The organism is Pedobacter roseus (assembly GCF_014395225.1).
Lineage (GTDB): Bacteria > Bacteroidota > Bacteroidia > Sphingobacteriales > Sphingobacteriaceae > Pedobacter > Pedobacter roseus.
Genome location: NZ_CP060723.1, coordinates 5,708,772 through 5,824,114, shown reverse-complemented (window position 1 = coordinate 5,824,114; position 115,343 = coordinate 5,708,772). Strand labels below are relative to the sequence as shown.

Sequence of the window (115,343 nt, the reverse complement as noted above, 5' to 3'; positions counted from 1 at the left end):
TAAGGAAGAACGAAATAACCATCAGCTAAACCTTGCATCAAAGCAGATGCACCTAAACGGTTAGCACCATGATCGGAGAAGTTAGCTTCACCAGTACAATATAAACCAGGTACAGATGTCATAAGGTTATAATCAACCCATAAACCACCCATGGTATAGTGAACTGCAGGGTAAATACGCATTGGCGTTTCGTAAGGATTTTCTCCGGTGATCTGCGCATACATATCGAAGAGGTTACCATATTTTGCTTTAATTACCTCAGTACCTAAGCGCATACAGGTTTCCTTATCAGGATTGTGATTACCCGACTTTGAAGCTTCGATTTTACCGTAACGCTCCGTATTGGCTTTAAAATCTAAGTATACTGCTAATTTAGAAGCACCTACACCATAACCGGCATCGCAACGCTCTTTAGCGGCACGGGAAGCCACATCACGTGGAACCAGGTTACCAAAAGCAGGATAACGACGCTCTAAATAATAATCTCTTTCATCTTCAGGAATTTCTGAAGCTTTACGGTTATCATCTTTCTTTTTTGGAACCCAGATACGTCCATCGTTACGTAACGATTCAGACATCAGGGTTAATTTAGATTGGTGATCGCCAGAAACCGGGATACAGGTTGGGTGAATCTGCGTGTAACAAGGGTTTGCAAAATAGGCACCTTGTTTGTGCGCTTTCCAGGCTGCTGTAACATTACTTCCCATCGCGTTGGTAGAAAGATAGAATACGTTTCCGTAACCACCTGTTCCCAATACCACTGCATGACCGAAGTGACGCTCGATTTCTCCTGTAATTAAGTTACGGGCAATAATACCACGTGCTTTGCCGTCGATTTTAACAACTTCCAACATTTCGTGACGGGTATACATTTCTACTTTACCCATACCAATCTGGCGTTCTAAAGCAGAGTATGCACCTAATAATAATTGCTGACCGGTTTGACCTGCAGCATAGAAAGTACGCTGAACCTGTGTACCGCCGAATGAACGGTTATCCAACAAGCCGCCATACTCACGCGCCAAAGGCACACCCTGCGCCACACACTGATCTATAATGTTTGCACTTACCTCTGCTAAACGGTGTACGTTAGCTTCGCGTGCCCTATAATCGCCACCTTTAATGGTATCGTAGAATAAACGGTAAACGCTATCACCATCATTTTGATAGTTTTTAGCGGCATTGATACCACCCTGAGCAGCAATTGAGTGCGCACGACGTGGTGAATCCTGAAAACAGAAACATTTAACTTTGTAGCCCATTTCGGCTAAAGTAGCGGCTGCTGAAGCACCTGCTAAACCTGAACCTACAATGATTACCTCAATAGTTCTTTTGTTCGATGGGTTTACCAAAGGCACAGAAGACTTATATTTTGTCCATTTGCTGGTTAATTCGCCTTCTGGAATATTTGAATTAATATCTGACATATCTTTTGTGCTAAAAATTATTGAATAAGACCGAAATAAACTGCAATCGGCATGGCTGCGAAAAGGATCGAAATAATAATCGAATACCAAACGCCGGCTCCTTTAATAATACCGTTATATTTTGAGTGGTTCCAGCCCAATGTTTGGAAAGCTGAAGCAAAACCATGTAACAGGTGATAACACAAAGAAAACATGGCCAAAATGTATACGGCAACCCTTACCGGATCCTGAAATTTTTCTTTCATTACGGCATAAAGGTCTTCATGGCCATTGGCATCAACTGTAGGGATTCCGGTAAAACGCGAAACTACCCAGAAATCTTTCAGGTGAACCACCAAAAAGATCAACAAAAGTGTACCCAATAAGCCCATTGAACGGCTATACCATTTACTGTTTGCTTTACCATCGTTCACGGCGTATTTAACCGGGCGTGCTTTTTGATTTTGCAGCGTTAAACGTAACGCCTGAAAAATATGCGCAAGCAAGCCAATAAACAACACAATTTCGCCTGCCCGGATAATCCAGTTGGTGGCCATAAAATGTGCGCCTACGTTAAATGTTAAACCACCGTCGTTAATAAATATTAAAGCATTAATACCGCAGTGTACAATTAAAAAAAGTATCAGGAACAAACCTGTAATACCCATGATGAATTTCTTCCCTATTGATGAAGAAAATGCATTTCCGAAACCACTCATTTGATTAGGATTTATATCTAAATTTCTTGCAAAAGTATCTAATTATGAGTTTAATTTATAAACGATTATGACAAAACAACGATAAATCATTTATTTAGAAACATTCTAAAGCATAATCGGAAATAATTGAAAGATTGGAAGGTTATTTATGGTTTCGAATGTTGATATCAGCGGTTATGCTAAATCATTTTACCAGCAGGAAACTGGATTCACCTTCGCTTATCCGTTTTTACCATTAAGGAATTAAGGACATTAAGAATTTATAAGTTTAAAATTTCTTATTTGTCTGGTAAAACCCTGAAGTATTCGTTCACGATAGGGATTATACTTTTGGTAATGTTATCAGTAAAAAAGTTGATCAACAAACCTTGGGAGCACCAAGAAGTTTCATATAAGTTTGGAGCTGAGCCTGATGAACTGGTAAGACATTTGTGATTGCTTTTATTTCCACTACAATACAATCGTTAACATACAGATCAGGTCGTAAATCTAAATCCATTGGAAAATCATCATACATTACGGATAACAATAATTGCTGAGAAACCTTATATCCGTTTTTTTCTAATTCGTATTTCAAACAGTTTTCGTAAACATGCTCTAGTAGACCAGAGCCAAGTATATTGTGAACTTTAATGGCGAAGCCTGTTATTTCGTATGATAATTGTGTAACCTCTTTTTTTGTCATCTCCTTATTATTTTAAATAATATGCGGCACTAAGGGATGATTAAAGGGAATTATTAAGAAACCGCTTGTTTAGCAACTAAAATATGGATTTAATTTAATCATTCAAAAATTCTGTACCATTAAGAAGTTAAGAAACATTAAGAAAAGCAATTAAATAAACCTTAATTATTTTAATTTCTTAATGGTGAAAAATATAACTTATAGCTGGAGATTGTTTGAAAGGAATAATTCTTATGATATTAAAATGTATTCCACAAAAAAAGTCCCGATTTGCATCGGGACTTTTTACGATTTATGTGTTCGAGTTTTCTTAAGCTACTTTTACATTTACCGCGTTTAGGCCTTTTCTACCTTCTTCTACATCGTAGTTTACGGTATCATTCTCGCGAATGTTGTCGATTAAGCCTGAAGCATGAACAAAAATTTCGGCATCGCCATTAGATGGAGTGATAAATCCGAAACCTTTAGTTTCATTAAAAAATTTTACTGTTCCTTGTTGCATTATATTGTATTTTAATTTGTTTCAAAGATATAGTTAAATACCTATAAATCAATTTTTTATTTTTAAATAGATAAATAATTGCTAAATATATTGACTATATGCCTTTTAAGCGCTATTTAGTGGCCCGATTTAATCCGTCAGTACTCGATTTATCGCCCGGTTTTATCAATAATGCGCGTTCAAAACAGGCCCTGGCTTCGGGTTTTCTGCCTGAAAAAAGCAAAGACCAGCCTAACATGTGGTTGCCGTCATAATCAAAAGGATACAAAGCCACCACTTTTGCAAAATATTTGGATGCGGCGGCATACTGTTTTCTATTGTAAATGATAATACCTGCCCAATAATTGGCCTGGGTATTTTGTGCATCAATTTTAAGGATGTTGTTATACTGTTCCATCACCTTTTCCCAGCTGCTTAAAAGGGAAAGGGGCTTGATTAAACCAAACTTTGCTTCGACAGCAGTTGGTCGGGCATTAACAGCCCTGGTATAATAATTTTGCGATGCAGTATAATTTCTCGCTAAATAGTATAACCAACCGATGCGGAGGTTGATCTCATAATTGTTTTCGGAGTAAAACGGCATTACATCACTAATGGCTTCGGCATAGTTTTTTTTGCTTTCCTCATAATAACTATTCTGAAAAGCTTTTTGCAATGCTGCATTTGTTTGGGCGCTTACCTCAAAAACAGATAAGCCCAGCATTGCAAGTACGGTAAATCGCTTTAAAAATTCCATGTAATGCCTCCGTTTATTGAGTGTTGTAAATAGTTAAATTTAAATATATTATCAGATTTACGTTCAAATGTATAATTCAAACCTAAAAGTAAGTGGTGTTTTAACAAAAAATAACAATTTGCACCTGCTTTAAACTTAGTTTTATCGAAACCGTTATAAATATACAAAGCATCGGCTTCTGCATAATTATATTGATCACCCAAAGTAACCACACTTTCGAACCATAAATTATGCAGGGGTTTAAAGCCAAACAACTGTTGAAAAACGATATTATTGGCACCCAATACATTAACAAGCGAAAAACGGCTAATGCTGTAAAAATTTAGATTGCCCGATATATATTTTACAAACTGCAGGTTATACTGTCTTGTTTTTTCATCCCCGATATGTGAAAGCACAAAATCGCCCTGTATATCGCTGCCATTACCTGCATATTTAATTCCACCTAATACAGCATTATTCTGATACACCAAGCGCCTTAAATTGGAACGCATGTAATGATAAGCACCAATAAAACTAAACTGCCTGAAAGGAGTGTAAGTAAGTTTGGCATAGTAACCCGGCTGACTGATATTATCGTTACGTACAGGCTGGTTATAATAAGAAAAAGAAGTTGATAAACTTAATTTATAATTCAACCTCATATCAAGAAAAGCCCTCGAAAAGGATGAATTTCCACGTTCGTAAATATTGGTAAACTTCATTCCACTTTCTGCGCCAATACCTCTTAATTTAAAAGAATGGATCTGCTCTCCTTCTACTACATTACTATCCAAATGAGAAGCCAGGTAACCTGCATTTTCATCCCGGTTTAAATAGGTGTTACATAAGTAAGCATAATAAATTGCGATCTGATTGTGTTTATCGCTATCTAAAACTTTATTATACTGGGCCAGGGCTTCAACATAATTCTCCCTTACAAAACTGGCATAAGCGATCCGTAACCTTAATAATGGAAAATCCTCGCCGGTTTGTAGTGCATCCTTTCCATAAACAATGAGCTTCTGCCATTCTGAAGCATTAAAAAGGGCTAAAGAAATGCTGTCTGTTTTCTGATAAGAAGTTTGTGCTTTTCCAACCGTTATCAAAACAATTAAAAGCACAAAGGTTAAACCAAGCTTGTTTCCCATTTTACTTTTAATTTTTGATTACCCTGTTCAATCTGCATTTGGGTGATGCCTTTGCTATCAAGGCATATCATGGCATTCGTAAATATTTTATCTTGGTTAAAAACCTGCTTTTTAGCTTCTATATGAATAGATAACCCGTCATTTTTGAATAGGATATGATTGGAGTATAGATAATGGGTAAAGATGAAAAATGGTGCTAAAAGATCCTGAAGCCAAAGCGAAGGTTTAAACCTTTCAGGGTCTGCAGCATATTGATCCATCACGGCATGTGCTGAATAATCAATTTTGTAGGCCGCCTGGTAAAAAAGGAAGAGAATTGATTTCCTGTCACCATAAAACCTGGTAAAATAAAATACGTTTGAGTTATTCACAAAATAGGCAATGGCCTGGTTTTCGCGACAGTAAAAATAGGTAGCATTAAAATCGTCGGTAAATACTTCCCAGGTTTCCTTTTCCCCGTTATTGGTTGTTACTGTACCGATGTAGCCTGGCTGGAAATGGAAAGCATTTTTTAAATAAGCGTTAATTTCTGGCTTTTGAACGGTCTCCCCTTCTACAGGGATTTGGAAAGTGTTTAATTTAGCATTGTTTTCATAGTAAGCAAATGGATAAGCCAGGGTTTTAGAACCAATATATGGCGTGCACTGTACCTGAAAATGCAAATGAGGTTCCGGAGAGCGACCTGAATTGCCACATAGGCCAATAATATCACCCTGTTTTACTACATCACCAGTTTTTACTTTTATGCTGTTCTTTTTTAAATGAGAAACTTTGGTAAATAAATGCTCAGTGTGTTTGATAACGATGGTATTGCCCCAGTTCTGCTGCAGGTTAACCTGCCCGATCACATTATCATCAATATGGCTGATCACTTCCTGAACAATCCCGTCTCCTGCGGCAAGAACCGGTTTGTTAAAGCAATAATAATCTTCAGGTTTGATGCCCGGCAGTTCATAACTTTTATCATCGATATCTTTTAATACAAAATCTAAGGCATGCTGCCAATCACCTTTATGGGTAATTTCTCCTTGATAACCTTGCGAAACCGTCCATGCGCCCATAAAAGGCAAACTTAAATTGAAATATTGAAAATCTTTAAGCCGTGACTTTCCACTTAAAGATTGATAGAGGTTGGTTTCGGGCGAATAGTTTTGAAATGCTGTGAGTTGTAGTTTTTGAGGGTTTTTCCTCATCATGAAAAAGTAAAGCAAACCAATTGTGATTAAACAGAAAGGCATAGAAAACACAGGGAGATTATAAAATCCAAGCAACCTCGAAAGGGCATTTAAAACCAAAAAAGTAAAAGGCATAACCGCTATTGCCCAGACATAAGACCGCCAGGACGGAATGATGAAAAAGCCACCAATGGCGCAGCTTACCATCATAAAATTTGCACCGAGGTAATAATTGCTGATGCCGTCCGGATAGGTTCCTGTGAGGTAATTAACAAAGCACGCTGTAATGAAACCAATCAGCAATAAACTAAAACCAATACGCGAATGGATAAAAACCCCAATACTGATCAATATTCCGGCTAATACACTATTTTGAAATACTACAGCACTTACCGACCGGAAGAAAAGCAAGGCATAAGCCGGTATTTTTAAATTGTCGAAAAAATCGCAAAGTTTTGTAAAATTAGATGGCGCACCAGTATTGAGCTCAAACAATAACGAACTACTTTTCTGTACTAATCCCATGCCCTGATACCCGTTAGCAGCGATTAAAACGAACCAAAAAGTAATAATAAACGGGATAGACAATGTTGGCAAGCTATATTTACCCAAAAAGGAACGCAAATTAACACTTAACACTACACAAAGCAGGCTTGCTGCCGATAACCAAAGCCAAAAAGTAAAATTAAAGCTAAAGAAAGTTCCAAAACCAATTCCCAGCAAAAGAGAATTAAAAGTATATAAACCGGTTTTAATGTCTTCTCTATTAAATCCTAAAGCAGTAACTAAAATTAGGGATGCCATTACACCAATCAAACCTGTAAGCCCGGCGTTAAAATTGAACATGGAAACTATAAACAACAGCACACCCAAAATCTTATTCTTCGAAAAGAATAAAATGCCGTAGCTGTTTAAAGCTGAGCTAAGATAATATTGCAGGTGTTTTTTCAAGTTCAATTGTCATTTCAAAGAAGGCAAGTTTTTAAAACTTGACTTCTTTATTTTAAATGCTCTGGCATCTCTTCCATCATTTCTAAATAAGCCAGTGTTTCGGGCTTTCTGATCTGGTGGCTTTTCCCTTTCATATCAATCAACACCACAGCTGGCCGCATGTTGATAAATTGCATCCACTGCGTCATGTTATAAGCCCCTACTTTATGCACCACCACCTGATCTCCACGCTCTAAAAGTGGCAGAGTGATGCTTTCGCGTACTACATCAATGTTCATGCACAGCGGGCCAAACAAAACCGTTTCTTCGGTATATTGACCAGCTTCTTTAGCCACACTTATTTTATGGTCGTACCAATTGGAAGTAAATAGAATATTAATGCCAAAATCGAGAATGGTTGCCCTCCTGCCATCACTCAGGCGTTTATTGGCCAGTACACTTCCAATCAAATAACCTGCATCATCAATAAGCACCCTACCACTTTCTAAAACTAAAAGTGGAAGTTCATCTGCTGCAAAGCCGAAATTTAAAATGGTAGTGGTAATGGCATCTGCAAAATCCTCAACCAACGGAACGGTATCAACTCCGGGCAGATAAGCCCCTTTTAAGGTATTGGTTGAAGGAAAACCTCCTCCTAAATCTAAATATTGAACCGGATTTTGAAGTTCCGTTTTACAGCGCATGGCCAAATCGCAAAGTTTGGTTGCAGCTACCGCATAAGCCCCAGTAGATAACATAAATGTACCAATATGGCAATGCAAGCCAAGTAGCTCCAGATGTTCTGCTGCTACAATTTTGCTTATCGCCGACCAAGCCTGACCATTTTCGTAATTAAAACCAAAACGATCCCAAATAGGGTAAACGCCAGTATCGAAATTAATCCTCACTGCTACTTTCGCTTTTTTATTGATTCGTTTGCATATTTCGATCAAAAGATAAAGTTCATCATAATGATCAATATGAATCAGCGAATGGTTCTCTATCGCCAGGATTAAATCTGCTTCTTTTTTATCCGGTCCGTTAAATATAATCTGGTTACCAGCAACACCATTACCTAAAGCCTTATGGTACTCGAAACCCGAAACCACCTCTGCCCAGCTTCCTTCCTGGTGAAAAATCTTGCAAACTGCGTTTAGGTAATTCGTTTTATAACTCCACGCAAACTGAACTTTTGGATAACGGGTTTTAAACGAACGTACCGCAGCCTGGTAATTACGCCTGATCTGCTTTTCTGACAAAATAAAAACCGGCGAACCATACTCAGCCACCAAACTTTTAACCGGAACACCGTCAATCGCTTCAACAGGATCAAAATCGTTACGGGTACCAAACTTGTTCATCAGTCCGGTATTCATTTTCCTTATGGTTGGTCGTTCGTATTTTTGTTTCATTTGTTAAGAGTATTAAGCGTTAAAGTGTCGTTGCATCAAGTAGGGAGTATCAGGTATCAAGGTTTAAGTAACAAGTATCAAGATAGGATTTGACGTTGGATTAATTTGCCCTACACCTTCTTACCTTTTACCTTTCTTACAGTTCTCCAAAGGCCGATAGCTTCTGGAATTCTTCTACATCTACAATATTGTCCCAGGCATAACGAATAAACATTTTACCTGATTTATAGTCTTTCATTTCTTCTACCGGGTTTCCTAAGGCCAAATCTACCAAAGCTTTGGGCTGATTTTGACCTGCGGCTGCTGTTAAATATACCCAGGCCGGAAAGCGCGGATTTACTTCCATAATGTACAGGCTTCCATTATCGTCCATCATAATTTCGAGTTCGAAACCACCTCTCCATTCGGTTGCTTTTACAAAATCTTTGGCTAAGGAAATTAATTTTTCATCCTCAATCGTAATCCCCGCCCAGGCTTTGCCTTTTTCGGTGATGTAAAGTTTCCGCATCGGGATCACGCTGATGGCATTTCCTTTTCCATCGCCTAAACCCGCTATGTTAATTTCGGTTCCTTTTATAAATTTTTGCAGGATAATGGGTAAACCCCACCTGGCCTGCAGTTTATGAAAGGCTTTATATGCATCAGCAATATTCAGCGTGGTATATGCTTCGTAAAATTTACCTTTCACCATCAACGGAAATCCAAATTTATGGGCAACCTGGTCTATTTCTGAAGCTGTAAAAACCACTTCATCAGCGGGTACATTAAACTGATGTTTCTTTCCAAACTCACTAAGATTAACTTTATCTCTTTGAGCAAGCTGTTGGTGCGATGGCAAAAAGGTATGGATCCCCATTTGAAGCAAAGCCTGCTCTATTTTTATAAAATTGTATAATTCTGCATCAAAATTGGGAATGAGTACATCAATCCGCTCAATATCCTGTATTTGTTGTAAACGTATTTTTAAAGCTCCAGTTCCAGCCGTTGGGTAGGGTAACCGATAAGTTTTATCTACCTGATCCCTTAAATAAATCGCCGGCTCCAAAGTTTCGTAAGCCAAACCGATTATCCTTAAACCTTCTCCAAAACCAGCACGCAATGCCCTTATAACCGCCAGCCCAGGGCCGGGATTATCGTTTGCATTTAAACCTGTAACCGCTATGGTCAGGCTTTTGCCTTTATTTAGATCTGGAGAAACGTACATGATTAGCTTTTTTTTTGGCTACAAATCTAAAAGATTTGCCTCCTTTAATTGTAACATATAATCATCCCAGTCTCTTTCCAGCTGGTTTGATTCTACGTCGTAATGATCCAATATTTTCTTTTTGATTTCCGCTTCGCTTTCGCCCGATTTCATATAGGCCAAAATTTCGGCAGCAATGGTATTACTGGTAAATGAATCACCCGTGGCAGGATTGAAAATAAACCCGTTTTCGCTGGTGGCAATATTCGCTTTTAACTTCATATTCCTTTTTGTTGATTAATGAAACCACTATAGGCATCGCCGATAGGTAGTTCAGCATAATTTAAGTGTACTTTTCTGTTGTGTATCGATTTTATTTTGGCCAAGGCTACGATAAAGCTCCGGTGAACGCGGGCAAACTGATCTTCAGGCAATTTTTCTAAAACTTTTTTCATCGTCATCAACGTTAAAATGGGCTTATCGATATTGCTGAGGTAAATTTTAAGGTAATCGCCCATACTTTCGATGTATTCAATATCACGGAGCAAAATTTTGATCATTTTATACTCCGAATACACATAAATGCTTTCATCATTGGTATTTTCCTGCGTGGCATTTTTGTATTTATGATAATCGATGGCTTTTTCTACCGCAGCAGTAAAGCGGTTAAAATCTATAGGCTTTAACAGATAGTCGATTGCCTGCAACTCATAACTTTCGAAAGCATAATTCCGGTAGGCGGTGGTAAAAATAATCATCGGACTGTTTACCAGGCTCCGCACCAGTTCTACCCCGGTAATATCAGGCATGTTTACGTCTACAAAAAGCAGGTCGACAGGAGTTTGCTTCAGGTATTCTGCACCCGATAGGGCATCTTCAAAAACCTGTACCAATTGAAGGTCGGGAAAGCGGGATACATACGTTTTGATGAGCTCGAGTGCCAATGGCTCATCATCAATAGCTACACATTTTAAGGCCATAGTCTGTTAATTTAGCAATCTACACAAAGTTTAACGGTAAACATGTCGTTTGTATTCTCAATATCCAGGCGGTGCTGCCGGGCATAAAGATGCGATAACCGTTGGCGGGTATTCGCAATACCTATCCCGGAGCGCTCCAAATTAGACTTGTGGTTATAAATTTTATTCTGGCATGAAAAATCAATCCTTTCGGTATCTATACCTAAATTGATATTGATTACCGTTTTTTCCTTTTTGGTTACCCCATATTTAAAGGCATTTTCGATAAACGTCATGAAAATTAATGGCGCAATTTTTTTCCCATCAGGTTTGCCCTGAACGTTGAAGTTGATCTCCGCATCAGCACCCAATCTTAATCTTTGCAGTTCGATATAATCGCGTACACAATCGATCTCATCTTTAAGCATTACAAAATCCTGGGTTACATCATCTGTAACGTAACGCATAATGTTAGATAACTTCATAATACTTTCTGAAGTATGCTCACTGTTGATCACCGACTGGGTATAAATGTTGTTCAGGGTATTAAACAGGAAATGTGGATTGATCTGCGCTTTGAGGAAAGAAAGCTCGGCTGTAGCCTTTTCTGCCTCAGCCTTTACCACTTTAGATTCGGCCGTTTGCCAGCGCTGTACGGTACTGGTGGCAATACTCAAACCCATAATCATAAAGAAAATAAAAAGGCTGATCACATCGATATTCATGGGCTGGTGCAGATCCAGAATTCCGTCGGGCTTTTTTAAATTGGGATCCTGCATCCTTAAATCTTCGTTTGGCAGAGGACCGAAAGGCATTTCTACTTTAGGGCCAACATCTGGATCTTTTCCGGGCTGTAACGATTGGTTTAAACCTTTCGGCTGTGAATTGGGCGGGCCATTTAATGCTGCCATTACACTCTTGTTGTGGCCTAATAAATTATCATAAGGTTGAGCATAATACACAAAACTAAAAAGTAACAACACTGCCGCAATGTAGATTACATACCTTTTTTTAAACATTAAGCGTGGCACTAAAACCAGCTCATTGAAATAAAACATCAGCATATAAGTACCACAGAAAAGCCAGTAATAAGGCGATGCAAGCAACAAAAAACTACTTTGCCCCGATTGTTCGTTATTGATGAACAATAGCGGAAAGGTTAAAAATAAAAGCCAACCAGCCACATGAATGATGAAAGTTGGGGTTTTAAATTGCTGCATGCTACAAATTAATGATATTTTTTCTGGCTATCTGATCAAAATGATCGTTCATTTTTAATTATACACCAGGCTTTCCTCCTGTTGGTAATTCACGATCAGGTTTTCCGCAACCTTAACCATCAGGGTTTCGTTTTCATTGCCCTCATAACTTAAAATCATTAAATCGCCAATCATTTCATGCAATATTAATTTTGGGCTGGTATAAGTAATGGAAACTACATGAGCGCCTTTATTTAAAAGATCTGAACTGCAAAGATGTAATTCGGCCCAATCGAAAATAATCGGGTGATCTTCGAGGTCATTTAACACTGGCATTTTATTTTCCAGGGTGGCTATGCTATTTATTACGGCATATTGAAGTTTCTGATGTAAAACGTTGGCCTTAACGTTGGCCTGTTGCATTTGCGAAAAGGTATGAAGGTGATGATCTAAACTATATATCTTTGATTTTTTTTGAAATTCTTTGTAGGTATCGTGAAATATCCGTCTTTCAAAATCGGTTCTGCACATGAAATTGAAATATTGTTTTACGCTGAGGTTGATGTGAGCTAAAGCCATAATATTCGGTTTTTGTTGCTGATTCAAATATGGAACAATAAAAAAATTTAATTTATAGAGTATCGGTAAACACTGATTATCAATCGGTAAATGGCGAAACTAAATCTTGATTATGAAAAACGGATGAATATTGTTTTGCGTATAAGAAAGGGAGCTGATCAACAAAGATTTAAGGTATTTTAACAAATAGGGTTGTCATTCTGAACGTAGTGAAAAATCTTTCGCCGATGAAACACAGAACCTGAACAAACTGATGCAATTCCTTCATTAGGATACTGGATGACAAATTCTCCGTGTTTATCCGTGTTTATCCGTGGCAAAAATATAACGCAATGGTCTGTGTCCCACAGACCATGGAATAACCCCAATTCATTTTTTAAAAACACTTTAATTTCCATCAGGTTATTACTATACAAAACATTTATAACCAAAATAATTACCGATATGGAAACGAGAAACAACCACGGCTTAATCCAGGCTCTACTAGATTGCGCATTAGCATGTGAACATTGTGCGTCATCATGCTTAAAAGAAGAAGACATTAACATGATGATCGATTGCATTAAACTCGACAGGGATTGTGCCGATATCTGTACCCAGGCAGCCAGGTTACTGCAGAGAGATTCGGTTATTGCTCACAAATATTTGTTGCTCTGCGAGGAAATATGCAGGCTTTGTGCTGCAGAATGTGGTAAACATGATCACGAACATTGCAGACAGTGTGCCGTAGCCTGCGAAGAATGTGCAGATGCCTGCCATGCCAATCACGAACCAATTAACCAGGACTAAAAAAGAAAAGCCTCCCGATGTAAAATCAGGAGGCTTTCTTCAAATTTTATTAAAGTTAATTACTGTGCAGGGAAACTGTAGTTATATGATCCTTGCTCACCAACACCAGAAATACTCACCATGTTATTTCTACCTAAAGGCAATGCTTTTTGAACATCAGCCACAGAATTTACCGGTTGTCCGTTTACTTTGGTGATAATTAAACCTTTTTCTACCCCAATATTATCGAAAGCTTTTCCGGTGGTAACAGAAGTTACTACTACACCACTGTTAATGCCATATTTCGATTTTTGAGCCTGGCTAGCCGGAGCGAAAGTTGCACCCAATTTACTTACTTCGGCACTTTTGCTTGCATTGTTATTTGCAGTTAAACCTACACTTGCTTCACCTTTAAGGGTAACAGTATAATCTTTTAAAGCACCATCACGCAATACCGTTAATTTAACTTTATCGCCAGGGTTTAAACGGCCTACTCTTTCCTGAAGATCAGGTGAATCGTTGATTACTACACCGTCAACTTTTTTGATTACGTCGCCTGATTTAATACCCGCAGCAGCAGCACCGCCACCTGCAACAACATCATTCACATATAAACCACTAATTTCATTGGTTTTAATGCCTTCTGGTTTTTCTTCGCCACTTAACGGTACGAAGTTAACACCGATATAACCACGTTTAACTGAACCATATTTCATAAAATCGTCAACAATTTTACGGGCTAAGTTAACCGGGATTGCAAACCCATAACCTTGGTTATAACCGCTTTGTGAAGCAATCGCAGAGTTAATACCTACTAATTCTCCATTTGCGTTTACCAAAGCACCACCACTGTTACCAGGGTTAATGGCAGCATCTGTCTGGATAAATGATTCGATACTGGTATTTGCCGGGCGATCTGGTCTTTTACCAGTACGTTGGTATTCGCGGTATTCTTCTTCAGTAATCTCATTGCCTTGTTGCTCGCGACCGATAATACCGATGCTGCGGTTTTTAGCACTTACAATACCTGCGGTAACAGTTGTATTTAAATCTAACGGGAAACCAACTGCCAAAACCCACTCTCCTACCTGAACATTATCAGAATTACCCATTTTCACTACTGGTAAACCAGTTGCATTTACTTTAATTAAAGCTAAATCTGTATTCGGATCGCGGCCAATCACTTTCGCCTCTACCTTACGTCTATCTGTTAATACTACCTCAACTTTCTCTGCATTTTCTACTACGTGGTTGTTAGTAACGATATAACCATCCTGACTGATAATTACACCAGATCCTGATGCTGCTCTTGGCTGGCGCTGCATCTGACGGCCACCGCCGCCGAAGAAATCTTCCATCATATCAAAAGGAGAAGAAGAACCCTGACCTTTCGATGCCGCGTAAGTTGTTTTAATGTGAACCACACCTGGCGCAACCGCTGCTGCTGCCTGTGTAAAATCTGTAGCACCTGCTGATGTTACTTTTAGTGGATTATTGGCAAAGTACAAATTCTGCTTCTCAGTAATGGTACTGCCAGTTTGGTTACGCTCAAATAGTTTGTAACCCCAATTGCTGCTGCTCCACCTATAAAAGCAGCTAACAAGGTAATTCCTAATATTTTTTTCATGTGTTTGTAAATTGTTTTTTAATGGCCATGAAGCTATTAAAAGCTTAATATACTTTTAAAATTGATTAGCTTTTAATGGTTTCATGTGTTTGTAAATTGTTTTTTAAAGCCATGATTTTATAATAAGCTGTTTTGCTAGCTAATTGTTTAGCTTATCATATTTCATTTGTTAAATATTATTGTTTGCGGGAGCGTTTTTTATTTTGATTTAAGCAGGATGCTCCAGCAGTTTTTATCTGCTCAAATTTTCTTTAGTAAGTTTATTCAAATTTAATACCATATAAACGATATTTGTATCCTCAAAGCACTTAGTTTTGTGTTAAAAAATGTTAAATTAAAAAACACAATCCGCTTATTACCTTTTGCAACTCAAATATTGCATTAAAAAATGAAGCTTTCATGAAAATTAATTTTTATAAATACCAAGGCGCAGGCAACGATTTCATTTTGATAGACCACACTACAAGTTCGTTAGAAAATATTGACAATCAACTAGTTGAACAATTATGCCACAGACGATTTGGCATTGGTGCCGATGGATTAATGTTCATTACAAAGCACGAGGATTACGATTTTGAGATGCATTATTTCAATGCAGATGGCAAGTTGGGCAGTATGTGCGGAAATGGTGGCAGGTGCATCGTAGCTTTTGCCAAACAACTTGGCATTATTGATCGCGAAACCAACTTTTTGGCAGTAGACGGACCGCACTATGCCAGAATTTCAGAAAATGGTGAATGGGTTGACCTGCAGATGATTGATGTAGATACCATCACCAAAGATGGGGAGGCTTATGTGCTCAATACCGGTTCGCCACATTATGTTGCTTTACAAAGTGATTTGAAAGACCTGGATGTTTTTCATGAAGGGAAAAGTATTCGGTATAATTCAACTTATGCAGAAAAAGGTATAAATGTAAACTTTGTTGAGGATAAGGGCGACCATTTGTTTGTACGGACTTACGAACGTGGTGTAGAAGATGAAACTTATGCCTGTGGCACAGGGGTAACAGCGGTTGCCATGGCTATAGCAAAACATAAAAACCAAACCGGCCATATTAAAACTGATATTAAGGTTTTAGGCGGCGATATTAAAATAGAATTCGATTACGACGGTAAAGCATTTACCAATGTATTTTTATGCGGCCCGGCCAAATTGGTTTTTGAGGGAGAAGTAGAGTAATCTTTTTATAAACCTCGTAGGTTTTTGAAACCTGCGAGGTTTAGTTGCGATCCAAATATCTCGTGTAAAACATACACCACCAACGCTTTTTGTTTGTTAAAACAAACAGGATTAATCGTTTAAAAATCGCTTCCTAACAAGCAATTTTAACACCATTTAACATCTGTCGCAAGATATTTACACATCACTTTCAGGCATAAAATGGCACTCAAACAGCTTTAAAACAGTCATTTAAACCAAATTAATCACGTTTTCAATCAAAAAATAAATCAATCGATTGATTAAATGACAGAATTTGGACAGAATTATTTTTTTTTAGGCTCTATTTTTGGGCAATTATCGGCGGAAATCGAAGTCCTAAATTTTGACGACGCTCTTAATTCCGGAAATTTAAATTTATACACACACAGAAATAGTCCATGAGAAAAGTAACAACTCTCTTTTTTAGCATGAGCATGGGTATGCTCTTAGCATCCTGCGGAAACAACGATGCTGCTAAAAAAGCCGCAGCTGCAGCAGCAGCTGGTCCACAAGCTTACCCGGTTTTTACCGTAAATTCACAAAACACCACTTTAGATTCTGATTATCCGGCAACGATTGAAGGTATTCAAAATATCGATATCCGCCCTAAGGTTGATGGCTTTATAGAAAAGATTTTTGTAGATGAGGGTGCGGTGGTTAAAAAAGGCCAGTTACTTTTCACCATTAATGCGCCTCAGTACGAGCAGCAGGTACGCACAGCAAGAGCAGCGATTAGCAGTGCAGAAGCGGATGTTAATGCGGCCCAGCTAACGGTAAACAAAACCAGGCCTTTGGTAGAAAAAGACATCATCAGCAAATACGATCTTGATGCAGCTCAATTAACACTTCAAAGCAGAAAAGCAGCATTGGCACAGGCAAAAGCCGAATTGGCAAATGCACAGGTAAACTTAGGTTATACTTCGGTTAAGAGCCCGGTTGATGGTGTGGTTGGCAGTATTCCATTCAGAAATGGAAGTTTGGTGAGCAGCACCAGTACCCAGCCATTAACAACAGTTTCTAACACTTCAAAGGTTTATGCTTACTTCTCTTTAAATGAGAAACAGCTTTTAGATTTTTCTAAAACCTATAAAGGAAATACCTTGGCACAGCAAATGAAAAACATCCCGGCGGTAAGTTTGGTGCTGGCAGATGGAACAATTTATGCACAAAATGGAAAAATTGAATCTATCAACGGACAAATTAATACCAGCACAGGTGCTGCAAGTTTAAGGGCAACCTTCCCCAACCCTATTTCTTTATTAAAAAATGGAGCAAGTGCTTCTGTAAGGGTTCCTCAGCACATTGAGAATGCAATTTTAATTCCTCAAAAATCAACAATCGATTTACAGGGCAAAAAATTCGTTTATGTTCTGGGCGATTCTGCAAAAACCATTAGTACCGAAATCGAGATTATGGATTTGGCCAAAGGCAAGTTCTATGTCGTAACTAAAGGTTTAAAAGCTGGGGATAAAGTTGTTCTTGAGGGTTTCCAATCGTTAAAAGACGGAACGAAAATCAAACCTGAAGAAAAAAATGCTGATTCAGTTTATGCTGATATCAAGAAATAACAATATAATCATTGCCAATCACACTATTGCAGTGTAATCAATATTAATTATGTTTAAGAAATTTATAGAAAGACCGGTTTTATCAACGGTTATATCCATCATCATCGTAATACTCGGTGTTTTAGGTTTAGCTACGTTGCCGGTTTCACAATATCCGGAAATTGCCCCGCCAACGGTGCAGGTTTCTACTTCATACCAGGGTGCCAACGCCGATGTGGTTATGAATAGCGTTGTTGTTCCGCTGGAAGAGCAGATAAATGGTGTGGAAGACATGACCTACATGACTTCTACCGCCAGTAACGATGGTTCTGCAACCATTACCGTAAACTTTAAACTGGGTACTAACCCCGATCTTGCGGCGGTTAACGTACAGAACAGGGTGGCACGTGCGACCAGTTTATTACCTGCAGAGGTGACCAAATCGGGAGTTATTACGGCTAAAAGACAGGCGAGTAACGTGTTGATCTTTGGTTTATATAGCGACGATCCTTCTTATGATCAGAAGTTTTTGCAGAACTATGCAAACATCAACATCATCCCGCAGATTAAACGTATCAATGGTGTGGGTGATGCAAGTGCATTCGGAACGTTGGATTATACCATGCGTATCTGGTTAAAACCTGATGTAATGGCAACCTATGGCTTGGTTCCGAACGATATTAACGTTGCCCTTGCCGATCAGAACGTGGAGGCTGCACCAGGTCAGTTTGGAGAGCTTGGCGATCAGGCATTTCAATATACCTTAAAATATACCGGCAGGTTAAAAGATGAGGCCCAGTTTGGCAACATCATTATCCGTACCACCGATAACGGCCAGATTCTCCGTTTAAAAGACATCGCAAGGATCGAATTAGGTGCACAGAGTTATGCCAGTTCGGTTAAATTTAACGGCAAACAGGCATTGGGTATCGCGATTAACCAAACAGCAGGTTCAAATGCAAAAGAGGTAATCGAAAATTCCATCAAAACGCTTGATGAAGCTCAAAAATCTTTTCCAAAAGGCGTACATTATTCAACTTTGGTTAACGTAAACGACTTTTTGGATGCATCTATTGAAAAAGTGCTTCACACCTTAATCGAAGCATTTATTTTGGTGTTCTTAGTAGTATTTATCTTCCTACAGGATTTCCGTTCAACCTTGATCCCGGCAATCAGTGTGCCGGTGGCGATTATCGGAACGTTCTTCTTCCTGAGTTTGTTTGGATTTACCATCAACTTGCTCACCTTATTCGCACTTGTGCTGGCTATTGGTATTGTGGTGGATGACGCGATTGTGGTAGTAGAGGCTGTGCACGCCAAGCTGGATGAAGGTTATACCGATGCCAGAAAAGCAACCATAGATGCGATGGACGATATTAGTGGAGCGATTATTTCGATTACTCTGGTAATGGCTGCCGTATTTATCCCGGTGAGTTTCATCTCCGGATCTTCGGGAGTATTTTACAAACAATTTGGTTTAACACTGGCCATTTCGATTATATTATCGGCCATTAACGCCTTAACTTTAAGTCCGGCATTATGTGCTTTATTCTTAAAACCGCACAAAGAAGAGCACAAAAAATCAAAGAACTTTTTAAACCGTTTTTACGATGCTTTTAATACTTCATTCGATGCGGTAACCGGAAAATATAAAAAATCGGTAGGCTTCCTTTCCAGAAAAAAATGGATTGTTGGATTGGCTATTGCTTTCTTCGCAGTAGTATTGGTTTGGACGATGAATACCACACCGAAAGGTTTTGTACCGAATGAGGATTTGGGAACCATCATGAGTGATATCTCATTACCAGCAGGAACCTCGCAAGAGGAAACCAATATTGTAATTGCAAAAATTGATAGTATCGCACACAAAATACCAGAAATTAAAAACACTTTAAGGGTTGTGGGCCGTAGTATGATCAGTGGTTCTGGTAGTTCTTACGGGATGGTAATTTCGCGTTTAACCCCTTGGGATGAACGTAAAGGCCGTGATGTAAAAACAATCATTGGCGAACTGTTTGCAAAAACTGCGGGTATTAAAGGTGCTAAAATTATTTTCTTTGCTCCGCCAACCATCCAGGGTTTTGGTACCAGTGGCGGTTTCGAGTTCCAGTTACAGGATAAAACCGGTGGAGATATTAAAAAATTCAACGAAATTGGAAACGCATTTTTAGCGGCGTTGAGTAAACGTCCAGAAATCCAATATGCATCAACCTCTTTTAACCCAAATTTCCCACAATATCAGATTGATGTAAATGTGGCAAAGGTTAAACAGGCTGGCCTGAATGTTAGTGATGTGTTGGGTGTAATGCAGGGCTATTATGGCGGTGTTTATGCCTCAAACTTTAACAAATTTGGTAAACAGTTTAGGGTAATGTTCCAGGCAGATGCCCAATACCGAGCAAACGAGCAAACGTTGACCCGTATTTTTGTTAGAAATTCTTCAGGGGCAATGGCTCCCGTATCAGAGTTTATTACTTTAACCAAAGTATACGGACCACAGGCTATTTCGCGTTTCAACTTGTTTACTTCAATTTCGGTAACCGGTAACCCAAATGCAGGTTATAGTTCGGGTGATGCTTTGAAGGCTGTTCAGGAAGAGGCTGCTAAAAACCTTCCGGCAGGATATGGCTATGAATTTTCGGGTTTATCACGTGAGGAGATGGCAGGTGGCAGTCAAACCGTATTCATCTTTTTACTTTGCGTAATTTTTGTTTATTTCTTACTTGCTGCACAGTACGAAAGTTATATTTTACCACTAGCGGTTTTATTCTCGCTACCAGTTGGTTTGGCAGGTGTATTCGTTTTTGACAAAATTTTTGGGGTGGATAACAACATTTATACACAGATTACCCTGATTATGCTTGTAGGACTACTCGCTAAGAATGCCATTTTGATCGTAGAATATGCGGTAGATAGAAGAAGAAAAGGCATGAGCATAGCGAACGCGGCGATAGATGGTGCAACAGCACGTTTACGTCCGATTTTGATGACTTCATTTGCCTTTATCTTAGGATTATTGCCACTGATGTTATCATCAGGTGTGGGCGCCGCGGGTAATACCTCAATTGGTACAGGTGCCGTTGGTGGTATGTTGATCGGAACAATTTTTGGGGTTTTCGTAATTCCGGCTCTGTTTATCATATTCCAATCCTTACAGGAGCGCATCAGTAATAAATCACCTTTTAACGAAGGCATTGATCATGAACAAACGCCAGAGGAATATGAATTGGCTACTGCGAACAGCAAACATTAATATTAAGAAAATGAATTTTAGATATAAGCATTCCATTTTAATAGGTTTAGCCATTGTTACCCTGAGTGCCTGCGTAACTAAAAAATACGAACGCCCCCAGCTAACAAGCGAAGGTTTATACCGCGATAATAGTACAACAGATACCACTACGATGGCAGACCTGCAGTGGAAAACGCTGTTTTCGGATACCACCTTACAATCGTTAATCCAGCAGGGCATAAATGAAAATTTAGACCTGAAACAGGCGATTGAGCGGATCAAAATTGCAGAGGCTACTTTAATACAGAGCCGTGGTGCATTGCTGCCAAGCTTACAGGCCGATGTAAACGTAACCGATAATAAGGCATCTGCAGCTGCACAGAATTTTCCCGCTGGAATTAACATTAATTTAGAAACCCAAACCTACAAAGCACAACTGAGTACCAGTTGGGAAGCTGATATATGGGGAAAGTTAACCAGTGCAAAACGTGGTGCTTATGCTACATTGCTACAAAGCGATGCCGCAAAAAGAGCCGTACAAACACAATTGATTGCTACCATTGCCAATAATTATTATACCTTATTAGCCCTTGATAAGCAACTGGCCATTACAGAGCAAACCATTAAGGTTAGAACCCAGGATGTGGAAACCATGAAAGCACTAAAGCAAGGTGCGGTAGTTAATGGTGCAGCAGTAGTACAAAGTGAAGCCAATTTATATGCGGCTCAGGTAACCGTACCGGATTTAAAAAGAAGCATAAAAGAAGCTGAAAATGCTTTAAGTATATTGGTAGCCAAAGCGCCAAATGCGATTAACCGTACTACACTGGATCAGCAAACCCCTTACGCCAATTTACAAACAGGCGTTTCTGCACAGTTGTTAAAAAACCGTCCGGATGTAATTGCTGCCGAATTTGGATTCAGATCAGCTTTTGAAAACACCAATGTAGCTAAAGCTTACTTTTATCCTGCTTTAACTATTACCGCAGCAGGTGGTTTATCGAGTTTGCAGTTAAGCGATTTCTTCAGCAAATCTATCTTCTATAATTTAGTGGGAGGTTTAACCCAGCCGATTTTTGCAAAAGGGGCCAATAAAGCACGTTTAAAAACAGCAGAAGCCAATCAGCAGATTGCTTTTTACACTTTCCAACAAACCCTTTTAACCGGCGGACAGGAAGTATCAAACGCATTATATGCTTACCAAACCGCTGCAGAAAAAGAGGAAACAAGGGCGAAGCAGATTGCTTCATTAACCAAAGCAGTCGATTTTACCAAAGAGTTATTGCGTTACAGCTCGGCAACAAATTATACTGATGTACTAACTTCAGAACAAAGTTTATTAAGCGCTCAGTTGAGCGGTATTAACGATAGATTACAAAAACTGCAATCAGTTGTTAACCTATACCGTGCATTAGGCGGTGGCTGGAAATAAATAAGAATTAACAGGCACATTTAAAGGCATTCTGATTTTTCAGGATGCCTTTTTTCATTTCATTCCATAGCCTGTGTCCCCACAGGTCATCGCGTTGCTTTTTGCCAAGGAGGCAGGGTACAACACGGAGGATTTTTTTTCATCCTGAATCGCAATTTATTTTATAAAAATCGATTAAATGACAAGTAATTCTATTTAATTGATAGGCAGAGAGGAATCGTTATTCCCAACCGGATAGCTATCGGGTTGATTGGGAACCTTCATGCAAGTGCTTTAAGATTTCCGCCTACGCCTACCGTGCGGACATAATTAATTTTAATATTTTTCTGCCGCTCTATGCCGCGGTTGCATGATACTTTGGAGCGCCAAAGTACCCAAAGCGCTTCGTCAATCCAGCAATGAGCCTTTTGCACAATCCCATGCCCATCAAAAAAACAGTGGCACTTTGTTTTGTGTTCAATATTTTTTAAAATTAAATAATCGTTATGAACACAAAACCACTGCGTTTCAGGTTTGTTAGTGCCAATTTACCTGAACTGCACCTGTTTTTTTGATTTCCCTGGCTCTTGGGATTGACTGCGTCCTTGGTTAAAATGCGTGCTTTATTAAAGTTGGTTAGCAAAATGCCTAAAATATTCTTAAAAATATGTGTCTACATGGTAGGCCTGCGCTGGAATGACGCCGCACTACTGGAATCTACCTATGTTAACGCAGCAAAAGATATTTAAAACCAGATTAATACGATAGAATCCCCAATCCCATGTTCTCTGTGTCTCCCTCAGTGAACTCGGTGGTAAAAAACCAAGACAACTCATTTTCAGAAAAATAATGTAGGTTTGTGAACTAAAACCCTAGCCACTAAACTTTTATTTGTATTTTGGCTGTACCAAACATTTTTATGCGTCTCTCAAAACTGCTGGCCCTGTTTGTGGGCTTATTTTTCTTTAATAATATTTACGCTCAAACTTATGTGGTTACCAGTAATGCCGATAGCGGCCCTGGAACATTAAGGGAAGGCTTAATGCAAGCTGCTGCAGCCAACAGAACAACTACTTTTACCATCAATTTTAATTTACCGGGCACCCCTAGCGATAATGCCAACCGCACCATCAGGTTGCGTTCTGCCCTACCTGTGGTCTCATCCAATGTAATAATCGACGGAAGCTCACAAACGGCATGGCCAGCACTTGGCGTTTCGGGAGCAAAAGTAATTTTAGAACCCGAATATCCCAACAGCACCTTTTCAGGGTTAACAATCGGGCAGTCTTTGGATACTCAAATTCAAACCACTGGTGTGGAAGTATATGGTTTGTACATCAGAAATTTCGCTACCATCACCAATTTACAAAATGTTAACACAGCCCAGGGATCGGGTATTGTGATCGACTACCGTGCAAATAACATCACCATTGGCGCCCCCGGAAAAGGAAATGTAATTGGTGGAAATATTAACGGTATTGCCATTCGGAATAACTACATCTATAGTAACATCACCGCCACTAAAATTAAGATCCAATCGAATTTAATCGGGGTAATATACGATGGGATTACCCCCAACACCAATGTTTTTGGTATATCTGCCAATTTATACGACAGTGCTTTGGATATTGGTGGTGACAATGGTGGCGAAGGCAACGTAATTGCCGCAAACCGGATCAATTTAGACATTACCCGCTCATCTTACTCCACCACTGCAAGATTTGACATCAATATCATCAATAACAAAATCGGTGTCGACTACACAGGCAAGAAAGATTTTCATGAGTTACCTATTTTTCTTTCGTCCTCCTCTTTAGAAATTGCAGGTTTAAAGGTTAATGCCATCAATACAGCACTTTATGTGCGCAACAATATTATTGGTGGAAATAGAACCACTGGTGTTTCGATTACCAATTCAGATTTTATTCTAACGGGCAACGCAATCGGAACAGATGCCGCCGGAGCTGTGGTGATGGGCAATGGCATCGGCGTTAAAATAGAAGCAGGCGCAGGTGGAACAATCGGTGGGGCAACTCCGGCAGAAGTTAACTTAATTGCCAATAACAGCTTCGGGGTTGAAACCGTATCTTCTAAACCTGTAAAAATTACAAGGAACAGTTTCTTTTGTAACAGGACATTTGGAATTGGAAAAACATTAACTATTCTTCAACCCTATATCCAGGTCCTCAAAAAAAGGAATGACTACGTTTCTGGCAGGGCTACACCTAACTCAGAAGTAGAACTGTTTTATACCGTAAACTGTCAGGGTATCTGCGAGGGTAAAATCTATATTGCCACTGTACAAACTGGTAGTGATGGCCGCTGGGAGTACAATGGAACCCTTACCGGAATGGTTACCGCAACTGCCAGTTTGTTAAATGCAACTACCTCACCATTTTCTACCGCCGAGCTTTTGCCTAATGAAGCGATAGTTGAACCCGTAACCTGCAATGCAAATGGATCAATCACCATACCAGAGCCCCGCGAAGGTTTTACTTTTAGCTGGGTAAAAATAGAAACTGATGGCAGCCGGGTACCTAAAGGAAATACACAAAGTATCACTAATTTAGAGGTTGGCACTTATGAAGTAACTGTTGATGATGGCTGTAAAGCTTTTCCTTCAGTATTCATCATTAAAGATCAAAAATTAACCAAACCCAATATCCAACCGATTTCTCCTGCCTGCGGACAAACTTCTTTTACTTATACGGCTGAGGTTTTAAGGGGAAAAGGAGTATTAAAATACAAGTGGACCAATACGGCAACAAATGTTGTAGTAAGTACTGCTAACCCTGCCAACTTACCTGAAGGTACTTATTTTGTAACTGTATCGGATGAAGCAAACTGCTCACTCGATTCAGATCCGATTACGGTTAAAAGAAAACCAAAAATTATCATCACCAGTACCACAGCACCAAAACACGCAACTTGTGGCAGCCAAAATGGAGCAATCAAGGATTTAAAATTTACCGATTTCACCGGAACAATGACTTATAAATGGTATAAACCAGATCTTCTTACCGGCGCTCTAGGTGATGTAATTGCAACCACCGCCGACCTCCAAAATGTTGAAGGTGGTAATTATACCATTGTGGTAACCGATCAGGGAGAGTGCGGATCTACTTCTGCTTCTTATTTTATTATTACCGATAATACCATCCAGATCAGCGATGCTTCGATCAGAAAAAATGAAACCTGTAACAGCAGCAATGGCACCATAGGTGGGATTACTTTAACAGATGCAGATGGTTACGAGTGGATAGGGCCAGATGGGATTACCATTAAAAAAGGTACTTATTCTGTAGGAACATCTTTATTAATCGAAAACCTAAAAGCTGGTTCTTACAGGCTTTGGGCAAGCAACAGCAAGTCTACCTGTCCAAGGGTTCCAAGAGATTTTGTGGTAACTGCAACACCACTTCCGGTTTACAACTTTTCGCACCGCGAATCGCCAACAACCTGTGGTTTAATTAATGGAACCATTGATCTTGATTTTAGCTCGGCCCTTCCATACCGATATGAGTGGAAAGATCAGGCAGGCAACATTGTTTTAAGTACCAAAACCACTACTTCCATTTCTCTTAAAAATTTACCTGGTGGTACTTATACCATGTATGCTTACGATATTAATAACTGTAGCCCGGTTATTATGGGCCCTTATACCATAGAGGTAACTCCACTGCTTACTATTGTGCCTAAAACCGGAACAACGGTAAAAGATGGGTGTACCCTGCAAAGGGGGGCGGTTACTGGCGTTGAGGTAATCGGCGGTGTACCTGGTTATACTTTTAAATGGTTAAACGAGACTGGCGAAGCCGTTCAGTTTACCCAGGATTTAACCAAAATTGGTGCGGGAATATACCGTTTAGAAGTTAAAGACAAAACAGCCTGCGGTTACGCCATCAGTGAGCCGTTTACCATCGTTGATGAGCCATTTAAAATCCTCGCTCCGATTATCAATGATCTCCGCGTTTGTTATGTTTCTGATATTGTATTGCCCGTAATTGCTCCGGAAGAAGGCACCTATCAGTTATTCGAAAAACTTGATGATACCAAGCCATTTTTAGAAAGCACTACAGGCATTTTCAAATTTAAAGTGGCTAAAACTGCTGATTATTATATACGTAGAAAACTGGGATCCTGTACCAGCGAATTTACCAAAGTACATGTAGAAGTAACCCACGATAACCTGGAAATCACCAATACTATGACGCCAAACGGCGATGGTATGAATGATGTTTGGCAGGTAAGAGGATTACCCGATTTTAAAGGCACCAACATTAAGATTTATACCCGTGGTGGTCAGCTGGTGTACGAATCTATCGGCAATTACAACAAACCCTTTGATGGCCGTTTCAGGGATAAAGAATTACCTGCAGGGGTTTATTATTATGTGATTGATCTCCGGGCCGAATGCAAACCATTGGGCGGCAGTATTACACTGTTACGTTAAAACTGCCTGCTTGGGCATGCTACCTGATAACGGTTGTTTAATAAAATGCCCAATACAATTTCGTGGGTACCATTATTTACCGAGCGTAAACCTGAAGTATTTACATCATACGAATAGCTCAGGTTTACCAACGAGGCAACGTTAAATCCTGCCAGAAGCGAAAAAGAATCATTATTCCTGAAACTGCTGCCTACCCAGAATTTATCTTTATAGGCAAATTTCAGGTTGGCATCAAATGCGGCAGGGGCATTGGTCCAATAAGTTATCAATGCAGATGGTATCATGGCAATATCTTCATCCAGGAATATTTTATAGCCGGCCGTGCCGTAAAAAGTAGCTGCCTGGTAAGCGTCAATTTTAACCTTATTACCTACCACACTGCTCTTATTACCAATAAGCTGCTTAGCCGAAAGGCCTGCAAAAAACCTCGGACTATACAACCAGATACCAGCGCCAACATCTGGTCTGATTTTATTGTTGTAATCGGCAGAAAATAATGGATCGCCCGACTCATCGGCTACAATTCCACGTACATCAACATTGATCGATTTAAACCCTGCAGATAACCCCAGCGATAAATTGATTTCATTGGTAAGCCCAAGGTGATAAGCATAAGTTACACCCACGTTGGTTTGCCTGATTAAACCCGCTTTATCCGTCATTGCTACCAAACCAATGCCATGGTGTGGCTCAGCAGCCGTGTAATTATTCACATAACTCCTGCTCATCGGGTTTTCGCCATTGCCTGCGAATGAGTTTACGTTGCTACGCACAAAATCTTCGCCAATAGCCGTACTCAAAGAAAGATACTGTGTGCTTGGCGAGCCTTCTAAACCGCTCCATTGTTTACGCAGACCAATTTTTAAATCGGTGTAGTTGTCGATACCCGATAATGCAGGGTTCAACAGGATATTATTGAAAATATATTGGGTACTCCGTGGAATTTCCTGTCCATAGCCAGAAAAAAACAGACAAGTGAACACAGAGAGCGTGTAAAAAAACTTCATTTAAGCTGGGATGATGCGTTAACCGACTGATAATAAAAAGCCTACCAATCAAAAGGCTAAGATAATAAGTTGTTGGCAATTACAAAGTATTAATATTTGCATGCAAAGCCGAATATTTTAGCAGCTTAAATAATATTCGTCAATTAAACTGCTGCATCACAGCTGGTTTTTCCATGCAGATTAAAAATCCACATATTTTTTATCCCAAAAACGGCCAGTTCTTTTGATGTAATCCCAAAATATTGTAAGTTTAAAGTTTTTTAAGCGCTTAGCTTACAAAAATTTTAAATCCATCAATGTTACGTGTCGATAGTTCTAAAGCCTGTAAAGTGGTGTACTCTTTGTGCAAACATGAGTACCTAGGCTATTTAATTGAACCACACGTAGTTCAGCTGAATCCACAGGGTGATTTTTCTTTTACCTACCAGCGGATTTTTACCCACACGGCCGAAGAGTTTAATGCCTGCCTTAGTGACATCGATTACAAGCTGATTAAAATTTTGGATGATATTGAGCAGGATTCGTTGATTAAAAAGTATTATAAGAAATTAATCAGGCCTACCGAGTTTTTTACTAAAGTTTTCGACGATAAATTCTATGAGAATGTACGTCCGAAAATTGAAAAGAAACTCGCCGAAGCTTTAGAGCTTTTGAAGGTTAAAAACGAACTTTATGTAATGGATAAAGATGGCTGGCCTGTTGAACGTAAGATTGAACTTGCCGGCGAACCAGCGTCCATCCTGTTTCATTTCCGCAGGAATGAAACAGAAACCCGTTATTTCCCGACCATCAAGTATCAGAACCTGCGCATCGAATTTATGTTCAAAGAAGCGCAGATCATCAGTAACAAACCTGCCTGGTTATTGCTGAATGATGTTTTATACTTTTTTGATCAGGATATTGAAGGAAAAAAGCTGCAACCGTTTTTAAATAAACGTTTTATTGCCATACCGAAAACAACCGAAGCCACCTACTTCGAAAAATTTGTTGCCCCTTTAATCGAGAAACACCATGTGTATGCAGAGGGTTTCGAAATCAGGACGGAACAGTTTGAGGCAACACCCGTAATCAAGGTTTTATATGTAGATGGCGGTCTTTCGCAGATTCAGTTATACTTTAAATATGGCGAATACACTTTCCCTGTAGAAAATGCGCATAAAGTAACCGTTCGTTTAGAAAAAACGGCCGATAACTATATTTTTCACCGGATAAAACGATCAGCTGAATGGGAGAAGAAACAGTTTAACCTGTTGTTATCATTAGGACTTAAAAAAACAAGTTCATTATTCAGCAACCTCGAAGTTAGCGCTGAAGATGAAAATCCAAGTTATGCTGCTATCAACTGGGTAAACGAGCATATTGAGTTACTGGAAGCATCAGGATTTGAAATTGAACAGGCCACCGGGCAGAAAAAATTTGTATTCGGTGCAAGCAAAATCGATCTTGAAGTTAAAGAAGGAAACGATTGGTTCGATATCCATGCCGTGGTTTGGTTTGGAAAATATCAGATTCCTTTCTTATCCTTAAAACAGCATATTTTACATAAAAAACGCGAATTTTTGTTACCAGATGGCGAAGTGGCCATTATTCCCGATAAATGGTTTACCCAGTATGGTAGCCTGTTCAGTTTGGCAGAAGCCGGGCAAACGCTAAAATTAAAAAAACACCATATCGGGTTAATTAACGATCTGGCCGAAGATAGCCTGGCAAATGTTACGCTCGAACGTAAACTTCAGCGCCTGTCTGATTTTGAAGATATTGCCGATACACAGATGCCTGTGCATTTTAAAGGCAGTTTGCGCGATTACCAAAAAGCGGGCTATAACTGGTTCAGCTTTTTACGTGAATATAATTTTGGCGGTTGTTTAGCCGATGATATGGGTTTGGGTAAAACCATCCAGACCTTGGCCATGCTACAAAAAGTTAAAGAAGACGATCAGCTGCTGGGTACACAAACCACATCGCTGATTATTATGCCAACCTCTTTAATTTACAACTGGTTAACAGAGGCTAAAAAATTTACACCAAAACTTAAAATATTAGCCCATACAGGCACCAATCGCAATAAAGATGTAGCAAATTTTGCCAATTACGATATCATCATTACTACTTATGGCGTAACCAGGGTTGATGTAGACGAACTGAAAAACTTCTATTTCAATTATATTATTCTCGACGAAAGTCAGAACATTAAAAACCCTGCATCCAAATCATTCAAAGCTGTTAGAAGCTTAAAATCGAAACACAAACTGATTTTGAGTGGTACACCGGTAGAGAATTCGGTAAGTGACTTATGGTCGCAGTTAACTTTCTTAAACCCTGGTTTATTAGGTACGCAGGCATTTTTCTACGAAGAATACGTGCAGGCGATCGAAAAGAAAAAGGACGAAGAAAAAGCACGTAAACTGCAATCGATCATCAAACCTTTTGTACTCCGCAGAACTAAAGAACAAGTGGCCGCAGAATTACCGCCGAAAACGGAACAGGTAATTTATTGCGATATGAGCGAAGACCAGGCCGCATATTACGAAAAAACCAAATCGGCTTACCGCAACGATCTATTACAGAGCATGGACGATGGCACTTTTGCACAAAAACAAGTTCAGCTTTTGCAGGGATTAACCGCTTTACGTCAGTTGGCCAATCACCCCGTGATGATCGATGGGGAATACATCTCCGATTCAGGCAAATTTGAAAACGTGATTCACACTTTAGATAACGTGCTTAAAGGCGGACACAAGGTTTTGGTTTTTTCACAGTTCGTAAAACACCTCGATATCTTTAAAAAGCATTTTGAGGCAGAGAATATTCCTTTTGCTTATTTAGACGGCTCAACCCGTAACCGTGGCGAAATTGTTTCCGAATTTCAGCAGAATACCGATTTAAAGGTTTTTCTGATTTCGATAAAAGCGGGTGGTGTAGGTTTAAATTTAACACAAGCAGATTATGTGTTTATCCTCGATCCATGGTGGAACCCTGCGGTAGAGCAACAGGCCATCGATAGGACACACCGTATTGGTCAGGACAAAAAGGTTTTTATCTATAAATTCATCGCAAAAGATACTGTTGAAGAGAAAATCCTTGCTTTACAGAACAGGAAAAAATCGCTGGCCAACTCGTTAATCACTACAGAAGAAAGTTTCTTTAAATCGTTGAGTAAGGAAGACATTAGGGATATTTTGAATTAATCGCTAAAATTCGCCACAAACTTTGCTGTTTTTTCTACCAATGTGCTTCAAAATGTGTTTTTCAATACCTAAAAATCAATTCCTCTATTTTTTGCCACTGAGGCACAGAAAACACGGAGTAGGTTTCGCGGCTTCATGCTATTTTGCTATATTAGTGTATAACATCCCAAGTTAATTGAATTAAAATTATATAAAACACTTGGTATGGACATTCTACAATCAGACTTTCCTCTAAAAAACGAAACAAATCTCATTATTAATGCAGCCATTGAAATTCATAATCATTTAGGCTGTGGTTTTTAGAAATTGTATATAAAGACGCATTTTGCATTGAATTAGAAAGCAGGGGATATTTTTATGAAAGAGAAAAACTATATCAACTTTATTATAAGGATATTTTGTTGCCACACAGCTTTTATGCCGATTTTATTATATTCGATTCGGTTATATTAGAAATTAAAGCCAAAAGCGCAATTTCAAGTGCAGACATCGCACAAACACTAAACTACCTCCGATGTTCTGGTTGCAAAGTCGGTCTTATTTTAAATTTTGGAAAGCAAAGTCTGGAGATCAAACGAGCTGTTTTATAAATAACCCAATCTCCGTGTCAATCCGCGCATCAGTGGCCAAAACAAAATAACAATTCCTATTTTCTGTGCAAATCTGTGCATCCGTGGCCAAAAACAAACCAAATTTAACTCTTTTCAAAACTCATTCCCTCCTTACTTGTTATACAGTAGTAAATAAATCCTACCATCATGACAAATCAAGATTTCAATACCGCAGTAAATAATGTAAAAGAAGCCTGGAAATATCCGGAGTTGTTCGAAAATGTATCAAAATCTGAGCGTTGGTTATCAGGCGCAGCAGGCACCTATTTATTGTTTAAAGGCATTACCAGCATTTTTTCTCATCCGGTAATCGGTTTAACCGGGGCTGCTATTGGCGCAGGTTTATTATATCGGGGCATTACCGGTTATTGTCCGCTACGCGATTTAGCCGAGCAACGCAAAGAAGATATTGCCCCTGATGAAGTGATTATAAGTGAAACCTATGTTGTTGACGATTTGGGGTAAAATTTTAAATACGAAATTTCCATTTCTTAATAAACTGGTTAACTTTAAAAAGTTAAACCACAATTATGAACAAGTATACACTATTATTTATTCCTGTTTTATTTGCAGGGCAAGCTTTGGCACAAGATAAAAAACCAGATCCTGCCAAAGACCCAAAAACAACCGAGGTTTGGGAACCTGTTCCAAAAATCGTTACACCTGGCAAATTACCTCAGGATGCTCCATCTGATGCAACTATTCTTTTTAATGGACGCAATTTAGATGCCTGGCATTCCGTTAAAGATCCGTCGAAACCAGCAGCGTGGACAATAGATGATGGTTTTTTTACCGTAAAAAAAGGTACAGGAAATATTGAAACCAATAAAAAATTTACCGATTACCAATTGCACATGGAATGGAAAATTCCAGAAAACATTTCTGGTGAAGGTCAGGCACGCGGTAATAGTGGCGTATTTTTAGCTTCAACCGGTGGTGGCGATGATGGTTATGAAATCCAGATCATGGATGCTTACAATAATAAAACCTATGTTAACGGACAAACCGGTAGTGTTTATAAACAAGCTATTCCATTAGCAAACGCGAACAAAAAACCGGGCGAATGGCAATATTACGATATCATCTGGAATGCACCACGTTTTAACGAAGATGGTACGTTACAAAAACCAGCAAGCGTTACCTTGTTTTTAAATGGTGTGCTTTTGCAAAATGGATATATATTAAAAGGTGAAACCCGTTATATTGGTGCTCCTGAATACAAAAAGCATGGCCCCGCTTCGATTAAATTACAAGATCACGGCGATCCAAGTCCAGCTATTAGCTTTAGAAACATCTGGGTTAGAGAATTATAATTTCAACAAAACAATAGTAAGGAACCTGCAGGCCAAAAGCTTGCAGGTTTTGTTTTATAAAATAATTTGACTGATAATTGTAGTTAACTCAAACGCTTTTAAAAAATGAAAAAAAATTTGCTCTCTTTGATTACCATATTTCTTTTATTTTCATGCAAACCTTCAGAAAAAGATTTAACTCAAATTGTTATAAAAAAGGCAGATGACGGCTTTATTGATCTGATGTTAAACATTGTAAGTAAAAAAGAAACGGATTCTACTGTAATTTTTAAAGCACAAGGGCTCGATCATACCGATACTGTTGGCCTCGAAATTTCATTGAAAAAGAATATTAAAGCTGGCATTGTAAATGGAGAAATGAAAAACACTTTTCTAGCCAATGGGATTTCATTCCAATCGACTGGTAAAGAAAGTGACAGACTTGTAACTGCTCTTACAAAGCTCTATAATTTGAAATCAAAAAATAAGATGCGCACAGATAAGATGACTTTTGAGGTAGCAAACCTAAATGAAACAGACGTAGATTATAATTCCGGGCAATATCGATTTAAAGCATTTCTACCAACAGATGATGATATCCCTGAACTTTTTGTAAATTTTGACTTCACCAATAAACTTATAGCTTTAAACGAAAAAGATCCCGAATACAGAACTGGTGTAATTAGTTATCTAACGAAAAAACAATAATGAATAAAGGCAGATTAGAAGCATTTAGCGATGGTGTAATTGCAATCATCATCACCATTATGGTTTTGGAGATTAAGGTGCCTGAACATGGCGAAACTTTAGCGACTTTAAAACCACTTATCCCAAAATTCATCAGTTACATCCTCAGTTTCATTTATGTCGGCATTTACTGGAATAACCACCATCATTTATTGCATGCCGTTAAAAAAGTAAATGGATCAATGCTTTGGGCAAACCTTAATTTCCTGTTCTGGCTCTCATTATTTCCTGTTGCTGCTGGGTGGATGGGCGAGCATCATTTTGCCCTGTGGCCGGTTATCGTTTATGGAGCAGTGTTGCTTATGGCGGCCATTTCTTATACTTTACTGGTTATCGTGATCAAAAGAACCGAAGGCCAGCATTCTTTAGTGGTGCATGCTATTGGTAACGATGCTAAGGGAAAATTTTCCCTCCTTTTTTATATTGGTGGTATCGCCCTTAGCTTTATCAACCCCTGGATCGGTGTTGCACTTTATTTCCTGGTGGCCTGTATCTGGTTTATCCCCGATAGAAGAATTGAAAACGCCATGCGCGAGCAGGGTTTAATTGATGATAATAAGTGAGAATAATCCTTTGCTTTTTATCTGAAAATGAACATGCAGTAATACTTCTGAAACAGCAGCCCCGTTATCCGCTACTTCTGATAAAACCTGTGAAACAAGCAAGCATACCAAAAAAATAATAACAACAATGCTTAAATCGGAACCGCTACTACCGGGTTTATTAAACACAGGTTAGTAAGAAAACCATCCAAAATTAATTTCTTATGGCGTTAGCCGATAATAGCAAGGCAGGCCTGGCCCCTTAGCCCCGATTGAAGTGAGCATCCCGATTTTACATCGGGATAAAACGTAAAGCGGGAAGAAACCTAAATAGTAGTAGCAGGCTGCGCTTCAAATAAATGACAAACTAAAAGCATATTGGTATTAAGGAGCCTGAAGCATTTCCGCATACAATTCTCGATCAATCATTTCTGCACCCAAACTCATTAAATGATCGTTTGGTAACTGACAATCGATTAAATCGATATTCATTTTACTTAAAAAGATAAGTGCCGCTTTCGAAGCATTGCTCACGTAACTGAACATACTTTCGCCACAAAATACTCGATTAACCTTTAATCCATACAAGCCGCCCACAAGCTTATCTTCCAGCCAAACTTCCACACTGTGTGCATAACCCTGCTGATGAAGATTGATGTAAGCCTGTTGCATTTCGTTGGTAATCCAGGTTCCATCCTGCCCTTTTCTTTCCGTGGTGGCGCAGTTAAGGATCACTTCAGCAAAAGCCTGGTTAAAAGTAATTTTAAAAACTTCGTCCTTTAAAATTTTCTTCATGCTTTTGCTGGTCTTGATTTTATCAGGATAAATCACGCAACGCTCATGTGGCGAATACCAAAGGATTGGTTCGCCTTCGCTAAACCATGGAAATATGCCGTTAGAATAGGCAATCAACAATCTTTCCATACCCAGATCTCCACCAATGGCCAGCAAACCATCCTCTTCTGCCAAAGCTGGATCAGGGAAACCGGGGTCATCATCTAAGAGTTGAAAAAACATAGGCGAAAATAAGAAAGAAAACAAAGATTAAACCCTTGCGTTTTAAATAAGTCATACTGTTAAATTGTCCATTATGAACGCAAAAGATAATTTCTTAAAAGTAAAACATCTTTACAACCGGGCGGGCTTCGGTATTTCTTATACCGATTTACAGAAATTAAGCAAAAAAAACCTTGAAAAGGTGGTTGATAACATGCTTAAAGATTCCCAAAAAGACGATCCGATCAAATTAGTAAATGATTTTGAATCAAAACGGCAACTTCTGGTACAGGCGGGTTTATACGCTAAAAAAGACCTGACGGATGATGAAAAGAAAATGCGCCAGCAGATTGTACGCGAACAAAACGAAGTAAGCCGCGACCTTAACATTGCTTTCATTAATCAGATGATCAATACTGATGCACCATTAAGGGAGAAAATGACGCTTTTTTGGCATGGCCATTTTGCCTGCCGTAGCAACAATCCTTTTTTTGCACAACAGCTAAACAATATCCAACGCGATAATGCCTTAGGCAGCTTTAAAACCTTATTGGTTGAAGTTTCTAAGTCGCCGGCCATGCTGCAATACCTCAACAACCAGCAAAACAGAAAAGGCAAACCAAACGAGAATTTCGCCCGCGAGCTCATGGAACTTTTCACCCTGGGTAGGGGAAATTACACCGAACAGGATATTAAAGAATCTGCACGTTCGTTTACCGGCTGGATGTATGATAAAGATGGCTCTTTTATTTTCAGGGAAAACCTGCACGATACGGGAACCAAGACTTTTTTCGGTAAAATCGGGAATTTTGAAGGTGAAAATATCATCGACATTATTTTAGAAAAACCAGAAACCTCACAGTTCATCGCCAGGAAGGTATATAAATTCTTTGTGAACGATAATCCAAATGAGGCGCATGTTAAAGAACTGGCAACACATTTTTACAACTCGAAGTACGACATTGCTTCGATGATGAAAAAGATGTTTACATCCGATTGGTTTTTCAGCCCTGAAAACGTAGGTACCAAAATTAAATCTCCGGCTGAATTTTTAGTGGGTTTAAGTCGCGAGTTTTATGTTACCTACAACAAACCTCAGGTTTTAATTCAGTTGCAAAGCAGTTTAGGCCAATATTTATTTAACCCGCCAAATGTAGCGGGCTGGCCTGGCGGACAAAGCTGGATCGACAGTTCGTCGTTAATGTTAAGGATGCGCATTCCATCGCTCGTTTTAAATGATGGGGAAATCGATTTTAGCGGCAAGGCAGATCCCGAAGATGAGGCCGTAATTGCACTAAGCAGGGTAGCAACCACCAATGCCAACGCCAATACAAAACCAAAATCGTACGTTAACGCAAATGCCGATTGGCCTAAATTTTTAGGCACCTTACCAAAAGGATTGACGCCATTAGCCCTTACCGAATTTTTATTACAACCAAAATTAAACGATAAAATTACAACCATGGTAAGCGATAATAAAGGATTGCGAAGTACCGCGGTTGAGATTACAAGCATGCCGGAGTATCAGTTGTGCTAGGCGCATTTTGGTTGATTGTTTGATGGCTCATGGTTGATAGCCAAAAAGCTAAATACCTAAGCTGTTAAATGAGGGTTGATGGTTTGATGACCCATGGTTGATAGCCAAAAAGCTAAATACCTAAGCTGTTAAATGAGGGTTGAGGGCTGATGGTTGATAGCCAAAAAGCTAAACATCCAGGCTATCAACTATAAAACTATTAACTATTGACCAAAATACCCAGGCCATCAACTATAAAACTATGAACCATCAACCAATGAACTACTAAAAAAACATTAACTATTAACAAGATGAACAGAAGAAATTTTTTAAGAAATACAGGATTTGTGGCAGCAGGTTCGCTATTTGTTCCGGCTTTCATGAAACCGCTTGAGGCCATGGCGCTTGATGAGTTAAGTTTATACAAAAACCTGGTTGTGGTACAGCTTTCTGGTGGAAACGATGGTTTGAACACGGTTATTCCTTTTGGAAATGATATTTATTATCAAAAAAGGAAAAGCATTGCCATCAAACCTGAAGAAGTGATCAAATTGAACGATATGCAGGGCTTAAACCCAAATATGGCTGCGCTGCAAGAGATACACGATCAGGGCTGGATGACCATTATTAACGATGTGGGTTACCCAAATCCCGATCGTTCGCACTTTCGTTCTATGGATATCTGGCAAACCGGTAGTGATAGTAATCAGTTCTTATCTACAGGATGGATTGGTCGTTATCTAGATAGCAATTGCCAAACCTGCAAATTCCCTTATACCGCAATCGAGGTAGACGATTCGCTTTCTCTGGCCATGAAAGGACAGACCAAAAAGGGTATTGCTTTAAAAGATCCCGCAGCGTTGTTCCGCAATACGAATGATCCTTTTTTTAAAGCCATGTTGCAAAATGATAAAGAGCATTTGGATGAAGATAATTTGGGTTATTTATATAAAACAATGATCGAAACTTCTTCTTCTGCAAACTATATCCAGAATACGTCGAAAATTTATCAGTCCAAATCAACTTATCCTAACTCGGGTTTTGCCAACCAGTTAAAAACGGTTTCGAAATTTATTTCGTCGGGATTAAAAACCAGGGTTTATTATGTTTCGTTAAGCGGTTTCGATACCCATGTAAACCAGATCGGTCAACAAGGAAATCTACTAAAACAATACAGTGAGGGTATGGCCGCTTTCTTGAAAGATCTTAAAACTAATAATAAACTGGATGACACCCTGGTAATTACCTTCTCCGAATTCGGCCGCAGGGTAGAACAAAATGCCAGTAACGGAACCGACCACGGAACGGCAAATAACATGTTTGTTTTCGGCGGAAAATTAAAGAAACAGGGTATATTTAATGCTGCACCAAACTTAAGTGATCTGGATACCGGAGATTTAAAATATCAATTGGATTTCAGGCAGGTGTATGGTACCATTTTAGATAAATGGCTGGATGTAAATAATGCTGATATTTTGAATAAGAAATTTAATACACTGGATTTTATATAGAATTTGGCTAAGCTGAATTATTAATATCATTGCCGTCCTGATGGCTAACTTATTGAATTAAAATAAATTACATTTTTTTTTACGAACCGCTGTCTGCGAGAGATCGTCATTCCCAACTTGATTGGGAATCGTAATGCAAGCGTTTTAAGATCCCCGCCTGCGCGGGAATGACGGCCGTATAAAAGGAGTCTGTCAAGGTAGCCTGTCGAAAAACTTTTAAAAGCATTTCGACAAGCTCAACATGACAGATTAAATTAGCTTATTTGTTTGTAAGCTCCAGCTCATCTAAAGTTCCCTTGGTTTCCTGAAGTTCCTTTAATTCAGCTTTCTTTTTCTTGATCTCTGCATCAACATCTTCAACACTGTATTTTGGCAAGGCTATGGTTTTGCCATTGGTCGTAATACTCGAAGCATAAACATTAAGTTCAAGACCAAAGTCGGCAAGCTTTGCATTGGTAACCGGATATTTAACATTTTTCCATTTTTCGGGATGATTTGCTTTTGCTTCCCTTAACATGTCATTATCGTTCAGCGAATCGCCCGGTTTTAAAGTATTGTTACCATCCCCATCCCTCGACATGTGAGCAGAAATCACTTTTTTAGTCGATATTTCCCGAACTTCTACATTAACATCAACACTACCAGTTAAGGGTTGCTTACCAGTGTAAACATATTCAATTTCAAGCTTGGGCACCTTTTCTCCAAAAAACTCATCTTCTGTTATGGTCAGGTTCTTGATTTTAAATATATCCAGTTTCTGTTTATTAACGACCAACTCCTTTTTCTGGATTTCGAGTGTATCAATTTCTCCTGATACTTTTGCGATTTCTTTTTTATTGTGTGCCTGCAAAAGATCTTCGGCCAGGTTTACCACTGATGAGTAGCTTAAACCATCAATCATTTCCAAAGAAATTTTATCAAAAGATTTTCCCTTGTATTTTTCAGGTTCGTTCCATTTTAAACGCATCGATTCTAAGGCGATCACCCTTAAGGCTTTTTCCAGATTGTTCTTTTCTTCCGCGTTAAGGTTTTTTACAATTTTGGTTTTGGAAACTTCGAATTCTTTTTCAGATTTCGCGTTAAACTTTTCTCCACAGCCCGTTAAGGCTGCCACAATAAACGCACAAAATACAATGGCGACGGATAATTTGTTCATAAGCTAATTTAGATGAGATGGAACATTAAAAAAATTTAAACGTTTATATTGGCACTATAGTTTTATTTTCTTTTTAACAGGTATACAGGCCGGTTAGTATCTTTATCAATCTGATCTGTATAAACGCTGAATAATTCGTATCCATAGTTTTTCATCTTGTTTACACAATCAATTGCAGAATTAAATTCGAGTTTATTGCCATCATCATCACGGATGTACAGCTCGCTATAATCTCCCTTTTTTTGTCCATACTCCAATACAATCCATTGTTTATTGGCTAAAAAAGCTTTTTCGGCACGGACCTGGATATAATCTACATGGATATCGGTCAGCTTCATTCCATTTACGTTTTGAGCTTTGGCATCAGATAGCCCAAAGCAAGCGGCGAGTGCCGCTGCAAAAATTAATTTTTTCATGTTGTGTTTCTTTTGTGTGTAATTCTAAATTACGGAGAATCTATTAAGAATGCACAATGTTATCTGTAACAAAAAGCAAATTCTTAAATCTTAACCTAAACAAACACAATGAACTTTTTAGGCAATATCATCTGGATTATTTTTGGCGGCATTTTTATTTTTTTCGAATACATCATCGGAGGTTTAATCCTTTGCCTAACCATCGTAGGTATTCCCTTTGGCATCCAATGTTTTAAATTTGCCATTGTTGGCCTTGCGCCTTTTGGCGTTAAAATAACAGATACCTCGTCAAACACAGGCTGCCTTTCTACGATTATGAATTTGATCTGGATTTTTTGTGGTGGCTTCTGGATTGCCTTAACCCATTTGTTTTTCGGGATTCTGCTTTGCATTACCATCGTGGGTATTCCTTTCGGTCGCCAGCATTTTAAGCTGATGAACCTGGCCTTTACCCCTTTCGGGAAATCGATTTCTTAATCTGAATAAATCTATACAGTTCCGGCATTCCCAACCCGATAGCTATCGGGTTGATTGGGAATCTCGAAGCGGTCTGCATTAAGATTCCCGCCTGCGCGGGAATGACGACTGCTTTAGTAGAAATGTTCTTCACTTGACTATCCGTATTTGGTGGCTTACCAAAACAAAAGAAAACCAAAAAATATTTTTTTTGAAAAGCAGGTCTCTGTGTTTATCGGATCCGACAGTCCTGCCATCCGCTTTACCTCTCTGCGTTCGGTGCCCGCTCTCCTGTCCCTTAGGTTTATTAAACTGTGGCCTGTTCCCATCAGTAAAAACTTTCGTACTATATATCGTAACGTCATTTCCACCTTGATTGGAAATCGTAATGCTTTGGTAGGAGTTTTAAGTTGTATTAAGATTCCCGCCTACACGGGAATGACGTCCCTCAAAACTATAGAATCAATCCTATTGATTTAGAATGCTCAATTGCCTCTTCACTATTATTAAATAAGCATGCCCCAACCCCTTTATCTTCTACTCTTTTAAGCAATTCTTTGGTTTCTGCCTCTTTTTCTGGCCGGATATTACGAATGTAAACTGCTTCGATATTTTTGGGGTATTTTTCTACTATCGAACTATAAATTTCAGGATCCTGTTGCGAATTATCTCCAAAAAACACAAATTTCTGATTGGGAAAGGCATCCAGAATGCGCATTACCCTTAATAATTTTCCTTCATGCCCAGTTTTGCCCGTTTTAATCAGGTCTTTCCATCTTTTCAGTGTATTTAAAAGAAAAGCACCATCCGGCAATTTGTTAAACTTAAAGGTTTCGAGCAGGTAATCGTATAAATTCCATTCGCTGCTGCTCACATAAAAAAAAGGATTGGGTTGTTCTGCCTCTGTATGAGATAAAGCCAATTGCTGGTAATGACTGGCCGCATCAGGAAAGGTTTTACGCGTATGTGGATTTTTAATAAAAAGCTCTCTCAAACGCCTTCCGATAGTTGCAGAATGCGAAACCATTACGGTATCATCCACATCAGAAATGAAAGCATATTGGGTAATGTGAGGCACATAAATTTTGCCTTCGCCGGCATTTAAAATAGTACCGTCCTCGTTAAGCGCCTCTACTTTAACATCGTGCCAGCCCGCGGGGATATCATGTTCTGCCTTCCATTCAAATTTAAAAAAGCCATCGCCTTCGGTTCTGTTGTAGATAATCTGATCAAAAAACCGCAAACGGACCTCTACAAAAGCGTAGGGTTTTAAAATAAAAAGCTTTAACAGATGAGCGATATTAACAAAGATATTGTTGCTGTAAACCTGCCGTGTATTGGCCTTACGTTTAAAAACATGACCATAAACAACCAGATTGTGTGCGTGGCCATAACCATGATATACTTTTACACTAACAGATTTATTCATTGTTATTAAAACAGAGTTTATTAAAAGTTGTTTGTGAAGTAAACATAAGGCAACCAAAATGAAATTACTGTTCATCATCAATCCGGGCTCCGGCAGTCACGATATAAACTTAAAAGAAGTAATTTCTAAACATTTCGAAGCAAAAAAAACTGAGGTAGATCTATTCGAACTGCCAAAAGACTGCTCTTTAGATAAAATAAAAGCAAAGATAAGCGCTTCGAAACCCGACCGTGTTGTGGCCGTTGGTGGCGACGGAACATTAAAACTGGTAGCCGAATGTTTATTGAATACCGAAACTCCAATTGGGATTATTCCAGCTGGTTCTGCAAATGGGATGGCGAAAGAATTAGGTATACCCAGCGATATTGAGCAGGCTTTGGTACTTTTAGAAGAAGGCAAATTGCAGAAAATCCACGTAGTTAAACTCAACAACGAAATCTGTATTCACTTATCTGATTTAGGTTTTAATGCCTATTTGGTAAAGAAATTCGATACCCTGCCCGACCGTGGTATGTGGGGTTATGCAAAAGCCACCTGGCACGCCTTGTGGAACCACCGCCGCATGGAAGTGCAACTGAAGCTTAAAGATGAAACCGTTACCTCTAAAGCAGCGATGGTGGCCATTGCCAATGCAACCATGTACGGCTCCGGATTAAAAATTAACCCGGATGGAAAATTAGATGATAAACTTTTTGAAGTAATCCTGGTAAAGGATTATTCTTACCTCGAAATATTAAAAATCTGGATCACCAAATTGCCTTTTAATCCTAAGAAAATAGAAGTATTTCAAACGGCTGATGTAAAAATTGTTTCTAAACACCAGGCGCATTTTCAGGTAGATGGAGAATACATTGGCAGGGTAAATACCGTTGAAGCAAGCATTCTGCCTGCGGCCATTACTGTGGTTTTACCCAATCAGACCCGATAGCTATCGGGTAATTCGCGGTGAATTTTAATGGTAAAATACAACCTGAAAAATTCGGCAATAAAACAGATGCGGAATAAAATATCAAACCAGCGGTCGCCCAGGTTTAAAATTTCGGGCAAATAAGTGATAAAACCAATGGAGAATACCCAAACCACTAAACGGAATGGAAATTGAATATAATAGGTGATGAATCCAATTTTTTTAAATAGGATTAAACCTATCGCAGAAATAAAAAGGGACACAAATAACGGCAATAGTAAAATTACCTTTGCCTGCGATAATACCTGATCTGGAATTTCATTTAAATGCGTTAAAATCTGCCAAAATTGTTTAGCCAATAATGCGATGCTAATGATATCCAATAAGGCAAAAAGTCGGGTAGTGTTCTTCATTAATTTATTTTACTTGCAATATTTTGCCAAATAATCATCAGCTTTTTTACTGCCCATATATTTAACAAAGATAAAATCTTCGCAGGCGCCCTGTTTATCGCCTTGCTTAATTTTTTTTAAGGCCATTTTTATCCTGTCATCTAGATACTCATCATCAATGCCTAATTGATTTTTAATGGCAATGATCTGATCTTCTTGTCCTGGTTTTGCCTGATCGATGTTTTTATAAAAATTAATGACCGAATTGGTTAAAGCTTCTTCTGCCTGATAGCTTCGGATAGACTCCTGCATCTCTTCGCTCGATTTTCCTTCACAGTTATAACCTGAAAGTACAAAATTAACGGGAACAACGATTGAAACCGTTGTATCGTAACCCGCCGGAACCTGCCATTTGCCACTGCTGAGCCGTACTAAACGCAGTGCTTCTTCATCCAGATCAGACAATATTCCCTTGCTTATTTTCGAAAAATAAACCTTTCCCTGCTCATCAAGCTTAAAACTTACGTTTACCGTCCCCTGGACGCAGTTATCTTTAGAAAACCGAGGATAAACTGTATTTTCTCTCAAAAAATTGATAAAACCATTTTTACCAGATTTAAACTGAACCTGGCCCATCGCCAGGGAAAAGCAAAAAAGTAAACAAATGGTGAATAGGGTTTTCATTGTACTAATTTACTGTTTTAAACGCAGAGAATGCAAAGTTTTTCGTAGAGGGAAAAAGAGTTTTAGCCACGGAAGCACAGAAACACGGATAGATCATCGAGAAGTTTATCACCGAGAAGATGAGAGTTTTAATTTAATAGTAAGATCGTTATTCCCGCGCAGGCGGGAACCTTAAAGCTTATTGCATTACGATCCCCAATCAACCCAATAGCTATCGGGTTGGGAATGACGACTGCTAAAAAATCTCTCTGTGGCCTCAGTGCCTTCTCTCTGTTCTCTCTACGGTTAAATTTGTAACACCATATTTGGCCACCGAGGCACAGAAAAAACTTTACCCCTTTGCGCATTCCTTATTTTCTTTGCGATTAAGAAAAAGTAACCTTCAAAATTAAATCCGGATCAGGGCAATTGGCTAAATATTTTTCCCTTTCACTAAACTTACAAACGCCAGGATAATCGCCTTTTAGTCCTCCCATATCTTTAATCAATTGAAAATGAAGATGTGGTGGCCATGATCCGTTTTCTTCTTTTGCACCCAGTTCTGCAATTTTTGTTGCGGCAGGAATAAATTTACCCTCCTCCAGTCCATTTAATGATGCTAAGCTTAAATGACCGTATAAAGCATTAAATTTAAAGCCATCTATATCGTAGGTTAGAATGATGGTAGCACCATAATCGCCAAGGTTATCATTAAAGGCAAAACTTTGCACGGTTGCATCATAAAAGTTGTAGATCGGTGTTCCGGCCGGCCCCCAGATATCAATACCTAAATGTAACCTGCGGGGCTCTTCTTCAGTATCAAAATGTGTACTTCTTGAATAAATCGTGCGGTGTTCGTTGTATCCGCCAATTCCATAACTGGCATTGTTTTTAGCCAGCTTTTCATTAACCCAATCGGAGAACAGATCGGTATCATCCAAAATCTCGTCTGTTAATTCCGTATTGGCCGCTGTAAAATCCAAAGGCAAAAGCTGATCGTTTTTTGCATCAAAATCAACAACTTTTTGGATCAATGCAATATTTGATTGAATAACCTGATCGAAAGTTTGCATCTGTATTTATTTAAAAATATATACGAAATTATAAATGTAGTGTGATAAAGCTCCACCAATCACAAAAAGGTGCCATAATTCATGGCTGTGCATCCACCTGAACATTTGCTTATCTTTTGCATAATAATAGGTTCCGCCAATATAAAATACACCTCCAAGCAATAACCAGAAAATTGCACCAATGGGCAAAGTTCCAAGCATTTTCTGTAGCAGGGGTACAATTAAACAACCCATTAAGATATAAATGGATAAAGATATGGCCGTACTTTTTAAACGGTTAAAGATTTTGAGCAGGCAGCCTACGATGGCAATAATCCATACAATAGCGAACAGGCTCCAACGCAACCAGCCATCAAAAACCAATAAGGCTGTTGGTGTGTAAGAACCTGCAATCATCAAATAAATGCAGCAATGATCGAATTTTTGCCAAAAACGTACACCATAATCGGTAGCCGGGTAACCATGATATATGGCACTTACCCCAAAAAGAATAAAAGTACCGATACTGTAAATCCAGGCAGCGGTAAATTCTATCGGGGTATTGCACTTCTGAAGCAACAGACACCCAGCCGGAATTGCTATTAATGCCGGGATAAAATGTGTAAAGAAATTAACAGGTTCCCTTAGCTTCCTCACAAAAAATTATTCGCTGTCTTCGTCTTTTTGCCTTGGTTCTTTGGCTATCTTATCAAAAAGATGGTCCATACGCTCTACATACTCATTAGTATCATCTACAAAGAAAGTAAGCTCTGGTACTACCCTTACCTGGTGACGGATACGGCTGCCCAGTTTATACCTGATCTCACCTGCATGCGCATTAACGGTATTGATAGAAAGCGTGGTATTATTGGTATTAAAAAAGCTCAGGTAAACCTTAGCTACGGCTAAATCTGGTGAAACCCTAACGCGGGTAATGGTTACCAATGTGTTGGGCAAAAATGCAGCACCTTCACGCTGAAAAACCTGTGCTAACTCCTCTTGTAATACTCCTGCAAATTTCTGCTGACGTTTACTTTCCATAATGTTATAATTATCAATTACCAATAATCAATTATCAGACTGTACAAGCCGATAAAATTAGATTGATAAGGTTCTAAAATTATCAATAACCATTAGTCAATTATCAGACCATAATCGGCACGAAAAAACAAATGGTACAGATAATATATGTTAAAAATGTAAAAACTTCGGACAGTTAACCGTCCTCAGGTTTTTTGTAAAAATACTTATATTTAATTAATGAGCAACGGAACAAATTTTAATCTTGAAGAAAGAACTTTCCTATTCGCTCAATCTGTCAGGTCGTATTGTAAGAAGGTTACCCATAATGTTATTAATATTCAAGACATTAAGCAGGTTGTCCGATCTTCCGGGTCCGTATCCGCAAACTATATCGAAGCCAACGAATCATTAAGCAAAGCTGACTTTATTTATCGCATAAAAGTTTGCCGAAAAGAAGCAAAGGAAACTAAACTTTGGCTCAATTTAATCGATATCGAAGATAAAAAAGACCTGGAACCTTCAAAATCACTTCTTGTAAGTGAAGCCAATCAATTGATGTTGATATTTAATGCGATTATTAAAAAATCACAATAGCCATGCTACAATGACCAAATCATAATGTTCAATTAGCAATGATAAATCACGATAACCAAGTTTCAATAACCAGATTACAATCGAAAAGGCAATTTTTTGCTATTTATTTACTCATATTGCTAAGCCCATCGCTACGGTTTGATCATTGAAAATTGGTGATTGATTATTAACCTACCAGATTTTTTTTCCTAAAGACTAATACAAAAGGTTACTATCATACGGGTACCTCGCCACATGTGCAGCTTTAACCTTATCGTACAATAATGTTTTAAACTCTTCTAAGTTTTCTTTTTCGGTTGCCGAGATAAATAGCACAGGCACTTTATCGTGGCTCATCCAGCTTTTTTTGAAGTCTTCTAAAGTGAGCTTGCCATCATCTTCTTCATCGTCAACCTCAGGCGAAACATAAGCATCAATTTTATTAAAAACCAAAATCATGTCTTTATCAATCGCGCCAATATCTTTCAATGTTTCGTTAACCGTATTAATCTGATCTTCAAAGTTGGGATGCGAAACATCCACCACGTGAATCAACAAATCAGCCTCACGTACCTCATCTAAAGTAGACTTAAAACATTCTACCAAATGGTGAGGCAGTTTGCGGATAAATCCAACAGTATCAGAAAGCAGGAAAGGTAAATTTTCAATCACTACCTTGCGCACAGTCGTATCCAATGTTGCAAACAACTTGTTCTCTGCAAATACTTCCGATTTCGAAAGCATATTCATAATGGTCGATTTACCTACGTTAGTATAACCAACCAGGGCTACCCTAATCAGCTGACCTCGGTTTTTACGCTGCGTTTCATTCTGACGGTCGATATTTCTTAAACGTTCTTTTAACAGCGAGATTTTATTTAAAATAATACGTCTGTCACTTTCAATCTGGGTTTCCCCCGGACCACGCATCCCGATACCACCCTTTTGGCGTTCCAAGTGGGTCCACATACCAGTTAAGCGTGGTAAAACGTATTGCAACTGTGCCAGTTCTACCTGTGTTTTTGCCTGTGCAGTTTGGGCCCTGTTGGCAAAAATATCGAGAATTAAATTACTTCTATCCAGCACCTTCACACCAAGCTCACGGTCGATATTGCGCAGTTGCGATGGCGATAACTCGTCATCAAAAACCACCACATCAATTTCTTCTGATTTTACATAAGCTTTAATTTCTTCGAGCTTACCTGTACCCACAAATGTAGCACGCTCTGGTTTTAACATTTTCTGTGTAAAAACCTTTTCCACCCTTCCACCAGCTGTATCAACCAAAAAGGCCAGCTCATCTAAATATTCTTTTGTTTGGGCTTCTTTTTCGCCCGGAGTAACTACTCCGACTAAAATTGCCCGTTCCTGCACAACGGCAGTATCGTATGTTTTTTGTTTTCCCATGTAATTGATGCAAAGATACGAAATTTGCCAATGTGTAAATCCATTAACAAACCATACGGATGCAATAAAGTTTTTATTTCCCTTTGGAGAAAAGTGATTGTCATCGCTTCTATGGCAATACGACCACATCAAAACGCTTAGATGTTCTCAGGCGACTTAGATGGTTAAATATTTTTTTTGAAAAACAGGGTTCAGCGTGCTTCGGCTACGAAAGTCCTGCTATCGCTTCAAATCCTCGCTCGTACCTCGCTGTGGGTTTTCCGCTTTATCAGGTTTATTTAACAGAAGACTGAAGTCCTTAGTTTAAAGGTAAAGTGCAATATAAACCTCGCAGGTTTTAAAAACCTGCGAGGTTTATACTAGTTATATCTGCGCTACAAATTCTTTAATAGCCGTTCCCGGATTATCTGTTTTCATAAAATTCTCGCCGATCAAAAACCCATTAAAGCCTGCAGCTTTTAAATCCTTAATGGTTTGCGGGTTGCTGATCGCGCTTTCTGAAATCTTTAAAAACTCATCAGGGATTTTATTTACCAGATCAAACGAAGTTTGAATATCAACCGTAAAATCGCCCAGGTTTCTATTGTTTACCCCAATGGCATCCAGGTTCGGAGAGATGCTTCTTTCCAGTTCTTCAAGGTTATGCACTTCTAAAAGCACATTCAAGCCTAAATTTTTTGCAAATTTTCCGAAATCGTTGATCTGCTGAGGGGTTAATATCGAAGCAATCAATAGAATAATATCAGCTCCCCAGGCTTTTGCTTCCAAAATCTGGTATTCATCAATCATGAAATCCTTTCTTAAGATCGGAATATTATTTGCCGCCCTAGCCGCAAGGATATCATCAGTTTTTCCGCCAAAGAAATCAACATCAGTTAAAACTGAAAGAGCAGATGCGCCAGCCGCATTGTAGGCCTGTGTAACTTCTGCAACATCTGCAATACCATTAATTAAACCTTTTGATGGCGACCGGCGTTTAAATTCAGCAATAATACCGGTACGATCATCGGCCAGTAAGAACTCTTTAAAAACATAAGGCGTTCTGTTAAAATGGACCGAATTCTCTAAATCGGGTATAGAAACGAGTGCTTTCGCTGCCGCGATTTCTTCTTTTTTACGTAATACGATTTTATCTAGTATGTTCATGCTAATAAGTTCAAACCTCGCAGGTTTTAAAAACCTGCGAGGTTTATATTAAATCCCTATGCTGTTAACCAATTCTCCATCATCTGCTTGCCGTACTCAGTAAGTACGCTTTCAGGGTGGAACTGTACACCCCGCACGTCCAATGTTTCGTGTCTTAAGGCCATAATCTCACTCTTGTGATCTCTTGCTGTGATTTTTAAACACGAAGGAAAGTTTTCTTTACTCACTACCCAACTGTGGTAACGGCCAACATTTATAGTTTGGGGACATTCCCAGAACAATGGTTCATCTCCATCTACAACCGTTACCGGCGTGGCAATTCCGTGCATCGGTCTGCCCAGATTTAACAAGGTACCACCAAAAACTTCGGCAATGGCCTGCTGCCCTAAACATACGCCAAAAATACTTTTGGTTGGTGCATAAGTTCTGATAACGTCCAGCAGTAAGCCAGCTTCTTCAGGAATGCCAGGTCCCGGCGAAAGCAAAATTTTATCGTATTTATCTACATCCGCCAAATCGAACTTATCGTTTCTCCAAACTTCGGCTTCATAACCAACTTCGTTAATTAAATGCACCAAATTGTATGTAAAACTATCGTAGTTGTCGATAACCAAGACGGTTTTTTTATTTATATCTTCCATTATATATCTTTATTTACATCATCCATCTCACCTCATCCATTTTACATCTTAACTAAATTCCCTCTGCCATTTCTACTGCCTTGCGCAATGCGGCAATTTTGTTGTTCACCTCCTGCATTTCTGTTTCGGGTACTGAATCGGCCACAATACCCGCCCCGGCACGATAATGCAGTTCGTTGTTCTTGCTCATAAAGGTCCTGATCATGATGGCATGATTAAAATCTTCGTTAAAACCCATAAAACCGATGGCACCAGCATAAAAATTCCTGCCCAATTTTTCGTTTTCGTCGATGAGCTGCATGGCTTTATATTTTGGCGCACCACTTAAAGTACCTGCCGGGTAGGTATCGGCAACCACTTTAAAAGCACTTACATTTTCCTGCAAGTGTCCGGTAACCTTGCTTACCAGATGGATCAGGTGCGAATAGTATTGTACTTCTTTAAACGATTTCACCTCTACCCGGTTACAGTGCCTGCTTAGATCGTTCCTGGCCAGGTCGACCAACATGACGTGTTCTGCACTTTCTTTAGGATCCTGTTCCAGTTTACGGGCCTGTTCTGCATCCTCGATATCGTTTCCGCTACGTTTAAACGTTCCGGCAATAGGGAAGATGTTTGCCGAATTATTTTTGATGGTAATCTGTGCTTCAGGCGAGGAACCGAACAATTTAAAATTCCCGTAATCGAAATAAAACAGGTAAGGCGAAGGATTGATGGAACGCAAACAACGGTACACGTTAAATTCATCACCCGAAAATGCCTGTTTAAATGCTCTTGATGGTACAATCTGGAAAACATCACCACGGTAAATGTGCTTTTGTAATTTTGTTACCAGGTCCATAAAGCCCTGATCAGTCAAATTAGACGACTCCTGTCCTCTGGTTTGAAATTTATATTCAGGGTAATTTTTATTCTGGATCAGGTATTCCATTTTTTCCAGTCCGCCTTCTTCTTCTCCTTCGAAAGTGTTTTTGAAAAGGGTGATTTCGTTTTTAAAATGATCGATTGCAATGATGTAACGGTATAAATGGTACTGCATCTCCGGAATCTCCTCTCCTTCTGGTGTTTCGGAAGTAAATTTGATATCCTCAAAATGCTGTACAGCGTTCCAGGTAAAGTATCCGAACAATCCGCTCGAGATAAACTTGATTTCAGGCAATTCGGTTTCTTTGAATTTATCCTTAAAATCAGCGATTTCCTCAATCAGGTTTTTACTTTCGGTAATTTCTACCGCTCCATCCGGAAAATAGGTTTCCAACCTTGATCCTTTTAAGATAATTCCGGCAACAGGATCGGCACAAACAAAACTCATGGAGTTCTCTCTACTGTGGTAATCTGAACTTTCCAATAAGATGCTGTTCGGGTACACATCACGTAAGCGTAAATAAATGCTCACTGGCGTAGTGGTATCGGCAAGCATTTTTTTGTAAGTGGTATTTATTTTATACATGATAAAGGTAAAATGGTATAAGGTGTAAGTCCTGTGGTTTGCATTATCGTATTTTTTTTAACAATAAAAAGCCCGGCGTGTGGTTCTACGCCGGGCTTTAATGGTTCTTTAATAAGGTTTAGGTTGATAAACTATATTTTTTTCATACGCAGCCAGCGCAATCCGTTTTCGAATTACTTTGCCAAAGCCATGTATGTATATTGTTGATCATGAGCCACAAAAATATAAAGAATTTTGAAAAACCGAAATATTTATGAAAATAAGTTTAGTCCGGAGTCGTGAGTCTGAAGTCGTGAGCCTCAATTCCTTGTCATACTGTGAGCGTGGCGAAGGATCTTTTAGGGTAAGATCTCTTTTCTAACCGCAAAGCAGGCAAAAGTTTATTGTTGACCATATAAGGAACGTAAGGGAATATAAGGGCAGGTTTCTTCTGCGTAAATCAGCGTAATCTGCGGGAACATATTGTATGTTGCCCTACGTGGGCCCGCAGATTGAAGAAGATTTGCACAGATTATTTTTTTAACCATGCACTCAACTCGGTGCCCTTCCTCTGTGTACTTTGTGGTAAAAAGCGAGTGTATTAAAACGAAAAAATCCCGCTCTTATAGCAGGATTTTATATTTTAATTGTAGAAATATCCGGTTAAGAAACCCCAAAGAACGATCTTCCGGGAACATCTTTAACCATTAACAGAATGGCAGCAATAATCAGGATCAATGCCAGTCCGAAGAAAACAGCAATGGTGCGGTGTTTTGCAACAGCTTCTGTTACCTTTTTCGATTTGGCGTTACCCACCGTAATCAAAATGATGGCAATAATCATCATCGAGGTATGTTCAGCTTTGAAATAACGACCAATGGCATCGCTCATTGGCAATTTTGTTAAGGGGCTCAGGAAATACAATACCAGGCCAATCAACAATTGAATGTGCGCGCTGATCAGCGTAAATACATTGAGCTTGCGATTACCTTCGGTGTATGTTTTATTACCCAGCCAACCAGATAAAGCATTGATTACAGCAATAACCAATAGAATTAATACGATGTAGCGCCATCCGGAGTGCGCAGATTTTAAGATGTTGTACATTTTTATCAAATATGTTTAGTCAAAAATAGACATTAATTGTAAAAAATAGGATATTCAACAGAATGAAGGCTAATTTATATTAGTTTTAAACAAATTAAACCCTAAACTTATTATGAAGAAAATTTTACTCGCCATTGGGCTGGTAATTTCTACTACATTTTTGTTTGCACAGCAAACTACCTTCCCGGTTAATGGCTCTTTTGATACCAGACCCGGAATGTTTGCCTTCACAAACGCAACAATAGTAGTTAATGCCAATCAAACCCTCACAAATGCTACACTTTTAATTAAAGGACAAACCATACAGGGCGTTGGTGCCGGTTTAGCTGTACCAAAAGGTTATGTGGTGATCGATTTAAAAGGAAAATTTGTTTATCCTTCCTTAATTGATGCTTTTACCAGTTACGGCCTTACTGAAGCACCTGCACAGCAACGTGGCTTCGGTGGTCAGCGTCAATCAATATTTATATCTACCAAAAAAGGTGCTTACGGCTGGAACGAATCAATCAGACCAGAAACTTATGTAAAAAATATTTTTTCTACCGACAGTAAAAAAGCGGATGAACTGCGTAAAGTAGGTTTCGGAAGCGTAAACGTGATCAGTCGCGATGGTATTGCACGTGGTGTTTCGGCAGCTGTAACCTTAAACGAAGGTGCTGATAACAGTGTGATTTTAAAAGACCAGACCGCAGCAAACTATTCGTTCAATAAAGGAACTTCGTCAAACGACTACCCTACGTCGTTAATGGGGTCGATTGCTTTATTACGCCAAACGTATTACGATGCACAATGGTATGGCAAACAAAAAGAAGAATACAATATCTCGCTGGATGAATTTGGCAAACAACAGGCCATGCCACAGATTTTTGAAGTAGATGGATGGCAGAACATCCTTCGTGCAGATAAAATCGGAAAAGAATTTGGCAAGAAATACATCATTAAATCAACAGGTGATGAATATCAGCGCATCAACGAAGTTAAAGCTACAGGCGCAAGTTTGATTATTCCTTTAACTTTCCCTAAAGCTTACGATGTGGAGGATCCTGCGGAAGCCAGAAACGTAAGTTTATCGCAGATGAAAGGCTGGGAACTGGCGCCAACCAATCCGGCAAGTTTGGAAAAAGCTGGGATTAAATTCGCATTAACGGCATTCGGACTGGAAAACAGTCGCGATTTCTGGGCGAATATCCGCACCGCGATAGAAAACGGTTTAACCGAAAAACAGGCTTTACAATCGGTTACCGAAATCCCTGCCTCGCTTTTGGGCATCGGCGATAAAGTTGGTTCATTAGAAAAAGGGAAAGTAGCCAACTTTCTAATATCATCTGATAACCTGTTCAAAAACGGGAACATCATTTTCGAAAACTGGGTACAGGGCAAACGTTTTGTGGTAAACAAAATGGACGTGAGCGATGTACGTGGCACTTATAACCTTAATGTCGACGGCGTTGGCGCTTTAACCTTAAAAATCACTGGTTCTGGTGGCGGCTCAACAGCCGCGATTGAAAGAGCTGGTGCAGATAGCGTAAAAACAACCGCTACTTTTACCCGCAATGGTGATTGGATCAGCATTAATTTTAACTTAAAGAAAAACCCTAAAGGCGATATTCGTTTAAGCGGTTACATTACTTCGGCAAATCCGGTTACGATTAAAGGCGAATCAGCATTGGCAGATGGCACTACAGGTAAATTTACCGCAACTTATAAAGAAGCAGCAAAAGAAACACCTAAAAAAGACGAGCCTAAAGCTAATTTGGCCATGGGTCCTGTAATTTATCCTTTCTCGGCTTTTGGAAATACTGAATTGCCTAAACAGGAAACTGTGCTGATTAAAAACGGTACCGTTTGGACGAACGAAAAAGATGGTATCCTTCAAAATGCCGATGTACTTTTAGAAAACGGAAAGATTAAAGCCGTTGGTAAAAACCTTTCGGCCAGCGGTGCAAAAGTAATCGATGCTACAGGCAAACACATAACAGCCGGTATTATTGATGAACACTCGCACATTGCAGGCGCCGGTGGTATTAATGAAGGTGCACAATCAGTTTCAGCTGAGGTACGTGTTGCGGATATTATCAACTCTGAAGATGTAAACATTTACCGCCAGTTGGCTGGTGGGGTAACTACTTCGCATATTTTACACGGTTCGGCAAACCCGATCGGCGGCCAGTCGCAACTGATTAAATTACGTTGGGGTAAATCGCCTGAAGAACTAAAATTTGTTGGTGCCGATGGTTTCATCAAGTTCGCACTGGGCGAAAACGTAAAACAAAGTAATTTTGGCACAGGTGCCCGTTTCCCGGTTACGCGTATGGGCGTTGAGCAAACTTTTGTAGATGAGTTTACCCGCGCAAAAGAATACCAAAAAGCATTATCGGTAAAAGGAAACAGTGTACGTAAAGACCTTGAACTGGATGCGATTGTAGAAATTTTGAACAATAAACGTTTCATTACCTGCCACTCTTATGTGCAAAGCGAAATTAACATGCTCATCCATGTGGCCGATAGCTTAGGCTTTAAAATCAACACCTTTACACACATTTTAGAAGGTTATAAAGTGGCCGATAAAATGAAAGCACATGGTATTGCAGGTTCGACCTTCTCAGATTGGTGGGCTTATAAAAATGAAGTTGCCGAGGCTATCCCTTACAACGGAAAAATTATGCACAATGTGGGCATTACCACTGCTTTCAACTCTGATGATGTCGAAATGGCCCGTCACTTAAACCAGGAAGCAGGAAAATCGGTTTTATACGGTAACGTTCCTGAAGAAGATGCCCTGAAATTCGTAACGCTTAATCCGGCCAGGATGCTGCATATTGACGATAAAGTAGGCAGTTTAAAAGCGGGTAAAGATGCCGATGTGGTGATCTGGACGGCCAATCCGCTTTCTATTTATGCCAGGGCAGAGAAAACATTTGTAGATGGGATTGCTTATTGGGATATCGATAAAGATGCTAAAATTATCAAAGCGCAGCAGGTAGAAAAAGCCCGTTTAATCCAAAAAATGTTAGAAAGCAAAAGCAAAGGTGGTCGTATGCAACGCCCGATGGGTGATGCGCCACGTTTATACAATTGCGAAACTTTAGAAAACTATTCAGCAGAATTAACCGAGAAAGAACATGCACACTAAACGATATATATTAAGTCTGGCTTTATCGGCAACAAGCCTGATGTGTTTTGCGCAGGCAAACATTTCGCCAGCTAAAAAACAAAGTAAAACCATTGCCATCACCGGTGCTACGGTACATGTGGGGAATGGAACAGTCATTGAAAATGGCACCATACTTTTTGGCAACGGAAAAATTATTTCGGTTACGGCCAACGGACAAGTACCACAGGATGATGTACTTCGAATTGTGGCCACCGGGAAACACATTTATCCTGGGTTTATTGCTGCAACCACCAACCTGGGTTTAACAGAAATTGAAGCAGTAAAAGCAACCCTGGATTTTCAGGAAATTGGCGATTTTAATTCGCACATCCGCTCCATCGTAGCTTACAACACCGATTCTAAAGTTCCGGCAACTTTACGTAGCAATGGCGTATTAATGGCACAGCCAACGCCACAGGGCGGCACCGTTTCGGGCAGTTCATCCGTGGTTCAGCTCGATGCATGGAACTGGGAAGATGCGGCAATTAAAACCGACGATGCCATGCATGTTTCCTGGCCGGTTACCCCACGTTTCAGAGGCGGCTTTGGAGGCTTCGGCCGTCCGCAGGCATCGCCAGAGGCACTGGCCGAAAGAACACAGGCTGCTATTGCGCAGTTAACTTCTTTCTTTGCCGAAGCCAAAGCCTATTCGGAAATGGGCAAACCCGAAGTAATCAATACCCGTTTCGAAGCGATGAAAAAGGTATTCTCTGGTAACGAGAAATTGTTCATTGCTGCAGATAGTCAGAAGGATATTGTTGCAGCAGTTAATTTCGCCAGGAAATTTGGCATCACTCCCGTAATCACCGGCGCAGATGAAGCTTACCTGATCATCGATTTCTTAAAAGAAAACAACATTACTTTGGTAGTGAAACAGCCTCATGCTTTACCAAACAATAATGATGATGATGTAAACATGCCTTACAAAAATGCCACCGTACTGGCCAATGCAGGTTTAAACGTGGTATTGAGTATTGATGGTTACTGGCAACAGCGCAACCTTCCTTTTATGGCGGGTACAGTTACGGCCTGGGGATTAGATAAGGAAAAAGCTTTATCAACCATTACCTTAAACGCTGCAAAAGCAATGGGCGTTGATAAAACCACAGGAAGTATAGAAACAGGTAAAGATGCTACATTCTTTATTTCGGCTGGCGATGCTTTAGACATGCGCACCAATAAGGTGGAACAAGCTTTTATTCAGGGCAGAGACATTAACCTGGATAACCTGCACAAACAATTGGATAAAAAATTCAGCGATAAATATACCGCTGAGAAGAAATAGATTTTTTTAATGGTTAACTGGTTAATTGTTTAAACCGGTTAATTGACTGTTAAAGCTTAAAATTAGAACGGCCGATATTAATTTACCGGCCGTTTTTTTCGGGTTATTTTTCTTTAAGTGCACACGTGGAACGCGTGCGCCAGAGGATTTAAACAAAGTCTTTTACAGCTAAATATATTTTCACGAATCGATCTTTTTTTTTTACTCTTATATTGCCGGTGGCGTTCCGTCCTTTTTATGCCGCGCACCTAAAGGAATCACAATCCTGCCATTCTCATAATCCCTAACAAATTTTTCATTTGTGCTTTCCCAGATTTTGATCAACCGGTCTAATTTAAAAAATGAGGTTTTAAGTTCCATAATTAAAGTTGGTATCTCATTGTTAAATCCTTTGCGTTCGGCTATCACTACCCTTGGCTGGTCTTTGTGTTGTTTAAAGTTTTCAATATGTTTCTGAAAAAGTTCCAGGTCATCCTTCGAAACACCATAAGGTTTTAGCTCATCTTTTAAGGCATCAATACGGGTATAAATACCTTCCAGCGCTGGTATCAATTGTTGATCGGTCAATCTTTCTAACCTCCAGGCAGATATTTTAAGCTCATCAAATAATATGGTATTACCAGTTTCCAGCGCATGGATCTGTGCTAAACCCGAATATTTAACCGCGCGGCTAATGGCAGCATCTGCAGTTTGATATTTGGTTGCTGTTGCACCAATACTTTTAATACCAGCTCTATTTATGGCCGCATTGATGCCTTTTACATCTTCCTCAATTTCGGCAACAATTTTAGTAAATACAGGCTGATCAGACCATATCGCCTTGTTCGCATTCAATACTTGAAGTGTTACATTGGCCATTGTTAAATAATTTTCTTCTTTTTGTGTCATTGTTTTTCGTTTTTAAATAGATTATTACTAAGTGATTTTCCTTGATTCAATGCGTTGTTAAGCAAGCATGTTCCATCGATCTATTCCACTATCCATTGCGAAACCGCCAGTATCAAGTGTGCACCTTCAACTATACCAGGCGAAACCGCCAGTATCAATTGCGGTATGTTCACTATCAAGTGCGCACCATCCACTATCCTATGCGAAACCGCCAGTATCAATTGCGCTATGTTCACTATCAAGTGCGTACCTTCCACTGTCCTATGCGAAGCCGCCAGTATCAATTGCGCTATGTTCACTATCAAGTACGCACCTTCAACTATCCTATGCGAAGCCGCCAATATCAATTGCGGCATGTTCACTATCAATTGCGCACCTTCAACTATCCTATGCGAAGCCGCCAGTATCAATCGCAGTGTGTTTTCTAGCAAGTGAGCACCTTCCAGTATACTTTACTTCGCTACAATCGGCGGTTGGCCAGCAGCAAGCATAAAAAACATTAAAACTGCGCACCATGGCCACTATACCAAGGCACTATCATTATGGGATGTGGGCTTTTGGCCCGTTGTAGGGATGAGTTCAGGCATTTAAAAAGCCTGATAAAGAAAATGTTGCTATTGGGCGTTAAACAGATCTGTTTGCCTGGTAACCACATCACTAATTTAAAAATTATTAGTAAAAACGAAAAGCATTTAAAAATTTTTCGGTGTTTGTAGTTGCGGATTCAGGTTAAACTTAACATTAGCTTAACATAAACTACCCATATTAATTTATCACCTGTGATTTATTTTAACATCCGGCACCAAAAAGCAGCAGGTAGTAAACCTTTTATTAATATAAAATCAGAATTGAGTTAACAGCACAGTAACATCTTTGTGATCATAATCAGAAAACTAATCATGATGATGAAACCTGCCTGAGCAGCTCAAAAAAATAACATGCTCAAGCGAGCTTCGCAACAACTTAAAAAAACAAACAATGGCGAAAAATTTACTAATGGCAGTGTTGTTACTGCTGTGCTGCACCTATAATGCAGCCCTGGCGCAAACTACACAGGCATCAATTTCGGGTATTATTACCGATCAGCAAAAGAAACCCATTCCTGGTGTTTCCGTACAGATCCGGAACAATTCAACCGGTTTTACCACTAAAAGCTCTACCAATGCACAGGGAGAGTATACTTTTAAAGAGCTTCCATTGGGCGGTCCTTACTCGGTAAAAGCCATTTATGTGGGTTTTGGAGAGCAAACCAGAAATGGCTATATGCTAAACCTTGGAGATGTGGTAAGGGTGAACATTAACATGCAGGAAGCTTCACAAGATTTAGAGGCTGTTCAGGTTGTAGCTTCAGGTTTAAGGAACAAAGTGCAGAATTTTGGTGCCTCGACCGAAATTTCGGCGAAAACCATGAATCAGTTACCTGTTAACGGACGTAATTTCTCCAACTTAATGGATTTATCACCATTAAGCCGTGGCGGAGGTATCTCAGGACAGCTAGGTTCGTCTACCAATTACACCATTGATGGTATGAATGCAAAAAATCCTACTTCAGCAGGTGCAACCACCAGCCGTAGCGGTGCTCCGTATTCTATTTCTATGGAAGCTGTTCGTGAGTTTAAGGTTGTAACCAATCAATATGATGTTACGCTAGGCAGAGCTGGTGGAGGTACCGTAACGGCGGTAACGAAATCAGGAACTAATACTGTAAGCGGTAGCGCTTTTATTTATGGTCGTGCCGATTGGTTGGCTAGCCGTTATGATATCAGGGGTATTAAACGTGATAATGATTTCTCTACCTATCAATATGGTTTTACTTTGGGCGGCCCGATCATCAAAGATAAACTTCACTATTTTGTAGGTTTAGATCATCAAAAAGATTCGCGCCCACTAATTATTGCTGATATAAATGGTCCTGCTGATGAGGCAAGATTTAGGATTACAAATTCTACTTTAGCAAATTTCCTATCCATCGCACAAACTAAATATGGAGTAGCAAACTCGCAACAATACGGATCATTTGCAAAGAAACGTGGTTCTGATGCTGCATTTGCCCGTTTAGATTGGCAGATAGACGAGAAGAATTTATTAACTGTACGCGATAATTATACTAATGATCGAAACCCTTTAGGTTTGGCCGATAATACTGCCATTAACTTTTACGAAAGTTATGGTAATGATAAAAACGTAGATAACAGTTTATTGGCAACGCTACGTTCGACCATTAGCAGCAAAATTACCAACGAACTAAAAGTACAGCACTTATATACTTTTCAGGCAAGTACACAAAACGACCAACTAGCTTATGCTATCCCAAGGGCTATTGTAAGCAATGTACCATCTACGCTTTCTGATGGTACTTCTGCAGCGACTGCGATCCAAATTGGTGGGCACCGTTTTGGTCAGGAAGGTTTCACGAACAATGTTGTTCAATTGGTAGATAATTTCTATTACAACACTGATAAAGTGAAATATACTTTTGGTGTTGACTTACAATATACCCGCGCCAAATCGCTTTATGGAAGTGAAGTAAACGGTCGTTTCGAATATACAAATACTGGAACTACCATCTCTTCAGTACAAAATTTCAACAATTTAATCGCGAATAGATTTTACCGCGAGGTACCATTGGTAGCAGATCCTACTGTTATGGCCAATATTTGGAATACTGCAATATATGGCCAGATGCAAACTAAACTAGCAAAAGGTCTGGAATTTATAGGTGGCTTACGTATAGATTACAGTTCATATCCAAAATCGCCGCTTAACCAACAATTATTTGATGCATTGGGCGTAAGAACAGATCACGAACTAAAGCAATTTTTGGTTCAGCCAAGAATCCAGTTTAACTGGGATATTAACGAAAACAGAACTGACTTTGTCCGTTTTGGAGCCGGTATATTTGGATCTGACGTTAACAACTACGTAACCATTAACAACTTAACGTTTGACGGAAAACACTTAGCTACTGTTGATGTTTTTGGTGCTGATGTACCAACGCCTAACTTTATCGGTTACAGAAATGGTACTGTTGCTACGCCAAGCCTTTCATCGCTTCAGTTGCCTACCATTAATACTTATGCAGAAGATGCCAAAATCCCGGTAGTTTATAAAGCAAACTTATCTTACAGTAAATTAATTACCGATAAATTAAAAGTAGGTATTACAGGTTACGCAACTTTAGGCCGCAACAATTATATGTATGTAGATCGAAATATGGTTGCCACCCCTTTCTTTACCCTGCCTAACGAGGATAACAGAGGTGTTTTTGTGCCAACTGTTAATGCAAGTAATGGTGTCGCTGATTGGAAAACAGGTCGTATAAACGATAAATTTGGCCGTGTCTTAGAACTAAACAGTAAAGGAAAAGTTAATCAGTTTGCCGTTGTTTTAGATGCAACCTGGAATTACTTTAAGGATGGAGAAATTTCGGCAAGTTATACCTGGAATGATACAAAAGATAATACCTCATTTAATGGTAACGTTGCAAACTCAGCAACCTTATCGCTACCAGTTAAAGATGACCCAAGAGATTTGAGCAATATGTCTTATTCTGATAATCAATTCAGAAGCAAGGTTGTTATTTATGGTACATCTCCAAGTTTTTATGGTTTTAGATTTGGGGTTCGCTACTCTGGTATTGGTGGTACACGTTATAGTCTATTGGCTGGTGGTAATATTAATGGAGATTTTGTTGCGACTAACGATTTAGCCTACGTTTTCGATCGAAATAACACAAACGTTCCTGCAAACATCCGTACCGGATTACAGGCTTTGTTGGATAATCCTGATGCAAGTCAGAGCTTAAAAGATTATATCAATAAGTATTCAGGGCACATTGCACAACGTAATGGAGGCATTAACGATTTCTTTGGTATAGTAGATTTAAGGTTAAGCTATAAACTAAAAATATATAAAACCCATAATCTCGAATTCTCCGGAGATGTATTCAATTTCGCCAATTTATTGAACAAGAAATGGGGCGTAAACGAAACTTTAGGATCGCAGGCACTATACGCAGTATCAGGTTTTGATAACACAAACAAAGCCTATACTTATCGTGTAAATAATTCTGGTGTTGTTACTCCATCAGGTAATCCATGGCAAATGCAGATTGGTATTCGTTACGGTTTTTAACCTTTAACTTAGCTAAGTATCTTAGCTTAAAGTCATAAAAAAAGGGAATGGATTTTTATCCGTTCCCTTTTTTTATGTTTGCACTAACAAACAACAAAACTTAATGGGATTATTAATCAACTACCTCAAAAACCACAAGTGGATTGTGGCTTTGGCGCTATTGCTTGCAGGTATAAATATTGGCTTTTCTTTAATGGATCCTTACTTCACCGGAAGGATTCTGGATTTATATATTAACAAAAGAGCATCTTTCAGTGATAAAAGTACCTATATCTGGGGCGCTTTAGGTTTTATTGGCCTTGCCATCGGTGCGGCAATGGTATCGCGTATTGCGAAGAACTTTCAGGATTACTTTACCAGCGTAATTGTACAAAAGGTTGGCGCAAAAATGTATGCAGATGGTTTGCAGCACTCTTTAAAATTACCCTATCAGGTTTTCGAAGATCAACGCAGTGGAGAAACACTTGGCATTCTTCAAAAAGTACGTTTAGACTCTGAAAAGTTTATCACTTCATTTATCAGTGTGCTTTTTGTGAGTTTAATTGGGATGGTCTTCGTAATCGTGTACTCGGTTTCGATCAGTTATAAGGTAACATTGGTTTATTTCGCTGCAATCCCGATCATCAGTTTTGTAAGCTGGTTTTTAAGCCGCAAAATCAAAACCATCCAACGCTCTATTGTTGGCGAAACTACTGCTCTGGCAGGTTCTACCACCGAATCGTTAAGAAACATCGAACTGGTTAAAAGTTTAGGCCTGGCCGATCAGGAGATAGAAAGATTAAACAAAACCACTTATAAAATTTTAGGTTTAGAACTGAAAAAAGTAAAGTATGTGCGCAGCATGAGTTTTGTTCAGGGCACTACGGTAAATCTGGTTAGAAGTTCGATGATTGTTGTATTGTTATTGCTCATATTCGACAATACCATTTCCCCGGGACAGTATTTCTCTTTCTTATTCTATTCCTTCTTCCTTTTTGGTCCTTTACAGGAATTAGGAAATGTAATATTGGCCTGGCGTGAGGCTGAGGTTTCGTTAGGGAACTTTAAAAAGATTTTAAGTACTCCTGTTGATAAAAAACCAGAGAACCCGACTTCTATCAATAAAATTAAGGACCTCACTTTTAGCACAGTTGGTTTTAAACACTTAACGGCGAATAGAAATGCTTTAGAGAACATCTCGTTCAAAACCCACAATGGACAAACCATTGCTTTTGTTGGCCCATCAGGTTCAGGAAAAACGACTTTGGTAAAATTACTGGTTGGTTTGTACCAGCCAAAAGAGGGCGAGATTTTGTATAACGGTATTCCAAGCAATGACATTGATCTTGATGCCTTACGTGAAAAAATCGGCTTTGTAACCCAGGATACACAGTTGTTTTCTGGTACCATCCGCGAAAACCTGTTATTCGTTAATCCAAATGCAACTGATGAAGAATGTTATAAAGTATTGAACCAGGCAGCCTGCCAAACCTTATTGGCACGTGCAGATAAAGGTTTAGATTCTTTGATCGGTGAAGGTGGTGTTAAGGTATCGGGTGGAGAAAAGCAACGTTTATCCATTGCGAGGGCACTGCTTCGTCAGCCTGATATTTTAGTTTTTGATGAGGCTACTTCTTCCCTCGATTCGATCACGGAAGAAGAAATTACCAAAACGATCCGTTCGGTTTCAGATTTGACCGATCACATTACGATTTTAATTGCCCACCGCTTATCGACCATTAAACATGCGGATAAAATTTATGTGCTAGAGAAAGGCCATATCATCGAGCAGGGGAAACATGAGGAATTAATTGCACAAAATGGTTTATATCAGGCCATGTGGCGCCAACAAATTGGCGAGAGAGTTGTTGAAGCTTAGGAACAAAAGACATTACCATGTTACTAGCACAAGTAGAAAGCAATCAGATCGCCATTATTGTTGTTATTGCAGCCATATTATGGCTGGCGCTAATATTAACCGCATTGTACCACATATCGAGAAACAACAGCATGGGTTTTACGGTAAAAGTACTCTGGTTTATTATTATCCTTTTCGCCCCATTTATAGGCTCGATTATCTATCTCATCTGGGGTAAGAACAAGAAGTTTTAAAATCATTTTAAATTTATAGTCAAGGTCCGTGTTTCCACGGACCTCTATTTTTTATTATGAAGTGTGAATATCACGGTCAAAAATTTTAGCCACAGATGCACACAGATAAACACAGATTTTATATCTGCTATTGAATGGTGATTAATGTATTTAAACGAATAATAAAAAGCATACTCCATCGCCAAGGTTCGTGTCTTCACGGACCTCTATTTTTTATTATGAAGCTTTGAATATCACCTGTCAAAAATTTTAGCCACAGATGCACACAGATAAACACAGATTTTATATCTGCTATTGAATGATGATTAATGCATTTAAAGGAATAATAAAAAGCATACTCCATCGCCAAGGTTCGTGTCATCACGGACCTCTATTTTTTATTATGAATTGTGAATATCACCGGTCACAAATTTTAGCCACAGATGCACACAGGTAAACACAGATTTTATATCTGCTATTGAATGATGATTAATGCATTTAAAGGAATAATAAAAAGCATATTCCATCGCCAAGGTTCGTGTCATCACGGACCTTTTTGCGTGGTGGCATTCGGCGTTGTCAACTTTCCAGCGAACGGTTATTAAAAGTTGACAACACTATCGCCCTGCAACTGTTAATAGCAGCAAAGCCCTTACTAAATTAAACCTGACTGTACGGAAATACTTTTTGTTGCACCACTCAGCAGGCACCACAATCATTGACAAAAAGATTGGAGGAAAGGCAGGACTACCGAAAAGCCTTGCAGACTATTGCTTTCCTATCCATACAAAAGGCACAAAGAATTATAGAGTTGTCAACTTCTTGGCATACGAACTATTAAAGTTGACAACTCTTTGTATTAAGCGGCCTTTGTTGTTTGTTCGTTAATATCCTGCAAACTTAATTTGGTAAGGGATTTCGTTTTTAACCAGGTAACCCCGGCAATTGCAATTGTCATACTGCCTCCAAAAACTACCGCTGGTACTAAGGTTAACAGCCTGGCCGATAACCCTGATTCGAATTCGCCGATTTCGTTCGACGAGCCGATAAACATACTGTTCACTGCTGAAACCCTTCCGCGCATATCATCGGGTGTAAGCAATTGCATAATGGTTTGACGGATAATTACGCTCACGCTATCGAATGATCCTTCAAGGAATAAGAAAAACAGGGTTAAATAGAAGTTTTTAGATAAACCATAACAGATGATGCTTAAACCAAAACCAGTTACTGCGATCAGCAAATTTCTCCATGGTTTCCCCATCGGCGAAAAACGGGTCATGGCCAACATCGTAATAACCGCTCCTAAGGAAGCTGCCCCACGCATCATGCCCAAACCATAAGAACCCAGGTGAAAAACATCTTTTGCAAACATTGGCAATAGCGCCACTGCCCCACCAAAAAACACAGAGAAAAGATCTAAACTCATGGCCCAAACCATCATCTTGGTTTTAAACACAAACTGGATTCCTTCCTTTAAACTGTGGAATATATTTTCTTTCGGAACGTAGGTTGACGGATGTTTTTTGAGTGTAAAAATGCAGATCAAGGAAATAGAAACCAATATTACAATAAAAGTATAGGCTGCTGTAATTCCCCAGAGCCAGTTCACAAAACCACCAGCAACGGGACCTATAATTGTTGCCAATTGCCAGCTGCTGCTGTTCCATGTACTCGAATTTGGATACAGTTCTTTGGGTACAATTTTCGCCATTAATGAGAAAGTTGCAGGTCCGAAAAAACCCCTGGCAATTCCGATGCAGAAAACCAAACCATACATAATAAGTACAATAAGATCTTCTTTAAGGTGAAGGTATTTGCTGGTAATGATGAGCATTAAAACAGATGCTAACCATACCCCTGAAAAAATCTTGATCAATAAACTGCGTTTTTCGCTTTTATCGGCAATGTAACCGCCATATAATGCAATCCCAATTGCAGGAATGGCTTCGCATAAGCCCACCAAACCCAGTTTTAGCGGATCGTGTGTTAAATCGTAAATATGATAACCAATAACAACAGCCTGCATTTGGTAGGCGAGCGTAAAAAAGAATCGCATGCCAAGGAAAGATCTGAATTCCTTATATCGCAAAGCTGCGAAGGGATCTTGTTTTACAATAACGGGGTTGGGGTCTGAATCTTCCACAGAAAAAAGTTTATTTGCAAAACTACGCTATGAAAATTAAATATGGGAATGGATAAACGTTTAAGATCAGTTCTTTTTCCATTAAAAAGTAAAAATGACCAATCTTTATTCCACAAAAAACCCGATGAATCCCAGGATCCATCGGGTTATCTAGCATGGTCAGTTTAGTACCCCGGATTTTGTTCGAGTAAATTATTTTTATTTACTTCATCACGGCTAAATGGCCTGAAATAAAGTTTATTATCCCAGCTTCTGTTCTCTTGCGCATTTTCTTCAACCGGACTATAAGTATAATCGTATACTGTTGGATCGTAATGATAAGGGGCCGACATGGTTTTACCAGCTTTAAATTTACCAGTAACCTTGATATAAGTAACTTTTCTGCCCAATGTTTCACCAGCAATTAACCACCTGCGGGTATCATGATAACGCTGCTCTTCGTAAGCCATTTCTATACGCCGTTCGTGGCGGTAAACTTCTCTAAGTCCGGCCTGATCTGTTGCGGTTACAGCTGGCATGCCTGCCCTGAAACGGATTTTGTTCAACCAGGTTGTAGCATTACCCAGTTCTCCTAACTCTATACTCGCTTCAATATAATTAAATACGGCTTCGGTGTACCTAAAGAATGGCCATGGCACGTTTTGCGACATAGAAGCATCTACAATGGTTGGATCCGGATCGATAAATTTATGGTAATAATAACCTGTCCAGCTGCCGTTCCAGTTTTCAATCGAACTTCCACGGGTATCTAAACCTTTAAAATCGATTCTGCCACTATTGTCCATTAAATCATAAATACCAGTCTGAATCTGGCTAGCAGGATCAACATTGCCCGAAGCTTTATCGCGTGGTTTCCAACCCGCACCATCATATAAAACGGTGGCATAAAAACGCGGGTCTCTGCTTTGATAAGGGTTTGCCTTTTGTGCAGCGTTTGCCCAGTTAAATTTGGATCCATCCTGCATTTCATAATCATCTACCAATAAACCGATAGGCGTGTTACCCGCCCAGTTATGATAACCATTTGGTCCATTTTGCTGCGCATGTTTAATGTTGCTCTGGATAATAAAATAACGGGCAAAAATTAATTCTGATGCGGCTGTTGCATCTATACCAGGGGCTTTACTTGCCCCGCCCATTGCGATACTTTTATAGTTTAACTGACCGTTGGCAACAGAAGCCGGAGCAGCAAGATCTAATTTGTAACCTGTACCTAAATCCATAACGGCTTTAGCAGCAGTTTGCGCCAACCGATAACGGTCTGGCTGGCTGCCACTGGCATAACTTAAAAAATCTAATTTTTGCGCAGCAATACCTGTAATTTTCGAAGTAAGTTTGGCTCTGTCATGCAGGTCGCTTGCAGCATAAATTAATACTCTCGATTTAAGTGCCAATGCTGCCAATGCAGTGGTACGTCCTTTATCAAGCGTTTTGCCTGTTAGCAATCTATTGGCTTCGTCGCAATCTTTTACGATAAAGTTTACACATTCCTCATAAGTATTACGTTTGATTTTAAAATCATCAGTTAACGCGTATGTTTTGGTAATAATAGGTACAGCACCATAATAACGTAATAATTGCTGATAGAAATAAGCACGTAAGAAATAGGCCTCGCCTAATAACTGATCTTTTAACGACTGGCTGCTCAGGCCATTATCGCCACCTACAATTCTTTCAACAGTAGTATTACAGGCCCTTATGCGGTTATACATTTGCTTGTAAGCCCAGGTATCATCTATCCACCCTAAGGTAGAAGGATTAATGGTTCCATTATTGATCAGATCGATACCACGGGTTGGGTGGGTAAACATAGCTTCGTCGGAAACTGAAGCCAGCATCTGTTCCGAAAACCCTCCATTTCCTAATCCATTGTAAATATCATTTACAAAGGCCTGTGCAAGTGCAGGGTCTTTCCATACCAATTCCGAAGATATTTTATCAGGCGGATTTACATCCATAAAATCTTTCTTACAGGAAACTGCGAGAAAAGTAATCGAAACTAATATATAGAGCTTTATATTTTTATTTGTTGCTTTCATATTCTTGATTGTAATTGATAAATAGCTATACATTTAAAACGCGGCTTTAATACCAAAATTAATTACCCTGGCCTGTGGGTAATACTGACCACTTGAATTGGTCGATTCGGGATCCCAAATTTTGATTTTATCAAGGGTGGCCAGGTTCAATCCGTTCGCATAAACCCTTACACTGTTCAAGCCAACTTTTTCAACTAAAGTAGTCGGTAATGTATAACCTAACTCCACGTTTTTAAGTCTGATATAATTATTGCTCCTTAACCAATAAGTATTGTTCAGTGCATTGTTACTATCTGTATAATAGGTAGCGCCACGGTTTGATAAACGCGGATTTACGGAACTTGGGTTATCAATGCTCCAGCGGTTTTGGTATGACCACTCTAAGAAATTACCAATATCACCCGATTCAGTTAAACCAACAATCTGCATACCACCAGTTGCACCCTGAATCAATACAGATAAATCGAACCCTTTATATTGTAGATTGAAGTTAAAACCTCCGGTAAAGGTCGGCGTACCGTTTTTATCCAAGCGAATTTTATCGTCAGCATTGATTTTGCCATCACCGTTGATGTCTTTAAACTTCATATCGCCAGGACGTAAATTGCTGGTGAGTGCACTATAATTAAGTGTATTGGCATTAACCTCTGCCTGATCTTTAAAAACACCATCATAATCATACACTAACCAGGAGTTGGTTACGCGGCCAGTTGAGCGTTGCCACTCCGGAGCACCAGGGGTTTCATCCCAAAAAATGATTTCATTTTTAGCATAACCGCCATTTACACTCACACCATAATTTAAATCGCCAATCCTATCGTTATAACTTAATTTAAACTCGAAACCTTTATTATTTACCTTTCCTAAATTAACAGGCGGTAAGCGGTCTACAATACCCGAACTTTCAGGCACTGAACTTCCTCTGCTGATCAGGATGTTTGTTCTCTTGTTATAAAAATAATCTAATTCAAGTGATAGTCTGCTTTTTAGAAAAGATGCATCTAAACCGATGTTCATATTGTTGGCTACTTCCCATCCAAAATCTAAATTGGGCACCTTACCTTCAGTTAACGATTTAGTGATTAAATCATTAAAAACATAAGTACCAAAATTCATTAAACTCAGGTACTGATATTCCTGCAGCGCGTCTCCGAAATAGGCTTCAGCACCCATCTGACCATAAGATGCCCTTAATTTTAAATTGTCAACGAACTTAACATTTTCTTTAAAAAACTGTTCTTCTGATAATCGCCAACCCACCGATACCCCTGGGAAGAAACCAAAACGTCTGGCTGTTGGAAAAATGTATGAACCATCTACCCGCCATAAAAATTCGGCAAGGTATTTTTCTTTATAGTTATAGCCTGCTCTTCCAAAATAGCTTAAGCGGGCCCTGTTAAATAAATTGTTCGGATCGCCGGGATTATTTCCTAATGATTGTTCTTTCTCATCACCTGCCAATAATTGCTCGATTGCTGATGAAAGAAAATATCTTCTAAAAGCAGTAAAACCGTCGTTAGTTACTTTTTCCCGGGTTACACCTGCCATTAAACCAATGGTATGATCGCCGATTTTTTTATCGTAATTAATCATTCCGGTTAAGTTGATGGCTAATTGTCCGCCAGCAGTTTCTCTAAGTCTTGGATCGGTATATTGCGACCTTACTGTTCCTGTTAATACTGGTGTTACGCCATCAGCCTGAAAGGTTTTTTTGTCCCAATCGTAAAGCGTCCAGGGTAATTGCCAGTTTTTCTGTCTGCCTGAATATTTATCTATCGCAGCAGTTCCGGTTACTTTTAATCCTTCAACACCAGGAATTTTAATTTCTACTTTACCAGTGGTTTGAAAGTAATCTCTGATATCTTTATTGTAGCCAGTTAAATCTGTAGTAGATACTACTGGGTTATAACCATATTCAATATCCCTTCCCGGCTGACCATTTGGCCAAATTGCAATTTCAGTCGGCCTTCCCCTCATTAAAAACCTGAAGATATCGCCAGCGCCTACTGTTGGAAAATTACGATCTTCTTCTCTTGCAGTTACCCCTAATGTGGTGGTGATGTATTTACTCAATTTTGCTTCCAGGTTAAAACGCATATCATATTGCTTATATCCTGTGGCAGAGTTTTTATAATAGCCATCCTGATCCAGATAGCCCAGAGAAACCAGGTATTTTACGTTTTCGCTACCTCCGTTAATCTGAACATTATGCCTTTGCTGAGGCGACCAGTTTTGGAAAGTAGTTTTAAACCAGTCTGTATTAGGATATCGTAGAGGATCCGATCCATCGCCAAATTTTCTAATTTCATCTGGTTTATAGGCTGCATTAATCGTTTTTCCACCTGTTGACAGGTAAGAACCGGTTGTTTTAAAACTGTTCCAGGCGGCCGACCATTCGTTTGGATTAAGATCTGAACCAAAGATATTCAGCTCATTCAAAATTTCTGCGTATTGTACCGAATTGGCCATTTTAGGTATACGCGTGGGTTGTTGCAAACCGTAGCTAAAATCGTAAGAAAATTGTGGCTTACCAGATTTACCTAATTTAGTGGTAATCAAAATTACCCCGTTGGCTGCCTGCGAACCATAGATGGCGGCAGATGCATCCTTTAAAACCGATACGCTTTCAATATCGTTTGGATTTAACCTTTCGATACCGCCCGCACGGTTAGGAATTCCATCAATTACAATTAATGCATTGTTGTTTCCAAGTGAATTGGTACCACGGATCCTGATAGTAGAGCCATCATAACCCGGTTCTCCGCTACTTTGCAATGCCGTTACGCCCGGTAAACGTCCTGCTAAAGAGTTTGTTAAGTTTACAGATGAAGATTTAGCCAGTTCTGTACCTTTTACTGAAGCAACAGCACCTGATACAACGGCTTTCTTCTGGGTTCCATAGCCCACTACTATAACTTCCGAAAGGTTTTGATTGGTTTCCGTCAAGCGGACATTAATACTCGTTTGATTTTTTACCTGTATCTCCTGATCTACATAACCCACATAGGTAAACACCAGTGTTGCATCTTCAGGTACTTTGATGCTAAAATTTCCGGAACCATCGGTTACCGTAGTTGCTGTACCGCCCTTTAATTTAACACTTACGCCTGGTATCGGCCCTTTGGCATCCGTAACCTTTCCCTTCACGATGATGTCCTGGAGGGGAGGTTTGTAAAAATCAAAGGGTTCTTTTTTGTGCAGTAATTTGCTAGGCGTTGTGCTGGCAGATGATGAAAAGACAAGACAACTACCACAAACAAGAAACATGCTACTTTTGGCAAAAGTCCTCAATAGATTTTTTTTCATAGTTTTCAATTTATTTTGGTTAGATATTGATTGTAATACTATTTAATACTCATGAGTAAGCTTAAGCGCTCATCACTTGCATTATTAAAATCCGATCTATTGAAATAATTATCTACATCGCTCTACCCCTAAGAAATTACTTAATTTCTTACTGATTAAGACAATAAATCGCTGTTAACCATCATGAAACCCTCTTATCTGATAAACAAACTATGTTAGGACTAATAAATTACTGAGTGTATATACCCAGTTTTTATAAACGTCATATCAACAGTTTATATTTGGTTACACGCAATATAGGAATATTAGGAATTTAAAAAAAAATATAAAATAATAATTTTTGAGCCTTACGTAGCTCAAAAAAACATTCACATATCATATACAGTAGTACAAATAATACGGCCGTAAATTTTATTGTAAAAATGGAATAAACCCGGAACGGATTATTGGATTAACTAATCTTATCAAGAGAAATGCCTCTTTCTAATTTTTTCAGGTAGGCTTTCAAAGTTGCATTTTCTGGCTTTTCTAGTTGGGGATCTTCTGAAAAGAGTTCGATAACTGTGTTGCGAGCCTCTGATAAAATGACCTGATCCTTAGCCAAATCAGCGAGTTTCAGATCTAAAACTCCGCTTTGTTGTGTGCCTGTAATATCGCCGGGACCACGAAGCTGCAGATCGATTTCAGAAATTTCAAAACCATTATTGGTTCTCACCATGGTTTCCAGGCGGATTTTTCCCTCTTTGCTCAGTTTTTGGCCGCTCATTAAAATACAGAAAGATTGTTCGGCCCCACGCCCAACCCTACCACGCAGCTGGTGAAGCTGTGAAAGCCCGAACCGCTCGGAATTCTCAATCACCATTACAGAAGCATTCGGCACATTTACCCCTACTTCAATTACAGTTGTAGCCACCATTATCTGGCTCTTGCCATCAATAAATTGCTGCATTTCGAACTGCTTGTCGGCATTTGGCATCTGGCCATGTACAATGCTCATCTGGTAATCCGGCCGTGGAAACTGATAACTCAATTGTTCAATTCCAGCTTCGAGATGTAAAAGATCAAGCTTTTCGCTTTCTTTGATCAATGGATAAACAATATATACCTGCCTGCCCTTGGCAATCTCCTGTTTCATAAAACCGAACATCCTCAGGCGCTGTCCTTCGTAAAGGTGTTTCGTTTCAATAGGTTTTCTTCCGGCTGGTAGTTCGTCGATGATAGAAACATCCAGGTCACCATATAAAGTCATCGCCAGCGTACGCGGAATGGGCGTAGCGGTCATCACCAGGATATGTGGTGGAATAACATTCTTTCGCCAAAGTTTAGCACGCTGCTCCACACCAAAACGGTGCTGCTCATCAATTACCACCAAACCCAAGTTCCTGAACTGAACTTTATCTTCAATTAAAGCATGGGTACCGATTAAGATATCAATTTCGCCACTTTCCAACTGTTCGTGTAAAATGGTACGGTCTTTCTTTTTGGTATTACCGGTTAAAATGGCCACCTTAACCAAATCATCAGTGATCAGTTCAGTGATTGAAGCATAGTGCTGACGGGCCAAAATTTCGGTCGGAGCCATCATGCAGGCCTGATAGCCATTGTCGTTTGCCAAAAGCATACTCATCAATGCTACGGCAGTTTTACCGCTTCCTACGTCGCCCTGTACAAGCCGGTTCATCTGCACCCCACGCTGTGTATCAATTCTGATTTCTTTAACTACCCGCTTCTGTGCATTGGTTAACTCAAAAGGTAAAAACTCTTTATAAAAACGGTTCACCTTTTCGCCAACTTTTTCAAAGGTAACCCCTTAAATTTTAATTGGCGTAAGTGTTTATTATGCAAAAGCTGTAATTGGATAAAGAATAACTCTTCAAATTTGAGCCGTCTTTCCGCAGCATTTAAATCTTTTTGATTCTTTGGAAAATGAATATTTAACAGTGCCACCCTTTTATCGGGCAGCTGATACTTATCAATAATGTATTGTGGTAAATTTTCAGGAACCTGTGGAATAATCTGATCCAGAAGCCCAGCTATTAAACGCTGTAACCCTTTAGAATCGAGGTTAAACTTTTTAAGCTTTTCTGTTGAATTATAAACTGGCTGAAGCGTAAGGTTCCCCCTGCCTACCTGTTTGCGCTGATAGAGCTCCATTTCGGGGTGAGAAATACTAAATGTACCGTTAAATATGGTCGGTTTTCCAAAAGCCACATAAGCCGTACCAACCGTAATGTTATCATCAACCCATTTTAGACTCTGGAACCAGACCAGTTCCATGATACCCGTTTCATCCTTAAAAACGGCAACAATACGTTTAGCCCTTTTATCTCCGATTACTTTTTTACTGATTACGCGACCGATAATCTGAATATACTGCGAATCGGGATTAAGCTGATTGATCTTAAAATATTTTGTACGATCGATATACCTAAAAGGATAATGCGCAAGCATGTCCTGATAGGTAAACAGGCCGAGATCTTTTTTTAAAACATCAGCACGACTAGGACCAACGCCTTTTAAAAACTCAACAGGTGTATCTAATACCGAATTAAACAAAATATTTTACCGTTTCTTATAAATAACAATTTTATCAACTGTGCATTAAAAATAACGATCGACAGCAGTAAAAGCAAATAGGCGAATAGTTGAGAAGGTTTATCCCGCTTTAAAAATAGAAAACGCAGCAAAATTGTTTACGCTGCAAAAAGAAACAGGCACTGTTCCTTAGATAACCTAAGAAATAATGCCTGCTATAAATTATTTACTATTTTTTAATACCAAAATTAACCTACAATGGCAATTACAGAGATTTCTACATTAACATTTTTAGGCAGCACTGAAACCTGAACCGTTTCGCGGGCAGGAAAATCAGCTGTAAAATACTGACCGTAAATTTCATTTACCTGTGCAAAGGTCCCCATGTCACTTAGGAAAATGGTCGATTTAACTACATGATCGAAAGTTAAGCCAGCTTCCAATAAAACTGCTTTAAGGTTACGCATTACCTGATGTGTTTCCTCTTCGATATTACCAATATTTAATTCTCCATTTTCAGGATTGATGGCTACCTGACCCGATACGAATAAAAAGTTTCCGGCTTGTACTGCCTGGCTATATGGTCCAATTGGAGCTGGAGCATTAGTAGTATTAATAATTTGTTTCATACGATTGATGGTTATTTGGCAAGCCACTGAATAAGCTTGTAGATAATACCCACAAGAAAAATAGTGATAGCCAGCGCATTTATAAAATGCATAATCTTGAGATTAATATTATTTGGCCTGTTAGGATCTTTTTTTCTAAAGAAGTACATCATACAAACTTAGCTAAAAAGCTTTACACCAAAAATTAAAAGGCATAAAAAAAGTCCCGATTTTCATCGGGACTTTCTTAAATCTTATATTGAAATACTAGTTTCTAGCAGTTTCAACACGACGGTTTTGGATACGACCTTCTTCAGTATCGTTTGAAGCAATTGGGTTAGCTTCACCATTACCTTTAGTAGCAACTTGACTAGCAGTTACGCCAGAGTTTACTAAGTAAGTTTTAACAGAGTTAGCTCTGTCTTTAGATAATTTCAAGTTATATGCAGCAGTACCTTCGCTTGAAGCGTAACCGTTTACAGTTACTTTACCACCGTTTTCACGTAACACTGAAGATAATTTATCTAAAGTAGGGTAAGACTCAGTTTTTAATACTGAAGAGTTGAAATCGAAAGCGATTTTTTCGAAACCAGTTACATTGCTAGTAGCAGCAGTAGGCTCTGGTGCTTTTGGAAGAGGACAACCTGAACCATCAACAGCAGTACCTGCAGGAGTACCTGGGCATTTATCGAATTGATCAGCAACACCGTCACCGTCAGTATCTTTTTTCAAATCTTCAACAGATTTCTCAACAGCAGAAACACGGTTTTTCAACGCTTCAACTTCTTGACGTAAAGTTGGATCTTTTAACTCATCGTACATTGTAGCTAATGGGTTAGTCCACTCTAAACTTGGTTTAGCAGAAGAACCTAAAGAGAATTCTAAACCAGCATAACCGTAAGAGAATTTATCTTTAGTTTGACCTTTTGCATAAACTCCGTCTAAGTTATCAGCATCAACAAAGTTCATAGTGTAACCTAAGTTAAAGTTAACACGCTCAGAAACTTTGAATTTAACACCAGCACCAACTGGAATGTAGAAACCTTTTACGTAATCTTTAGCATCATGTCTGTCATCAGCAGGACCTACAGCCTTACCTTTCCAGTCGATTTGTGAACCATTTGCTAAAGTGATTTTTGGAGCATAAGCCATATAACCAGCACCAGCAGTTAAGAAGAAACCTACTGAGTTCTCACGACGTAAGAAATCGATAGAACCTACGTTAACAACACCACGTAAATCTACAGCATATTGTAATTCAGTTTCGAAATCTTTCACAGCTGGGTTAGAAATACCTTCGTTAGTACCAGAAAGTTTACCACGTGTTCCGTTTAATTCTAAACCGAATGAGTGACCTAATTGTTTACGGATGTTTAAACCGTAACCTAAGTTAGCATCCCATTTGTTAAAGTCGTTAGTACCACCGATAGCTACAACTGGCATTAAAACACCACCGTGTACACCGATAGACCAAGTTCTGTACTGTCCTCTACCGCCAAATACCTTGACAGCAGAAGTGGTTGCAGGAGCATCCTGAGCGACAGCAAGAGAAGCAACTCCTGTTAATGCCACTAAAGAAAGCGCAACACTTTTCTTTAAAGTAGAATAATTCATAATCTTTTTTCTTTTTTAAGGGTTAAACAATTTAATTGATTAATTTTTTAGTAATCGCAAAATTAAACAAAATTTTAAATTTTCAAACTTTTATACAAACTCCGTTCCAAACTTCACTGTAAATAATCATTTTATTACATTTGGCCATTTCCAAATAAAAATACCATTTCCATGAAATATCCTACTATCGATCAGTCATTATTTACACTAAATAGAAAAAATTTCACTAAACAGCTAAAAAACAACTCATTAGCTATCTTCAATTCAAGTGATGAATTTCCTAGAAGTGGCGATCAGAGTTTTGTTTTTAAGCAAAATCCAGATTTATTTTATTTATCGGGAATCGATCAGGAACAAACAATATTGCTTCTATTTCCTGATTGTCCTAATCCTTTGTACAGAGAAGTCCTGTTTTTAAGACAGACCAACGATTACATCAAGGTTTGGGAGGGCTATAAGTATACCAAAGAACAGGCAAAGGCAGCTTCAGGCATTGAGACCATATATTGGCTGGAAGATTTTGACAACATTTTACATAGTATTGTGAACTACGCTGAACATATCTATTTAAACACAAATGAAAATGACCGTTATGCTCATGAAGTTCCTTATCTCGATATCCGTTTCATTGAAAAAATGAAAGCAAAATATCCACTACATCACTATGAACGTTCGGCACCGATTATGCGCGGTTTACGAGCCGTTAAATCAGATGTAGAAGTTGAATTGACAAAAAAAGCCTGTGCAATAACCCGGGATGCGTTTATCAGGGTGTTAAAATTTACCAAACCCGGCGTAAAGGAATATGAGATTGAAGCAGAAATTATTCACGAATTTATCCGTCAAGGTGGCACTGGGCACGCCTATACGCCAATTATTGCTTCCGGCCATAATGCGAATATTCTCCATTATAATGACAACAACCAGGAGTGCAAAGATGGAGATGTAATCCTCTTCGATTTTGGGGCCGAGTATGCCAATTACAATGCTGATATGAGTCGCGCAATACCTGTAAACGGCCGTTTTACCCAAAGGCAGAAAGAAGTATACAACGCTGTTTTGCAGGTGATGAAACAATCTATCCAATTAATCGGTGAGGGGATAGTGTGGAATACTTACCACGAGCAGGTTGGGGAAATTATGACCGAACAATTGATTAACCTTGGTTTAATTTCTTTAGAAGATGTGAAAAAACAAAGCCCCGCTTACCCGGCTTATAAAAAATATTTCATGCATGGTACTTCTCATCATTTGGGCATCGATGTGCACGATTTTGCCGGGAGATACACTCCATTTGCAGTTGGTAACATTTTAACTGTTGAACCAGGCATTTATATTCCAGCAGAAGGTTTGGGCATCCGTTTAGAAAACAATATTCTCATTACATCAAATGGAAATATTGATTTAATGGCCGATATTCCATTAGAGGTAGAAGAAATTGAGGAAATTATGAATAGTTAGTTCCAATTGGCAGTTTTCAGTTATTAGTCCTCAGTTAACCAGTTTAAACAATTAATCAGTTAATCATTATCAAACTCATCAGCAAACCGATATATATTAAATCCATCTTTTGCTAAGGCTGCCTGAATTTTTTCGCGCAGCCTTTTTTTATCTATATCAAGCATCTTTTTATGCTGAATAATTTTCCAGGCTTTTTCGGCAAAAAGAAAAACTTTACGGCTATTATCTATCGTTTGTGGTTTACTTATCCATTCACATAACGTCTCGATACCTGTATTTTTATCCGCAACTGTTTTAAGTACCGGAATGGTTTTGGTACCCTGGTGAACGATTTTCTTTAAATTATTGGCAAAAGTATCTGCACCTTCCCTATCAGCTTTATTAATCACGAAACAATCTGCGATTTCCATTAAGCCTGACTTGATATTCTGTACTTCATCACCCGATTCGGGAACCAGCACGACGATGGTTTTATCTGCCAACCCGGCAATTTCTACTTCCGATTGCCCCACCCCGACGGTTTCAACCATGATCAGATCAAAATTGGCTGCTTTTAAAACGTCAACCATTTCGATGGTTTTAGCAGAAATGCCTCCTAAAGAGCCCCTGGTAGCCAAAGATCGGATATACACATTAGGATTATTAAATTGGCCGGCCATGCGGATGCGATCGCCCAATAAAGAGCCAAAATTAAAAGGAGAGGTTGGATCTATTGCCAATATCGCAATGCGTTTTCCCTCAGCCACAAAATGATTGGTTATGGCATTTACTAAAGTGCTTTTACCAGCACCCGGAGGCCCGGTGATACCTACAACGGGAACATTTATATTACTATCCAAATCCCTTAAAATCGAATCAGCTGGCTTGATATTATTTTCAACAAGTGTTAACGTTCTTGCCAAAGCCTTATAATTGCCCGCTTTTACTTCGCTTAAAATGGATAGATGCGTATTCATCAATAAAACTATCTTTGTACAAAGAAACAAAAATTATTAGCTACAAAGCGCCCCCATAATGAAAGTTACCGGTTTTACCTTTTTACGAAATGCAATTGTAAACGATTATCCCGCCAAAGAAGCCATACTTTCAGTTCTGCCTTTGTGTGATGATTTTATCGTTGCATTGGGCAATTCTTCTGATGAAACGGCTGAAATGGTAAAAAGTATCGATCCAAAAATCAGGACCATCGATACGGTTTGGGATGATAGTATACGAGAAGGCGGTCGTGTTTTTGCTGATGAAACCAATAAGGCCTTAGCCCAAATAAGTGCTGATACCGATTGGATGGTTTATATCCAGGGCGATGAAGCCATCCACGAAGATTATCTCCCCCTTCTTAAAAAAGAAATGGAATTGGAGCTGAACAACAGCAATGTTGAAGCCCTGCTTTTAAAATATAAACACTTTTATGCTTCTTACGATTACCTCGCCGAATCGAGGCGCTGGTATAGAAGAGAGGTTCGGATTATCAAAAACCTACCAGGTATACGTTCTTATCGCGATGCACAGGGCTTTAGGATTAACGATAGAAAACTTAAGGTTAAACTAATTGATGCCTATATTTATCATTACGGCTGGGTAAAGCCGCCAAAGGGACTACAAGGCAAAGTGCGCAACTTTAACCAGTTTTATCAAACAGAAGAGTGGATTGAAGAGAATTACCCGGTGCAGGATACTTATGATATGCACAATGCCGATCGTTTGGTCCATTTTAAAGGAACTCATCCAAAAGTGATGCAGGAAAGGATTGCCGCGGCCAACTGGAAATTTGAAAAAGATTTAACAAAAGAAACTCCGAAAATGAATTTTCGTAGAAGGGTTTTACAAAAAATTGAGGATTTAACAGGATTGCGGTTGTTTGAGTACCGGAATTATAAAATTGTAAAATAGGCTACAATTTAAATCTATCTATATTTGCATCACCTAATAATATTATTTAATGAAAAAGCCTAAAGTCTTAGTAACTTTTGATTCGATGAAAGATGCCAATTGTGGTTATTTTTCGTTTGGGAAAGGATTAGGGGATGCATTAATCCAGGAAAATAAAGAAAAATTTAAATTAAAATTCTATCTTTTTAAACACACCCAGTACCTTTTTAATGGCCTGGTTGATATTCTTTATCTTTCTCGTCTTGACCGCTTATTTTTTGGTCCAAAGAATGATTTTGATGTAGTACACCTGTCTGATCAAACCTGCAGATTAAGACCCAGTAAGGTAAATGCAAAAAAAATAATGACCGTTCACGACATGAATAAGGTTCATTTAAAGTTTAGCAAGCCGCACAGGATTCAGGTATATTTAAAAAAACTTGGTAAGCTTATATCACAGTGTGATAAAATTGTATGTATATCACAGTTTGTAGCTAATGATGTAGTTCAGTATTTCCCTGAAGCTAAAGGAAAGGTTAGTGTAATTTATAACGGAGCCGATAAATTGATATCCAATGAAAATCATCAGCCTGCTTTTAAACCTGAAAAGAAATTTCTATTTACTATTGGTCTGCTTTCGGTACAAAAAGGCTTTCACTTATTACCTGCATTATTAAAAGATAACGATTTCGAACTGGTAATTTCCGGCAGGGAAACACCCCACAAACAACGGATTTTAGAGGAAGCCGAAAAATATAACTGCCTGGATAGGGTACACATTACCGGGCCAATTAGTGATGAAGACAAAGCCTGGTATTACAAAAATTGTAGTGCCTTTTTATTCCCCTCTGTTGCTGAAGGTTTTGGTCTTCCTGTAATTGAAGCCATGCATTTTGGAAAACCTGTTTTTCTCTCAAAATTCACTTCGCTCCCTGAGGTTGGCGGCGATATTGCATATTACTTCGATAATTTTGAACCTGAACACATGCAGGAAGTATTTAAAAATGGAATGAGTGATTTCATCCAAAATAACCGCATTAAGGAAGCAATTGCTCAGGCTGAAAAGTTTTCGTGGGAAATTGCAGCCAACCAGTATCTGAATTTATATCAGGAATGCCTCGTAAACAACACTCAAAAATAGGGAAGTTGTATTGTAACAATTCCTATTCAATTCTGCAATGTTAATGTTCGATTATTAAAATATATCAGCTATAATAGGGCTTATTCATCCATTCTTAAAACCAAGAATTGTAATTTTAAACCTTACCGGTTTCAAAAAAACACAACGTTTAATTGAAAAGCTTAACTTTGCTAAGTTTTTATATAGATTTTTTAGGGCGATACTTGAACGATCTTCCTTTTTTACATATTCCATTTTACATAAAATGAAGACTTATTTTCGTTTATTATCATTTGCCAAGCCCATAGAAAAGTTTGCAATACCTTATGTAATAGTTACGTTATTAGCAGTTCTTTTCGGAACACTAAATCTGACATTACTTGTACCACTTTTTGACACACTACTTCCATCAAAATCATCTGGAACTGTTGATGTAGTTAACTCAGCAAGTTCTGCTTTTGATATTACGGGTAAGTTTTCTGATTTTGTTTCCCATTCACTAATTGTAAACGGTCGAGCTGAAACTTTAAATTATGTTTGCATCATCATTGTAGCTTCTGTTTTACTATCAAACTTCTTTAGATATTTCTCTCAACGTTTTATGGAAGACTTAAGAGTACATACCTTGTTAAATCTCCGTAAGTCAGTATTTAATAACGTGATGAATTTACACGTAGGTTATTTTAATAACGAACGTAAAGGAGATATTATATCAAAAGTTGCCTCTGATGTACAGGTGGTACAATTCACTGTTACAAATACATTACAAGTTGTTTTTAAAGAACCACTAACGCTTATTTTCTACATTATAGTTCTTTTGAGTATCTCTGTTAAATTAACTTTATTTTCATTATTAGTCATTCCAGTATCCGCATTTATTATCAGTAAAATAGTTAAGAGGATTAAACAACAAGCCAAAGAATCTCATGAATCATTTGCAAAGATGATTGGTTTTTTGGATGAATCCCTAAGCGGAATCAAGATTATTAAAGCATTTAATTCAACAGATAGAGTTAAAGAAAAATTCCAGAAAGAAAATGAATTTTATTCGAATCTAAATAGAAAAATGGTTAGAAGACAGCAATTAGGTTCGCCAGTTTCTGAATTTTTAGGTGTTTTAATGGTTTCTTTAATCGTTTGGTATGGTGGGAATCTGATTATTAGTAACCAACCAGGTGCTTTAACTACGAGCCAATTTATTGCATATATTGCTTTTTTCTCTCAGGTGATGCGACCTGCAAAAGCACTAACAGATTCTTTTAGCGGAATCCATTCCGGAATTGCAGCAGGCGAACGCGTTTTGGATCTAATAGACACCAAACCGTTATTGGTTAATCAACCAGATGCCAAAGTACTTGATGGCTTTAACAACGCAATCAGTGTTCAAAATGTATCATTTAATTATGGAGAAAAACAAATCCTGAACTCAATAACCTTCGACATTGAAAAAGGGAAAACGGTAGCCTTGGTTGGCCCTTCAGGTGGGGGAAAAAGCACGTTGATGGATTTGCTTCCACGTTTCCACGATCCGAAATCAGGAACCATTAAAATTGATGGCCATGATTACAGGGAGCTTACTGTAGAAAGTATCCGCTCACAAATGGGGACGGTTAACCAGGAATCGTTTTTATTTAACGACAGTATTTTTAATAATATCGCCTTTGCTAAGCCAGACGCTACAGAGGAAGAAATTATCGCCGCCGCTAAAATTGCAAATGCACACGATTTTATCCTGAACACCGAAAATGGTTATCAAACCAATGTGGGCGATAGAGGCAATAAATTATCTGGTGGGCAAAAGCAACGTGTTTGTATTGCCAGAGCCGTTTTGGCCAACCCTCCGATCATGCTTTTAGATGAAGCTACATCCGCATTAGATACAGAATCTGAAAAACTGGTACAGGATGCTTTAAATAATTTAATGAAAAACCGTACTTCAATCGTTATAGCCCACCGTTTAAGTACCATACAACATGCCGATAAAATTGTCGTAATTGATAAAGGGGAAGTTGTAGAAAGTGGAAGCCATAGTGAGTTAATGAATAAAAATGGCTTATATAGGCGTTTAATTGACATGCAGGCCTTTACAGACTAAATATCTAGATGAAGAAAGTATTATTTTTTATGCCTGATAACCCGTTAAAAAAAAACGCGGGGAATAGAACCAGGGCTTTAAGCATGTTAAGCTACTTTAAATCAAGAAATTTTGAAATTGATTTTGTAAGCGAATATTTCACCGGACGCTGGAATGAGGCAGATATTAAAGCTTTTAAGCAATCTGGCTTAGCCGATAAAACTTACGTGATTAAAAAAAAACCTTCAAAAAAAAATATACTCTTTTATCTGCTTTTTTATAAACTACCAAATTTTTTCTATCAAAATAAGGCCTGGTTTTTCCCTCTGCAATTTCCTGAGCTTGTAACCTTAAGGTTTAAGCGGGCTTTTAACAAAATTTTAAAAAACAACGAGTACGATTACATCTTTATCAACTATGCCAGTTGGGCTACATTGGTTGACAATAATCAATTCACAAAAAAGTCGGTAAAAATAATTGATACACACGACTTTATAACAGCACAACTACAGAGAAAAGTAAATATCGGTAAATCTTTTAAAGAAGAAATCAGGCGGATATCTTTATTCGATATTGCTTTGGCCATTTCTATCGAAGAGCAATATATCTTTAGTCAATTCTGTAACAACAGGGTGGCTTTGGCGCCAATGATGCTTGATAAACCGGAGAATCTTCATTCTGACGCAGAAAAAACTTTTGACCTGATTTATGTGGCAAGTGACAATATACATAATCAGAAAGCCGCCAATTGGTTTTTCAATGATGTATACCCCTTATTACCAGCCAATTTGCAGATATGTATTATTGGACAAATAAATGAGCACCTTTCTATAAAGGCACCTAATATTATTACTGTAAATTTTGCCGAAGATTTATCTCCCTATTACCAAAAGGCCAAAGTAGCATTATGCCCCATGCTAAGCGGAACCGGCACGAAAATAAAAGTAGTAGAAGCGCTATCTTATGGTTTACCAATAGTTTGTAATACAAGGGGGATTGATGGGCTGATCAATAAAACAGATAATGGTTGTTTGGTTAGTGATGATCCGGTTGAATTTGGGAATAATATTATGAAACTACTAACGGACGAATCAGAATATAAAAAACAGGTAGAAAATGCCCTTGCTGCTTTTAACACGAATTACGAAAAAGAACGCTGCTATAAAAATCTTGACCTCATTTTTGGTATAGTTTAATCACTCAAAATAAATTGAGGGCATTTGAAGTCACTAATAGTGGATAAAAGTACATTTTTTTCAAAATTTTTATCATGAGTAAAAAATTATCAATTATAACTATCAATTACAACAATAAAGCAGGCTTACAAAAAACAATTCAAAGCGTGGTAAGTCAAACCTGGCAAGATTTTGAGTTTATTGTTATTGATGGAAATAGTTCGGATGGAAGTAAAGATGTCCTTATTACATATTCTTCATTTTTCACCTATTCTGTATCCGAGCCCGATAGCGGTATATATAATGCGATGAATAAGGGCATTAAGATTTCAACAGGTGATTATCTAATGTTTTTAAATAGTGGAGATTGCTTAATTGACAATACTATTCTAGAGAAATTGAATGCTGAATTAAATGGCCAATACGATATTTACTATGGAGATATACTACAAACTGATGGAATAAAAAAAGAGATTCGCACTTTTCCTAAGACCTTAAATTTCGCTTTTTTTTATGAACAAAATATCTCTCATCAAGCAAGTTTTATTAAGGCAAAGCTATTTAAGGATATTTTTTTATATAATGAAAATTTAAAAATTGTATCTGACTGGGAATTCTTCACTTATGCAATCTGTAAACGAGAGGCTACTTATAAACATTTAGATTGTGTAATTGTAACTTATGATGGAACCGGAATATCTGCAAATTCAGAGAACCACCCAGAAATCAATAAAGAAAGAGATGTTTCCTTAAATAAATATTTCCCTGAATTTGTTAAGGACTATGAATATTTAAAAGAGATAAAGTTTAAAAAGGCAGAACAATTTATGTATATAAAAAAACATCCGATAGCCTATAAGATTTTGAAAGCCTTTATGAATATTATACTTTTATTTTTGCCAAAATTTAATAGAAACTAAGATGGATAGTTCTTGTGTAATTGTAATACCAATTTATAAGTCCGAGCTTTCATTTTATGAAAAGATAGCTTTGGCCCAATGTGGAAAGTTATTGTCTGATTATGATATTGTAATACTCAAACCAGATGATTTAGACATATCAAATATGCAAATTGGTTTCTCTTATAGTGAGGTGTCTTTCCCAAGTTTTTATTTTAAGAGCGTATTTAGTTACAACGATTTAATGCTCTCGGAACTCTTTTATGAGAAATTCTTGAATTATAGCTATCTACTCATCTATCAATTGGATGCTTTCGTATTTAAAAATGAATTAAAATATTGGTGCGGCTTAGGTTATGATTATATAGGTGCTCCATGGTTGAGAGAAAAAGAATTCCCCACATTATTTAAAAAGACTAAAGAGAAACTTAGGTCATACCTGCACAGAAGATATAATTTACTTGATAAACAAGGTCGGCCTGATATCGAGCGACAATTGTACAATTATGTCGGCAATGGAGGTTTTTCGTTGAGAAAAGTTAAGTCTTTTTATAATGTCTGTATTCAAGAAAAAGAGCTCGTAGAAAATTACGTTGGCCGGAACAGCAGCGATTATCATGAAGACATGTTTTGGACCATAGAAGTGAATCGAAAGAAGAAGAGAATAAAGACCCCTAATTACAAAGAGGCATTGAACTTTTCCATTGAAACAGCTCCAGAAAGGGCAATGACTTTAATTAAAGGAAACATGCCTTTTGGTTGCCATGCATGGGATAAAAACATCCATTTTTGGCAACCGTACTTTAAAGAAGCAGGTTATCAGATTTAACTGCGCCAAATTTCTTTATTTAGCATTAAAAATAGACTAAAGTTATTTTTTCTTAGTTTACTTCGCCAAAATATTTTAAAAATTTCTATCTTTTTATAACCAGATGTTTTCATCTGCTTTAGAAAGAATTTGAATGAATGTTTTTCAGCAAAGAAACTTTCTTTTTTCGATAACCCTTCTACATCTATCGGTAAATCAGCACCCCATTTTTCATGTAATTTTAATGTTTCCTCTATCCAGGTTTTACTATAATTTCCTTCTGAGAAATGTTCTAATAATACTTGGAAAGTTACAACTACATGATGTGTTTTATGTACCTGAAGTGAAAAATCCAGATCATAACAATGAAATTTTTTAAATGTTTCCTCATCAAAATTATTAGCTTCAACTATCTCTTTTTTGGTACAGAACCAAACTCCATCTACAACAACTACGTTTGAATATTTTTCATTTTTTACGTTTTGAGAAATATGTTTTGTTTTCTCTTCACTAAATTTATAGCGTTGAAGGATATTAACGTAATTGATTTTTTTTTCACCCGCGCTACAAAACCATCCAGATGGAACTCTAGTTTTATAACTATTTCCGGCTATGCCAATCAATCCTATTTTCTGATCTTCATTAAAAATATCTGCTATAATAATACCCCAGTCTTTCGTTTTAATACTGATATCCTCATGCATGTAGCAAAGTAGCTTGTATTTAGCCCGCTTTGCCCCTTCATTGTAAATTTCGCATAATCCACGTTTTCCATCAGCATTATCAAAACTGATAATTTCATGTTCGACTCCTATGGTTGCGGCAATGTTCTCCTTAATATCAGAAAGCTGATCTTTATTTACGGAGGCTATAATTATTGATATCATCTCCTTCAAAAATAAAATAAAAAACAATACCCGTTGCAGAAATAAAATATACCTAAGTTTTAACCAGCTAAATCTCAAGCATTGAATTGTTAAAAAAGCCAATGCATATTGAACAATCAAAGAATAATCTTTTCAAACCTATATAATTGATTATTTTTGAGAATCAAAATATTATATATCTCGTTGATGCAAGTAAATTCAGACTCCGTATTTTATATTTTTTGCCCGGCTAATTTTGCAACAGGAGGGCCCGAAGCCCTTCATCAGCTTGGGCATAGACTAAGTAGTTTAGGCTTCAATGTTTTTATGCACTATATCTTTAAAACAGACCAAAACCCTGTTCACCCTAACTATTTGAAATATAATTTGCCCTATACTGATGAGATAGTAAATAGTAAGAATAATTTAATCATTTTACCAGAAACATATTTAGTTCCAATTTTCAAGTCAGAATATGATGCAATGAAAAAAATTGTTTGGTGGCTAAGCGTTACGAATTATCAAATTATTTTTAACGAAGCGAAGGAAAATGTAGGACATAAAAAATTCTACAACATCAAGTCTTATCTAAATCCTAAAAAATATTCGCCACTCCCTTCTATTCCTGCATTAAAGAGAAAAAAAGTTTTAAACCTGGCACATTCACATTTTTCGATGGATTTTTTAAAAACCAATAAATTGGAAATTATTGGGAAAATTTCTGATTATATGAGCGATTCCTTTTATGATAAGATAGCCAATCATGTTAAAAAAGAGGATTTTGTACTCTACAATCCGAAAAAGAATGGCGAATATTTAGAACGCGTGAAAGCGCTCTGTCCCAACTTATCGTGGAAAGCACTGATTAACATGTCGCCAGATGAAGTAGCGCACTGGATGAACAAGAGCAAACTTTATGTTGATTTTGGCTATCACCCTGGCCAGGAACGTATGCCACGTGAGGCAATTTTAATGTCTTGTTGTGTAATTACCGGAAGCCAGGGCTCTGCCGCATATCAAGATGACGTGCCTTTACCTAAAGGTTTTAAATTCAATGAAGCTGTTGATAGTCCGGAAGCAGTTGCCAACCAAATTGCGTTAACTTTAAATAAATTTGAAGATAAAATTCACTTATTCAGCGATTACAAACAGAAAATCTTAGCTGAAAAAGAAAACTTCAATCAAGCCGTTAACCATGTTTTTAATAAAAATTAAATTTGAGTACTTCTAATATAAATTCCCATAAAATAAATTACGACTTCATAGACTCGTTGCGTTTCATATCTATGTTTGGAATTGTAATGGAGCACAGTTCTTTCTTTTTTGGCGCTAAATTTTATACCCTAAACGAAAAAATAGTTCAGATTTTTAGCTTACAGGTTTTTAAGTTTGGGACTATAATTTTTTTCTTGCTTGCGGGTTTTTTAATCGGCGATAAATTTACGAAATATAGCACGAAAGAGTATCTTCAAAGAAGGGTGCAAAACACACTAAAACCATGGCTTTTTTGGGTAATAATTTTTTTCATTACAAATTATCTGGATGTTATCGTAAAAAATATCAAATATGGCGATAATCCATTTCTTACTATAAGTATCCAGAATGTGCTATTAAACTTGGAAAATATTGTTTTAACTACAAGTTTTTGGTTTATACCCAACTTCCTTATCTGTATTACCATATTGCTCCTTTTCAGGAAATATTTATATTCTATAAAACTTGGCGTTGCACTATTATTATTGTCACTTTTTTATTCAGTTAATCTTTATATTGATGTTATCCCCACTTCGCATACTACGGCCATGTTTGGATTTATATTTTATTTATGGTTAGGTGTACAGATCAATAAATACTATGATCAGTTTAAATCAATTGTTGGCAAAACCTCGATGTCTTTAATTTTTACATTACTAATTGTCGCATTCTCACTGGCAAGTTTAGAGAGCTATTACCTTCTTAAGCTGTTACCTGATGACCCGTTTAATACTTTAAGGATAACCAATATAATTTACTCGTTACTGAGCTTTGTTTTCTTATATAAACTTGGCTCTAAAATCCAGATCAAAAGATTTAACCCTAGTATCTTCACCTTTGGGATATATCTCGTACATCAAATTTTAGTGTTTAGATTAATGCCTTTAATTTTCAGGCCGCTTCACATAGCCTTTGAAAATAAATCAGCCTACTACTTCTTAGGTATTCAATTAATGACATTCTTTATTGTTTACACCGGTTCAATCCTGATCGTTGCGATGATTAACAAAATGCAAAAAGCCAGGTGGCTGATAGGAAGGTAAACACGAAAAATATTCGTTTGAACACGTAATCCGATTAATCACGGTACGGTAACAAATAATAGAACTGTTTAAGCGGAGGAAGTACTGAACAAATAGGCTTATTCTGATAATGTAATAATCTTGTAAGACAATAATACTATTTGAAAAAGAGCGATTATGATACTATCTCTGTCTGTTAAGTCTAATTCAATTAAAAAAAATCTAGCAAAGAAACGCCAACCATATCGCAACTGAATAAAATCGCCGAACTATATCAAGTTCCTATCCACGAAATCATCATTCAATCAAATTTCAAAAAGAATCAAATTATTATAGCACAAAAAAAAGGGCATCAATATTATTGATGCCCTTGCTTATTTTGACAGAGAACTGGTTATAGCTTTCTGGCTACTTCTACCTGTTCGTAAGCTTCTACGATATCGCCTACTTCGATGTTGTTAAAGTTCTGGATGTTTAAACCACACTCATAACCTTTATTTACCTCTTTCACATCATCTTTAAAGCGTTTTAATGATGCCAGTTCACCTGTGTACACTACAACACCATCTCTAACAATACGGATCTTGCTGTTACGGGTAATCTTACCATCCAATACCATACAACCTGCAATGGTACCCACTTTAGTGATTTTGAACGTTTCGCGAATCTCAACGTTAGCCACAATTTTCTCTTCAAATTCCGGATCCAACATACCTTCCATCGCCGATTTAATCTCGTTGATTGCGTCGTAAATGATAGAATATAAACGGATATCGATCTGCTCTGCTTCGGCCAGTTTACGTGCACCTGTTGATGGACGAACCTGGAAACCAATAATAATCGCATCTGAAGCTGAAGCTAACAATACATCAGATTCTGAAATCTGACCAACACCTTTACTGATGATATTGATCTGGATCTGCTCGGTTGATAGTTTCAACAATGAATCGGCCAATGCCTCGATCGAACCATCCACATCACCTTTAACGATAATGTTAAGCTCTTTAAAGTTACCGATAGCCAAACGACGACCGATCTCATCCAGGGTAATATGTTTCTGTGTACGTAAGCCCTGCTCGCGTTGTAACTGCATACGTTTGTTTGCAATATCACGTGCTTCGGTTTCACTTTCTAAAGCGTTAAATCGATCACCTGCTGTAGGCGCACCTTGCATACCCAAAACCTGTACCGGTTGTGATGGCCCTGCTGATTCCACTTTAGCACCACGCTCGTTGGTTAATGCTTTAACACGTCCGCTGTAACTACCTGCCAGGATCGGATCTCCAACCCTTAATGTACCAGCCTGAACCAGTACCGTAGTTACAATACCACGTCCTTTATCTAATGCCGATTCAATTACTGTACCTGTAGCTCTCTTATTCGGATTTGCCTTCAGTTCTAATAATTCAGCTTCTAATAATACTTTATCTAAAAGAAGATCAACGTTTAAGCCGCTTTTGCTAGAGATTTCCTGTGATTGATATTTACCACCCCAATCTTCTACCAAAATGTTCATTACTGATAATTGCTCACGTACTTTATCAGCATTTGCACCTGGTTTATCTACTTTAGTGAAAGCGAATACCAATGGTACGCCTGCTGCCTGTGCGTGGTTAATGGCCTCTTTTGTTTGAGGCATCACCGCATCATCCGCAGCAATAACAATAATGGCAATATCGGCTGCCTTAGCACCACGTGCACGCATCGCAGTAAAGGCTTCGTGACCAGGTGTATCTAAGAAAGTTACTTTTTTACCGGTTGGTGTAGTTACCATGTAAGCACCAATGTGCTGGGTAATACCACCTGCCTCACCAGCAACCACATTTGCTTTACGGATATAATCCAGCAATGAGGTTTTACCGTGATCGACGTGACCCATAATCGTAACAACCGGAGCTCTTTCGATTAAATCTTCTTCTTTGTCTTCCTCTTCAATTACGTTTTCCTCATCTTCATCAGGTTTAACAAATTGAATTTCGTAACCAAACTCGTCTGCAACGATGGTTAAGGTTTCAGCATCTAAACGCTGGTTAATGGAAACGAACATTCCAAGGCTCATACAGGTACCAATAATTTTGGTAACCGGTACATCCATCATGCTCGCCAACTCATTAGCCGTAACAAACTCTGTTACTTTTAATATTTTCGATTGCGATTCAAGCTCGTTTGCGGCCTCTTCTGCATTGTAAGCAACATCATCACGTTTCTGACGACGTAATTTAGCACGTTGAGCAAATTTACCAGATTTACCAGCGCCACTTAAACGGGCAAGTGTTGCCTTAATTTGATCTTGAATCTCTTTTTCAGTAGGTTCTTCTTTAGGTCCGCTTGGTGTAGCATTTCTATTTTGGAAACCTGGTCTGTTATTGTTGTTGTTTCTATTTCCCTGGTAAGGAGTACCGCCTTGTCCGGCAGGTCTGTTACCCTGGTATGGTGTACCACCACCCGGTCTGTTACCTTGATAAGGTTGACGAGGCTGACCTGGTGCGCCACCCTGGCCCTGACCTTGACCTGCAGGATTATTCTGTCCTGGCTGACCTTGACCGCCATGTTGACCTGGCTGGCCTGGTGCCCCCGGAGTTTTTTTACGTTTACGTTTGCGTTTCGCAGCTTCACTGTCGCTAGATGATGCTACAGGACCGTTTCTTCTGTCCGGAGTTGTTGGTAAAACAATTTTACCAATAATGTTCGGACCAGTTAATTTTACGGTACGTGCTTTAATTACCTCAGGCTCATTGCTTACAGGTTTAGCAGCTTCAGCTGGTTTTTCTTCCACCTTTGGTTGTTCAACTGGTTTTACCGGCTCTGGAGCCTTAACCACAGGTGTTGGTGCAACAGGTGCTTCTTCCTTTTTAACCTCTACTGGTTTTTCTTCCGCTTTAGGTTGTTCAACCAGTTTTACTGGTTCTGGAGCTTTAGCAACTGGTGCAGGGGCAGCAGGTGTTTCTTCTTTCTTAACAGGACGTGTTTTTGAGTTAAGATCATTTAAATCAATCTTACCAACAATTTTAACGCCCGGTAATCCGGTTTCCTCTGCTTTTTCTTCTGCCTTAGTTTCTTTTACTGGCTCAACTGCTGCCGCAGGAGCTGGTGTAGGTGCCGGCGCTGGTGTTTCAACCTTAGGCGTTTCAACTACCTTTGGTTTTTCTACCGGTGGAGTAAATGATTGAGCATTTTTTATTAAAATCTCTTCATTTTTCTCAAAATCGGTGTTCTTCTTCGGCGCTTCTACTGGCTTTTCAGTCTCAGGCTCGTCACGACGTATTTTACCAATCACTATTTGTTTGGCTTCTTCTCTTACGATCTTATCTCCCTGATACTCTTTTAACAAGGCATTATACATGTCTCCCGTAAGTTTAAACATTGGGCTTTTCTCGGCAGAGAACCCCTTTTTGTTTAAAAACTCAACGGCCGTACCCATGCCTATATTAAGTTCTTTAATAGCTTTAATTAAAATGATTGGTTTGTCGTCTGACATTTAGCTCCTGTTATTGTTTTTTATTTAATACAAAAGTAGTGTTTATTTGGCAATTACACCACTTATTCAAATTCTGACTTCAAAATTTGAACCACTTCTTTAATGGTTTCCTCTTCAAGGTCGGTGCGTTTTACTAAATCTTCTACTGTAAGTGCTAATACACTCTTAGCAGTATCGCAACCGATAGCCTTTAATTCATCAATGATCCAGCTATCAATCTCATCTGAGAATTCTTCTAAATCAACATCCTCGTCGCTTTCTTCTCCAGCTTCGCGGTATACATCAATTTCGTAACCGGTTAATTTACCAGCCAGTTTAATGTTGTGTCCACCACGTCCGATGGCCAATGAAACCTGATCTGGTTTTAAGTAAACCGATGCATGTTTGGTTTCATCATCCAATTTAATGGAAGTGATTTTTGCCGGGCTCAACGCACGGGTAATGTATAATGAAATATTATTTGTGAAGTTAATCACGTCAATGTTTTCGTTTTTCAATTCGCGAACGATACCATGGATACGTGATCCTTTCATACCCACACACGCTCCAACCGGATCGATACGGTCATCGTACGATTCTACAGCCACTTTAGCACGCTCTCCAGGTTCGCGTACAATTTTCTTAACAGTAATTAAACCGTCGAAAATTTCGGGAACTTCCTGTTCGAACAAACGTTGTAAAAACTCTGGCGCTGTTCTCGAAATGATAATTTTCGGATTCGCGTTGATCATTTCCACTTTAGAGATTACTGCTCTTACAGAATCACCTTTTTTGAAATAATCTGCCGGAATCTGCTCAGTTTTAGGCATTAAAAGTTCGTTACCTTCATCATCTAAAACCAAAGTTTCTTTTTTCCAAACCTGATAAACTTCACCTGTTACGATTTCGCCTACCCTGTCTTTATATTTTTTGAAAATTTCGTCTTTCTCTAATTCTAATACTTTAGAAACCAGGGTTTGGCGTGCTGCTAAAATTGCCCTGCGACCAAAACTCTCTAAGGTAATCTGCTCGATATAATCATCACCAACTTCTAAAGTGCTGTCTAATTTAGAAACTTCAGCAAGCTCAATCTCTAAATCATCATCTTCAGAAAATCCATCTTCCATTACTTTTCTCGTTCTCCAGATCTCCAAATCACCGTTATCCGGATTTACGATAACGTCACAGTTCTCGTCTGTTCCGTATTTTTTACGCAACATGCTACGAAAAACTTCTTCCAGCACACTGATCACCGTTGGGCGATCTATATTTTTGAAATCTTTAAACTCCTGAAAAGAGTCGATCAAATTAATTGTTGTAGTACTCATTTTTACTTAAATGAAATTAACACACTTGTTTCTAATATATCATTAAACGGTACATCTGTTTGAATTGCTACCGCTTTTTTCCCTTTTTCTTTAACCGACTCTTCAATCTGTAGGTTATTTTCTGTAACCGATAGCAGTTTTCCTTCTTTTTTTAAGCCTTCTTTCAGCTTAATACTTACCGTACGGCCAATATTTTTATTGTATTGACGGATCAGCTTTAAAGGCTCACCAACACCTGGCGAAGAAACTTCTAAATTATAAGCCTGCTCTATTGTATTTTCTTCTTCGAGATGAAAACCAACATGCCTGCTTATGGCCACACAATCCTGTATGCTAATACCTTCGTCGCCATCAACATGAATAATTAATTTATTGTTTGGCAACATTTTCACTTCTACCAGAAACAGCTCTGGACGGTCTGCTATTTTTTCCTCAACGAGGGCTGCAACTCTCTTTTCTACCTGCATATTTTAACCTGATTTCATAGAAAAAGGGGACACTGTCCCCTTCTCTTTTCTTCGATTACGATGCAAATGTAGTAAATTTTTAGAAAAAATCAAACACTTGCTGTAATTATTATGCTGATTATTACCGTTTAAGTGTTTGTTTTTGTGGCTGTAAGTTGTGCTTTGCACTACTGTTAATCAGGTTACCAATGGTGGCGAATTTTACACCGATATAACTTTCTACCAAATAATCTTTGCCCTTAACAAAAGGTTGATCGGGATTAAAAATAAGCGAATCGCCAAGGATTTTAACTTTTCCGGCCACCTCCGTTTCATCCTGAATGCTATCTAATTCGCCAGGCTTAATTAACACAGAAACCAGACTAAGTGTATCTGCATTAGCCTGGTAGGCATTTTTAACCTGTAGGAGACTTGCCTCATCAATATTTTTAATTATTATTGAAGTGCTATCTCCTGAAAACTTAATGACCGGTTTGTTGTTTCTATTCGAACAAGAAAACGCCGACATTAAAACCAAAACAACAAGCGACCTTTTAAAAAAGCGTTTAAACATTTACAAAAATAAACAATTATGAGATTTATTATCGAAATCCTTTTAACAGGACTTGCGTTCTTTATTGGGGCAAAACTGGTTCCGGGTGTAACCATTGATGGTTACGGCAATGCCATTATTGCAGCTGTGCTGATTGCACTGGCAAATGCAACCATCGGTTTTATTTTAAGGCTATTAACCTTTCCGGTTAATTTCTTAACCTTAGGACTGGTATCATTTATCATTACCGTTTTAATGATTTTATTGGTTGATAGCATGATGACCTCTTTCAACACATCAGGCTTTATTGCAGCTGCGTTTTTAGCCATTGTGGTCGCCTTGATTAAAGCGATATTTGGCGCAGTGGCAGGAGAAAAAGATTAGTTCAGTTTTCAGTTGGCGGTTTTCAATTCGAACTGCCAACTGAAAATTGATAACTGGAAACTAACGAATAACTTCTCTCGAAATCACCATTTTCTGGATCTCAGAAGTTCCTTCGTAAATCTGGGTAATTTTGGCATCACGCATTAAACGCTCTACGTGGTATTCTTTTACAAAACCATAACCCCCGTGTACCTGTACCGCTTCGATGGTTACATCCATGGCTACTTTTGAAGCATAAAGTTTTGCCATAGAGCCGGCCTGCGTATAAGGCAAACCCTGATCTTTTAACCAGGCGGCTTTATACACCAATAACCTGGCGGCTTCTATCTGCGTAGCCATATCGGCCAGTTTAAAAGCAATGGCCTGATGTTCTGATATTGGTTTCCCGAACGATTTACGCTCCTTGGCATATTGTGTGGCCAGCTCAAAAGCACCCTGTGCAATACCCAAAGCCTGTGCAGCAATACCAATTCGTCCGCCTTCTAACGTTTTCATGGCAAATTTAAAACCAAAGCCGTCTTCCCCTATCCTGTTCTCTTTGGGCACTTTTACATCGTTAAACATTAAAGAATGTGTATCAGATCCACGGATACCCAGTTTATTTTCTTTCGGTCCAACAGTAAAACCTTCCATCCCTTTTTCTATAATAAAAGCATTAATCCCTTTATGTTTTAGTTCGGGGTGGGTTTGAGCAATAACCAGGTAAGTTGATGCGGTACCGCCATTGGTGATCCAGTTTTTGGTACCGTTAAGCAAATAATAATCTCCTTTATCTTCGGCAGTAGTGTGTTGAGAAGTGGCATCAGATCCGGCTTCGGGCTCTGACAGACAGAAAGCACCAATTTTTTCACCTGCAGCCAGTGGCTTTAGGTATTTTTCTTTCTGGGCTTCGCTTCCGTATTTTTCAAGACCATAACAAACGAGGGAATTATTTACCGATACCACTACAGATGCAGAGGCATCGATTTTAGATAGCTCTTCCATTACCAGTACGTACGAAATGGCATCGAGACCGCTACCGTTATATTTTGGGTCAACCATCATCCCCAGAAAACCAAGTTCTCCAAGTTTTTTCACTTGTTCGGCCGGAAATTTCTGATGTTCGTCTCTTTCAATTACGCCAGGCTTTAATTCTTGCTGCGCAAAATCGCGGGCAGCCTGCCGGATCATCAATTGTTCTTCATTTAATTCAAAATGCATAACATTTATGTATAAAAGGTTAGTAAATCAAATGTAGCATTTCTGATCGAAATTACTATGGCTGCATAGTAATTTATTTTATTTCGCGATGCTTTTATGATTTGCTAAACAACAATAAAAAATTATTATCAACTTAAAACTAAAGTATTGGCAATAATAGGCATTGTGTTAATGTAAGATTATTATTTTTGTTAAATGAACTTAGGGCAACAAATATTATTTTTCTTTAGTGCCTTAGGTGCATTTAATGGCTTTATCATTAGTGCATATTTGCTTTTATTCAAAAAACCGAAATCTACCCCTTCTTATTTTTTGGGGCTTTTACTTTTATCGGTCTGTTTAAAAATCAGTAAGTCATTACTTTTCTATTTTTATCCGGCTTTACCGGGTATCTATATCCAGATTGGTATTTTGGGAAGTTCACTGGTAGGTCCATCTCTTTTTTATTTTATTAAATCAGCTTTAGGACAAGGCTCAAAGAATACCATGATACAGAAAGGGACTTATCTTTTCTGGATTTTGACAATTGTTATTGCCAGCATCATTACGCCTTACGATAGTAAACCTGGTGTATGGGATAATTATATTGGGAATATAATTTCTATACAATTTACGGTTTATGTTATATTATCTGCCTGGCTGCTTAGAGCTGTTTTTGTTAAATTTCTCAGCAAAGGAGACAACATTTCTACAACAGAGAAGCTGTTATTATCTGTATTTATTGGCAATATAATCGTTCCGGCAGCATTTAAGTTACCGATCTTCTCATTTTTTAATGGCCACTGTATTAGTGGTGCTTTATTTTTCTCGGCCGTTCTCTATCTAAATATCTTCCTGTTTATTAGCCGGAGAAAAACCAGCAATCTTTTTTCAGAAAATCAGGATCTGGTTCGTTATGCCAACAAAAAGATCACTGAAGAACAGGCCATGATACTAACGGATAGGCTGCAAAAGATTCTTTTTGAAGAGGAACTATACAAGAATCCGGATCTTAAATTAAATGATCTGGCCAAAAAAATCAATATCTCGGGGCACCAACTTTCACAATTGCTGAACGACAATTTAGGGAAAAGTTTTGCTGCTTACATCAACGAATTCAGGATAAACGAAGCTTGCGAACTGATCATTAACGATATGGGCATCAAGCTCGAAGCGATTGGATATGAGGTTGGTTTTAACTCCAAATCTACTTTTTACACCGCTTTCAAAAAATATAAACAAACTACCCCCATGCAGTACAGGGAACAGCTTTTAGTGGTTACATCAAACTAGATCAGTCTCGTTTTATAATTCCGAACGCCCAAATCTGAGATTCAAAACCCATCCTCCATTCTTCTATTCTAGTTTTGGTTTATTCTACAAAAACCAAACACACGAAGATGAAATCGACATTGTTATTATGCCTATTCCTATTTACATCCTTATTTTTAAGCGCACAGGTAATTAAAGGAAAACTGATTGATCGCAAAACCAGGCAAGATATACCTTTAGCCAATTTGATTTTGGCAGATAAAGTCCAACCCTTGGCCGTCAAATATGCCAACAGCGATACTAGCGGTTATTTCGAATTTAGAGATCTTCGAAAAGGAAAATATATTTTATCAATTACCTTAACCGGTTATCAAAAAATGCAAAAAGAGTTATTGATAAACGAGAATGATCCAAAAATAATAGAGTTGGGCGACATTTTAATGGCCGAGGATGTTAACCTACTCCAGGAAGTAACCATAACAGGGGGAGTGCCAAATTTTAGCTCACAAAATGGCCAGATTAAAATCGGTGTTGCCAACAATGTTTTTTTCAAATCTGCCTCCAATTTGTTAGATGTTTTTAAGAAACTGCCCGGTTTGCAGGTTAATCAGGATGGAACAATGTTAATGGCCAGCAGAGCAACCCCAACATTATTTGTTGACGGCAAACCTGTAAATATGAACAACGATGAAATCCTATCTTACCTAGGCAGCTTATCTCCGGATATGGTCGAATCGATTGAAATGATTAACCAGCCCTCATCTAAATATGATGGGGAATACCAGGGAATTATTGATGTAAAACTGAAGAGAAATCAGTCATTAGGCTTAAAAGGCACTTATAACACCCGTTTTCAGCAAAATAATTACAGTTTACTGGATAATAATCTATCTCTTGTACTTAAAACAAACCGATTTGTTTACGACTTAAGGTTGGGCAGTACCAGCGGGAGTAGCTTTTATAAGTATTATTCTTTGCAGTATTTGACCAATACCAATGCCATGACAACCGATACCAGAACCGTTACTTCTAATCAGAATTTTAATGCGCAGGCAAAAATAACTTACGAAGTAAAAAAAGGGCAAAACCTGGAGGCTTTTATCCGCACGTATCAAATTGATAGAAATGCATTATCAGGCAATCAATTGCTTACCCAAACCAATCACTTAGATCGTACCATTGCGCTTGTTAAAAGCGACAACAATGCCTTTCCCAAGCAACATAATTACTCAGGCGGAATTAATTACGACGCACAATTTAAGAACAGCGAGGTCCATATCATGACCTCTTTGGCCCAAATTGATAACCTACAAACAGAAGACATTCAAAACCGCAATGTACTAAACGATCAGTTGATAAATTACTGGAAAACAGATGCAAAAAATGAGATTATGATCCGTGCTGCGCAGGCAGACTACACACAAAAAACAGGAAGAGGGAAAATAGAATTTGGAGCAAAATTTGCACATACTACCACTCAGAACGACCTCCGTTATGATACATTAGCCAATAATACTTTTAACCTTGATCCGAACCGGAGTAACCAGTTCCATTACCAGGAATACATTGGGGCGGGTTACCTTTCCTACAATGCGCAGTGGAACAAATTTAATTACAGCTTAAGTTTAAGGACAGAGTATACGCGCACCGTAGCCAATTCGATCACTACGGGCAACATTACAGAAAAAAAGTATACAAAATGGCTCCCAAGCCTTAATATTACTTACGCCATTAACGAAAATTCACAGCTTAGCTTCAGTTACAGCAGGCGGCTAACCAGGCCAACTTTTGCCATGTTAAACCCATTTCGTTTTTATTATAGTCCGAGGCACTACTGGATAGGCAATCCTTATCTACAAGCTTCCACAACTGATCTTGTTGCTTTGTCTTATAGTAGAAAGAGCCTTAATATTTCGCTAAATGCAGGGAAAGAAACAGATCCAATGAGCCGTTATCCAGAATATAATCCAATAACCAATGAGCTAATTTTTCTAGGCAGAAACCTCCCCTACAGAAAATTTGCGAATCTACAGATCAGCTCTCCAATAACAATAAACAAGTGGTGGCGGATGAACAACAACATCGCTTTCTATTACAATAAGGAACTAACGCCCTACTTTGGAAATACCTACGAAATACCAGTATATAATTATACCGTTAATGGTAGTCAGGTATTTTCTTTAAAAAACTGGATACTGGATGTAAGTTATACTTATGAGTCGAAAAGTGGTAGTGGCCTTTATATTTTTGCACCGGTTTACGGAATTGATTTTGGTGTGCAAAAAGCCTGGTTAAAAAACAGGCTCAATACTAAGCTTACGCTTTATGATGCATTTGATAACATAAAAAGAAGACTTATTTTTAGAGAGAAAAGTATTATCAATAACGATATGTACCATTATTTTGCCTCGCAAAGATTAGTGTTTAGTTTAACCTTTAATTTTGGGCATTCGACTTACAAAACAAGGGAAAACAAAAAAAGTGAAGAAGAAAACAGGGCAAATTAAGAGAATCGGCTATCCATCAAATGCAGCATTTCTGCTTTGAATTAAAATTGCTGCATCGCAATTCATTTTTAGCTTGATATTTTATTTAAAAGCAGTGCTGCGATTAAGTTAAATAAATGCCATTTATTTTTTTTGGAAAGCAATAGCAGTATTACTTCGGTTCCGATAGCCCCGCCCTTTGCTTAATCAAGATGGAAAGCTGTGAAACAAGCATGCACACAGAAAAAACAAAGAATAGTGCATAAATCGGGATAACGCTGTCGGTCGGGTTTATTTAACCAAAGATAGCAGCTCTGGGAAGTTATCTGAACGATAAAAAGCTAGAGATTTATTTACTTGTGTTGCGTTAACGATGGAAGCGGCATCCTTTTTGGCTGTTATGCTGAGCATAGCCGAAGGACAACCAAAAAGATACAGCCGACAGCGTGTTAAAACGCCCACATAAAAAAGAATTATTTACTTTCTTTCTTAGTCAGGATTAAGAACAAACTTAAACTGCCTAAAATTAAAATCAACAAAACCTGCGAAGAATGGATAATGGTAGAATAAGCCAGTCCATCTTTAAAAGATATGCCATACAAAACCAATGATTGTGCAACCATCCAATGGAAAACGCCTATACCGCCCTGTACCGGTGCTGCCATGGCAAAACCAGAAAACACGATTGCGGTAAACGCTGCATTAAAATGTAAGCCGGAAGTGGCCTGAATAGATGAAAAAGCAAAATACATGGATAAGGAATAGAAAACCCATATTAATAAAGTATAGATCAGGAATAATCTCTTTTGCCTTAGTTTGCTGTAAGAGCCAAAGCCCTGGCGCAGGCTAACAAAGATGCGTAGAAACTTTTTACTGAATTTTTGACGGAGAAAATATATAGCTGATACGATAAGCAGCAATACAACAATGCCAATTCCAACCAACCACCAATAATTAAGGGTATTAATTTTTTTCGCGATGTTGAGGTAAATAGTATCGTACAAAAAATCAGAAACAATGTCGTACTGAAAGATCAACATGGCCAAACCGGTGAGGAAAAGTACCAGTACATCGAAAAGACGTTCGGTAATTACCGTGCCTATAGAGGCAAACATGGGTACTTTTTCTGCTTTATGGATTACCGAGCAACGGCCGATCTCGCCAAAACGCGGCAAAGCTAAGTTGGCCAGGTATCCGATCATTACAGCATGGTACGCATTCCAGAAACTTACTTTGTAATGGATAGACTGATAAAGCATTTGCCAACGCAATGCCCGCAATACGTGCGCAATCCAAACAGCAAATGCCGAAGTAATTACCCAAAAATAATTTGCGGTTTTAATTTCCAGCCAGATCTTCCCTAAATCCTGACCCCGAAACGCTAAATAAAGTACCCCTACCCCGGTTAAAAACAGGATGATGTACTTTAGCGCTGTTTTGAGGTCGAATGTCACAAAGTTATTTTAGCAGGTGGTTGTTATCATCAGGAAAAACAAGGATCGGGTTGTATTTTTTGGCTTCTTCTATAGGTAATGAACCATACGACATGATGATCAAAATATCACCAAGTTGTGCCAAACGTGCTGTAGCACCATTTAAACAGATGGTTCCGGTGCCGCGTTCGCCTTTAATTACATAGGTTTCGAAACGTGCGCCATTGTTATTATTTACGATCTGCACCTTCTCATTAGCAATAATGTTAGCTGCATCCATTAAATCTTCATCTATCGTAATACTGCCTACATAATTCAATTCGGCTTGTGTTACCTTAACACGGTGTATTTTCGATTTTAATATTGTGATAACCATTCGGCAAAGTTACTAATAAAGCACTGGATGAAAAAAACGGAAAATGTAAGAGGGATGTAATATGGAAAACGGATGATGGAAAATGGGCAATGAGCTATACATCATCCATTTTACCTCTTCCATCTTACATCACTTTATAATCATATTATCGATCAATCTGGTTGAACCTACTTTTGCAGCAACCAGGGCAACAAGATTATCTTCATCTTTCGATTTTGCTGGTTCAAGCGTATTGCCGTTAGCAATGGTAAAATAATCGAGTTCAACACCTTCAATGTTATCATAGAATGACTTGGCCTTACTTTCTAATTCCGTTAATGAGTAATCGTTAAAATGATCAATAACAAACTGCAGCGATTTACTCAACACCAGTGAGTTTTTACGATCATCGGCAGATAAATGGATGTTCCGGCTACTCATGGCCAAACCATCGTCCTCCCTAATTATCGGACAGGTAATGATGGTAATGGGCAGTTTAAAGTAAGCCAGCATATTTTTGATCATTAATACCTGTTGAAAATCTTTTTGTCCGAACATGGCCACATCAGGCTCCACGGCATCAAAAAGTTTTTTTACAATCTGGGTTACGCCCTGGTAATGACCTTTTCTAAATTCGCCTTCCAACAAAAACTCCGCATTGCCTAAATCAATATGCCAGGCTTCGTCAGCACCTGTTGGGTACATTTCTTCTACGTTGGGCATAAATACGCCACTGCAACCTGCATCGGCCAGCATGGCTAAATCGTGTTCAATAGGTCGCGGATATTTTTCTAAATCTTTAGGATCGGTAAACTGCGTAGGGTTTACGAAAATGCTGCAGATAATAACATCGGCATTTTGCTGGGCCAGTTTTATCAACGAGATATGGCCGTTGTGCAGAGCGCCCATGGTAGGCACTAATGCTATTTTTTTAGCTGATGCTTTTAGTGGCTGCAAAAAAGCCTTAAGCGTTGCTTTGGTTTTAAATATTTCCAATTTGGACAATCTAAATTAAAGCCGTAAAGGTGTAAATTAATCTAAACGAAACCAAACAAATGCTTGCTATATTGATAAATAGTATTATTATGCTTACCTTTGCAGCTCATTATCTTTTATTTAACTTAATATTTTCTTAGAATATGGAGATGGCAAAAACGAAGCTGCTGATTGTTACACACGAGATGTCGCCTTTCCTCGAGCTTACTAAAATTTCTGAAATTACGCGCCAGTTACCACAGGCTATGCAAGAAAAAGGATTCGAAATCCGCATCTTGATGCCAAAATTCGGTAATATCAACGAAAGAAGAAATCGTTTACACGAAGTAATACGCTTATCGGGAATGAACATCATTATTGATGACAACGATAATCCCTTAATCATTAAAGTAGCCTCCATCCCAGCTGCACGCATGCAGGTTTATTTCTTAGACAATGAAGAATATTTCCAACGCAAACAGGTATTTAGAGATGCCAGCGGAAAATTCTTCGATGACAACGATGAACGCACGATTTTCTTTTGCAAAGGCGCATTAGAAACGGTTAAAAAATTAGGTTGGGCACCAGATATCGTTCACTGCCACGGCTGGATGAGTGCATTGGTTCCTGCTTACATTAAAACCACTTATAAAAACGATCCTACTTTTAAAAATTCTAAAGTAGTGTATTCAATCTATGAGGATGGCTTTACAGAAAAATTAAATGCCAATTTCGCCACCAAAGCTGTAATGGCCAATATGACGGAAGATGACACTAAAGCATTTTTACCATCTGATTGCGACAGCATGCATATCGGCGCTATAACTCACTCAGACGCAGTGGTTTTAGGGGATGAAAACCTAAGCAAAGATGTGTTAAAATTTGTTAAAGATTCCAATAAGCCAACATTAGCTTTTAACTTAACCGAGAATTTTGAAAACTTCTATACTTTTTATGAAGAAATTTCAAATGATGAATTGGTTTCAGTAGCTTAATCAGGTATTATTATTTAAAATATGAAATTTACAAAACAAGACTTATTAACCCTGTTGATAGGTCTTTTTCTTTTTGCATCGTGTAAAAACCCCGATGGTGTTGGTTTAGATGTTGATCCGAGCAGTGCGGTTACAGGAACCTTGGTAGTATCTCCGGTAACCACTCAACTGGTTGAAGAAACTGCTGCAACTACCTTAGGGCAGCCCCGTTATCCATTGGGTTATATCGTTGATCCTGTTTTTGGTAAAACAGAGGCTGGTATAGCCATGACTGTTTACCCGGTTAGCACCAGTTACGATTTTGGAACGGCAGCTCAACTTGATTCGGCCGTTTTAGTCTTAAAATTTGATGAATCCAGCACAGTGACCAAATTTTATGGCGATACTGTTAATTCTAAATACAGCATAGATGTATTTCAATTGGCCAATACCGTAACCAATTATAAAAGTTCGGATGTTCAGGCCATTAATAATACTTTATTAGGAAATTTTACAGGCAAACTGGCCCCGAATACCAAAACTAAAGTGTATGATATTGTTGCGGGCAAAGCAGACACGTTAAAAGTAGTTCCGGCCCAGATCAGGATTCCACTTAACAAAGCATTTATCCAGAACAACATTTTAAACCTGGGCACTGCAGGAACCTCTTCAAATGCTAAGTTTATAAATGCATTTAAAGGCCTATACGCACAGGTAAACAAGTCATCTTCAACGGGTACCGGCGGTATTGCTTTCTTTAATTTCACAGGTACTGATTCTTACGTGCAGTTGGTTTGGAAAAAAGTCAATTCATCGAGCGGGATAGATACCACAAGTGTAAACTTCCCGATAGGTGCATTAAACTCAAGCAGTCAGATTACCGGTGTAGCTGCAAACTTTAAGCACGATTATGTTGGTACACCCATACAAACACAAATTGATGCACCAACTGCTTCATATAACGTAACTTATTTACAGGGATTAGCTGGGGTTAAAACAAAAATTAGCTTCGATGAACTGACAGGTTTTGTAGGCAAGTACGGAAAAGCGATTATCAATAAAGCCGAGTTGGTGGTAGAACTGGGTGGAGGTGCACCTGCGTACCCATTTAATGCTGCACAGCGACTTTCTTTGTACCGTTGGGATATTGCACACCAACCGGCCAATATTCCGGATTACAACAATTTTGCAGTAAGCTCTTCGGGTATATCTGCAGCAGGTGAGGCGCTTTATGGTGGATATTTCGATTCGACAAAAAACCGTTATATTTTTATCATCACCAATTATGTTCAAAGTATAATTGATGGTACATTAAAAGACGAAGGTACTTTCTTAGCGCCAACCTCTTATAATCTTTTCCAAAATGTACCAACAGCAACTTCAGCAGAAAGATCGATTATCGGAACTGGTAACACAGCCACCAATAAAATGAAACTGAACATCTATTACACCAAGATAAACTAGATATTCATTAAATCATATTAAAAAGCTTCTGCTCTAAAAAGGGCAGAAGCTTTTTTGTTTACTCGACTAGTTTATTTAAGCCGTATCATTATCATCAAGATAAGCCAATCGTCTCGACCAAGTCCCTTATGTCATTCTGAACGCAGTGAAGAATCTTTTAAATAATTGAAGGTTTTAGACGGTTCTTACCAGCGATTTGTTCAGGGAGGTAAAGGTTCTTCGTTGCAATACCACTGACAGAATGCAATAGAATGGTCGTCATTCCCGCGCATGCGGGAATCTTAAACGTTTGCATTACGATTCCCAATCGAGTTGGGAATGACGATTCCTTGCAGCTTACAATTCGCAAAAAAATCTGTCTTTTATATATATTTATACAATAAATTATCCCTCAGAATGACAAATTTAAATGCGACATTACAAACAGAAAGAGCCGCCATTAGGCAGCTCTTTTTGTTTAATTAATAACTTCTCGCTAAAAAGGAAGGTCTCCGCTTTCGTCAGACGGACCTATGGTAAATTCATCTTCAATTTTCGATTCAGTGGTTTGATGTGTTGGTGTAGTTGGACTTTGCTCGAAATCGCTCTTTCTACCCAGCATTGTAAAGTTTTCGGCAACAATTTCTGTTACGTATTTTTTAACTTTTTCTTTGTCTTCAAAGGATCTTGTTCTTAGCTTACCCTCTATATAAACCAATTTACCTTTTTGCAGGTATTTAGAAGCTACTTCGGCCAGGCCACGCCACAGTACAATATTGTGCCACTCTGTTTGTTCTACTCTCTTTCCATCTTTGTTGTACGTTTCCGATGTAGCTAACGGAAAACTGGCTACTGTTACGCCACCATCTAAATGCCGCACTTCAGGGTCTTTGCCTAAATGGCCTACTAAAATAACTTTGTTAATCCCAGACATAAATATTTTTGGTTAGTTGTTTCGTTCTATAAATATACTCAGCCATGATGGTTAGTTACTCCATTTTATCTCTAAAAAAGTATTCCTGCACAAAATCGTGGATTACTTTTGGCTGCGGTAACTCATCTAACTTATTTAAAGAAACCCAATTAAGTTCCTTTTGTTTATTAAAGTTAAATATATAATTTTTTAATACAAAAAACTGAACGTGGATTATTTGGTGCGTTAATATGTGTTTTTTTGTGCTGATCAGCTTAAAATCCGCATCTTTTCCAAAGGTATTTTTTACCATTTCGGCAAATAAACTGCTGGCTGTATCTTCATGTATAAGCGTTTCTATACTCGGAAAATCGTATAAATGCTGCCAAACATCACCAGCCTGCCGTTCCCTCACCACCACCTGCTCGTCATCAAAACAAATAAAATAATTGATATAACGGTGCTTTTGTGCGGCTTTTTTTAGCTTAACAGGAAGTTCGTTTACCATTTTATGGTTAAAGGCATAACAGGTTTGGTTAAGCGGGCAAATGCCACAATTTGGCGACTTAGGCTTGCATTGCATGGCCCCAAATTCCATTATAGCCTGGTTGTAAAGGGCAGGATCATCCTGATAGAGCAACTCATTTGCCAAAGTAAAAAATTCCTTTTTTCCTGCCGGAGAATTGATTGCCGTAGCAATACCATAATACCTCGAAAGCACCCGGAATACATTTCCATCTACCACCGCACGCGCCTCGCCAGATGAAAAAGACGAGATTGCAGCAGCCGTATATTCGCCTATTCCCTTTAATTTTATCAGCTCATCATGAAGATTTGGGAAGATTCCATGGTAATCTTTCACCACAATCTGTGCCGTTGCATGCATATTTCTGCCCCTCGAATAGTAGCCCAAACCCTGCCAAAGTTTTAAAACTTTAGCTTCGGTAGCACTGGCAAAGTCGTTAACGGTAGGGAAATTCTCTAAAAATTTATTGAAATACGGGAGGCCCTGCTCTACCCTTGTTTGTTGTAATATAACCTCTGATAACCAGATGGTATAAGCATCATTGGTATGTCTCCAGGGCAGATCTCTCTTGTTAAGCAGGTACCAATTGATGAGTTCATTTTGAAATGTCATTCCTGCAAATTACGGTGTATTTATCCGATTTAAAAAAAACTTGCAATCGGGTGATAAGTCTGGAGATAAAAAAATCATCTTTTATTTCCCTATCTCATTAAAAAGCAATACTTTTGCAACCCCAAAACAGTAGTAATATTAAAACACATAATATAATAAATAATAAAATATGACTAAGGCAGATATTATTTCAGAAATATCAACAAAAACCGGAATTGAGAAGGTTGATGTACAGGAAACAGTTGAGGCATTTTTCAAGGTTATCAAAACCAGCATGATTGGCGGTGAAAATGTATACGTTAGGGGCTTCGGAAGCTTTGTTGTTAAAAAGAGAGCGCAAAAAACTGCGAGAAATATCTCAAAAAACACTGCAATAATTATCCCGGAACATTTTGTTCCAAGCTTTAAACCAGCAAAAGTATTTGTTGACAAAGTGAAAAGCAATTCAAAAAAAATTAACGTAGAAGCCTAAGTCTTAAATTATGAATAGCAGCATCAGATCAAAACAAACCATTATTATTGGAGCGATTGTATTGCTTGTTGCCTTTCTATTTACCAGAGACATTAAGGGTTTAGTAAAACCAACTGAAGAAAACGGCAAAATGCCTGCCAGCGGTCCAATGGCCGGGGCAGCAGCAGCTTCTACTTCATCGGCACTAAACATCGAAACATCATCTACAGCTGCAAAAAATGTAATCAACAAAAACCTGGCTACAGACATTACAGCTTTAGAAAACACTTACAAAGGTGCTAATGGTGCAGAAAAGATCGAACTTGCAAAGCAATTAGCGCAGAAATGGGACGATGTAGAGCAAATTACTCCTTCTGCATTATATTTAGAAATTGTTGCCCAGGGCGAACCATCAACAAAATCGTGGTTGGCGGCTGGTAACCAGTTTATAAAAGCCTTTGAAAGTACACAAGATAGCCTGGCACAACCTGCTTTATTGCAGAAAGCCAATACATCTTACAAAAACGCATTAGAGAAAGACTCTACTAACATTGAAGCTAAAACAGGCTTAGGTGTAACAATAGTAAATGGTTTGGGTGCACCAATGCAAGGTATTGCAATGTTGCTCGAAGTTGTAGCTAAAGAACCTAAAAATGTAAAGGCCAATATGAATTTAGGCTTATTCTCTATAAAATCAGGCCAGTTCGATAAAGCAATTCCACGTTTTAAAACCGTAATTGCAGAAGCACCAACCCCTGAGGCTTATTTCTACTTAGGCACCGCCTTAGAAAATTTAGGCAAAAACAAAGAAGCAGTAGATGCTTATTTAGCAAGCAAAAAATTAGCGGCTAATCCAACCTTATCATCTTTTATTGATAAGAAGGTGGCTGAACTAAAGAATAAAAATTAATTAACAGATTAATAAAAACATTTAAAACTTAAAACTATGCCAAGCGGTAAAAAAAGAAAAAGACATAAAATGGCTACCCACAAACGTAAAAAACGTTTAAGAAAAAACAGACATAAGAAAAAATAGTTTCTTATTTTGATTAAGCCAATTAAACCTCATAGTAAACGCTATGAGGTTTAAACAATTTATATGATTTTTTTTTATTGTATAGTTCTCTGGCTACATCAATGTTTTTTATTTACTATCCATTTGTTAATAGGCGAAAGCCTTAAATCTGTAGCTGTTGGTAAAAGAATTAATTATCAATTCGACTCCTGCCGGAGTTACCATAGCGTTGATTGAAGACAAACAACTTGTTGAGCTTCACAAAGAACAAATCAATATTAACTACGCTGTAGGCGATATCTATTTGGGCCGCATTAAAAAAATTATGCCTGGTCTGAATGCTGCTTTCGTGGATGTTGGTTATGAAAAAGATGCTTTTCTGCATTACTTTGATTTGGGCCCTCAGGTGCAATCTTTAATTAAGCTAACGAAGATCAAGCGTAATGGCTCGGTTACAGGCACATTATTAGATAATTTAAAGCTAGAAGCCGACATCAACAAGGCTGGCAAAATTTCTGATGTGCTCAGTAAAAACATGCTCCTACCTGTCCAAATTGCCAAAGAGCCAATTTCTACAAAAGGACCACGTTTAAGTTCCGACATTTCGATTGCCGGCAGGTATGTGGTACTGGTGCCATTCTCCAATACCATATCTGTATCAAAAAAAATAAAAAGTAATACCGAACGTAATCGTTTAAAAAAGATTATTGAAAGTATTAAACCTCAAAATTTTGGGGTAATTATCAGAACCGTTTCTGAAGGTAGAGGTGTTGCCGAAATGCAGAAAGATCTTTTGGATCTGATCGCTAAATGGGAAAACTTCATAAAAAAAATGCCTTCTACCGAACCTTCAAAAAGGGTTTGGGGAGAAATGGACAGATCATCAACGTTAATCCGTGATATTCTGAATCCTGATTTTACAAACGTTTACGTCAGTACACCAGAGCTGTACGATGACATCCGTTCTTATGTACACGATATTTCTCCTGAAATGGAAAAAATCGTTAAACTGTACAAACAAAAAGAACCGATCTTCGATCATTTTGGTGTAGAAAAGCAGATTAAAAATGCTTTCGGAAAAACAGTAAACTTACCCGGTGGTGCTTACTTAGTTGTAGAGCATACCGAAGCGCTGCACGTAATAGATGTGAACAGTGGAAACCGTACTGCCAGTAAAGAAAATCAGGAAGAGAACGCTTTACAGGTAAACAAAGAGGCGGCTAAAGAAATTGCCCGTCAACTGCGCTTGCGCGATATGGGCGGTATTGTGGTAATCGATTTTATCGATATGCACAAACCAACAAACCGTAAAATGCTATTCGATTATTTGCGTGAGCTGATGTTATTGGATAGGGCCAAACATACGATTTTGCCTCCGAGCAAATTTGGTTTGGTACAGATTACCCGGCAGCGTGTTCGTCCGGAGATGAATATTGTTACGGTAGAAAAATGTCCGGCCTGCGATGGGACCGGAGAAATTAAAGCGAGTATCGTTTTAATGGATGATATTGAGAACAACCTTAATTATATTTTAAGAGAGCAGAATGAAAAAGGTGTTACACTTTGCGTGCACCCTTACATCGAAGCTTATATTACAAAAGGCATTTTCAACCTTCAACGCCGCTGGTTCTTTAAATATGGCCAATGGATTAAAGTGAAGGCACAATCATCGTATTATTTAAATGAGTTTCACTTTATCTCTGCTAAAGACGAAGAGATTAAATTATAACTTAAAAACATTTAATTGAAAGCCTGGACTTAAAAATCCGGGCTTTCTTGTTTAAGTTTATTTCAAATCTCTCAGGTTTTAAAAACCTATGAGGTTTATCAACGAGAAAGGTTAAATTCGTAATCTAAAATTTTAATCAATTGGCAAAATCAAAAACCGCATATTTCTGTCAGAGCTGTGGCTACGAATCGGCAAAATGGCTGGGCAAATGTCCATCCTGTAACCAATGGAATACCTTTGTAGAGGAAATTGTTGAGAAGAGTTCCGCATCAGTCCCAACCTGGAAAAATGATACCACGAGCCGCAAGTTAAGTAAACCGAGTAAGGTGGATGAAATCCAATCATCAACCGAGCGCAGAATATTAACGGGCGACAAAGAACTCGACCGTGTTTTAGGGGGCGGTTTGGTAGAAGGATCTTTAGTATTGATCGGCGGTGAACCTGGTATTGGAAAATCCACCTTAATGCTGCAATTAGCCTTAAATATAAAAGGGAAAAAGTTATTATACATTTCGGGGGAAGAAAGCGAACAGCAGATTAAAATGCGGGCAGAGCGGATCCAGGAAAATCCATCTTCGAACTGTTATATTTTAACTGAAACCTCTACACAGAATATTTTCAAACAAATCGAAATATTGGAACCGGAAATTTTGGTTGTCGATTCCATCCAGACTTTACATTCTGCACATATCGATTCAACTCCCGGAAGCGTATCGCAGGTGAGAGAATGTACAGCGGAGTTATTACGTTTTGCAAAAGAAACCGGTGTACCTGTTTTTCTCATCGGCCACATTACCAAAGATGGAGCCATTGCAGGACCGAAAATACTCGAACACATGGTTGACACGGTTTTACAGTTTGAAGGCGACAGGCATCATGTTTACCGCATATTAAGGTCTATCAAGAACCGCTTTGGAGCTGCTGCAGAACTGGGCATTTACGAAATGCAGGGCAGTGGCTTAAGAGAGGTTTCGAACCCGTCAGAAATTCTGCTTTCGCAGCGCGATGAAGAATTAAGCGGAATTGCCATTGCAGCAACTTTAGAAGGCGCCAGACCGATGCTGATCGAAACCCAGGCCCTGGTAAGCGCCGCAGCTTATGGAACACCCCAACGTTCTGCCACGGGCTTTGATACCAAAAGAATGAATATGCTTTTGGCTGTGCTCGAAAAACGCTGTGGTTTCAGATTGAGCACACAGGACGTTTTCTTAAACATTGCCGGAGGAATAAGGGTTGAAGATCCTGCGATCGACCTCGCCGTTTTAATTGCAATTATCTCCTCTCAGCAGGATATTGCAGTTTCGTCCAAAAATTGTTTTGCGGCAGAAGTTGGTTTATCAGGCGAGATAAGAGCGGTAAACAGGATTGAGCAACGGATTGCTGAAGCCGATAAATTAGGTTTCGAAACCATTTATATATCCAAATACAATTTAAAGGGGATCACAAAGGAAAAATATAATCTCGAAATTAAAGCGGTAAGTAAGATAGAAGAAGTGTTTGGTTTGGTATTCGGCTAGCCCCAATACGGGGAAAAATTTCAACATATTTTTTAACGGTGGCGATAAAGTTCCCCATTTCCACAGTCTTAATATCATACAATGACATCAACAAAAACATACAAAACACTGAATTACAATAACTTACATACAAATGCAACAAGAATGATACTTTTGGATTCAGGTTTGCCTATTATATCATGTTGTACATCATAGGATGTGATCTACACGAAAATAGGGATGATTTTCCTCGTTAACGGATGTTAACGGGGATTTTTTTTTGCGTTATTATTTAGTGTAAATTTTAAATAACTTTGAAAAAGATAATAACGGAACAATTATAAATCACTAAAAGATGAAAAAAATCATTTTAAGCATAAGCTTTTGTTTATTCGCCGCACTTGCATTTGCGCAGGCAGCTTATACAGGCCAAAAATTTGGAGAAGAGGTAAAACCAGGCGACGTAAAGCCAGCGGCCAAAATGGAAGCTGCTATGGGCGATAAAAAAACCGTCGACATGAAAATCGAAGGTAAGGTAGTAGATGTATGTAAGAAAAAGGGGTGCTGGATGACCTTGGAAATGCCAAACGGCGATCCGATGCGCGTTACCTTTAAAGATTACGCCTTCTTTATGCCCATGGATATTGTAGGGAAAAAGGTAGTGCTTGATGGCTTAGCAAAAAAACAAACCATTTCAGTAGAAACTTTACGCCATTATGCAGAAGATGCTAAAAAATCTCCTGAAGAAGTTGCAAAAATTACTGATCCCAAAAAAGAACTGGCTTTTGAAGCTAAGGGTGTAGTAATTCTAGATAAATAAAATAAGTCCGAAAGTCTGGAGGCCTGGAAGTCAGAGGTCCGAAAACCCGGAGGTTAACACTAGAAATTCAAACACGAAAGACTAAGAATAGATCTCTTGATACTAAAAACCTCAAGCAAAAAATAACCCCGATACAGAATATGCATCGGGGTTTATCTTTTATAAGGTATCGGATTACAAAACCCAGTTCCAGCCAAATTCATCAGGCGCTAAACCGTAACGGATATCGTTTAATTTTTTAGCAATGCCATTCGAAATATGCCTTGTTGATGGATCGGTCAATTTATAAATCTGGCCATTGTAGCCCATTTCGCCAACATGTGTTACTGTAGCAGCAGTTCCCGCAGCAAAAGCTTCGGTCAAGCTTCCGTTTTCGATTCCTTCGATTACTTCTTTAACAGAAACCCTGCGCTCTTCAACCTCTACACCAGCATCTTTTGCCAATTTGATAATTGTATCACGTGTAACACCATCTAAAACTGTACTGCGTACAGATGGCGTAACCAATTTACCATTAATCACAAAAAGCAAATTAGCTGTTCCGGCTTCTTCAATAAACTCGTGCGTTATCGAATCTGTCCAGATTAATTGATCGTAACCTTCTTTTTTAGCTTGTTCGAACGGATATAACGAACGGGCATAGTTTCCGGCAGTTTTGGCAAAACCAACACCACCTTCATCAGCACGTGTAAATTCAGTTTCGATTTTAACTTTTAATGCACTACTGTAATATGGACCGGTTGGTGTGGTTAATAAAGCAAATTTATAAGTATCAGAAGCTTTAACGCCTAAATATGGATCCATTGCAAACATTACCGGACGGATATACAAAGCATAATCTTCCTGGTTAGGTACCCATTTCTCATCAACATTGATCAAAGCGGCCAAACCTTGCATAAAAATTTCTTCCGGAATGGTAGGCATCGACATTCTAGCTGCTGATTTATTAAAACGTTCGAAGTTTTTATCGGCACGGAATACACTGATCCTTCCATCAGGCTGGCGATAAGCTTTTAATCCTTCGAAAATTGCCTGACCATAATGAAGTGCAGAAATTGCAGGACTCATTGGAATAGGGCCATAAGGAAGAATCTGTAAATTTTTCCATTCGCCATCTTCGTAGTCGGCAGTAAACATGTGATCGGTAAAAACCTTACCGAACGGTAATTGCGAAAAATCAGTAACAGTCAAACGTGTTTCGTTTGTTTTAGTGATTTTTATATCTAATGTCTCGGTCATTGTATTTGAATTTTGAATGGGTGAATGATCGAATGACTGAGTGTTTTACCCGCTCATTCTCTAATTAAATAATTCACTCATTCTGTCATTAACTATTTTGCGCAAATTAATAAAAAAGAGGCTTTTTTAATAGCTTTTCATAATATTAATCTTTGTTTTTGAGTGTTTTAAGTACACTAAGCACCCATCCTTTACCCCATTCTTCCATCTGTTCATCATTCCATAAGAAGGGATAAAAAATTCTTTTCTGAAAACGCGGAGGCAAATATTTCTGCCAGTTGGTTCCGCCAGTTGCTGCAACATCAACAGGATCTTTCTCTAAATAACGTACAGCTGATTTATAATGCGATAAAGGCCACTCTACGTTCACATACAGATCAAGCTTGCGTAATTCTTCGGCAAGGGCCGAAACATCGGCTCCGTTAGCCTGCAATTGATGGTATAATGCAGAAAAATTGGATAAAGTACGGTCTTTTGCCAATTGCAAAAACTGGGCAGCATATTTTTTAATAAACTGTTTTAAGGTCAGGGTCTGTTTGCCCGATGCCAGTTCAGTTGCCCCGAATTTCCAATAGATATGTTCAAACTGTTCCTCTATTGTTGCTGTACTCAATTCTTCGCGTTTACTTTTATCTACCAAACGGATAAAATCAGTCGCACAGATTTCGATCATTCTATATTGACCAGATTGAAAACCACTGGCTGGTAATAACGACATCCGGAACTTTAAAAACTGCTCTTTCTCCATTCCATCAACCATCACCTCGAATGAAGTGGTTAAGGCGTTAAAATAAGCATTGATCCGTTTTACACGTGCAGTGAAAAACTCGGCAGTTAAGCTTTCATGTTCAGCAATCTGCCGGCATTCGTGCAGTGCAAGTTTAAAATAAAGCTCTGTAATCTGATGATACATGATAAATATTTCTTCATCAGGAATTGGTGTTTTAGGGCTCTGCAAGCTTAATAGGGTATCCAGGTGAATATAATCCCAATAGGTCAAAAAATCTGCATATAAGAGCCCGTCGAGATAGGATGCCATATCCTGCCCCATTGCAGTGTATTTTTCTTGTAGTTGATTTAGTTTGTCTTTTATTTCTGGTGTGAAATCCATGGTTTAGAGTTAGCTGCACAAAGGTGATAAAGATTTTGCAACAAATAACTAAAATTTATACATTTGAGAGATGGCGATGGGGTACCGCCAAAACCGCCCAAACAGGCTGATGACTCCTACGATTTTTATTTAAAATTGAATTCAAATGCCTGTTAAAAAACTAACAGAAGGATTTCTTCTGTCTATCAATCAATTTATTAAGCTCGATTTCGGAGTACTGTTATTAAGCACTTTAAAGTGGCTATTGATTTCTGTCCTATTAGGTGGAATCATCGGCTCGGCCTCTGCCCTATTTCTAAGTACTTTAAACTGGGCGACCAATTACCGCGAGCAACACCTTTGGATTATTGCCTTTTTGCCCCTTGCTGGTGTAATAATTGGTTTGGCTTACCATTATTGGGGCACAGCGGTAGTAAAGGGGAACAATCTTTTGATTGAGGAGTTACAATCGCCCAAAAAAGTGATTCCCATTATTATGGCACCACTCATTTTTGCTGGCACCATTATTACCCACTTATTTGGTGGATCGGCAGGCAGAGAGGGTACAGCAGTGCAAATTGGAGGAGCTTTTGCCGATCAGTTTACAAAATTATTCAAACTCAAAGCGAGAGACCGGAAAGTAATCCTTATTTGTGGTATCAGCGCTGGTTTTGCTTCTGTTTTCGGTACACCTCTGGCCGGTGCAGTATTTGGGCTCGAGGTTTTCGTTGTAGGTAGTTTAACCTATAGTTCAATTCTGCCTTCATTTATCACCGC

The 115,343-nt window shown here is 38.5% G+C and carries 91 protein-coding genes, 2 pseudogenes and 1 riboswitch (2 of these 94 cut by a window edge); of the genes and pseudogenes, 42 read left to right on the top strand and 51 right to left on the bottom strand.

Features of this window, described 5'->3' with window-relative positions:
• From H9L23_RS24085 to H9L23_RS24025, 13 genes are all read right to left on the bottom strand, one after another.
• On the bottom strand, nucleotides 1-1,427 hold the 5' portion of the coding sequence (locus tag H9L23_RS24085; RefSeq protein WP_187592684.1) for a fumarate reductase/succinate dehydrogenase flavoprotein subunit. Its footprint begins 553 nt before the window's first position; 1,427 of the gene's 1,980 nt are visible here — the first part of the coding sequence; the start codon lies at nucleotides 1,425-1,427; the stop codon falls past the left edge of the window.
• A 17-nt stretch (nucleotides 1,428-1,444) separates the two neighbouring features.
• On the bottom strand, nucleotides 1,445-2,125 hold the full coding sequence (locus tag H9L23_RS24080) for a succinate dehydrogenase cytochrome b subunit (protein ID WP_187592683.1): 681 nt from the start codon (nucleotides 2,123-2,125) through the stop codon (nucleotides 1,445-1,447).
• Nucleotides 2,126-2,483: 358 nt separating this feature from the next.
• Nucleotides 2,484-2,810, bottom strand: a complete 327-nt coding sequence (locus H9L23_RS24075) for a GxxExxY protein (RefSeq protein WP_223191012.1) — start codon at nucleotides 2,808-2,810, stop codon at nucleotides 2,484-2,486.
• A 310-nt stretch (nucleotides 2,811-3,120) separates the two neighbouring features.
• Nucleotides 3,121-3,312, bottom strand: a complete 192-nt coding sequence (locus H9L23_RS24070) for a cold-shock protein (RefSeq protein WP_010599638.1) — start codon at nucleotides 3,310-3,312, stop codon at nucleotides 3,121-3,123.
• A gap of 112 nt (nucleotides 3,313-3,424) precedes the next feature.
• Nucleotides 3,425-4,048, bottom strand: a complete 624-nt coding sequence (locus H9L23_RS24065; protein WP_187592682.1) for a tetratricopeptide repeat protein — start codon at nucleotides 4,046-4,048, stop codon at nucleotides 3,425-3,427.
• Nucleotides 4,036-5,178: a hypothetical protein gene (locus H9L23_RS24060; protein WP_187592681.1), complete on the bottom strand. Its 1,143-nt coding sequence runs from the start codon at nucleotides 5,176-5,178 to the stop codon at nucleotides 4,036-4,038. Before H9L23_RS24060 ends, H9L23_RS24065 begins: the two co-directional genes overlap by 13 nt.
• Nucleotides 5,157-7,304, bottom strand: coding sequence for an urea transporter (locus H9L23_RS24055; RefSeq protein WP_187592680.1), 2,148 nt, complete (start codon nucleotides 7,302-7,304; stop codon nucleotides 5,157-5,159). The genes H9L23_RS24060 and H9L23_RS24055 overlap by 22 nt, the downstream gene beginning before the upstream one ends.
• Before the next feature lie 47 nt (nucleotides 7,305-7,351).
• Nucleotides 7,352-8,695, bottom strand: a complete 1,344-nt coding sequence (locus H9L23_RS24050) for a type III PLP-dependent enzyme domain-containing protein (protein WP_187592679.1) — start codon at nucleotides 8,693-8,695, stop codon at nucleotides 7,352-7,354.
• Between the two features lie 136 nt (nucleotides 8,696-8,831).
• Nucleotides 8,832-9,899: an ATP-grasp domain-containing protein gene (locus H9L23_RS24045; protein ID WP_187592678.1), complete on the bottom strand. Its 1,068-nt coding sequence runs from the start codon at nucleotides 9,897-9,899 to the stop codon at nucleotides 8,832-8,834.
• 18 nt (nucleotides 9,900-9,917) lie between these two features.
• Nucleotides 9,918-10,160 carry a PqqD family protein gene (locus H9L23_RS24040; protein ID WP_187592677.1) on the bottom strand — a complete coding sequence of 81 codons (243 nt, stop codon included), beginning with the start codon at nucleotides 10,158-10,160 and terminating at the stop codon, nucleotides 9,918-9,920.
• Nucleotides 10,157-10,858 carry a LytR/AlgR family response regulator transcription factor gene (locus tag H9L23_RS24035; protein ID WP_025143322.1) on the bottom strand — a complete coding sequence of 234 codons (702 nt, stop codon included), beginning with the start codon at nucleotides 10,856-10,858 and terminating at the stop codon, nucleotides 10,157-10,159. The genes H9L23_RS24040 and H9L23_RS24035 overlap by 4 nt, the downstream gene beginning before the upstream one ends.
• Before the next feature lie 11 nt (nucleotides 10,859-10,869).
• On the bottom strand, nucleotides 10,870-12,057 hold the full coding sequence (locus tag H9L23_RS24030) for a sensor histidine kinase (protein WP_187592676.1): 1,188 nt from the start codon (nucleotides 12,055-12,057) through the stop codon (nucleotides 10,870-10,872).
• A 54-nt stretch (nucleotides 12,058-12,111) separates the two neighbouring features.
• On the bottom strand, nucleotides 12,112-12,615 hold the full coding sequence (locus tag H9L23_RS24025; protein WP_187592675.1) for a hypothetical protein: 504 nt from the start codon (nucleotides 12,613-12,615) through the stop codon (nucleotides 12,112-12,114).
• Between the two features lie 444 nt (nucleotides 12,616-13,059).
• Between H9L23_RS24025 and H9L23_RS24020 the strand changes: the two genes are divergently transcribed.
• Nucleotides 13,060-13,404, top strand: coding sequence for a four-helix bundle copper-binding protein (locus H9L23_RS24020; RefSeq protein ID WP_187592674.1), 345 nt, complete (start codon nucleotides 13,060-13,062; stop codon nucleotides 13,402-13,404).
• 59 nt (nucleotides 13,405-13,463) lie between these two features.
• Here H9L23_RS24020 and H9L23_RS24015 read toward each other — a convergent pair.
• Nucleotides 13,464-15,010: pseudogene (locus H9L23_RS24015) on the bottom strand (trypsin-like peptidase domain-containing protein).
• Nucleotides 15,011-15,409: 399 nt separating this feature from the next.
• On the opposite strand from H9L23_RS24015, the gene dapF reads away from it, so the two are divergent.
• The 5 genes from dapF to H9L23_RS23990 all read left to right on the top strand — a co-directional run bounded on the left by dapF (nucleotide 15,410) and on the right by H9L23_RS23990 (nucleotide 26,856).
• The gene (gene dapF / locus H9L23_RS24010; protein ID WP_187592673.1) at nucleotides 15,410-16,192 is read left to right on the top strand and encodes a diaminopimelate epimerase; all 783 of its coding nucleotides are present in this window, start codon (nucleotides 15,410-15,412) and stop codon (nucleotides 16,190-16,192) included.
• A gap of 419 nt (nucleotides 16,193-16,611) precedes the next feature.
• Nucleotides 16,612-17,781 (top strand): efflux RND transporter periplasmic adaptor subunit, encoded by a 1,170-nt coding sequence (locus tag H9L23_RS24005; protein ID WP_246474772.1) that lies wholly within the window; start codon nucleotides 16,612-16,614, stop codon nucleotides 17,779-17,781.
• Nucleotides 17,782-17,830: 49 nt separating this feature from the next.
• Nucleotides 17,831-21,013: an efflux RND transporter permease subunit gene (locus tag H9L23_RS24000; protein WP_187592672.1), complete on the top strand. Its 3,183-nt coding sequence runs from the start codon at nucleotides 17,831-17,833 to the stop codon at nucleotides 21,011-21,013.
• Between the two features lie 10 nt (nucleotides 21,014-21,023).
• On the top strand, nucleotides 21,024-22,424 hold the full coding sequence (locus H9L23_RS23995; protein ID WP_187592671.1) for an efflux transporter outer membrane subunit: 1,401 nt from the start codon (nucleotides 21,024-21,026) through the stop codon (nucleotides 22,422-22,424).
• 898 nt (nucleotides 22,425-23,322) lie between these two features.
• A complete protein-coding gene (locus tag H9L23_RS23990) occupies nucleotides 23,323-26,856 on the top strand; it encodes a gliding motility-associated C-terminal domain-containing protein (RefSeq protein WP_187592670.1) in 3,534 nt (1,177 codons plus the stop codon).
• On the opposite strand, the gene H9L23_RS23985 is transcribed toward H9L23_RS23990, so the two are convergent.
• Nucleotides 26,853-27,863, bottom strand: coding sequence for a PorP/SprF family type IX secretion system membrane protein (locus H9L23_RS23985; protein WP_187592669.1), 1,011 nt, complete (start codon nucleotides 27,861-27,863; stop codon nucleotides 26,853-26,855). The two genes, H9L23_RS23990 and H9L23_RS23985, sit on opposite strands and share 4 nt — an antisense overlap.
• A gap of 296 nt (nucleotides 27,864-28,159) precedes the next feature.
• Here H9L23_RS23985 and H9L23_RS23980 point away from each other — a divergent pair, with 296 nt between their 5' ends.
• The 6 genes from H9L23_RS23980 to H9L23_RS23955 all read left to right on the top strand — a co-directional run bounded on the left by H9L23_RS23980 (nucleotide 28,160) and on the right by H9L23_RS23955 (nucleotide 34,264).
• On the top strand, nucleotides 28,160-31,051 hold the full coding sequence (locus tag H9L23_RS23980; protein WP_187592668.1) for a DEAD/DEAH box helicase: 2,892 nt from the start codon (nucleotides 28,160-28,162) through the stop codon (nucleotides 31,049-31,051).
• Nucleotides 31,052-31,341: 290 nt separating this feature from the next.
• On the top strand, nucleotides 31,342-31,641 hold the full coding sequence (locus tag H9L23_RS27155; RefSeq protein WP_223191108.1) for a GxxExxY protein: 300 nt from the start codon (nucleotides 31,342-31,344) through the stop codon (nucleotides 31,639-31,641).
• A 168-nt stretch (nucleotides 31,642-31,809) separates the two neighbouring features.
• On the top strand, nucleotides 31,810-32,127 hold the full coding sequence (locus H9L23_RS23970) for a YgaP family membrane protein (RefSeq protein ID WP_025143335.1): 318 nt from the start codon (nucleotides 31,810-31,812) through the stop codon (nucleotides 32,125-32,127).
• A 65-nt stretch (nucleotides 32,128-32,192) separates the two neighbouring features.
• Entirely contained in the window at nucleotides 32,193-32,975 is a 783-nt protein-coding gene (locus tag H9L23_RS23965; RefSeq protein ID WP_187592667.1) for a 3-keto-disaccharide hydrolase, read from the top strand.
• Between the two features lie 105 nt (nucleotides 32,976-33,080).
• On the top strand, nucleotides 33,081-33,662 hold the full coding sequence (locus H9L23_RS23960; protein ID WP_187592666.1) for a hypothetical protein: 582 nt from the start codon (nucleotides 33,081-33,083) through the stop codon (nucleotides 33,660-33,662).
• Entirely contained in the window at nucleotides 33,662-34,264 is a 603-nt protein-coding gene (locus H9L23_RS23955; RefSeq protein ID WP_187592665.1) for a TMEM175 family protein, read from the top strand. Before H9L23_RS23960 ends, H9L23_RS23955 begins: the two co-directional genes overlap by 1 nt.
• 363 nt (nucleotides 34,265-34,627) lie before the next feature.
• On the opposite strand, the gene aat is transcribed toward H9L23_RS23955, so the two are convergent.
• Complete coding sequence (gene aat, locus H9L23_RS23950; RefSeq protein WP_187592664.1) at nucleotides 34,628-35,260, bottom strand: leucyl/phenylalanyl-tRNA--protein transferase; 633 nt, start codon at nucleotides 35,258-35,260, stop codon at nucleotides 34,628-34,630.
• A gap of 73 nt (nucleotides 35,261-35,333) precedes the next feature.
• On the opposite strand from aat, the gene H9L23_RS23945 reads away from it, so the two are divergent.
• Both H9L23_RS23945 and H9L23_RS23940 read left to right on the top strand, forming a co-directional pair.
• A complete protein-coding gene (locus H9L23_RS23945; protein WP_187592663.1) occupies nucleotides 35,334-36,776 on the top strand; it encodes a DUF1800 domain-containing protein in 1,443 nt (480 codons plus the stop codon).
• 290 nt (nucleotides 36,777-37,066) lie between these two features.
• Nucleotides 37,067-38,266, top strand: a complete 1,200-nt coding sequence (locus H9L23_RS23940; protein WP_187592662.1) for a DUF1501 domain-containing protein — start codon at nucleotides 37,067-37,069, stop codon at nucleotides 38,264-38,266.
• 259 nt (nucleotides 38,267-38,525) lie between these two features.
• On the opposite strand, the gene H9L23_RS23935 is transcribed toward H9L23_RS23940, so the two are convergent.
• Together H9L23_RS23935 and H9L23_RS23930 are read right to left on the bottom strand one after the other, a co-directional pair.
• A complete protein-coding gene (locus H9L23_RS23935; protein ID WP_187592661.1) occupies nucleotides 38,526-39,422 on the bottom strand; it encodes a DUF6694 family lipoprotein in 897 nt (298 codons plus the stop codon).
• Between the two features lie 62 nt (nucleotides 39,423-39,484).
• Nucleotides 39,485-39,838, bottom strand: coding sequence for a hypothetical protein (locus H9L23_RS23930; RefSeq protein WP_187592660.1), 354 nt, complete (start codon nucleotides 39,836-39,838; stop codon nucleotides 39,485-39,487).
• A gap of 108 nt (nucleotides 39,839-39,946) precedes the next feature.
• Between H9L23_RS23930 and H9L23_RS23925 the strand changes: the two genes are divergently transcribed.
• Nucleotides 39,947-40,315 (top strand): YccF domain-containing protein, encoded by a 369-nt coding sequence (locus H9L23_RS23925; RefSeq protein WP_039472680.1) that lies wholly within the window; start codon nucleotides 39,947-39,949, stop codon nucleotides 40,313-40,315.
• Nucleotides 40,316-40,748: 433 nt separating this feature from the next.
• On the opposite strand, the gene H9L23_RS23920 is transcribed toward H9L23_RS23925, so the two are convergent.
• Nucleotides 40,749-41,723, bottom strand: coding sequence for an App1 family protein (locus H9L23_RS23920; protein ID WP_187592659.1), 975 nt, complete (start codon nucleotides 41,721-41,723; stop codon nucleotides 40,749-40,751).
• 58 nt (nucleotides 41,724-41,781) lie between these two features.
• On the opposite strand from H9L23_RS23920, the gene H9L23_RS23915 reads away from it, so the two are divergent.
• Nucleotides 41,782-42,651 (top strand): diacylglycerol/lipid kinase family protein, encoded by an 870-nt coding sequence (locus tag H9L23_RS23915; RefSeq protein WP_187592658.1) that lies wholly within the window; start codon nucleotides 41,782-41,784, stop codon nucleotides 42,649-42,651.
• Here the strand turns inward: H9L23_RS23915 and H9L23_RS23910 are convergent.
• The 5 genes from H9L23_RS23910 to rbfA all read right to left on the bottom strand — a co-directional run bounded on the left by H9L23_RS23910 (nucleotide 42,639) and on the right by rbfA (nucleotide 45,778).
• Nucleotides 42,639-43,043, bottom strand: a complete 405-nt coding sequence (locus tag H9L23_RS23910) for a hypothetical protein (protein ID WP_187592657.1) — start codon at nucleotides 43,041-43,043, stop codon at nucleotides 42,639-42,641. The genes H9L23_RS23915 and H9L23_RS23910 overlap by 13 nt on opposite strands.
• Nucleotides 43,044-43,052: 9 nt before the next feature.
• On the bottom strand, nucleotides 43,053-43,706 hold the full coding sequence (locus H9L23_RS23905) for an energy transducer TonB (protein ID WP_187592656.1): 654 nt from the start codon (nucleotides 43,704-43,706) through the stop codon (nucleotides 43,053-43,055).
• A gap of 365 nt (nucleotides 43,707-44,071) precedes the next feature.
• Nucleotides 44,072-44,758, bottom strand: a complete 687-nt coding sequence (locus H9L23_RS23900) for a peptidoglycan DD-metalloendopeptidase family protein (protein WP_187592655.1) — start codon at nucleotides 44,756-44,758, stop codon at nucleotides 44,072-44,074.
• Between the two features lie 6 nt (nucleotides 44,759-44,764).
• On the bottom strand, nucleotides 44,765-45,394 hold the full coding sequence (gene trhA, locus H9L23_RS23895) for a PAQR family membrane homeostasis protein TrhA (RefSeq protein WP_187592654.1): 630 nt from the start codon (nucleotides 45,392-45,394) through the stop codon (nucleotides 44,765-44,767).
• 6 nt (nucleotides 45,395-45,400) lie between these two features.
• Nucleotides 45,401-45,778: a 30S ribosome-binding factor RbfA gene (gene rbfA / locus H9L23_RS23890; RefSeq protein WP_025143353.1), complete on the bottom strand. Its 378-nt coding sequence runs from the start codon at nucleotides 45,776-45,778 to the stop codon at nucleotides 45,401-45,403.
• A 219-nt stretch (nucleotides 45,779-45,997) separates the two neighbouring features.
• Between rbfA and H9L23_RS23885 the strand changes: the two genes are divergently transcribed.
• Entirely contained in the window at nucleotides 45,998-46,354 is a 357-nt protein-coding gene (locus tag H9L23_RS23885; RefSeq protein WP_187592653.1) for a four helix bundle protein, read from the top strand.
• Nucleotides 46,355-46,549: 195 nt separating this feature from the next.
• Here H9L23_RS23885 and hflX read toward each other — a convergent pair whose 3' ends face one another.
• The 5 genes from hflX to H9L23_RS23860 form a co-directional block, all read right to left on the bottom strand.
• The gene (gene hflX / locus H9L23_RS23880; protein WP_187592652.1) at nucleotides 46,550-47,740 is read right to left on the bottom strand and encodes a GTPase HflX; all 1,191 of its coding nucleotides are present in this window, start codon (nucleotides 47,738-47,740) and stop codon (nucleotides 46,550-46,552) included.
• A 363-nt stretch (nucleotides 47,741-48,103) separates the two neighbouring features.
• A complete protein-coding gene (gene trpC, locus H9L23_RS23875; protein ID WP_187592651.1) occupies nucleotides 48,104-48,886 on the bottom strand; it encodes an indole-3-glycerol phosphate synthase TrpC in 783 nt (260 codons plus the stop codon).
• A gap of 56 nt (nucleotides 48,887-48,942) precedes the next feature.
• Nucleotides 48,943-49,527 (bottom strand): anthranilate synthase component II, encoded by a 585-nt coding sequence (locus tag H9L23_RS23870; protein ID WP_187592650.1) that lies wholly within the window; start codon nucleotides 49,525-49,527, stop codon nucleotides 48,943-48,945.
• Between the two features lie 52 nt (nucleotides 49,528-49,579).
• Nucleotides 49,580-50,977 (bottom strand): anthranilate synthase component I family protein, encoded by a 1,398-nt coding sequence (locus H9L23_RS23865; RefSeq protein ID WP_187592649.1) that lies wholly within the window; start codon nucleotides 50,975-50,977, stop codon nucleotides 49,580-49,582.
• 642 nt (nucleotides 50,978-51,619) lie between these two features.
• Nucleotides 51,620-52,063: a cytochrome B gene (locus H9L23_RS23860; protein WP_187592648.1), complete on the bottom strand. Its 444-nt coding sequence runs from the start codon at nucleotides 52,061-52,063 to the stop codon at nucleotides 51,620-51,622.
• Nucleotides 52,064-52,175: 112 nt separating this feature from the next.
• Between H9L23_RS23860 and H9L23_RS23855 the strand changes: the two genes are divergently transcribed.
• Together H9L23_RS23855 and H9L23_RS23850 are read left to right on the top strand one after the other, a co-directional pair.
• The gene (locus tag H9L23_RS23855) at nucleotides 52,176-55,196 is read left to right on the top strand and encodes an amidohydrolase family protein (RefSeq protein WP_187592647.1); all 3,021 of its coding nucleotides are present in this window, start codon (nucleotides 52,176-52,178) and stop codon (nucleotides 55,194-55,196) included.
• Nucleotides 55,186-56,502: an amidohydrolase family protein gene (locus H9L23_RS23850; protein ID WP_187592646.1), complete on the top strand. Its 1,317-nt coding sequence runs from the start codon at nucleotides 55,186-55,188 to the stop codon at nucleotides 56,500-56,502. The genes H9L23_RS23855 and H9L23_RS23850 overlap by 11 nt, the downstream gene beginning before the upstream one ends.
• 207 nt (nucleotides 56,503-56,709) lie before the next feature.
• On the opposite strand, the gene H9L23_RS23845 is transcribed toward H9L23_RS23850, so the two are convergent.
• A complete protein-coding gene (locus H9L23_RS23845) occupies nucleotides 56,710-57,390 on the bottom strand; it encodes a hypothetical protein (protein ID WP_187592645.1) in 681 nt (226 codons plus the stop codon).
• Nucleotides 57,391-58,368: 978 nt separating this feature from the next.
• Here H9L23_RS23845 and H9L23_RS23840 point away from each other — a divergent pair.
• From H9L23_RS23840 to H9L23_RS23830, 3 genes are all read left to right on the top strand, one after another.
• On the top strand, nucleotides 58,369-61,524 hold the full coding sequence (locus H9L23_RS23840) for a TonB-dependent receptor (protein ID WP_187592644.1): 3,156 nt from the start codon (nucleotides 58,369-58,371) through the stop codon (nucleotides 61,522-61,524).
• Between the two features lie 103 nt (nucleotides 61,525-61,627).
• Entirely contained in the window at nucleotides 61,628-63,382 is a 1,755-nt protein-coding gene (locus H9L23_RS23835) for an ABC transporter ATP-binding protein (RefSeq protein ID WP_187592643.1), read from the top strand.
• Between the two features lie 17 nt (nucleotides 63,383-63,399).
• Complete coding sequence (locus tag H9L23_RS23830; RefSeq protein ID WP_187592642.1) at nucleotides 63,400-63,615, top strand: PLDc N-terminal domain-containing protein; 216 nt, start codon at nucleotides 63,400-63,402, stop codon at nucleotides 63,613-63,615.
• 838 nt (nucleotides 63,616-64,453) lie between these two features.
• Here the strand turns inward: H9L23_RS23830 and H9L23_RS23825 are convergent.
• The 7 genes and pseudogenes from H9L23_RS23825 to H9L23_RS23800 all read right to left on the bottom strand — a co-directional run bounded on the left by H9L23_RS23825 (nucleotide 64,454) and on the right by H9L23_RS23800 (nucleotide 75,842).
• The gene (locus tag H9L23_RS23825; protein WP_187592641.1) at nucleotides 64,454-65,740 is read right to left on the bottom strand and encodes an MFS transporter; all 1,287 of its coding nucleotides are present in this window, start codon (nucleotides 65,738-65,740) and stop codon (nucleotides 64,454-64,456) included.
• 164 nt (nucleotides 65,741-65,904) lie between these two features.
• Entirely contained in the window at nucleotides 65,905-67,779 is a 1,875-nt protein-coding gene (locus tag H9L23_RS23820) for a RagB/SusD family nutrient uptake outer membrane protein (RefSeq protein WP_187592640.1), read from the bottom strand.
• A gap of 33 nt (nucleotides 67,780-67,812) precedes the next feature.
• Nucleotides 67,813-71,085 carry a SusC/RagA family TonB-linked outer membrane protein gene (locus tag H9L23_RS23815; RefSeq protein ID WP_223191011.1) on the bottom strand — a complete coding sequence of 1,091 codons (3,273 nt, stop codon included), beginning with the start codon at nucleotides 71,083-71,085 and terminating at the stop codon, nucleotides 67,813-67,815.
• Between the two features lie 451 nt (nucleotides 71,086-71,536).
• Nucleotides 71,537-73,641: pseudogene (gene recG, locus H9L23_RS23810) on the bottom strand (ATP-dependent DNA helicase RecG).
• A gap of 227 nt (nucleotides 73,642-73,868) precedes the next feature.
• Nucleotides 73,869-74,249 carry a RidA family protein gene (locus tag H9L23_RS23805; protein ID WP_187592639.1) on the bottom strand — a complete coding sequence of 127 codons (381 nt, stop codon included), beginning with the start codon at nucleotides 74,247-74,249 and terminating at the stop codon, nucleotides 73,869-73,871.
• Nucleotides 74,250-74,260: 11 nt separating this feature from the next.
• Entirely contained in the window at nucleotides 74,261-74,341 is an 81-nt protein-coding gene (locus tag H9L23_RS26985; protein WP_317175302.1) for a hypothetical protein, read from the bottom strand.
• A gap of 154 nt (nucleotides 74,342-74,495) precedes the next feature.
• Complete coding sequence (locus H9L23_RS23800) at nucleotides 74,496-75,842, bottom strand: OmpA family protein (RefSeq protein ID WP_187592638.1); 1,347 nt, start codon at nucleotides 75,840-75,842, stop codon at nucleotides 74,496-74,498.
• A gap of 171 nt (nucleotides 75,843-76,013) precedes the next feature.
• Here H9L23_RS23800 and H9L23_RS23795 point away from each other — a divergent pair, with 171 nt between their 5' ends.
• Complete coding sequence (locus H9L23_RS23795; protein ID WP_187592637.1) at nucleotides 76,014-77,303, top strand: aminopeptidase P family protein; 1,290 nt, start codon at nucleotides 76,014-76,016, stop codon at nucleotides 77,301-77,303.
• A 59-nt stretch (nucleotides 77,304-77,362) separates the two neighbouring features.
• On the opposite strand, the gene meaB is transcribed toward H9L23_RS23795, so the two are convergent.
• Complete coding sequence (meaB, locus tag H9L23_RS23790; protein WP_187592636.1) at nucleotides 77,363-78,259, bottom strand: methylmalonyl Co-A mutase-associated GTPase MeaB; 897 nt, start codon at nucleotides 78,257-78,259, stop codon at nucleotides 77,363-77,365.
• A 58-nt stretch (nucleotides 78,260-78,317) separates the two neighbouring features.
• On the opposite strand from meaB, the gene H9L23_RS23785 reads away from it, so the two are divergent.
• From H9L23_RS23785 to H9L23_RS23760, 6 genes are all read left to right on the top strand, one after another.
• Nucleotides 78,318-79,193, top strand: coding sequence for a glycosyltransferase family 2 protein (locus H9L23_RS23785; RefSeq protein ID WP_187592635.1), 876 nt, complete (start codon nucleotides 78,318-78,320; stop codon nucleotides 79,191-79,193).
• A gap of 49 nt (nucleotides 79,194-79,242) precedes the next feature.
• Nucleotides 79,243-80,313 carry a glycosyltransferase family 4 protein gene (locus H9L23_RS23780; protein WP_187592634.1) on the top strand — a complete coding sequence of 357 codons (1,071 nt, stop codon included), beginning with the start codon at nucleotides 79,243-79,245 and terminating at the stop codon, nucleotides 80,311-80,313.
• Nucleotides 80,314-80,557: 244 nt separating this feature from the next.
• Complete coding sequence (locus tag H9L23_RS23775; RefSeq protein WP_187592633.1) at nucleotides 80,558-82,387, top strand: ABC transporter ATP-binding protein; 1,830 nt, start codon at nucleotides 80,558-80,560, stop codon at nucleotides 82,385-82,387.
• An 8-nt stretch (nucleotides 82,388-82,395) separates the two neighbouring features.
• Complete coding sequence (locus H9L23_RS23770; protein WP_187592632.1) at nucleotides 82,396-83,562, top strand: glycosyltransferase; 1,167 nt, start codon at nucleotides 82,396-82,398, stop codon at nucleotides 83,560-83,562.
• 74 nt (nucleotides 83,563-83,636) lie between these two features.
• Nucleotides 83,637-84,461: a glycosyltransferase family 2 protein gene (locus H9L23_RS23765; RefSeq protein WP_187592631.1), complete on the top strand. Its 825-nt coding sequence runs from the start codon at nucleotides 83,637-83,639 to the stop codon at nucleotides 84,459-84,461.
• A gap of 1 nt (nucleotide 84,462) precedes the next feature.
• A complete protein-coding gene (locus H9L23_RS23760) occupies nucleotides 84,463-85,269 on the top strand; it encodes a DUF5672 family protein (protein WP_187592630.1) in 807 nt (268 codons plus the stop codon).
• Here H9L23_RS23760 and H9L23_RS23755 read toward each other — a convergent pair.
• The gene (locus H9L23_RS23755; RefSeq protein WP_187592629.1) at nucleotides 85,266-86,135 is read right to left on the bottom strand and encodes a glycosyltransferase; all 870 of its coding nucleotides are present in this window, start codon (nucleotides 86,133-86,135) and stop codon (nucleotides 85,266-85,268) included. The genes H9L23_RS23760 and H9L23_RS23755 overlap by 4 nt on opposite strands.
• A 462-nt stretch (nucleotides 86,136-86,597) precedes the next feature.
• Here H9L23_RS23755 and H9L23_RS23750 point away from each other — a divergent pair, with 462 nt between their 5' ends.
• On the top strand, nucleotides 86,598-87,329 hold the full coding sequence (locus H9L23_RS23750; RefSeq protein WP_187592628.1) for a hypothetical protein: 732 nt from the start codon (nucleotides 86,598-86,600) through the stop codon (nucleotides 87,327-87,329).
• A gap of 71 nt (nucleotides 87,330-87,400) precedes the next feature.
• Nucleotides 87,401-88,411 (top strand): acyltransferase family protein, encoded by a 1,011-nt coding sequence (locus H9L23_RS27150; protein WP_187592627.1) that lies wholly within the window; start codon nucleotides 87,401-87,403, stop codon nucleotides 88,409-88,411.
• Between the two features lie 373 nt (nucleotides 88,412-88,784).
• On the opposite strand, the gene infB is transcribed toward H9L23_RS27150, so the two are convergent.
• The 4 genes from infB to H9L23_RS23725 all read right to left on the bottom strand — a co-directional run bounded on the left by infB (nucleotide 88,785) and on the right by H9L23_RS23725 (nucleotide 94,195).
• The gene (gene infB / locus H9L23_RS23740; protein WP_187592626.1) at nucleotides 88,785-91,868 is read right to left on the bottom strand and encodes a translation initiation factor IF-2; all 3,084 of its coding nucleotides are present in this window, start codon (nucleotides 91,866-91,868) and stop codon (nucleotides 88,785-88,787) included.
• 62 nt (nucleotides 91,869-91,930) lie between these two features.
• Nucleotides 91,931-93,175 (bottom strand): transcription termination factor NusA, encoded by a 1,245-nt coding sequence (nusA, locus tag H9L23_RS23735; protein WP_025143392.1) that lies wholly within the window; start codon nucleotides 93,173-93,175, stop codon nucleotides 91,931-91,933.
• Nucleotides 93,176-93,177: 2 nt separating this feature from the next.
• Nucleotides 93,178-93,642: a ribosome assembly cofactor RimP gene (gene rimP / locus H9L23_RS23730; RefSeq protein WP_187592625.1), complete on the bottom strand. Its 465-nt coding sequence runs from the start codon at nucleotides 93,640-93,642 to the stop codon at nucleotides 93,178-93,180.
• A gap of 121 nt (nucleotides 93,643-93,763) precedes the next feature.
• Nucleotides 93,764-94,195 (bottom strand): hypothetical protein, encoded by a 432-nt coding sequence (locus tag H9L23_RS23725; protein ID WP_187592624.1) that lies wholly within the window; start codon nucleotides 94,193-94,195, stop codon nucleotides 93,764-93,766.
• Between the two features lie 18 nt (nucleotides 94,196-94,213).
• Here H9L23_RS23725 and H9L23_RS23720 point away from each other — a divergent pair, with 18 nt between their 5' ends.
• On the top strand, nucleotides 94,214-94,558 hold the full coding sequence (locus tag H9L23_RS23720) for a phage holin family protein (protein WP_187592623.1): 345 nt from the start codon (nucleotides 94,214-94,216) through the stop codon (nucleotides 94,556-94,558).
• Between the two features lie 60 nt (nucleotides 94,559-94,618).
• Here the strand turns inward: H9L23_RS23720 and H9L23_RS23715 are convergent, their stop codons facing one another.
• Nucleotides 94,619-95,758 (bottom strand): acyl-CoA dehydrogenase, encoded by a 1,140-nt coding sequence (locus H9L23_RS23715; protein WP_187592622.1) that lies wholly within the window; start codon nucleotides 95,756-95,758, stop codon nucleotides 94,619-94,621.
• Nucleotides 95,759-95,953: 195 nt separating this feature from the next.
• On the opposite strand from H9L23_RS23715, the gene H9L23_RS23710 reads away from it, so the two are divergent.
• Together H9L23_RS23710 and H9L23_RS23705 are read left to right on the top strand one after the other, a co-directional pair.
• Complete coding sequence (locus H9L23_RS23710; RefSeq protein ID WP_187592621.1) at nucleotides 95,954-97,030, top strand: helix-turn-helix domain-containing protein; 1,077 nt, start codon at nucleotides 95,954-95,956, stop codon at nucleotides 97,028-97,030.
• A gap of 107 nt (nucleotides 97,031-97,137) precedes the next feature.
• Nucleotides 97,138-99,516: a TonB-dependent receptor domain-containing protein gene (locus H9L23_RS23705; protein ID WP_187592620.1), complete on the top strand. Its 2,379-nt coding sequence runs from the start codon at nucleotides 97,138-97,140 to the stop codon at nucleotides 99,514-99,516.
• A 452-nt stretch (nucleotides 99,517-99,968) separates the two neighbouring features.
• Here H9L23_RS23705 and H9L23_RS23700 read toward each other — a convergent pair whose 3' ends face one another.
• From H9L23_RS23700 to panC, 3 genes are all read right to left on the bottom strand, one after another.
• A complete protein-coding gene (locus H9L23_RS23700; RefSeq protein WP_187592619.1) occupies nucleotides 99,969-100,949 on the bottom strand; it encodes a lysylphosphatidylglycerol synthase transmembrane domain-containing protein in 981 nt (326 codons plus the stop codon).
• 4 nt (nucleotides 100,950-100,953) lie between these two features.
• Complete coding sequence (gene panD, locus H9L23_RS23695; RefSeq protein ID WP_055909206.1) at nucleotides 100,954-101,304, bottom strand: aspartate 1-decarboxylase; 351 nt, start codon at nucleotides 101,302-101,304, stop codon at nucleotides 100,954-100,956.
• A gap of 129 nt (nucleotides 101,305-101,433) precedes the next feature.
• A complete protein-coding gene (gene panC, locus H9L23_RS23690) occupies nucleotides 101,434-102,279 on the bottom strand; it encodes a pantoate--beta-alanine ligase (protein WP_187592618.1) in 846 nt (281 codons plus the stop codon).
• Nucleotides 102,280-102,428: 149 nt separating this feature from the next.
• On the opposite strand from panC, the gene H9L23_RS23685 reads away from it, so the two are divergent.
• Nucleotides 102,429-103,253, top strand: a complete 825-nt coding sequence (locus tag H9L23_RS23685) for a glycogen/starch synthase (protein ID WP_025143402.1) — start codon at nucleotides 102,429-102,431, stop codon at nucleotides 103,251-103,253.
• 21 nt (nucleotides 103,254-103,274) lie between these two features.
• On the top strand, nucleotides 103,275-104,696 hold the full coding sequence (locus H9L23_RS23680; protein ID WP_187592617.1) for a DUF4270 domain-containing protein: 1,422 nt from the start codon (nucleotides 103,275-103,277) through the stop codon (nucleotides 104,694-104,696).
• 475 nt (nucleotides 104,697-105,171) lie between these two features.
• Here the strand turns inward: H9L23_RS23680 and H9L23_RS23675 are convergent, their stop codons facing one another.
• Nucleotides 105,172-105,609, bottom strand: a complete 438-nt coding sequence (locus H9L23_RS23675; RefSeq protein WP_187592616.1) for a single-stranded DNA-binding protein — start codon at nucleotides 105,607-105,609, stop codon at nucleotides 105,172-105,174.
• A gap of 55 nt (nucleotides 105,610-105,664) precedes the next feature.
• On the bottom strand, nucleotides 105,665-106,726 hold the full coding sequence (gene mutY, locus H9L23_RS23670) for an A/G-specific adenine glycosylase (protein ID WP_187592615.1): 1,062 nt from the start codon (nucleotides 106,724-106,726) through the stop codon (nucleotides 105,665-105,667).
• Nucleotides 106,727-106,895: 169 nt separating this feature from the next.
• Between mutY and H9L23_RS23665 the strand changes: the two genes are divergently transcribed.
• The 5 genes from H9L23_RS23665 (at nucleotide 106,896) to H9L23_RS23645 (ending at nucleotide 112,237) form a co-directional block, all read left to right on the top strand.
• A complete protein-coding gene (locus H9L23_RS23665; RefSeq protein WP_025143406.1) occupies nucleotides 106,896-107,198 on the top strand; it encodes an HU family DNA-binding protein in 303 nt (100 codons plus the stop codon).
• A gap of 10 nt (nucleotides 107,199-107,208) precedes the next feature.
• Entirely contained in the window at nucleotides 107,209-108,087 is an 879-nt protein-coding gene (locus H9L23_RS23660) for a tetratricopeptide repeat protein (RefSeq protein ID WP_187592614.1), read from the top strand.
• 283 nt (nucleotides 108,088-108,370) lie between these two features.
• Entirely contained in the window at nucleotides 108,371-109,921 is a 1,551-nt protein-coding gene (locus H9L23_RS23655) for an Rne/Rng family ribonuclease (protein WP_187592613.1), read from the top strand.
• A 140-nt stretch (nucleotides 109,922-110,061) separates the two neighbouring features.
• Entirely contained in the window at nucleotides 110,062-111,438 is a 1,377-nt protein-coding gene (gene radA, locus H9L23_RS23650; protein ID WP_187592612.1) for a DNA repair protein RadA, read from the top strand.
• 334 nt (nucleotides 111,439-111,772) lie between these two features.
• The gene (locus H9L23_RS23645; RefSeq protein WP_187592611.1) at nucleotides 111,773-112,237 is read left to right on the top strand and encodes a DUF4920 domain-containing protein; all 465 of its coding nucleotides are present in this window, start codon (nucleotides 111,773-111,775) and stop codon (nucleotides 112,235-112,237) included.
• Between the two features lie 174 nt (nucleotides 112,238-112,411).
• On the opposite strand, the gene H9L23_RS23640 is transcribed toward H9L23_RS23645, so the two are convergent.
• Nucleotides 112,412-113,476: a branched-chain amino acid aminotransferase gene (locus H9L23_RS23640; protein WP_187592610.1), complete on the bottom strand. Its 1,065-nt coding sequence runs from the start codon at nucleotides 113,474-113,476 to the stop codon at nucleotides 112,412-112,414.
• A gap of 145 nt (nucleotides 113,477-113,621) precedes the next feature.
• Nucleotides 113,622-114,587 carry a tryptophan 2,3-dioxygenase family protein gene (locus H9L23_RS23635; RefSeq protein ID WP_187592609.1) on the bottom strand — a complete coding sequence of 322 codons (966 nt, stop codon included), beginning with the start codon at nucleotides 114,585-114,587 and terminating at the stop codon, nucleotides 113,622-113,624.
• Nucleotides 114,588-114,650: 63 nt separating this feature from the next.
• Nucleotides 114,651-114,713: riboswitch (Fluoride riboswitch) on the top strand.
• Nucleotides 114,714-114,732: 19 nt separating this feature from the next.
• On the opposite strand from H9L23_RS23635, the gene H9L23_RS23630 reads away from it, so the two are divergent.
• Nucleotides 114,733-115,343 carry the start of a voltage-gated chloride channel family protein gene (locus H9L23_RS23630; protein ID WP_187592608.1) on the top strand. The gene runs 667 nt beyond the window's last position, so 611 of the gene's 1,278 nt are visible here — the first part of the coding sequence; its start codon is at nucleotides 114,733-114,735; the stop codon falls past the right edge of the window.

Bases quoted from the DNA above. Each gene is read 5' to 3' on its own strand.
- H9L23_RS23725 (WP_187592624.1), bottom strand. From the start codon at position 94,195: ATGTTTAAACGCTTTTTTAAAAGGTCGCTTGTTGTTTTGGTTTTAATG.
- H9L23_RS23900 (WP_187592655.1), bottom strand. From the start codon at position 44,758: ATGCAAACTTTCGATCAGGTTATTCAATCAAATATTGCATTGATCCAA.
- H9L23_RS23945 (WP_187592663.1), top strand. From the start codon at position 35,334: ATGAACGCAAAAGATAATTTCTTAAAAGTAAAACATCTTTACAACCGG.
- H9L23_RS24030 (WP_187592676.1), bottom strand. From the start codon at position 12,057: ATGCAGCAATTTAAAACCCCAACTTTCATCATTCATGTGGCTGGTTGG.
- dapF (WP_187592673.1), top strand. From the start codon at position 15,410: ATGAAAATTAATTTTTATAAATACCAAGGCGCAGGCAACGATTTCATT.
- H9L23_RS23685 (WP_025143402.1), top strand. From the start codon at position 102,429: ATGGCAAAAACGAAGCTGCTGATTGTTACACACGAGATGTCGCCTTTC.
- H9L23_RS23910 (WP_187592657.1), bottom strand. From the start codon at position 43,043: ATGAAGAACACTACCCGACTTTTTGCCTTATTGGATATCATTAGCATC.
- H9L23_RS24075 (WP_223191012.1), bottom strand. From the start codon at position 2,810: ATGACAAAAAAAGAGGTTACACAATTATCATACGAAATAACAGGCTTC.
- H9L23_RS24050 (WP_187592679.1), bottom strand. From the start codon at position 8,695: ATGAAACAAAAATACGAACGACCAACCATAAGGAAAATGAATACCGGA.
- H9L23_RS24080 (WP_187592683.1), bottom strand. From the start codon at position 2,125: ATGAGTGGTTTCGGAAATGCATTTTCTTCATCAATAGGGAAGAAATTC.
- H9L23_RS23905 (WP_187592656.1), bottom strand. From the start codon at position 43,706: ATGAAAACCCTATTCACCATTTGTTTACTTTTTTGCTTTTCCCTGGCG.
- H9L23_RS24040 (WP_187592677.1), bottom strand. From the start codon at position 10,160: ATGAAGTTAAAAGCGAATATTGCCACCAGCGAAAACGGGTTTATTTTC.
- H9L23_RS23750 (WP_187592628.1), top strand. From the start codon at position 86,598: ATGAAAAAAATTGTTTGGTGGCTAAGCGTTACGAATTATCAAATTATT.
- H9L23_RS24025 (WP_187592675.1), bottom strand. From the start codon at position 12,615: ATGGCTTTAGCTCACATCAACCTCAGCGTAAAACAATATTTCAATTTC.
- H9L23_RS26985 (WP_317175302.1), bottom strand. From the start codon at position 74,341: ATGCATTTTATAAATGCGCTGGCTATCACTATTTTTCTTGTGGGTATT.
- H9L23_RS24020 (WP_187592674.1), top strand. From the start codon at position 13,060: ATGGAAACGAGAAACAACCACGGCTTAATCCAGGCTCTACTAGATTGC.
- H9L23_RS23830 (WP_187592642.1), top strand. From the start codon at position 63,400: ATGTTACTAGCACAAGTAGAAAGCAATCAGATCGCCATTATTGTTGTT.
- H9L23_RS23925 (WP_039472680.1), top strand. From the start codon at position 39,947: ATGAACTTTTTAGGCAATATCATCTGGATTATTTTTGGCGGCATTTTT.
- H9L23_RS27150 (WP_187592627.1), top strand. From the start codon at position 87,401: ATGTTTGGAATTGTAATGGAGCACAGTTCTTTCTTTTTTGGCGCTAAA.
- H9L23_RS23815 (WP_223191011.1), bottom strand. From the start codon at position 71,085: ATGAAAAAAAATCTATTGAGGACTTTTGCCAAAAGTAGCATGTTTCTT.
- H9L23_RS23845 (WP_187592645.1), bottom strand. From the start codon at position 57,390: ATGACACAAAAAGAAGAAAATTATTTAACAATGGCCAATGTAACACTT.
- H9L23_RS23990 (WP_187592670.1), top strand. From the start codon at position 23,323: ATGCGTCTCTCAAAACTGCTGGCCCTGTTTGTGGGCTTATTTTTCTTT.
- nusA (WP_025143392.1), bottom strand. From the start codon at position 93,175: ATGAGTACTACAACAATTAATTTGATCGACTCTTTTCAGGAGTTTAAA.
- H9L23_RS23865 (WP_187592649.1), bottom strand. From the start codon at position 50,977: ATGTATAAAATAAATACCACTTACAAAAAAATGCTTGCCGATACCACT.
- H9L23_RS24045 (WP_187592678.1), bottom strand. From the start codon at position 9,899: ATGTACGTTTCTCCAGATCTAAATAAAGGCAAAAGCCTGACCATAGCG.
- H9L23_RS23965 (WP_187592667.1), top strand. From the start codon at position 32,193: ATGAACAAGTATACACTATTATTTATTCCTGTTTTATTTGCAGGGCAA.
- H9L23_RS23645 (WP_187592611.1), top strand. From the start codon at position 111,773: ATGAAAAAAATCATTTTAAGCATAAGCTTTTGTTTATTCGCCGCACTT.
- H9L23_RS23680 (WP_187592617.1), top strand. From the start codon at position 103,275: ATGAAATTTACAAAACAAGACTTATTAACCCTGTTGATAGGTCTTTTT.
- H9L23_RS23955 (WP_187592665.1), top strand. From the start codon at position 33,662: ATGAATAAAGGCAGATTAGAAGCATTTAGCGATGGTGTAATTGCAATC.
- panD (WP_055909206.1), bottom strand. From the start codon at position 101,304: ATGGTTATCACAATATTAAAATCGAAAATACACCGTGTTAAGGTAACA.
- hflX (WP_187592652.1), bottom strand. From the start codon at position 47,740: ATGGGAAAACAAAAAACATACGATACTGCCGTTGTGCAGGAACGGGCA.
- mutY (WP_187592615.1), bottom strand. From the start codon at position 106,726: ATGACATTTCAAAATGAACTCATCAATTGGTACCTGCTTAACAAGAGA.
- H9L23_RS24065 (WP_187592682.1), bottom strand. From the start codon at position 4,048: ATGGAATTTTTAAAGCGATTTACCGTACTTGCAATGCTGGGCTTATCT.
- H9L23_RS23715 (WP_187592622.1), bottom strand. From the start codon at position 95,758: ATGCATTTTGAATTAAATGAAGAACAATTGATGATCCGGCAGGCTGCC.
- H9L23_RS23855 (WP_187592647.1), top strand. From the start codon at position 52,176: ATGAAGAAAATTTTACTCGCCATTGGGCTGGTAATTTCTACTACATTT.
- H9L23_RS23705 (WP_187592620.1), top strand. From the start codon at position 97,138: ATGAAATCGACATTGTTATTATGCCTATTCCTATTTACATCCTTATTT.
- H9L23_RS24070 (WP_010599638.1), bottom strand. From the start codon at position 3,312: ATGCAACAAGGAACAGTAAAATTTTTTAATGAAACTAAAGGTTTCGGA.
- H9L23_RS23710 (WP_187592621.1), top strand. From the start codon at position 95,954: ATGAACTTAGGGCAACAAATATTATTTTTCTTTAGTGCCTTAGGTGCA.
- H9L23_RS23665 (WP_025143406.1), top strand. From the start codon at position 106,896: ATGACTAAGGCAGATATTATTTCAGAAATATCAACAAAAACCGGAATT.
- H9L23_RS23940 (WP_187592662.1), top strand. From the start codon at position 37,067: ATGAACAGAAGAAATTTTTTAAGAAATACAGGATTTGTGGCAGCAGGT.
- H9L23_RS23935 (WP_187592661.1), bottom strand. From the start codon at position 39,422: ATGAACAAATTATCCGTCGCCATTGTATTTTGTGCGTTTATTGTGGCA.
- H9L23_RS23860 (WP_187592648.1), bottom strand. From the start codon at position 52,063: ATGTACAACATCTTAAAATCTGCGCACTCCGGATGGCGCTACATCGTA.
- H9L23_RS23635 (WP_187592609.1), bottom strand. From the start codon at position 114,587: ATGGATTTCACACCAGAAATAAAAGACAAACTAAATCAACTACAAGAA.
- rimP (WP_187592625.1), bottom strand. From the start codon at position 93,642: ATGCAGGTAGAAAAGAGAGTTGCAGCCCTCGTTGAGGAAAAAATAGCA.
- H9L23_RS23755 (WP_187592629.1), bottom strand. From the start codon at position 86,135: ATGATATCAATAATTATAGCCTCCGTAAATAAAGATCAGCTTTCTGAT.
- H9L23_RS23995 (WP_187592671.1), top strand. From the start codon at position 21,024: ATGAATTTTAGATATAAGCATTCCATTTTAATAGGTTTAGCCATTGTT.
- H9L23_RS23780 (WP_187592634.1), top strand. From the start codon at position 79,243: ATGAAAAAGCCTAAAGTCTTAGTAACTTTTGATTCGATGAAAGATGCC.
- H9L23_RS24005 (WP_246474772.1), top strand. From the start codon at position 16,612: ATGAGAAAAGTAACAACTCTCTTTTTTAGCATGAGCATGGGTATGCTC.
- aat (WP_187592664.1), bottom strand. From the start codon at position 35,260: ATGTTTTTTCAACTCTTAGATGATGACCCCGGTTTCCCTGATCCAGCT.
- H9L23_RS23840 (WP_187592644.1), top strand. From the start codon at position 58,369: ATGGCGAAAAATTTACTAATGGCAGTGTTGTTACTGCTGTGCTGCACC.
- trpC (WP_187592651.1), bottom strand. From the start codon at position 48,886: ATGAACATACTAGATAAAATCGTATTACGTAAAAAAGAAGAAATCGCG.
- H9L23_RS23660 (WP_187592614.1), top strand. From the start codon at position 107,209: ATGAATAGCAGCATCAGATCAAAACAAACCATTATTATTGGAGCGATT.
- H9L23_RS23800 (WP_187592638.1), bottom strand. From the start codon at position 75,842: ATGAATTATTCTACTTTAAAGAAAAGTGTTGCGCTTTCTTTAGTGGCA.
- H9L23_RS23835 (WP_187592643.1), top strand. From the start codon at position 61,628: ATGGGATTATTAATCAACTACCTCAAAAACCACAAGTGGATTGTGGCT.
- H9L23_RS24000 (WP_187592672.1), top strand. From the start codon at position 17,831: ATGTTTAAGAAATTTATAGAAAGACCGGTTTTATCAACGGTTATATCC.
- H9L23_RS24035 (WP_025143322.1), bottom strand. From the start codon at position 10,858: ATGGCCTTAAAATGTGTAGCTATTGATGATGAGCCATTGGCACTCGAG.
- meaB (WP_187592636.1), bottom strand. From the start codon at position 78,259: ATGAATACGCATCTATCCATTTTAAGCGAAGTAAAAGCGGGCAATTAT.
- H9L23_RS23850 (WP_187592646.1), top strand. From the start codon at position 55,186: ATGCACACTAAACGATATATATTAAGTCTGGCTTTATCGGCAACAAGC.
- H9L23_RS24060 (WP_187592681.1), bottom strand. From the start codon at position 5,178: ATGGGAAACAAGCTTGGTTTAACCTTTGTGCTTTTAATTGTTTTGATA.
- H9L23_RS23920 (WP_187592659.1), bottom strand. From the start codon at position 41,723: ATGAATAAATCTGTTAGTGTAAAAGTATATCATGGTTATGGCCACGCA.
- H9L23_RS23915 (WP_187592658.1), top strand. From the start codon at position 41,782: ATGAAATTACTGTTCATCATCAATCCGGGCTCCGGCAGTCACGATATA.
- H9L23_RS23640 (WP_187592610.1), bottom strand. From the start codon at position 113,476: ATGACCGAGACATTAGATATAAAAATCACTAAAACAAACGAAACACGT.
- H9L23_RS23980 (WP_187592668.1), top strand. From the start codon at position 28,160: ATGTTACGTGTCGATAGTTCTAAAGCCTGTAAAGTGGTGTACTCTTTG.
- H9L23_RS23770 (WP_187592632.1), top strand. From the start codon at position 82,396: ATGAAGAAAGTATTATTTTTTATGCCTGATAACCCGTTAAAAAAAAAC.
- H9L23_RS23820 (WP_187592640.1), bottom strand. From the start codon at position 67,779: ATGAAAGCAACAAATAAAAATATAAAGCTCTATATATTAGTTTCGATT.
- H9L23_RS23960 (WP_187592666.1), top strand. From the start codon at position 33,081: ATGAAAAAAAATTTGCTCTCTTTGATTACCATATTTCTTTTATTTTCA.
- H9L23_RS23930 (WP_187592660.1), bottom strand. From the start codon at position 39,838: ATGAAAAAATTAATTTTTGCAGCGGCACTCGCCGCTTGCTTTGGGCTA.
- H9L23_RS23675 (WP_187592616.1), bottom strand. From the start codon at position 105,609: ATGTCTGGGATTAACAAAGTTATTTTAGTAGGCCATTTAGGCAAAGAC.
- H9L23_RS23870 (WP_187592650.1), bottom strand. From the start codon at position 49,527: ATGGAAGATATAAATAAAAAAACCGTCTTGGTTATCGACAACTACGAT.
- H9L23_RS23885 (WP_187592653.1), top strand. From the start codon at position 45,998: ATGAGCAACGGAACAAATTTTAATCTTGAAGAAAGAACTTTCCTATTC.
- H9L23_RS23785 (WP_187592635.1), top strand. From the start codon at position 78,318: ATGAAAGTTACCGGTTTTACCTTTTTACGAAATGCAATTGTAAACGAT.
- rbfA (WP_025143353.1), bottom strand. From the start codon at position 45,778: ATGGAAAGTAAACGTCAGCAGAAATTTGCAGGAGTATTACAAGAGGAG.
- H9L23_RS23760 (WP_187592630.1), top strand. From the start codon at position 84,463: ATGGATAGTTCTTGTGTAATTGTAATACCAATTTATAAGTCCGAGCTT.
- H9L23_RS23985 (WP_187592669.1), bottom strand. From the start codon at position 27,863: ATGAAGTTTTTTTACACGCTCTCTGTGTTCACTTGTCTGTTTTTTTCT.
- H9L23_RS23775 (WP_187592633.1), top strand. From the start codon at position 80,558: ATGAAGACTTATTTTCGTTTATTATCATTTGCCAAGCCCATAGAAAAG.
- H9L23_RS23795 (WP_187592637.1), top strand. From the start codon at position 76,014: ATGAAATATCCTACTATCGATCAGTCATTATTTACACTAAATAGAAAA.
- H9L23_RS23765 (WP_187592631.1), top strand. From the start codon at position 83,637: ATGAGTAAAAAATTATCAATTATAACTATCAATTACAACAATAAAGCA.
- H9L23_RS23970 (WP_025143335.1), top strand. From the start codon at position 31,810: ATGACAAATCAAGATTTCAATACCGCAGTAAATAATGTAAAAGAAGCC.
- H9L23_RS23805 (WP_187592639.1), bottom strand. From the start codon at position 74,249: ATGAAACAAATTATTAATACTACTAATGCTCCAGCTCCAATTGGACCA.
- H9L23_RS23720 (WP_187592623.1), top strand. From the start codon at position 94,214: ATGAGATTTATTATCGAAATCCTTTTAACAGGACTTGCGTTCTTTATT.
- infB (WP_187592626.1), bottom strand. From the start codon at position 91,868: ATGTCAGACGACAAACCAATCATTTTAATTAAAGCTATTAAAGAACTT.